Genomic DNA, 111,675 nt, shown 5'->3' with positions numbered 1-111,675 from the left:
GCCGGGCCGGTGCCGGCCGCGAGCCGCCGCTGGGCGCTGGGGCTCATGTCGTCGGTGGACCGGTCGCAGGCGTGGGGCGTCAGCGCCGCCGGCGGCGAGGTGGCGCTCAAGAACGGCTGGCTGCCGGTGGACGCGCACGGCGGGCGGTGGACGGTCAACAGCGTGGGCCGGATCGTGCTGAACGGGCACGAACTGCTCATCGCCGTGCTGTCGGAGCGCAGCCCGGACATGGCGACGGGCGTGGCGACCGTGGAACGGGCGGCCCGGCTTGCCGTGGAGGCGTTCACCCGGGCCCGCCGGTCAGGAGGAGCAGCAACCTCCGCCGCAGCAGCCGCCGCCACCGCCGGCCGGACGGGGAGCGGCGGCGCCACCGGTCATGGAGACGGTGGACAGCAGCTTGACCGTGTCGCCGTGGCCCTCCGGGCAGGTCGCCGGCTCGTCTGAGGCCGACATGGGACGGGAGACCTCGAACGTGGAGCCGCAGGCGCGGCAGCGGAAGTCGTAACGCGGCATGCGGTAAGCCTAACCCGCTGTGGCCGGTGAGCGGGAGCCGGCGTAGGTCAGGTGCGCATGGTCGGAGACGGGCTCGTAGCCGATCGACCGGTAGATCGCGTTGCTGGTCGGGTTGTCCAGGTCGGTGAAGAGCACGACCTGCTCGCACCGTTCGGCCAGCGCCACTTCGCTGGCGTACGCGGTGACCGCGGCCCCGTAGCCCTTCCTGCGGCACGACGGCGGCGTGTAGACCGGTCCGACGCGGCACACGCCGCCGGCCGCCCGGCCGAGCCCGGCCACCGAGACCGGCACGCCCTCGGCCTCCCACACGAACAGCTCGCGCCCGGCCACCCGCTGGGCGACCCGCTCGGCAACGTCGTGCGCCTCGCCGAGCCCGACCTCGGCGCCGAACGCCTGGTACCAGCTCACCATCAGCGGGAAGTCGCCGGGCCCGGCGAGCCGGCCGCGGCCGGGCACGGACGGGACGGCGAGCGCGCCGAGCCGGTAGAGCCGTTCGGACACCGTCCGGTCGGGCTCGCCGAGCAGCCGGACGACCTCGGCCGTCACCTCGACCGGCCCCACGACCATGGGCACGTCGCCGCCGAGCGCCTCGACCAGCGGGGCGACGGCCGCGGCGGGCATGCGCGTGAGGCTCAGGGGGGCGGGCGGCGTGCGGAAGGCGGCGGCGCGCACCTGGCCCCCGGCTGTCCACCAGGCGAAGAAGGCGGCGTCGGCGGGATGGCCGGCGCGCAGGTTGGCCAGGACGGTCAGCGGAACCGTGTTGCCGACCGGGTCGCCGAGCAGGAACGGCTCGGCGACCGCGGCGAATTCCTCCGGATCGGAGGTGAAGGTCCACATGCCCGTCATGGTGGCAGGCGGTGGCCTCCGGCTTCAAAGGGATTGCTAGGCCGCCGCCTCCAGGTAGGGCGCCCATTGTGGATCGCCGACGAGCGAGGCGCCGATGAGCCGCCAGTGGGCGCCCCTCGGCACCGCCGGGAGGACGCGCAGCGTCCATCCCAGCTCCTCCAGGTATTTGTCGGCCTTGCGGTGGTTGCAGGTCGTGCACGAGGCGACGCAGTTCTCCCACGTGTGGGTGCCGCCGCGCGATCTCGGGATCACGTGGTCGATGGTCTCGGCCCGCTGCCCGCAGTAGGCGCAGCGGTAGTCGTCGCGCCGCATGAGGGCGGCCCTGGTCAGCGGGATTCGGGACCGGTAGGGGATGCGGACGTATCTGCGGAGCCTGATCACCGAAGGCACGTCGAGGGTGCAGCTCGCCGAGCGGAGCTGGGCGCCCCGCCCGTCGCGGTGCACGACGTCGGCCTTCTCCCGCAGCACCAGGACGATGGCCCGGTGGAGCGAGAGCGTGGTGAGCGGCTCGTAGGTGGCGTTGAGCAGCAGGACCTGGCGCGTCATCGGGCCTCTCCCTGCCGCGCGCGTATCAAAGGGGACATGCCGTGGCATGTCCCGCCTGTCGGCCCCTCCTGGGGCACTGGTGCTTCCGTCACATGGACCTCCGCCGGACGGTCCAGCGGATGGTCACCACGGCACCGTCCTGTCACCAAGTCTGGCGTTAGCCGTAGCGTCCCCGCCACCCCATAATCTTCAAGCCGGAATGACCAGAGGGACACACGTTACGTTTTATGCCCGCTTCACCAGCGCTTTACGCCCCCACCTTGGCAGTAGGGTTCCTGGCATGACGCGAGAGCCTTATCCGACGGCACGCCGCGAAGACGTCGTCGACATCCTGCACGAAACGCCCGTCCCCGACCCGTACCGGTGGCTGGAGGACCCTGACAGCCCGGACACCAAGGAGTGGCTGCTCGCGCAGGCCGAGCTGTTCAACGCCAGCCGTGGCGAGCAGCGGTTCAAGGACCGCATCGCCGAGCTGCTGCGGTCCGGCTCGGTGGGGGTTCCGGCCTGGCGCGGGGAGCGCCGGTTCTTCTCCCGCCGCACGCCCGACCAGGAGCACGCGGTCTACTACGTGGTCGAGGCCGACGGCACCGAGCGGGCGCTGATCGACCCGATGGAGATCGACCCGTCCGGTCTCACCACGCTCGACGCCGTGCAGCCCGACAAGGAAGGGCGGCTGCTGGCGTACCAGATCTCGGTGGGCGGCGACGAGGAGTCGGTCCTCTACGTCATGGACGTCGCCACCGGGATGCGCGTCGAGGGCCCGATCGACCGCTGCCGCTACTCCCCCATCGCCTGGCTGCCCGGCGGCGAGGCGTTCTACTACGTGCGCAGGCTGCCGCGCACCGAGGTGCCGGAGAACGAGGCGCAGTTCCACCGCCGCGTCTACCTCCACCGCGTCGGCACCTCGACCGAGGACGACGTGATGATCTTCGGCCAGGGGCTGAAGATGACCAACTACTACGGCGTCTCCGTCTCGCGCGACGGCCACTGGCTCCAGGTCTCGGCGCACGAGGGCACCGCGCCGCGCAACGACCTGTGGGTGGCCGACCTGACCGCCTCGCCCGCCGACTCCCCCGACCTGAAGGTCGTGCAGGAGGGCGTCGACGCGCAGACCGCCCTGGTGTTCGGCCGCGACGGCCGGCTCTACGTCCACACCGACAGGGACGCCTCCCGCGGCCGGGTGTGCGTGACCGACCCGGCCGATCCCGGCTACGAGACCTGGCGCGACCTGATCCCCGAGGACCCCGAGGCGGTGCTGTCCGACTTCGCCATCCTCGACGACCTGGAGCGCCCGGTCATGCTGGTGGGCTGGACCCGCCACGCGATCAGCGAGATCACCGTCCACGACCTGGCGACCGGCGAGCGGGTCGGCTCGGTGCCGACGCCGGGGCTGGGCACGATCGGCGGCATCTCCGAGCGTCCCGAGGGCGGCTTCGAGGCGTGGTTCGGCTACACCGACAACACCACGCCGCCGACGATCCAGCGCTACGACGCCCGCACGGGCGAGACCACGCTGTGGGCCGCCTCGCCGGGCGCGGTCGAGGTGCCGCCGGTGCGCACGTCGCAGGTGGTGTACCGGTCCAAGGACGGCACCGACGTCCGGATGCTGATCATCTCCCCCGCCGACGAGCGGCCCGGCCCCCGGCCCACGATCCTCTACGGCTACGGCGGCTTCGGCCTGTCCATGACCCCCGGCTACTCGGCCTCGATCCTGGCCTGGGTCGAGGCGGGCGGCGTCTACGCCATCGCCAACCTGCGCGGCGGCGGCGAGGAGGGCGAGGACTGGCACCGCGCGGGCATGCTGGCCAACAAGCAGAACGTGTTCGACGACTTCCACGCCGCGGCCGAGCACCTCATCGAGACCGGCGTCACCACCCGCGAGCAGCTCGGCATCTCCGGCGGCTCCAACGGCGGCCTGCTGGTGGGCGCCGCGCTGACGCAGCGTCCCGACCTGTACGCGGCCGTGGTCTGCTCGGCGCCGCTGCTCGACATGATCAGGTACGAGAAGTTCGGCCTCGGCGCGACCTGGAACGTCGAGTACGGCAGTGCCGACGACCCCGAGCAGTTCGGCTGGTTGTGGGGGTATTCGCCCTACCACCGGGTCGAGGAGTCGGTGGCCTACCCGGCGACGTTGTTCACCGTCTTCCAGTCCGACACGCGGGTGCACCCGCTGCACGCCTGGAAGATGTGCGCGGCGTTGCAGCACGCCTCCACGGCCGGGCGGCCGGTGCTGCTGCGCAACGAGGCCGAGGTGGGCCACGGCGCCCGCTCGGTGAGCCGGACGGTCGACCTGTCGGCCGACACGCTGACCTTCCTCGCCCAGCACACCGGTCTGTAGTGTCGCAGGCATGAGCAGCCTGGGGCCGGCCGTCGTCGAGGCCGTCCCCAGCGCTGCGCTGCGGCCGTACGTCACCCGGCTCTGCGCCTACAGCGAGCACTATCCCGCGCCCGTCACGCGCGCCGAGGCCGCCCTTCCCGGGGCGGTGCTCATCCTGGGCGTCGGCGCGCCGATGGAGGCGTACGGGGAGCGGGTCGGTGCGTTCGCGGGCGGGCTCGCCGACCGGTTCGCGGTCACCCGCGTCGAGGGGCCCTGCGAGGGCGTGGAGGTGGTGCTCACGCCGTTCGGGGCGCGGCGGCTGTACGGGCTGCCGATGCGCCACCTGACGAGCCGGGTGGTCCCGGTGGAGGCGGTGCTCGGGCCGTGGGCCGGGGAGCTGCTCGACCGGCTGGCCGCGACGCCGTCGTGGCGGGAGCGGCTGGCCCTGACCGACCGGCTGCTGACCGCGCGCATCCTGGCCGGGCCGCAGGTGGGCCCCGAGCTGCCGTGGGCGTGGGCGCGGCTGCTGGAGTCGGGCGGGCGGCTCGGCGTGTCGTCGCTGGCCGCGTCGCTGGGCTGGAGCCATCGGCATCTGGTGGCCCGCTTCCACGACCAGGTCGGGCTGGCCCCCAAGACGGCGGCCCGGGTGATCAGGTTCGGCCGGGCGGCGCGGCTGCTGCGCTCCGGCAGGCCGATCGCCGCGGTCGCGGCCGAGTGCGGCTTCTACGACCAGGCCCATCTCAACCGGGAGTTCCGGGCGCTCGGCGGCACCACGCCCGGTCAGATTCGTCCAAGACCCGCGGGCGGGCCGCCGGACATGCTGGAGCCATGAAACGCACTGTCTACGCACTGGCCCGCTACGAGCACCCGCAGGCGGCGCTCGACTTCCTGACCGGGGCGTTCGGGTTCCGGGTGCACGAGTCGTCGAAGGACGGGTCCGGGGTCGTCGAGCACGCCGAGCTGTTCGTCGAGGACGACCTGATCATGATCGGCCGGGGGAAGCCGGGCGGGCCCGGCGTCTACATCGCGGTCGACGACGTCGACGCCCACCACGATCGCGCCAGGGCCGCGGGGGCCGTGATCACCATGGAGCTCACCGACCAGCCGTACGGCTCGCGCGAGTACGGCTGCGAGGACCCCGAAGGCAACTCCTGGTTCTTCGGGACGTACCGCCCGTAAAGCCGCGAAGAGCGGTCAGCGGGGGAAGACGACGGTCTTGTGGCCGTCGAGCAGGACGCGCTGCTCGGCGTGCCACTGGACCGCGCGGGCCAGCGCCACGCACTCCACGTCGCGCCCGATGCGCACGAGATCGTCCGGCGAGTGGCTGTGGTTGACCCGGGCGACCTCCTGCTCGATGATCGGCCCCTCGTCGAGGTCGGAGGTCACGTAGTGGGCCGTGGCGCCGATGAGCTTGACGCCCCGGTTGTGGGCCTGGTGGTAGGGCTTGGCGCCCTTGAACGACGGCAGGAACGAGTGGTGGATGTTGATCGCCCGCCCGGCCAGCTTCTCGCACAGGTCCTCCGACAGCACCTGCATGTAGCGGGCCAGCACCACCAGGTCGACCTGGTAGTGCTCGACCAGCGCCAGCACCTCGGCCTCCTGCCTCGGCTTGGTCTCGGGCGTGATCGGCAGGTGGTGGTAGTCGATGCCGTACGACTGGGTGAGCGGGCGCAGGTCGGGGTGGTTGGAGGCGACCGCGACGACCTCGATGCCGAGCGTCTTCGACCTGACCCGGTAGAGCAGGTCGTTGAGGCAGTGGTCGAACCGGCTGACCATGATCAGCACGCGCGGCTTCCTGGCCACGTCGCGCAGCCTGAACTCCATGGCGAAGTCGGGGGCCAGGGCGGCGAAGGCGGCGCCCAGCTCGTCCTCGCCGAGCGGGCCGGAGAACTGCACGCGCATGAAGAACCGCTGGGCGACCCGGTCGCCGAACTGCTGGCTCTCGATGATGTTGCACCCGTGCGCCGCCAGCAGGCCGGAGACGGCGGCCACCACGCCGGGGCGGTCGGGGCAGGACAGGGTCAGGATGTACTCGGCGTGGCTGCTCATGCCTTCACTCTCGCGGACGTGGGATCGTAGGGCGCCTTGAGGCTGATCTGGGCAGAGTACAGGTCGCCGGCCACGTCGACCTCCACCTTCTCCAGCGTGACGCCGCCTTCCTGCGAGACCTCGGTGACGAAGCCCAGCGCCACGGACCTGCCGAGCGTGGGGCTGTGGGCCGCCGAGGTGACGTAGCCCACCGGGACGCCGTCGGACAGCAGGGACTCGCCGCCCCACAGGTGTGCGGCGGGGTCGTCCAGCACGATCGAGACTACCCTGCGCGACGGCGTCTCCAGAGCGTGCCGCGCTCCCCGGTAGCCGCCGCTCTTCTTGCAGGTGAAACGCAGTCCGGCGGCAGCGGGGGTGATCTCGGGTCCCAGCTCGCGGCCCCAGGCGCGGTAGCCCTTCTCGATGCGCATGGCCTCGATGGCGTAGTGACCGGCCTGGGTCAGCCCGCCGGCGCCCATGAGCGTCTCGTGCACGGTGACGGCGAACTCGGCGGGCACGTACAACTCCCAGCCCAGCTCGCCCACGTACGTGACGCGGGTGGCGCGCACGGTGGCGTGGCCGAGGTCGACCAGGCGGGACGTGCCGAAGTCGAAGGCGGAGAAGTCGGACTTCGACACCGACTGCAGGATCGTCCTGGACGAGGGGCCCATCACGCCGAAGACGGCGTACGCGCCGGTGACGTCCACCAGGACCGCCCGCCGGTCGCCGAGGCCCTTGGAGATGTGGTCGAAGTCCCTGGTGGTCTGGGCCGAGCCGGTCACGATCAGGTACTCGTCGCGGGCCACGCGCGTCACCGTCAGGTCCGACTCGTAGCCGCCCCGGTCGTTGAGCAGGCCGGTGTAGACGACCCGGCCGGGTTCGACGTCCACGTCGGCGGTGCACAGCCACTGCAACGCCTCCATGGCCTCCGGGCCCTTGAGGACGAACTTGGAGAAGGCCGTCTGGTCGAACAGCGCCGCCGCGTTCCGGCAGGCCGCCACCTCGGCGTCCACGTACGGCTGCCATCCCGGCCGCCCGAACGTGGACGGCGTGGCGGGCCCGAAGTAGTTGACCCGCTCCCAGCCCATCTTCGACCCGAAGCGCGCCCCGGCCTGCGCCAGCAGGTGGTGCACCGGCGAGCGGCGCAGCGGCCGGGCGGTCTCCGGCTCACGGTCCGGCCAGGACATCGCGTAGTGCAGCCCCAGCGTCTCGGTGACCCGGTCGCGCAGCCAGGTGTCGTTGCCGGCCCAGCGGGCGAAGCGCCGGATGTCGGCGGGCCACAGGTCGCCGGTCGGCTCGCCGTTCACGATCCACTCGGCCAGCGCGCGGCCGGCGCCGCCCGCCGAGGCGATGCCGGCCGAGTTGAACCCCGCGCCGACGAACAGGCCGCGCACCTCGGGGGTCTCGCCCAGCAGGAACATGTTGTCGGGCGTGAAGCTCTCCGGCCCGTTGTAGAACATCCTGATCCCGGCGCTCTCCAACGCCGGGACGCGCTGGATCGCGTTCTCCATGATGATCGCGAACTGGTCCCAGTCCTCCTCCAGGAGCTGGAACTCGAAGGGGTGGGGGATGCCGTCCATGCCCCAGGGCTTGGCGTCCGGCTCGAAGCCGCCCACGACCAGGCCGCCGACCTCCTCCTTGAGGTAGGCGTAGCCGTCGGGGTCGCGCAGCACGGGCAGGTCGGGGCGCACGCCGGGGATGCGTTCGGTGACCACGTAGTAGTGCTCGGCCGAGTGCAGCGGGACGGTCGCGCCGGCCATCCTGCCGACCTCCTTGGCCCACTGCCCGGCGCAGTTGACCAGCACCTCGGTCTCGATGTGGCCCTCGGAGGTGTGCACGCCGCGCACGACGCCGTCGCGCACGGTGACGCCGGTGACCCGGACCCGCTCGATCACCTGGACGCCGTGCCGCTGCGCGCCCCTGGCCAGCGCCTGCGTGAGGTCCGACGGGTTTGCCTTGCCGTCGCCGGGCAGCCAGACGCCGCCCACCAGGTCGTCGGTGCGCATGACCGGCCACAGCTCGCCCGCCTCGCGCGCGCTGACGACCTCGGCCTGGATGCCGTAGTTCCGGGCGGCGGCCGCGGTGCGCCGCAACTGGGTCATGCGCTCGGGGGTGCGGGCCACGCTGACGCTGCCGCACTGCCTCCAGCCGGTGCCGAAGCCGGTCTCGGCCTCCAGGCGGGCGTACAGGTCGGTGCTGTACTTGATCAGCCTGGTCATGCTCTCGGTGCTGCGGAGCTGGCCGACGAGCCCGGCGGCGTGCCACGTGGTGCCGCAGGAGAGCTGCCCCTGTTCGAGCAGCACGACGTCGGTCCAGCCCAGCTGGGCCAGGTGGTAGGCCACGCTGCAGCCCGCGATGCCGCCGCCGATGATCACGACCTGTGCCCGGGAGGGCAGGGATGTCAAGAGATGCTCCTCAAGCGATTGATCCCCGGCCAGCTGCGGACGTTGCGCAGCATGGCGATGAACGCCTGCTCGGCGGGCCCCAGCAGCCGGTCGCGGCGGTGGGCCAGCACGATGGGGCGGGGCTTGGGCGCGGGCAGCACCTCCAGGGCCGCCAGCCGCCCGTCGGCGAGCTCCTGCTCGACGCAGTGCTCGGACACCAGCGAGACGCCGAGCCCCGCGGCGACCGCCTGCTTGATCGTCTCCGGGCCCCAGATCTCGCTGCGGCCGGCCTCTTCGAGCCCCCACGTCTCCAGCGCCTGCTCCTGCAGCTCGCGGGTGGAGGAGCCGGGCTCGCGGATGAGGAAGAACTCGCCCGTCAGGTCGGCCGGCTCGGCGCGGCCCTTGCCGGCCAGCCGGTGGCCCGGCTGGGTGATGACGACGAGCCGGTCCTCCAGGATCGGCTCGCTGACGAGCTGCGCCGCGCCGGGCTCGCCGGCCAGCACCGCGACGCCGATCTCGCCGTCCACCAGGCCGCGCTCGACCCGCTGGCCGTTGCCGACCTGGATGCCGAGCTCGATGCCCGGATGACGGTCGCGGAAGGCGGCCAGCAACGGCGGCAGGAGGTACGTGCCGACGGTGGTGGTGCCTCCCGCGACCAGCTTGCCGGTCTGCAGCCCGGAGACCTGCCGAATGGCGGCCACGGCCTCGTCGGCCAGCAGGAACACCCGCCTGGCGTACTCCAGCATCACCTCGCCCTCGGGGGTGAGCCTGATGCGGGCGCCGCTGCGGTCGATCAGTGTGGCGCGCAGCGCCTGCTCAAGCTGCCTGACCTGGTGTGACACGGACGGCTGGCTGAGGTAGAGCTTCTGCGCGGCGGCCGAGAAGCCGCCGCACTCCACGACCGTCATGAAGATCCAGAGCCGGTGCAGGTTGAGCTGCATGTCGTCGTTAACCCCTAGCTGCCTCGATCGACTCTCGGAGCGCGTCCTCGAGCTGTTCCAGCCGGTGCCAGGGGATCTCGCCCATCGTGCAGATCCTGAAGAAGTCCGCGGAGAGTTGCCCCTGACCGGCGTAGATAACGTAACCGCGCTTTTTGAGCTCATCATGAAGCGCCGTATAAGTTACGTTTTCGGGGAGATGAAGCATTGTTACGGTGTTTGACCTGAATTGTTCATCAACGAGAATTTTCAGGCCAAGTCGCGCGAACTGGCCGCGGACGAGGGCCGCCCGCTCGCGGTACAGCCGGGTCCGCGCCGCGAAGCCGCCCGCCTCCTCGTACTCCTTGATCGCCTCGTCGAGGGAGTAGCAGACCTGCACGGCCGGGGTGAACGGCACGTCACCCTTGCGCTGACCGGCCAGGTAGCTGGCGGCGTTGAGGTAGAGGCTGCGCGCGGGCGCCTCCTGGATCCGCTCGATGGCGGCCTCGCTGCACAGGATGAACGACATGCCGGGCAGCCCGTGCAGGCCCTTGTTGGCGGTGCCGCAGACGACGTCCGCCCTGACCTGCGCCAGGTCCTGGTCCTCGATCGCGGTGCCGCTGATCGCGTCGATCACGAACAGCGCGCCGTGCTCGGCCACCACCTCGCCGATCTCCTTGATCGGGTTGATCAGGCCGGTCGTGGTCTCGTGGTGCACGCAGACCACGGCGTCCACGTCGTCGCGCCCGGCGAGCGCCGCCCGGACGGCCTCGGGGTCGGCCGGGACCGTCCACTCGCTCCTGACCTCGTGGAACGGGATGCCGTGCGCCTTCGCGATCTTGATCATGCGGTCGCCGTAGACGCCGTTGTTCACGACGAGCACGCCGCGTCCCGCGCGGACGGAGCTGATGACCGCCATCTCCATGGCCGCGGTTCCCGACCCGGTGACCAGCAGCGCCTCGTGCGTGCCGCCGAGGTTCAGGCACCGGGGCAGGGCCTCGCGGATCCTGAACAGCAACTCCGTGAACTCGGGCTCGCGGTGGCAGAGGTCGCCGCGAAGCAGGGCGTCCTTGACCCGCTTCGACGTACATGCGGGCCCGGGATTCAACAGAATGAGTTCTTCGTCCATCAATCCACTCGATCTTGGGTAGTTATCGGGCATTACGGACGCTATCCGGGGTGGCGCCGCACGGGACAGCCGCCTTTCCCCTATGAGGGCCATAAGGGAATCGGGCTTGTCCGTGCCGAGCAGCGCCGACTGGGATGGGACACGTGCCGTTGGAGACCGTCGTACTGATCGGGGTCGCGGGGCTGTTCGCCGTCGTGTCCGGGATCAACGACGGCGGGGCGCTGCTGGCGACCGGGCTCAAGCTGCCGGTGATCAGGCCGGCCGTCGGCATCCTCGCGCTGGTGCTGCTCGTCACGGTGGTGCCGCTGGTCACCCACCAGGTGGCGCTGACGTTCGTGAACCGGCTGGCGGGCTTCCACGCCCCCGGCGGCCAGGCCGCGATGACCGTGGCCGTGCTCTGCGCACTGGCGGTGGTGTTCACGCTCAGCGCGAAGGGCCGGCCGACCAGCCTCACGCTGGCCGTGGTGGGCGGGCTCACCGGGGCCGGGCTGGGGTGGGGGCTGCCGGTGTCGGGCGGCTCGGTGGCGCTCGTGCTGGTCTTCGGGCTGGCCGCGCCGTTCGTGGGGGCGCTGCTGTCGTGGCTGCTCATCCGGCTGCTCGTCCGGGTGACCGACGCGCCTGGCCTGGCCCGCTGGCACTGGGCCGGGTTCCTGCTCCAGACGCTCGCCTACGCGGCCAACGACGGGCAGAAGATGCTGGCCGTCTTCATGATCGCGCTCGGCTTCCAGGGCGCGCCCCTGGCCTGCACCGCGCTGGTGGCGGTGCTGTTCGGGCTCGGCGCGCTCTACGGGCTGCCCAGGGCGGGCCGCACGCTGAGCCGCGAGATCATCGTCTCCCGGCCCGCGCACGGCGTCGCCGCCGAACTGGCCGCGGGCACCGCCGTGCTCGCCTGCGCCGGGCTGGGTATGCCCGTGAGCATGACCCAGGCCGTGGCCGGCGGGCTGGTCGGCGCCGGGGTGGCGCAGGGCGGCGGCCGGGTCCGCTGGTACGCCGCCGTCAAGATCGTCCTGGCCTGGCTGCTGACGCTCCCGCTGAGCGGCCTGCTGGCCGCGACGGCGGCGTTCGTCCTGAAGGGGCTGAGGGGGACGTGGTGAAGCGATGGCGCCGGATCCGTGACCTCATGACCGGCCGCATGGACGGCGCGCTGACCGGCGCCCTGCTCGGCCAGCTCAAGGCCACCAAGCAGGGCGCGTGGCTGGCGATGGCCATGATCGGCGGCGAGGTGGGCAGGACCGGCGCGCACGAGCGGATGCGCGCGATCGAGCACCTCGGCGACGAGGAGCGCGCCCGCCTGGTCGAGGAGCTCAAGACCGCGCTGGTCACGCCCATCGACCCCGAGGACCTGTTCCGCCTGTCGCGCTCGATCGACGACGTGCTGGACTCGCTGCGGGACTTCGTGCGCGAGTCGCACCTGTACCGGGTGCCCGACCAGATCCGCTTCACGCCGCTGCTCGACCAGGTCATCGTGGGCATAGACGCCCTGGAGAGCGCCGTGCGCGGCCTGGCCGCCCGGCCCTCGGCGGTGGTGCAGGACGCCCTGGAGGCCAAGAAGGCCGGCGGCGCGATCCGGCGCATGTACCAGTACGAGATCTCCCGGATCTTCTCCGGCGAGGTCACCTCGGACGCGCTCAAGCAGCGCGAGCTGGTGCGCCGCCTGGAGATCGTGGGCATGGCCATCGGCGAGGCGGCGGACGCCATCGCCGACGGCGCCATGAAACGCTGACCGTCAGGCCGCGCGCCCGGCGAAGGCGTCGACGCCGGTCAGCTCGGCCGACAACCGCCACAGGCGGGCGGCCTGCTCGGGGTCGGTGGCATGGGGATGGACCCCGCCGCCGGAGCCGTCGGCCGGCTCGGCGATGTCGCAGTCCTCGCAGTAGACGCCGCCCATGCCGTCGAGCTGCGGCGAGGTGGCCGCCCACACCTGGGTGGCCGCGCCCTGCTCAGGGCTCTTGAAGCCGGGATTGAGCAGGTTGCCCTGCTCGTCGATCCAGCCCGCCTCGACCATCTCCTGCTTGGTCAGGTGGCGCTGGAGCGGGGTCAGGATGCCGCCGGGGTGCACCGCGAACGCCCGCACGCCCGCGTCCTTGGCCAGGGCGTCGAGGTGCACGGCGAACAGCACGTTGGCCGTCTTCGCCTGGCCGTAGGCCTGCCACTTGTCGTAGCCGCGTTCGAACATCACGTCGTCCCAGCGCATGCCGGAGCGCCGGTGGCCGGCGGAGGAGACGGCCACGACCCGGCCGCCGCCGCGCTCGACGGCCGGCCACAGGCGGTTGACCAGCGCGTAGTGGCCGAGGTGGTTGGTGGCGAACTGGGCCTCCCAGCCGGGGCCGACCCGCGTCTCGGGACAGGCCATGATGCCGGCGTTGTTGATCACGAGGTGCAGGTCGCGGCCGGAGGCCAGGAACTCCTCGGCGAAGCGCCGCACGCTGTCGAGGTCGCCCAGGTCGAGCTCGCCCACCTCGACGCCGTCGATGCCGGCCAGGGCCTCCTCGGCCGCGCCGCGCCGCCGGGCTGGGACGACGACCTGGGCTCCGGCGTCGCTGAGCGCGCGGGTGGTCTGCAGGCCGAGGCCGGAGTAGCCGCCGGTGACGAGCGCGACCCTGCCGGTGAGGTCGATGCCCTTGAGCACCTCGTCCGCGGTGCTTCTCGCGCCGAAACCCGAACCGATCCTGTGCTGAGGCGTTGTCATGGGACCGACGTTACGAATTGAAGTGCGCTCTAAGTCAAACCGACCCGCCGGGCCGCCCGCCCGGATCAGAGGCCGAGGGCCGGGGCCAGGCGCTGGAGCCGGCTCAGGGCGTCGTCGAGGTCGGGGGCGCCCGGCGACAGCGGCTGGACGGCCACGTGGTCGGCCCCGGCGTCGAGGTGGGCCCGCAGCCGCGCGGCGACCTGCCCTTCGTCGCCCCAGGCCACGATGGCGTCGGCCAGCCGGTCGCTGCCACCGCCTGTGAAGTCGGCGTCGGTGAAGCCCAGGGCGCGCAGGTTGCCCAGGTAGTTGGGCAGGGTCAGGTAGTAGGCCAGGTGGGCGCGGGCGATCTCGCGGGCCCTTGCCGGGTCGGTCTCCAGCACCACGGCCTGCTCGGGCACCAGCAGCCGGTTCGCGCCGAGGACGCGGCGGGCCTGCTCGGTGTGCTCGGGCGGCACGAAGTAGGTGTGGGCGCCGTCGGCCCGGTCTCTGGACAGCTCCAGCATCCGGGGCCGCAGCGCCGCCAGCAGCCGGGGCGCCCGCGCCGCGGGCAGGCCCTCCTCGGCGGCGTCCATGCCGTCGAGGTAGGCGCGCATCGCGCTCAGCGGCTTGTCGTAGGCGTGGCCGCGGCTGCCGACCAGCGGGCCGTGGCTGACCCCGATGCCCAGCACGAAACGGCCCGGGAAGGCGTCGGCCAGCGTCTTCGCGCCCGCCGTCATGCCCGTCGCGTCGCGGCCCCAGATGCTGGCGATGCCGGTCGCGACCGCGACGCGGGTGGTGGCGGCCAGCAGGACGGCCGCGGTGGTGAGCGGCTCCTTGCTCTGCCGGCCCTCGTTGATCCAGACGGAGCCGTAGCCCAGCCGCTCGATCTCGGCCGCCGCGCGCCGCGCCTGCTCGGCGGGGGCCTTGCCGATCAGCGGATGCCACACCCCGAAGTGCCCGGTCTCCATGGCCGCTCCCTCGACTAGAATGTTCGATCGAGATGGAACACTACACCAATGTTCGACCGCCATCGAACAGAACGCGCGGCCTGACCCACACCTCGCCCGTCGAGGTGTCGCTGCAGGCCGCCCTCGACGCGCTCGGCGACCCGGTCCGCCGCCGCATCGTCCGCGAGCTGGCCGGGGAGCCCGACTGGGCGCGCGCCTGCGGCACGTTCGCCCACCTGCCGGTGGCCAAGTCCACGCTCAGCCACCACTTCGGGGTGCTGCGCCAGGTCGGCCTGCTGGAGCAGCGCGACGAAGGCGCCCGCCGGCTCAACCGGCTGCGCCGCGCGGAGTTCGACGAACGTTTCCCCGGCCTGCTCGCCCTCGTCGTCGAGGAGCCGGAGGGCGCCTAGGGCATGCGGCGGCCCTGGCGGGTAGGGGCAGGCCCATGCAGATGCGCCCGTTCGCCCGTAACCTCCTCGCCACCACGGCCGCGGTCACCGTCACGGCCACGCTCGGCAGCCTGGCCACCTCCTCCGGCTCGGCCTGGTACCGCGGGCTGCGCAAGCCCCGCTGGCAGCCGCCCAGCCAGGCGTTCGGCCTGGTCTGGACGCCGGTCTACGCCCTCATCGCCTACGCCGGCGCGCGCGCCCTGACCAGCGGCGACGACCGGGCCGGCCTGGCCCGCGCCCTGGGCGCCAACCTCGCGCTCAACGCCGCCTGGACCCCGCTGTTCTTCGGCGCCCGCTCCCCGCGCCTGGCGCTGGCCGACATCGTCGCGCTCGACGCGGCCAACCTCGTGCTGCTGCGCCGCTTCCTGCGCGCCGACCGCCGCGCCGGGCTGGCCCTGCTGCCCTACGTCGGCTGGACGGCCTTCGCCACCGCACTCAACGCCTCCATCGCCGCCCGCAACCCCTGACCGGAACCCCGCCCGAAGGCGGGGCCCCGCCCGCGCGGTCAGGAGACGCGCAGGTCGTCCACCGCCCAGTACCAGTTGTTGGTCGCGTCGAAGTAGTGGAACTTGACCCTCATCGACCTGGCCCCGGCCGGCACGGTCACCGCGAGCGACTCGTTCCTGGCGACCGCGTCGGCCGTGTAGTTCTTCACCAGCGTGTCCGCGCCGCCGTCGAACGACACGAGCACCTGCGCCTTCTGCGCGCCGTCCGCGCGGTAGTGGGTGGCGTAGGCGAGGGTGACGGACGTCCGGCCGGCCACGGTGTAGGCGGGCGAGACGAGCGTCGAGTCGAACGTCCCGGTCCCGTGCGCCTTGTCGTCCCACTCGTCGGAGTCGGCCACCGCGAAGGTGCCCCTGGACCGGACGTTCAGCTCCCGCTGCTGGTCACGGGCCGCCCGCGACCAGAACTCGTCGGTGGTGAACGCCCAGCCGCGCCACTCCTGAACGCCCCCTGACGGCATCCTGGACGCGTCCGCCGACCAGCCCGCGGGCGGCGTGTGCGAGTAGCCGAGCACGCCGGCCGGGATGCCGGTCTCGTCGGTCCTGCCGGACAGCGCGACGCCCTCGAACGGGTCGCCGGTCCTGGTGTCGACGCGGCGGCCGTCGATCCCGCCCGGCACGGCCAGCCCCAGCCCGGTGAAGACCGCGGCCGTCACGTCCACCAGGCGCGTGTCGGCCGGCCGCGCCCCGGCGGCGATGCCCGGCCCGGACGCCAGGACGAACGTGCGGCGCTCCTCGATCGAGGACCCGCCGTGCCCGCCCGCGTCGGTGTGCCCGTGGTCGGTGGCCACGATCACCGTCCAGCGCTCGCTCCCGTACGTCGGCCTGGCCCTGACCGCGGCCAGCAGCCGGCCGATCCGGGCGTCGGCGTCGTGGATCGCGGTCAGGTAGGCGGCCGAGGCGGCGCCGCTGCCGTGCCCGGCGATGTCGATCGCGCCCAGGTAGACGAAGGCGGCGTCCGGGTTCTTCGTGCGCAGGACAGTCTCGCTGACCTGGGTGAGGCGCTCGTCCTCGGCCGGGTAGCCGTCGGCGTCGCCGTCCAGGACCACCCTGGCGTCGATCCGGGGGCCGAACGTGCCCTGGTCGGCGAGCGGCTTCCAGTCGAGGGCGGCGTAGGTGGAGTGGCCGGCGCCGGTGTTCTCCAGCCGGGTCAGGAAGTCGGGGTAGCGGTCGTAGTGCTTGCCGGCGAAGGTGTTGTCCTTGACGCCGTGCAGGTCGGGCCAGACGCCGGTGGCGATCGTGGACCAGCCGGGGCCGCTGGAGGTGGCGGCCATCGGGCTGGTGTAGAGCAGGCTCGCGCCGAACGTGCCGCCGCTGATCAGGGCGTCGAGGTTGGGGGCGTCGGCGGGGGCGATGCGGTCGTGGCGTAACCCGTCGAGGCCGATGACCAGGACCTTGTCGCTGCTGATGCCGTTCGGGACGTCGGGCACGGGCACGGGCGCGGCCAGGGCGGTCGCGCCGTTGAGGACCTTGCCCTCGGGAGCGGGTGCGGGATCGGCCGCCTGATGCGCCAGGGCCGCCGGCGCGGGGACCGACACGGCCGCGGCCACGAGAGCGGGCAGGATGCGCCATCGTTGCATGGACGTACTCCTCGCTGAGTGCTGGGGTGATCCGGCTGAAGGATCTCCAGCGTCAGGCGGGTGCGTGAATAGCGTCTTTCCGATGGACGCCATAGAGGGAAAAGGGGGCCCAAATGGGCAGTAGCCAACGTCCCGCCGCCCGCGTCGTCTGCCTCGACCGCGACGGGCGCGTCCTGCTCATGCACTGGTACGACCCGGTCAGCGGCAGGGACGTGTGGGAACCGCCGGGCGGCGGCCTCGATCCGGGCGAGACGCCGCTGGAGGCGGCCCGGCGCGAGCTGGCCGAGGAGACCGGGCTGCCCGGCTCGGCCGTCGGCGAGCACCGGGTGGACGTCGAGCGCGACTTCTCCTGGCTGGGCGTGCGCTACGTGAAGACCGAGCCGTTCTTCCTGGCCACCTTCGACGAGGCGCGCCCGCGGGTGGCCCCCGCCGCGCTCACCGAGGAGGAGCTCGGCGTCTACCGCGGTCACACCTGGGCCGAGGAGCTGCCGTACGGCGTCGAGCCGCCGGAGCTGGCCGACGTGGTGGCCGCCCTGCGCGCCGCCGCGCGCCACTGAACCCGCCGCTGAACCGCCGCTGAGCCGCCGCCGCGCGCCGCTGAACCCGCCGCTACACCTCGATCGTGCGGCCCGCCGTGGCCACCGCGAGGTCGCCCTGGTAGGACCTGGCCGCCGCCGCCAGCGCCGGCTCGGGCCGGGTGCCGGGCCACAGGTGGGTGAGCAGCAACCGGGCGGCCCCGGCCGCCGCGGCGGTGCGGCCCGCGTCGGCGGCGCTGGACAGGTAAGGGGCGTCCTCGCCGGGCACCTGCTCGGGATAGGTCGCCTCGGCCACCAGCAGGTCGGCGCCGGCGGCCAGCGTGACGAGGTCGGCGGACGGTCCGGTGTCGCCGGTGTAGGCGATCACCCGGCCGCTCGCGCTCAGCCGCAGCCCGGCGTTGGGCACGTGGTGCGGCAGCGAGAAGGCGTCGAGCCGGAAGGGGCCGATCTCGCGCGGCGTGCCCGGCTCCAGGTCGTGCAGCTCGAAGCTGCCGGCCAGCATGCCGCGCCGGTCGAGCGCGAGCACGGCGTCGAGCGCGCCGGGCGGCGCGTGCACGGGCAGCGCGGCCGGCGGGGCGTCGCCCAGGGCGCGGGCGCGCAGCAGCGGGTTGAGGTCGCAGCAGTGGTCGGGATGGCCGTGGCTGACCAGGACGGCGTCGACCCGCTCGGCCGGCGTCGTTTCGAGCAGCCGCGGCAGCGTGGCGTAGCCGGGATCGACGAGCACGCGGAAACCGTCGTGCTCGATGAGATAACCGCTGCACGCCTGGCCCGCCGCCGGCCAAGCCCCGCATCCGCCCAGCACTGTGATCAGCACGATCACGACCTTATCGGGGCTTGTGCCCCAGCTCGGCCAACGTGGTGGACATCAGGCCCCGCAGCAGCGGCCCGGCCAGGCCCTCGTGCACGGACTCGACCGGCAGCCCCTGGGCGATGCGGGCGTGGTAGGACTCGCGGTCGCGCTCGCCGGTGTAGGGCAGCGCGGTCATCGCCACGACCACGGTGGCCCGGGTGCCGCCGCGCGGCAGGACGGCGACGGCGTGGGTGCGCAGGCAGGTCTCGTCGGGGGCGCCGTACCAGCCGCACTTGACGCCGGCCTCGGGCGAGCCGAGCGCCTCGCGGGCGCCGAACGTCTGCTCGCCCGCCACCTGCCGCATCCACGCCAGGACGGTGGCCGCCACCGGGTCGCCCGCCGCCGCGGCCTGCGCGAACACGGCGTAGGCGGCGGCGACCTCCTCGGCCGAGACCTCCACCGAGCCGAAGCGCGACGGGTCGCCGCCCGGCTGGGCCCACCGGACGCCGGTGCGCCGGTAGAGGTCGTCCAGCAGCACGCGGGGGCCGATGGACAGCCAGAGGCTGAGCGTGTCGGCGTTGGAGGAGACGACCACGGCGGGCTCGGCGTGGCGGCGCCAGCGCTCGGCGTCGTCGATGTGGTCGGCGGCCACCCAGGCGTAGAGCGGCTTGAGCAGCGAGGCGCAGCGCAACCGGGCCGGGCCGGAGCGCACGCTCATCGTCCGGGCGGGCGGGCCGCCGTAGCCGCGCCTGATGCCCGCGGCCTGTGCTCCGGCGCTGTCTTGGAGGTCTTTCAGCAGGTCATTGAAGGCCACCGTCCCACCGTAGACCTACGGGGAGGTCCGCCAGCGTCCTTCGTACCACTCGGCGCTCGGTGGCTCGCCGGGCAGCGGGGTCGCGCCGGGGGCGCGCAGGCCGTCGAGCGCGATGGCCAGCAGGCGCTCCTTGACCCGCTGGTGCTCCTCGCTCGGCGGGCCGGGGGCGGGCCTGCTGAACTGCTCGATGAGCAGCGAGACGTCGAGCGTGGTCGCGTCGGGCCGCAGCGCGCCGGCCTCGCGGGCCCTGGCGACGAGGGTGCCGGCCAGCTCGGTGGCCCGGCGGGAGGTGCGCCACATCTCGTCGGTGACCTCGATCGTGCCCGCCACCGGGGCCAGCGCGCCGGAGCGGCCGGCGACGCAGGCGCGCACGTACGCCTCCAGCCCGGTCCACGGGTCGGGCTCGGCCAGGGCTGACTCCAGGTTGTCGACCACGCGTTCCATGGCGATCAGGCACAGCCGCTGGAGCAGCTCCTCCTTGGTGCGGTAGCGCCGGTAGAGGCTGCCCATGCCGACGCCCGCCTGCCTGGCGATGGCCGAGACCGGCGCGTCGAACCCCTGGGTCGTGAACACCTCGTGGGCCGCCTGGAGCAGCCGCAGATCGTTCCGCGCCGCCTCGGCCTGCCTGCCGCGTCCTGCCATGCCGTACAGGATATTGCGGAGCGTTGCGCTCCGATATACGGTTCTTTCCGGAGCGAAGCGCTCCGATTAAGGAGGTCTGTCATGCGTGCGGTGGTGTTGCGGGAGCTCGGCGGCCCGGGATCGCTCGTGGTGGAGGAGGTGCCCGACCCCGTCCCGGGGCCGGGTCAGGTGCTGGTCGAGGTGGCGGTCGCGGGTGTCACGTTCGTCGAGACGCAGGTGCGCGCCGGACGGGGGCCGCGCGCGGCCGAGCTGCCCGCGGTCCTGGGCAACGGGGTGGCGGGCACCGTCCTGGCGGTGGGCGAGGGCGTGCCCGCGGCGCTGACGGGCTCCCTGGTGGTCACCACGCTCGGCGGGTACGGCGGCTACGCCGAGCTGGCGGTGGCCGCCGCCGAGGACCTGATCCCGGTGCCCGCCGGGCTGTCGCCGCGCGAGGCCGTGGCGTTGCTGGCCGACGGGCGCACCGCCGTGGGGCTGGTCCGCGCCGCCGCGCCGCGGCCCGGCGAGTGGGTGCTGGTGGAGGCGGCCGGCGGCGGGGTGGGCAGCCTGCTGGTGCAGCTCGCCCGCGCCGCGGGGGCGCGCGTGGTCGGCGCGGCCGGCAGCGCCGCCAAGCGCGACCTGGCCGCGCGCCTCGGCGCCGAGCTGACGGTCGACTACACCGCCCCGGGCTGGGCCGAGGAGGTGCGCGCCGCGACCGGCGGCCTGGACGTCGTCTTCGACGGCGTGGGCGGCGAGATCGGCGCCCGGGCGCAGGACCTGCTGAAGGACGGCGGCCGGCTCAGCGTGTACGGCATGGCCGGCGGCCCCATGACCACCCCCGCCCCCCGGGTGACCGCCGTCGCCTGGCCCGCGGCCGACCCGCGCGAGCTGGCCCGCGAGGCCCTGGAGCTGGCCGCGGCCGGCCGCCTGAGTCCCACGGTCGGCAACGTGCTGCCCCTGGAGTCGGCGGCCGAGGCGCACGCCGCCGTCGAGGCCCGCGCGGTCACCGGGAAGACCCTGCTGCTGCCCGCGCGGGCCAGGACGGTCCTGGTCACCGGCGCCACCGGCAACCAGGGCGGCGCGGTGGCCCGGACCCTGCTGGCCCGCGGCTGGACGGTCCGCGCCCTGGTCAGGGACTCCGCCTCGGACGCCGCCCAGGCCCTGGCCGCGCTCGGCGCCACCCTGGCCAAGGGCGACCTGGACGACCCCGCCTCGCTCCGGACGGCCATGACCGGCGTGCACGGCGTGTTCAGCGTGCAGGCCCTGGCCGTGACGGAGGAGGAGCTGGCCCGCGAGGTGCGCCAGGGCGTCGCGGTCGCCGACCTGGCCGCCGGGCTGGGCGTGGCGCACCTGGTCTACAGCTCGGTCGGCGGCGCCGAGCGCGACACCGGCATCGAGCACTTCGCGAGCAAGTGGGCGATCGAGCGGCACGTCGCCGGGCTGGGCCTGCGGGCGACGGTGCTGCGTCCGGCGTTCTTCATGACGAACCTGCTGTACCACGCCGAGCCCGCCGGGGACGAGCGGGTCATCGCGCTGCCGTTCCGGCGCATGCAGCTCGTCGCGCCCGAGGACATCGCCCACTTCGCGGCGGAGGCGTTCGAGCGTCCGGCGGAGTACGCGGGCCGGGCGCTGGAGATCGCGAGCGAGGAGCTCACCGGCGCCGAGATCGCCGAGGTCTACCAGCGGGTCACCGGCACGCCCACCCGGTTCGAGCAGACCGCGCCCGGCGGGGAGCGCATGTACGAGTGGTTCCTGGAGAGCGGCTACCAGGCCGACATCGCCGCGCTCCGCGCCCGCCACCCCGGCCTGCGCACGTTCGAGTCCTTCCTGCGCGACCGGCTTCCCCGCTGACCCCGGGTCAGGACAGCGCCGCCTCGAAGCGGGCCCGCAGCTCCGCCAGGCGGCCGACCGGCTCGGCGCTGTAGACGAGGCGGACGTGCCGGGGGGCCACGCTCTCGCCCCAGGCCGTCATGGGGGTGGCCGCCACGCGTCCGCGGTCCAGCAGGCGGGCCGACAGGTCCTCGGCGGTCAGCCCCATGGCTTCGGCGTCCACCAGGACGGACCAGCCGCCGCCGGCCCGGACCACCGGCAGCCCGTCGAGCTGGGCGAGCACGGTGTCGTGGCGGGCCTGGTACTCGGCCGCCGCCTCCGCCACCCCCGCGCCCGCCGGGTCGGTGAGCGCGGCGGCGGCGCCGTACTGGTGGTATCCGCTGGCCACGGTGGTGTTGTAGATGGTCGCGACCATGATCCGGGACATGATGTCGGCCGGGCCGGCGACCCAGCCGATCCGCCAGCCGATCATCCGGTACTCCTTGGACATCGAGCCGATGATGATCGTGCGCTCGGCCAGGCCGTCCACCTGGCAGGGGTTGATCCGCGGGTGTCCGTCGAAGACGATGCGCTCCATGGCGGCGTCGTAGATCAGGTACGCGCCCGTGCGCTCGCACACCCGCGCGACCGCCTGCCAGTCCTCCCGGTCGAAGACCACGCCCGACGGCATCGACGGGCTCATCAGCAGCAGCGCCGCCGCGGCGGGCACCCGGGCGAGCGCCTCGCGGTCCAGCCGCCAGCGCCCGTCCTGCACCAGCAGCGGCACCAGGTGCGGACGCGCGCCCGACAGCCGCACCCGCTGCAGCAGGCCGGCGTAGGTGGGGTCGGTGAGCAGCACGGGCTCGCCCGGCTCGGTCGTGGCCAGCAGCACGGGCATCACCGCCGACGTCCCGCCGGAGGTGATGCACACCTGCCGCAGAGGGTCGTAGTCGAGCCCGGTACGCGCCCGCAGCTCGGCGGCGACCGCCTGGCACAACACCGGCAGCCCGGTGAACGGCAGCCAGCTGTTGCCCGTCCCCTCCTCCAGTGACCGCCTGGTCGCGGCCACGGCGGACGGCGGGGGCGGGACGTCGGTGTCGAGGTTCTCCAGGCGCAGGACGTCGGCGTCCGCCCCGGCGGCCGCGGCCACCTTGTCGATGTCGAACGGCTGCACCTGCGCGAACCGGGAATTGGGCCGCATGACCGCACCTCCATGCATCGTTCCGTATATGGAACACCTTGGGGCACCCACGCTCCTCCAGTGGGGACGCGGGTGTCAAGGGGGCACGGAGGGGCCGCCGCCGACCGGGTCGGCCAGTGGCGGCCCAGCCCGGGTCAGGTCAGGGTGCGGTCGGCCGGGCCGTCGTAGTGGTCCGGCCCCTGCATCGACAGGTCCAGCGGCTGGACCATGTCGGAGTTGGCGGAGGCCCGCCAGCCCTTCTCCCTGGTCATCTCCTCGATCGAGTGCGCGCACAGCGACAACGACCGGCACACGATGAACATGGCCTTGAGCTGGAGCGGCTCGTACCCCATGTCGAGGCCGACACAGCCCATCGAACCGGGGCCGTTGAGCCAGATGCGGCGGCCGAAGACGCCCTCGGTGGCGTCCTCCATCGCGCGGGCGATGCGGACGTACCGGCCGGTGACGCCCAGTTCGTCCGAGAGCTCCAGCAGGCGGACCGTGCGCGGGTCGCGGATGTGCTGGGCGTGGTGGAACCCGGGCATGCGCTCGCGGCGTTCGCGCATCTCGGCGACGACCTTGGCGGCGGCCTCCTCGTCGCTCAGCCCGTCGCGCTCGGCCCGCTCACCGACCGCGAGGAACATCTCGGCGGGCCGGTCGGCGGTGCCGTGCAGGCGGCCGATGCCGGCGACGCCCGCCGCGACGGCCGCGTTCAGCTCGGCGCCGCCGGAGGTGGCGAAGCGCACGGTGGCCGAGGAGGGCGACATGGCGTGCTCGGCCATGTTCACCAGGATCGCCTCGGTCATCCGGCCCACCTCGGGGGTCGGCAGCTCGCCGCGCAGCACCAGGTGGAAGTGCTCGGCGAAGGAGATGTTGCCGGTCAGCTCGTTCACGTCGTACCCGCGCACGACGATCCGGTCCTTGTTCTTCCAGGCGATCGCCGTCTCCCAGGCGAACGGCTTCTTGTCGGTCAACGGGCTTTCCTTTCAGGGAAGTACACGCACGCCGGGTCGATCTCCTCGCGCAGCAGGCGGAGGTCCTCGGGGTCCGGCGGCACCACAATTTCCAACGAATCCCGAAATTTCGGGGTAAAGCCGGTGTTGTCCAGTACGTCCGTGACGCTCGCCCCCGGCATGAGCGCCGTCACGGTCAGCGCCGAGTCCTCGGCCTCCATCACGCACAGGTCGGTGACGACCTTGACGCGCAACGGCCCGAGCCCGGCCTTGGCCCGCTCCCCCGGCCCGCCCAGGAATCCCGGGCTGGTGACGTAGTCACAGCGGGCGGGGAAGCGCCGCTTCTCGTGGTCGGTCAGGATCACCACCTGCCGGCAGTGGCTGGCGATGTCGTTGGCGCCGCCGCTGCCGGGCAGCCGCACCCGCGAGCCGTCCGGTCTGGGGACCCAGGTGGAGTTGATGTTGGCGTACTCGTCCACCTGGGCCCCGCCGAGGAACCCCGTACGGACCAGCCCGCGCTGCACCAGCCCGCCCAGCGCCTCGAACAGCGACCCGTGCCGCGCGGCGCCGCGCATCAGCCGCGGATCGACCACCGACACCGGCGTCGGCACGACCTTCGGGAACATCACCCCCGACTCGATGACGAGCTTGGCCTCCGGCGCGTGGGTGCGCTGGGCGAGCGTGGCGGCCAGCAGCGGCAGGCCGGTGCCGACGATCACCAGGTCGCCGTCGCGGATCTGCCGGGCGCCCTCGACGACCAGCAGTTCCCTGGGCAGGGCGATCCACTCGGCGCTCACACCAGCCTCCCCATCTGCTCGGTCAGCCCGGCCCTGAGCGTGCCCGCCGGGTCGCGGGCCCTGAGGTGGTCGTCGAAGGACGCGCCCAGGTTGGCCCCGATCCACTCGCGCAGCCCGTCGTCCCCGGCCCGGCCCAGCGCCTGGTACTCCTTGATCTCCGGCTCGGCGAAGTCGTACGCGCGGTAGACGGAGGTCGGGAAGGCGCCGAAGGGCTGGTGGACGACCGCCGTCACGTACGCCTCCGGGATGGTGACCCGCTCGGGCCGGTCGGCGAACGCCCCGGCGGGCAGCACCTCCTCGGCCGACACGATCGTGGCGCGGGCGGCCCTGACCATGTCCACCTCGTGGGAGGTGACCCCCTCGATCACGACGTTCCCGGCCAGGTCGGCGCGGTTCGCGTGGATGATGGCCACGTCCGGCGTCATCGCCCGCAGCAGCACGACCGGCTGCCCCGTCCACGGATCGGCCGACTCCACCGCCACCCCGTCCGAGACCAGGTCGGCCAGCAGGTCGGTGCCGAGGAGGCTGCGCGTCGGCAGGAAGGGCACCCCGACGGCCCCGGCCGCGAAGCGGGTGGCCATCGCCAGGTGCGAGTGGTCGCCGACGCCGACCTCGCCGCGCTCGACGGCCCGGCGCCAGGCGAACAGCGTGCCGTAACGTTCCAGGTTGCCGGTGCCCTGCTCGGTGCGGGCCACCAGGCCCGCGGCCACCAGCATGTCGAGCGGCAGCGACAGGTTGCAGCCGACCACGGTCAGCCCGCCGATCCCCTGCCTGATCACCTCGTGCACCAGCGCCATCGGGCACCGGTTGATGTTCTGGCCGCCCATCCCGACGACGGCCCCGGCGGGGACGTGCCGGGCGACGGCCTCGGCGGCCGTCAGTAACTTATGCACGCCGACCGCCACTCGGTGTAGAAGTCCCAGACCTGCGGTGAGCACTCGGGCGGGCCGAACTGCGACAGCTTGGCGCCCATGTGCGGCAGGTGCGCGTACGCGCCGACGCCGGGCCGGTTGACGTGCAGCATGCCCGCCTCGAAGCGGTCCAGGGCCTCGAAGATGGTCGCCGGGTCCTGGGTGAAGATCGTGCCGCTCATGCCGTACTTGACCGAGTTGGAGATGCGCATGGCGTCGTCGAAGCCGTCGCAGTCCACCACGGACAACACCGGGCCGAAGATCTCCTCCTGGGCGATCTCGCTGTCCCAGGGCACGTCGCGCAGCACGGTCGGCTGCACGTAGCAGCCCTCAGGGACGCCCTCGGTGTGCCGCTCGCCGCCGACGGCGATCTTGGCCCCGGCCTCCTGCGCGGCCTTGACCGCGTCCAGGCAGGCGCGCATGCGGGTCTCGTTCACGACCGGGCCGATCGTGGCCTCCTCCGACAGGCCCGGCCCCACCTTGAGCCGGGCCACCTCGGCGACCAGCCGCGACAGGAACTCCTCCTTGACGGCCCGGTCGACGATCACCCGGGAGGTGGCGCTGCACCGCTGCCCCGACTGCCCGAACGCGCCGAACACGGTGGCCTTGACCGCCTTGTCCAGGTCGGCGTCCGCGAGCACCAGGACCGCGTTCTTGCCGCCCAGTTCGAGCTGGGTGCGCAGCAGCCGCGGCGCGCCGGCCCGGTGGATGGCCAGGCCCACGGGCAGCGAGCCGGTGAAGCTGATCCCGGCCACGCGCGGGTGCGTCACCAGTGCCTCGCCCGCCGCGATGTCGCCCTGCACGAGGTTGAGCACCCCGGCCGGGACGCCCGCGTCCACGAACGCCTCCACCAGCAGCGCGGAGGTCAGCGGCGTGAACGGCGACGGCTTGAGCACCGCCCCGCACCCGGCCAGCAGCGCCGGGGCGACCTTCCACATGGGGATGGCGAGCGGGAAGTTCCACGGCGTCACCAGGCCGACCACGCCGATGGGCGCGCGGAAGGTGTAGGAGAACGTGCGCGGCTCCTCGGCGGGCAGCGTCTCGCCCTTCAGCCTGCGCCCCTCGCCCGCGGTGAAGTCGAGGATGGCCAGGGCCCGCCTGACCTCGCCGCGCGCCTCCTTGACGAGCTTGCCCTGCTCACGCGTGATCGCCTGGGCGAAGTCCTCGGCCCGCTCCTCGATCAGGCGCTCGGCGGCGCGCAGGTACTCGGCGCGCTTGATCGGCCCGAGTCCCTTCCACTCCGGCATCGCCGCCGCGGCGGCCTCCACGGCCAGCTCGACGTCCGCGCCACCGGACTCGGCGAAGTCCCCGATGTGGTCGGAGAGGTCGCCGGGGTTGATGTTCGGCCGGGTCTGCCCGCTCTCGGGGGCACGCCATTCGCCGCCGATGTGGTTGAGCAGGTAGCGACTCGGGATCGTCGCCATCGGGTTCCTTTCCGGTCAACTTCTGATACCGCAAAGCCTCACGGCCTGGGATGTTCCGGACAAGGGGGATTAGACCGATGCCCCCGATAGGCAGCCGCTATATGGCTCCGCCTATAGCGGCGATAGGCAAATCACGCATTGGCCGGACCGTTCCGCTGCACTAGACATGCCGGGGAAAAGACCTGCTCACGGCACTTGTCGAATTCACCCGGAATTAACCGAGGGTCCATATGAAGCATCGCACATGGGCGGTAATTGCCGCCTCATCCCTTTTCGCCCTCACCGCGTGCGGCAGTTCGGCCGGCGCCGGTGAATACGACTGGTCCGCCGCCCCGGACACCGGCAAGATCGCCGCCCAGGGCAAGGATCTGCCGACCTACGGCCTGGCCCCCGACTGGGCCAACTACGGCGAGGTCGTCAAGACGTTCTGCGCCAAGTACCAGGGCACCTGCGCCCACAAGGACACCGACATGTCCTCCTCGGAGGAGATCGTCAAGTTCGACGCCGAGAAGGACAACCCGATCGGCACGGCCAGCGACATCGGCCTCATGTGGGGGCCGGTGGCCGAGGCCAAGGGCGTGGTGCCGGCGTACCTGCCGCCGTCGGCGGCCAAGCTGAAGGACTGGCAGAAGGGCAAGGGCGGCTGGGTCGCCACGTTCGTCGGCGCGCCCGCGTTCGTCGTCAACACCGACAAGGTGAGCAACCCGCCCAAGAGCTGGCAGGACCTGCTCAAGCCCGAGTACAAGGGCCAGATCGCCATCAAGAACCCGGCCTCCTCCGGCACCGGCCAGGCTATGGTCGTCGCCGCCGCGGTCGCGGGCGGCGGCTCGGTGGACGACCTGACCCCCGCCTACACCTACTTCAAGAAGCTCAAGGACGCCGGCAACCTCAGCGACGTCAAGATGAGCGAGGAGACCCTGGAGAAGGGCGAGGCCCCCATCCAGATCAACTACGACTTCAACGGCCTGGCCCAGAAGGCCGCGCTGAAGGCCAAGAACGTCAACGTGGAGGTGATCATCCCCTCCGACGGCTCGGTCTGGTCGCCGTCCGGAATGATGATCAACAAGTACAACACGGCCAAGGGCGACTTCCTCAAGGGCCTGCTCGACTACGTGCTCTCCGACGAGGCCCAGACGCTGTTCGCCAAGTTCGGCGCCCGGCCGGTCCGCGCGCTCAACGGCGACCTGCAACTCCCGGCCGACGCCAAGGCCAACTGGCTGCCCGAGGAGTCGTACGCGCCGGTCAAGGAGATCGAGATCACGAAGGTCAATCCCGAGCAGATCGTCGCCGACTGGGAGGCGAAGGTCCTCTCGTGACGTCCCACATCACGGAGTCCGTGGCGGCTCCCCCGGCCGCCGCGCGCCGCAGGGCCCCGGGCAGGCTGTTCACCGCCTGGGGCCCGGCCCTGCCGCTGCTGCTGTTCACGCTGGCCACGCTGGTGCTGCCGGCGCTGCGGCTGCTGCACGACACCTTCGCCCTGCCGGACGGCGGCTACGGCTTCGACCACATCGTCAAGGTGGCGCGGAACCCGGTGGACCGCCAGGCGATCGGCGGCTCGCTCGCGCTCGGCCTGACCCAGGCCACCCTGGCCACCGCGCTCGGCGCGCCCGCCGCCTGGCTGATCACCCGGATGCGCCTCGGCGGCCGGGCCTTCTGGCTGTCGCTGATGAACGTCGCCTCGAACTTCGCCGGCATCGGCCTGGCGTTCGGCTTCGTCGCGCTGATCGGCTCGACCGGCATGCTGACGCTCGTGCTCAAGGGCCTGTTCGGGATCGAGGACAACCCGTTCCCCTCGCTCGGCTCCTTCAACGGCATGAACGTCGTCTACCTGTACTTCAACGTCCCGATGTTCGTGCTGCTCACGCTGCCCGCGCTCAGCGTGCTCAAGGACGACTGGCAGGAGGCCGCCGCGGTCTGCCACGCCACCCGATGGCAGTTCTGGCGGTACGTCGGCCTGCCGGTGCTCGCGCCGTTCGTCATCGCGGGCTGGCTGCTGGTCTTCACCTGGACGATCGGCGTCTACGCCGTCGCGTACGCCATCGGCTCCTCCCCCAGCGCGACCAAGCTCATCACCCTGCAGATCGGCAGCACGCTGGAGTCCTCGGTGTTCGGCCTCGGCCGGGCCGCCGTGCTGTCGGTGCTGCTGATGATCCTGGCCATCGGGGCGACGCTGCTCTACCGGCTCTCGCTCAGGCGCGCTGCGAGGTGGCTGTGAGACGGCGTGTCTTCCTCGGCCTGCTGGCGGTCTACTTCGGGCTGCCGCTGCTGGCCGCCCTGCTGTACTCGGTGGCCACCCGCTGGACCGACACCCCGCTGCCCGACGGCTACACCATGGCCCACTGGGCCGGCGTGTTCGCCGAGCCGGACGTCATGGCCGCGCTCGGCCGCTCGCTCGTGCTCTCGGCGGTCGTCGTGGTGATCGAGATCGTGCTGGTGGTGCCGGCCGCGTACTGGTCGGTCGTGCACAACCCGCGCATCGGGTCGATCGTCCAGACGATCGCGGTGATCCCGTTCGCCGTCCCGTGGGTGGTCGTCGGGGCGGGGCTCCAGCTCGTCACCAAGTCGGTCGCGCCCGAGCTGTTCGGCACGTTCTGGCTGCTGGCCGCGGCCACCGCGGCGATCGCGTTCCCGTTCATGTACCGGGCGGTGGAGAGCTCGCTGCTGGCGGCGGGGGCCGTCCAGCTCAGCGAGGCCGCCGCCACGTGCGGCGCCGGGCCCGCCCGCACGCTGGTCAGCGTGATCCTGCCGGCGATCCGCGGCGGCGTCGTCTCCGGCGCGCTGCTGGTCATCGCGACCGCCATGAACGAGTTCGCGCTCGCCAAGATCCTCACCGGCGTCAGCTACGAGACGCTGCCGCTCTGGTCGGCCAGGCAGTTCGTCTCCCGGACGCTCGGCGACCCCAACGCGCTGGCCGTCGTCACCATCTTCACCTTCGGCCTGCTGTTCGCGCTGTCCGCGCTGGTCGTCTGGCTCGGCCGCGGCCGGGTGAGCGCGTCCATGGCCACCGCTCCGGTCCAGAAGGGCACCACTCCATGAGCCACGTCGTACTCGACCGCATCACCAAGCGCTACGCCGGGCACACCGCGCTGAACGGCGTGAGCGTCAGCGTCGAGCAGGGTGAGCTGCTGGCCCTGCTCGGCCCGTCGGGCTGCGGCAAGACCACGCTGCTGCGCTGCATCGCGGGCCTGACCGGGTTCGACGGCGGGCGGCTGACGATCGGCGGCGCCGACATGGCCGGCGTGCCGGTGCGCAGGCGGCCCATCGGCATGGTCTTCCAGTCCTACGCGCTGTTCCCGAACCTCACCGTGGGCGGCAACGTCGCCTTCCCGCTGACCGTCAGGAAGCGGCCGAAGGAGGAGGTCAGGGACCGCGTGGCCGAGATGCTCGACCTGGTCGGCCTCGACCACCTCGCCGACCGCCTGCCGAACCAGCTCTCCGGCGGCCAGCAGCAGCGCGTCGCCCTGGCCCGCGCGCTCTCCCCCCGCCCCGAGGTGCTGCTGCTGGACGAGCCCCTGTCCGCCCTGGACGCCCAGGTACGCCACCGCCTGCGCGACGAGGTGCGCCGCATCCAGCACCAGGTCGGCATCACCACCGTCTTCGTCACCCACGACCAGGCCGAGGCCCTGGCCATCTCCGACCGGGTCGCGGTGATGAACGCCGGCGACATCGAGCAGTGCGGGCCGCCCGCGGAGATCTACACCGCGCCCTCCACCCGCTTCGCCGCCGGCTTCGTCGGCAACCGCAACACCCTCGAACTCGACGCGGCCGGCGGCCGGGTCACCGCGGGCGGCGCGTTCGACGTCGAGGCGCCCGCGCCGCGCGTCCTGTGCATGTTCCGCCCCGAGGACGTCGAGCTGGCCGCGGACGGCCCCGGCGCGCGGGCGGTCGTCGACGTGACGGTGTTCCTCGGCGCCACCACCCGCGTGTACGCCCAGGCGGGCCCCTCGGTGATCTTCGCCGACGTGCCGTCCAGGGCCGCCTCCGGCCTGTCACCAGGAGACGAGGTGCGCCTGCGGGTCGCCGCCGACCACGTCCAGGTGTTCCCCGCCTGACCCGGCCCGGGGCCGCCGGTCCCGGGCGTCAGCCGCCGAGCCCGAACCAGAGCACGGCGAACACCCCGCACGGCACGCCGGCCAGCGCCAGCGCGATCAGCACCCGCCACCGCAACGCGAGCCCCGGCCCGGTCACGAACGCCGCGACGGCCCCCGCCCCGGCGAACACGACCGCGGCGCCCACGGCCTGCGCGGCGGTGTACGGCACCGACGGCAGCAGCTTCCCTGCCGCCCAGAACGCCACCGCCGCCCCGGCGGCCACCAGGGCGGCGCGCCGCGCGGGCCGCACGTCCACGCGCTCCAGCACGTACGCGGCTCCGGCGAGCATGACCAGGCTGATCGCCAGGAGCGTGCCGAGGGCCGGGGCCAGGCAGTCCCAGTCGGCGCAGCCGACGCCCGCCCACGCCAGCCGGGCGGTGGCCCACCACAGGACCCCCAGTGCCCCGCACACCCCCGCGGCTCGCCCAATACGCCCCGTCATGCATTAATCGTCCCACTGTCAGGAGGAGGCGGCCGCGCGGAGCTCGTCGGCCTCCGCCTCGGCGGTCCTGCCCAGGGCGCGCAGGGCGACGGCGCGGTTGGCGTACAGGTCGGGCTGCGGGTCCAGCTCGACGGCCCGGGTCAGGTCGGCGAGCGCGCCTTCGGCGTCGCCCGTGGCGTGACGCAGCACGCCCCGGTTGCCCCAGGCGGCGGCCAGCTCGGGGGCGTGCTCCAGGGCCAGGTCGAGGGCCGCCGCGGCCTCGTCGAAGCGGCCCGCCGCCGTCTCCAGCTGGCCGAGCACGGTGAGCAGGTGCGGGTTCTCCGGCGCGCGGGCGAGCCCGGCCGTGACGTCGGCCCTGGCCTCCTCGTCCCGCTCCGCCGCCGCCAGCAGCCCGGCGCGGTTGACGTAGGCGTCCAGGTAGCCGGGGTCCAGCTCGATCACCGTGCCGAGGTCGGCGAGCGCCCCCTCCACGTCGCCCCGCACGGTACGCAGCTCCGCCCGGTTGTAGTACGCCTCCGGCAGCGGAGGCCCGGCCCGCATGGCCCGTTCGTAGTCGGCCAGCGCCTCCTCCGGCTGCCCCAGGCGGAACAGCAGGTTGCCGCGTTCCAGGTAGGTGTCGGGGAAGCCGGGATCGAGGGCGATGGCGGCGGTGTAGTCCTCCAGGGCCTCCTTGGCGTGGCCGAGCGCGCCGAGCAGCTGGGCGCGGTTGGTCAGCAGCACCATCCGGTGCAGCGGGTGCCGGTCGCCCAGCTCGCCGGCCAGCTCGACGGCCGACTCCACCAGCGACAGCGCGGCTTCCAGCCGTCCGTGCCGCAGCTCGACCAGGGCCAGGCCGTTGCGGTCGAAGCCGAGCTTGAAGGCCCGTTCCAGGGGGTCGGGCAGCAGCCCGGAGATGGCGATGGCCTCGTTGAGCCAGCGGCGGGCCCGGCCCAGGTCGCGCTGCGCCGGGTCGGGGTGGCGGGCGTCGAGCATGGCCGTCCCGTACGCGGCGGCGGCGTGCACGACCGGGTCCTGGCTGGCCGCGCGGGCCCGGTCCCACAGCTCCCGCGCCTCCTGGACGCGGCCGAGCCCGCCGAGCGCGGTGGCGGTGCGCTGGGCGAAGCGCCACCACGCAGGCTCCCCCGGTTCCGTCCGGGCCAGGCCGAGCTGCCCCAGCTCGGCCGCGGCGTGCAGGAAGCCCTCGCGCATGCAGCGGTCCACCAGGGCCCACAGCTCGTCGGCGCCGCGCTCGTCGGCAGGCGGCTCGGGGCCCTCGGCGTAGACCGTGACGGCCAGCGTGCCGGCCGGGACCCGCCGGGTCAGGACGTCGAGAAGCTCGGTGTCGGTGGCATCGGCGTGCGCGCCGTTGCACACCGCGAGCGTCGCGCCCGGCCGCACGGCCGCGCGGACGAACTCGGCGATCCCGTTGGCCAGCCTCAGCGTACGGCGCGGTGCCGGCACCAGGATGCGCTCCTCGTCCGGCAGCCCGGCGTCGATGGTCGTCCGCCGGACGGGGACCTGCCCGGCCAGCTCGGGCGCGACCGCCCGGATCTCGATGTCGTGGGCCGCGACCAGCTCGCGCGGGGCGTCCGGCACCAGGTGCCGCAGCAGCGCGGCGCCCACGGTGTAGGGGCCGCGCAGCCGGCGATGCGCGTCGATGACCGGCATCAGCAGCCGCACGGCCCCCCATCGGGCGGGTGGGCCGCCCTGGACGCTGAGATGGGACCTGTCCTCGGTCACCCCTTGTGAATGACGCCTGCGGTCCCTGCGAGCCTCGCGGTGCCTGGCTTACGGACGACGATGCGCTTCATGACGTGCCTCTCCGATGGGTGTGACTATCCATTATTCGGACACCCAACCGGATATCAAGATTTATGGTGAATAAGTGGCGGTTTAACGAATAAGAAGCACCTGGCATTTGGGTGCGTCCCGCAGCCTATTGAGACCGAAACCAATGATCGACCGCCGCGACCCGCGCCTGTTCCGATTCCTCCATCAACGTGCACAGGCACCGCCCGACCAGCGTGACGGACTGGCAGCAGCCCGGCCCGGGCAGTTTCTTGGCGCGCACGATCGCGGTCGCCCGCTCGATCAGCCGCTCCAGGCTCGGCTCCCCGCCGCCCTTGAGCGCGTGGGCGTTCCACGGGCAAGCCTCGACGTCCTTGCACGCGCTCTTGGCGATGAACGGCGCCGGCCCCGGCTCGAACCGCAGCCGGTCCTCACGCTTGATCCGCAGGTCGGCCAGCACCAGCGCGGCACGGCGGGAGACCTCCAGCAGGTCGCGCCTGCCCGGCCGGCTCTCCTTTCCCCCGGCCGCCCGTTCGGGCAGGGCCAGCAGCATCGCCGCGGCCATCAGCCCGCCGCCCATCACCATGCTCCAGCCCACCTGCTCGTGGAACCAGATCACCGCGATGGCGGCCACCCAGAGGGGCTGCGAGGACATCATGATCGCGCTGGGCACGGCCGGCACGTGTTTCTGCCCGTACGAGCGGGCCAGGAACCCCAGCGCGCACGACACCACGGCCAGGTGCGCCAGGATCGCCCAGTCGGGCAGGCTGGACGGCAGCGTGATCCCGCCGCGCAGCGCGAAGCCCCCGGTGAGGATGCCGATCGTGAACAGCTGGATCGTGGTCAGCGCGTACGCGTGGAAGCGTTCGCCCTTCTTGGACAGCTCGGCGAGCATGAGCGTGTGGGCCGAGTAGAGCGCCGCGGCCGTGAGCGTGACGCCGAGCGCGAGCAGCGAGACCTCGTGGTCCTCGACCCCGCGCAGCAGCGTGAACACGGTCATCCCCGCCATGGCGAGCACCACCCCGGCCCACACCCGCCGCGGCGCCCGGCTCCTGAACATCACCAGGGCCAGGACCGGAGTGATCACCACGCTGCACCCGACGGCGAACCCCGACACCGCCGAGGGCAGGCTGTGCAGCGCCAGCGCCTGGGCGGTCTGCCCGACGCCGAACAGCAGCCCCAGCACGAGCCCGTTGACCCACGTCCGGCGCGACAGCCCCCGCAGCGAGCCCGGCCGGATGACGAGCAGCGTCACCGCGGCGATGAGATACCGCTCGGCGAGCAGATCCTCGACCGGTAACCGGAGAATGAGATCTTTCATCAGCGGGAACGCCGACCCCCAAGCGGCGCTGACGAACAACAGAAGCACGGCTCCCAGGAGGGGTCGGGGAGCGGGCATGCTTGCCATGGAGCAGAGCATGCCACTACTAAATGCATTCGCCGGAGCACGCGGCGAAGCCGGTGAGGTTACTGTTCCACTTGGAGTTAAGACCCTCACTCCAGGCCCGAAACATCCATACCGGCAGCGGCGAAAACAGCTCTTTCCTGCGGTTACTGCCCGGTACGGCCGAGCTCTCCACATTCGCACTGTGTACGGACGCGTGCGCGTACCGTGCGAACGGGCCGATGCCTCGCCCCGGAGATCGTCACTCTCTGCGATCATCGCGCGGCGGTGTGGTCACGCCTGAGCGTAGAGGTCGCAGGAACGCCGCGGGGGCGGAAAGGGGAAACAAGCCATGGCCCCAGGAGGGGATGGGGCGTGGCCGCCGGATCCGGAAGCGTCGGACCGCGGCGTCGTCGCCGGAGCTAGAGCTCCATGGCCGGCGTGCGCGCCAGCCGTTTCTCGCCGTAGATGACGACGAGGTCGCCCACCTGGCGGCGCGACAGCTCACGCCAGCCCTGACGGGCGTACAGCGCGAGGGCCGCGCCCTGGTTGAGCGTGGTGTCACCGCGCAGGCTGCTGAAGCCGAGCTCCAGGGCGCGGTCTTCGAGGGCCGAGAGCATGACGCCGCCGTAGCCGCGCCGCTGGAACTCGGGATGGACCCTGAGCCTGCACACCTCGGCGGTCTCCCGGTCGACGGGCTTCAGGCCGCCCATGGCGACCACCCGCGAGCCGGTCTCGCCCACGATGAAGTCACCGCCGCAGGCCAGGTAGATCTCCTGGATGCGAGGGAAGTCGTCGTCGTAGTAGACGCCGTCGCCGGGTTGGAGACCCACCTCGGCGAGGCAGATCCGGTGCAGCGCGAGGATGGTGTCGAGATCGGACCAGCGGTACCGCCGGATCTTCAACGTCATCCACCGCTCCCTTCCTTCTGGGCCAACTTCCGACGCCGCAGCTGGGCGCTGAATTCAGCCAGCATCTGATGTTTGTCGTCCTTCTTCATGATCTGCTGCTCCAACGCGAGCGCTGGGCGGATGATGAGGTCCGTAAGGTATTCATCCCCCAGATTGCGCAAGGCGTTCGTACCAATTTGTAGGGCTTCGTCGATGTCACCCTCCAGGAGGCGGCACTGGGCCTGGTCGAGCCTGATCAGGGTCTGGTCGAGGACGTGGTCCTCGTACTTGCCGAGCGCCTGGTCGAGCACCACCTCGGCCTCGATGGTCTGGCCGAGCTTGGTGAGCACGTCGCCCTGGTAGAAGTAGAGCTGCTTCTCGGTGTAGCCGAAGGCCATGTCCTCCTGCTCCTCGCTCTTCATGTGCGAGAAGGCGCTCCTGGCCCTGGCCAGCGCGCGCTTGGCCTGGTCGACGACCTCCTTCTTGCTGTCGGTGCCCGAGAGCATGGCCAGGGCCCGCGCCTCGACGACCGGCGCCATGGCCTGGGCCACGCACGGCGTGGCGCCCGCCAGGTCGCGGCTCTTCTTGGCCAGGTTGAGCGCCTCGCGGGCGTCGCCGTAGTAGAGGGGGACGAGCGACTCCCTGGCCGTGATCCAGGCCCGCAGCGCGCGGTCGCCGGTCTCGTCGGCGGCGATGCGGCCGGTGCGGAAGAACGACCGCGCCAGCCGGTGGTCGCCCAGGTTGATCATCACCATGCCGCTCAGGCCGGCCAGCTGCGCGGCCATGCGGCACAACCGGTCCTGGAGGTCGATCGGCTGACGCCTGGACAACGCCGTGCGGACCGCGCTCAGCTCCAGCAGCACGTCGCACAACAGCCGCAGCGGGGGCGTCGTGGTGTACTGGCGGCCGAAGGCCAGCGTCGCCTCCTCCCACTGGTCGAGCATGCCGCCCGACACGGTGGCCGAGACCAGCGTCTCGTCCATCCGCCGCCGGATGCCCTCGCACGCCCCCAGCACCGGCCCGTCGAACTGCTGCTTGAACGAGACGTCGGTGTCGAGCAGGTTTAACAACGTGCGCCGCAGGATGTTCTCGTCCTCCTGGGCGTCGGCCTCGACGGTCATCGGATGGATCACCAGGTCGCGCGGGAGCGACGCCGACCCCTGCAAGCGACCAGTGGGCTCGCTGAGCACGCCGGGCATCCGGTGGCCGTGGCCGCAGATGCAGGGCCCGTCGAAGCCGAGCTCGATGGGCTCGACCCGGTAGACCGAGCACAGGTAGTGGAGGTATTCGGGGCCCGGCCGCTTGAGCCCGCTCTCGTACGCCGACAGCAACGTCTCGCCGATGCCCGGCGGCGCCTTGGCGTCGCGCTCGAACAACGCGCGCACCTGCTCGATCACGTCCGCCAGCGCGATGCCGTAGGACAGGCGGTGCGCTTTGATGCGGGTCGTGCTGAACTGCGGCGAGCACGCCTCGTGGATCTCTTCAGCTATCTGGGCGGAGGTGCGCCCGGTGGCAAGGCCCTTGGCCCTGATCCGCCGGGCGATCTCCGTTTCCCTGTGCTGCCTGCCGGACATCCCGGCCCCTCTCCCGATGTCTCGACCCGTCAAGACTGGTGACTCAGCGTAGCCCTCAGGTAGCTCTTCGCCTAGAGATGACTATGAAGCAGTGAGGGCTGTTTGGAAACGTGCTCATCAAGCCTACGGTTAAGGATCGTCCTCCGAGGGACTGTTTCTTACAACCCATGAGGGAATAGCCACTCCCTGTGATCAGCAGAGTGGCGTTGCGTGTGCTGTTGACTTGAGCCATGTTTGGCCCACCAGCAACGATTCCCAAGGAGGACGAGAAGGTGACGGACGACAAGATCGGACATCTGCAGCGCCTCGTATCCGAGCTCGGCGCTCGCGGTCTGCTCGCACGAGTGGTCCAGACCCAGAGCGGCCGGCAGTTCGTACGCGTCATCAACCCGAAGGCGACGAGCCTGTCCGAGAACGTCACCTGCCGGCCGGCGAACGCCTCGGACCTTCCCGACTGGTGGTACTGCTGGTCCTGGGGCGAACCCATGCACACGGCCGACGACCCGGCCGGTGCCGCGACCAAGGTCGCACGCGTGCTCGCCGCGGTGGGAGAGTGACCACGCGGTGATCCGGGTGGAGCGCAGCCACCACGGGTCACCGTCCCCACGGCGGCCCCGCGGGGCCGGCGGGACGATCGGTGCGGAGGGCGTCCGGGTTGCCGGGCCCCCTGATCGTCCCGCCGGTTCCGGCCCCTTCGCGCGGGCGCACGCCCGTGCGCGCAGATCAGCCCGGCGGGTGCGCCCGCCGGGTGCCGGGGGATCATCTCCCCCCTTGGAACCGGAACGGGCCATGCTTCCGGGTGTGTGGCCCGTCCGAGCCGACCGTCATCGGAGCGTCCGGTCTCTCCCTCCGCGGCCCAGAGACCGGGCGACCCCGTCTTCCCCGGCGTGATGTGACGGCGGCCGGTTCGGTCAGCGGTATTTTTAGATCCAATTGGACTGATTTGCCGCTGACCGAACCGCTTCCTGAGGGGGAATCCACCCAGTGTTCCTGTTGGTGACACCAGGGCCATCGCCTACGCCCACGCCGGCGGAGTCGTCGCTCGTGCAGGACTTGGACAAAGTGAGCTCGCAGATGGCGCAAGCCTGTCAAGGTGACACGGTGATCTGTGGTCCCCTGGTCGACTGGCTGGGCAACGTGTCATGGGCGCCGTTGCTGGCCAGCTTGATCACCATCGTCCTGATCCTGGTGTTCGGGTTCGTCGTGCGGAACATCTCGCACCGGCTGATCACCAAGGTGGTGAACCGGGCGGCCACCGGCGGCTCGCTCACCAACAGGTTCCGCCGCAACGCGGCCACCGACGGCATCGACGCGCTGCTGCACGAACGCCGCAAGCAACGGGCCGAGACCATGGGGTCGGTGCTCAAGCACATCGCCTCCATCGTCGTCCTCGGCACCGCCATCCTCACCGTGCTCGACCGGCTGACGATCCCCATCGCCCCCCTGCTGACCAGCGTCGGCATCCTGGGCGTCGCGATCGGCTTCGGCGCGCAGGAGCTGGTGAAGGACTTCATCGCCGGCATGTTCATGCTGCTGGAGGACCAGTACGGCGTGGGCGACGTGATCGACGCGGGCGCCGCCGTCGGCACCGTCGAGGCGGTCACCCTGCGGGTCACCCGGCTGCGCGACGCCGACGGCCGCGTCTGGTACGTGCGCAACGGCACGATCACCCGCGTCGGCAACGAGTCGCAGGGCTGGTCGCGGGCCTACTTCGACGTCCCGGTGGCCTACGACGCCGACATCACCGCCGTGCGCGCGGCGCTGGAGATCGTGGCCGAGGAGATCTGGGCCGATCCCGAGTTCCGCGAGAGCGTGATCGTGGAGGAGCCCCAGGTGTACGGCGTGGAGCAGCTGTCCGACAGCGCGCTGGTGTTCCGCATCACCGCCAAGACGCTGCCCTCCCGCCAGGCCGAGGTCGCCCGGGAGATCCGGCTCAGGGTGAAGGCCGCCCTGGACTCCGCCGGAATCCCCATGGTCGCCATTGCATAAGGTGAGAACGTGACAGAGACCTCCTTCTACGACGCCGTAGGCGGCGAGGAGACCTTCCGCCGCCTCGTCCACCGTTTCTACGAAGGTGTCGCGGAAGACCCCCTGCTGCGGCCGCTCTACCCCGAGCCCGACCTGACGGGCGCCGAGGACCGGCTGCGCGGATTCCTGATCCAGTACTGGGGCGGCCCCAACACCTACAGCCAGGAGCGCGGCCATCCCCGGCTGCGCATGCGGCACGTGCCGTTCGTGATCGGGGAGGCCGAGCGCGACGCCTGGCTGCGGCACATGCGTGACGCGGTCGACTCGCTCGGCCTGCCCGACGATCAGGCGAGCAAGCTCTGGGACTATCTGGTCTATGCGGCCCACAGCTTGGTGAACTCGCCGACATAACGGGCATGACGCCCACATGGATATCCCCTGGTGGCGTGATGCCGTCGTCTACGAGATCTACGTTCGCAGCTTCGCCGACGCCTCCGGAGACGGCGTCGGCGACCTGGCCGGGGTGCGGGAGCGGATTCCGTACCTGAGGAGGCTGGGGGTCGACGCCATCTGGCTGACGCCGTTCTACCCCTCTCCGATGGCCGACGGCGGTTACGACGTGGCGGACTACCGCGGCGTCGACCCGCTGTTCGGCACGCTGGCCGACTTCGACGCGCTGGTGGCCGAGGCCCACGGGCACGGGCTGAAGGTGCTGGTGGACATCGTCCCCAACCACAGCTCCGCCCAGCACCCCTGGTTCCAGGCCGCGCTGCGGGGCGAGAAACGCGACCGGTACATCTTCCGCGACACGACCAACAACTGGCAGTCCACGTTCAGCGGCCCGGCCTGGACCCAGGTCCCCGACGGGCAGTGGTACCTGCACCTGTTCGCCCCCGAACAGCCCGACTTCAACTGGCGCAACCCCGAGGTGCACGCGGAGTTCCTCGACGTCCTGCGCTTCTGGCTGGACAAGGGCGTGGACGGGTTCCGCATCGACGTGGCGATGGGCCTGTACAAGGCCGAGGGGCTGCCCGACGTCGGCGACCAGTCGTTCACGTCGGTCTCGCCGGTCTGGGGGCAGCCGGAGGTGCACGGCGTCTACCGCGACTGGCGCAAGGTGCTGGACGCCTACCCCGGTGAGCGCATGGCCGTCGGCGAGGTCTGGACCGACAGCGCCGAGGACCTCGCCCTCTACGTACGCCCGGACGAGCTGCACCAGAGCTTCAACTTCGCCTGGCTGCAGGCGCCGTGGTCGCCGACCGCGTTCAAGAAGGTGATCGACGACACCCTGGCCTCGGTCCCGTACGCCACCTGGGTGCTGTCCAACCACGACGTCGTACGCCATCGCACCCGCTACGAGACCGCCGATCCCGGCACGGGCCTGGCGCGGGCCAGGGCGGCGCTGCTCACGATGCTGGCGCTGCCCGGCTCGGCCTACCTCTACCAGGGCGAGGAGCTGGGCCTGCCGGAGGTGACCGACCTGCCGGCCGAGGCCAGGCAGGACCCGGTGTTCTTCCAGTCGGAGGGCAAGCTGCCGGGCCGCGACGGTTGCCGGGTGCCGTTGCCGTGGTCGGCGGAGTCGCCCTCCTACGGGTTCTCGCCGCCCGGCGTGCGGCCCTGGCTGCCGCAGCCGGCCGCCTTCGCCGAGCTGACGGCCGAGAAGCAGGAGGGCGACGCGGACTCGACGCTGGAGTTCTACCGCCGGGCCCTGGCCTGCCGCCGCGAGCTGGCGGGTGTGATTCCTTACACCCTGGAGTGGCTGGACTCCCCCGAAGGAGCGCTTTTCTTCTCCCGGGGTCCGCTGATCTGCGCGATCAACTGCGGGATGGAGCCCGTACGGCTGCCGGCGCACGACGCGGTGCTGCTGTCCAGCGGCCCCGTCCCGGCCGGGACGCTGCCGCCGGACGCCGCCGTGTGGCTGCGCCGGGAGTCATGACCGAGAACCGGCCCGCTGCTCGCCGCGGACGGGGATGACGGGCAGCGACACCAGCGCGCAGGCCAGGCCGGCCGCGTACGCCGCCCAGTACCCCGTCCCGGTGATCAGCGCTCCGGCCAGCGGCGTCACGCCCAGGGCGACGACGTTCTGGACGGTGTTGTGGGTGCCGAGCACCTTGCCCGCCCAGGCGGGGCCGGCCAGCTCGCCCGCCCTCAGGTAGGCCAGCCCGTTGCCGGACACGGTGAGCACCGAGGCCGTGGCGAGCGCCACCGGGCCGAGCAGGCTGTCCGTCGCCGTGCCCACGACCAGCAGGGCGAGCACGGCCAGGCAGGCGCAGGTGAGCAGCAGCAGGGGACGCATCCGCAGGCCGACCCGGTCGGACCAGCGGCCGACGGCCACCCGGACCACGGCCCCGGCGACGGCCGACAGGCCGAAGAGCTGGCCGGCGGCCACGGCGTCCCAGCCGTACAGGCCGACCAGGCAGGTGACGCCGTACGTGCTGACCACGATCTGCGGCACCGCGTGCAGCCCGCTGGTCGCGTGCACCCGCCACAGCGCCGGCTGCCGGTACGGCGACCGCGCCGGCCCCGCGCTCCCCCCGGCGATCGAGTGCGGCGGCTCGGCCAGGAACAGCGCGGCCAGGACGGCGGCCAGCAGGCTCACGGCGGAGCAGACCAGCAGCACGCCGGGCAGCCCGTGCGCCCGCGCGACCGGCGGCAGCACGAACGCCGCGACGGCCATGCCGAGGGTGTAGGACACCTGGCGCAGGCCCATGGCGACCCCGCGCTCGGGCGGCTGGAACCAGCGCAGGACGATCCGGCCGCCGCCGACCATGGCCGCCGACCCGGCCGCGCCCGCCAGCGCGAGCAGCGCGATGACCGCCCAGGCGGGCCCGGCGAAGGCGACGGCGGCGAGCAGCACGGCCGCCAGGCTCACGCCGATGCCGAGCACCAGGCGCTCGCCGTGCCGGTCGGCCAGCGCGCCCCAGGCGACGAGCGCCACCAGAACACCGATTCCCGGGGCATTTCCAATGACTCCGGCCACTGCCAGCGGAACACCGAAATGTCGCTCAATTTCTGGCATGACGAGAGGCAGGCCGAACAGTCCTAAGGTGACGCTCGCATGGGCGTTGACCCCCAGTGCGAGCATCAGCCAGCGCTTCCTGCCCGGACCGGAGGGCGGCTGCGGTTCCAGGGCGGTCAGCCCTGGGCCGAGTAACGCTTGAGCAGGACGAGCTCGTCCTCGCTGAGCCGGCGCGGCGCGGCCCGCTCGACGTCGTAGGCCACGATCACCGAGGTGGCGGTCGCGTAGACCTCGTCGTCGTCGCGGATCTCGTAGGCCAGGGTGAAGCGGACCGGCCTGAGCTGGGTGACCCAGGTCTCGACCCTGACCGGCTCGGGGCGCAGGCCCAGCGGACGGCGGTAGTCGATCTCGTGGCGGGTGACCACGAGCCCTCCGAAGGGCGCCTCGCCAGCCCGGACCGGATCGATCGCGAACATGCCGAAGCGGGCGTCCTCCAGGTAGTCGAGGAAGCGCACGTTGTTCACATGCCCCTGGGAGTCGATGTCGGCGAATCTGACCATGCGGAGGAAGACGTGCCGGTGCGCCGGGGAGGGTTCTGCCACGTCCGCCACGGTACCCGTACCGTCCGGTCCGCTGGTCACCGGGCCTTGCGGCGGGCCAGGCAGGCCAGCACGGTCAGCACCGAGATCGCGGCCATGCAGGTGAGCGCCCAGCGGTAACCGGTCACGAGCAGGCCGACCGCGTCGCCGGAGAGCTGCGACAGCGTGCCGGCGAAGACGCGCCGGTGCAGCGCGGCGGGCAGCGGCGCGGTGATGATCGACAGCACCAGGCCGGTGCCGACCACGTTGCCGGTGTTCTGGAGCATGAGGCGCATGGCGTTGACGATGCCGAGGCGTTCGGAGGGCAGGCCGTCCAGGATGGCGGTGGTGTTGGAGGGCAGGAAGACCCCCGAGCCGAGCCCGATGAGCACGAGCCCGGCGGCCACCGCCGGGTACGGGGTGGTCGCCGACATCGTGCCGAGCAGCGCCAGCAGGCCGCAGGTCGTGGTGACGGCCCCGGCCACCGCGAGGGTGCGCGCGCTGGTCAGCCGCTGGAGGAAGCCCGACGTCACCGACGCGACCATGGCCGCCACCGCCAGCGGCAGCACCTTCAGCCCGGCCTGTACGGGATCGTCCCCTCGCACGGCCTGGAAGTAGAGCGCGACGAGGAAGACCATGCCCATCCGCGCGACGGCGTTGAGGAAGGAGGCGAGCGTGCCGAAGGCGAAGGCCCGGTCGTGGAACAGCCGCAGGTCCACCACGGGATGGGCGGCCCGCCGCTCCCTGGCCACGAACAGCGGTAACCCCACGGCGAACGCGGCGAGCCCGGCGGCCACCATCGGATGCCCCCACCCCAGCCTGCCGAACTCCGACAACGCCAGCAGCAGCCCGCCGAGCGTGACCAGCACGAGCACGCTGCCCGGCAGGTCGAGCCCGCGTTCGCGCCCGGCGGGTTCGACCCGCCGCAGCGTGAGCGCGCCCCACACCAGGCAGATCACCCCGATGGGCACGTTGAACCAGAACACCCAGCGCCAGCCCAGGTTCGAGGCGAGCACGCCGCCGAGCGTCGGGCCGATCAGCCCGGCGATGGAGAAGGAGGCCACGTAGACGCCCATGCCCTCGCCCAGCCGCTCGCGCGGGAAGGCGTCGCTGACCAGGGCGGCGCTGTTGGTGAGCAACATCGCGGCGCCGGCGGCCTGCACGACCCGCATGGCCACGATCACCCACGCGCCGGGAGCGAACCCGGCGAGCAGGGCGGCCCCGGTGTAGACGGCCAGCCCGATCAGGTACATCCTGCGCCTGCCGAACATGTCCGCCAACCGGCCGAACACCACCATGAGGACGGTCGTGGTCAACTGGAAGCCCAGCAGGATCCAGCCCGCGGCCGTGGCGTCGGCCCCGGTGTGCCGGGCGATCTCGGGCAGCGCGACGTTGATCGCGCTGCCGCCCAGCCCGGTCAGCACGCTGGCCAGGCTCACGACCGAGAGCGTGCGCCAGGCGTGGCCGACGGGAGCGGTGGTCGTCGTCACCAAGGGCCTGTCCTTTCTAGATTTTGATACTAGAATCCAGTTCAAGTCATCGGCCGGTCAAGGATCGAGGTGTCGGATGAGCGGGATCGTCGAAGGTCGCGTGGTGATCGTCACGGGTGCGGCCAGGGGCATCGGGCGTGGGCACGCCCTGGAGTTCGCCAGACAGGGCGCGAAGGTGGTGGTCAACGACCTGGGCGCGGAGGTGGACGGCACCGGCTCGTCCGGGGCCGCCGCCGAGGTGGTGGCCGAGATCGAGGCCATGGGCGGCCAGGCGATCGTCAACGGCGAGGACGTCTCCGACTTCGACGGCGCCGAGCGCCTGATCGGGGCGGCCGTCGAGCGTTTCGGCGACCTGCACGTGCTGGTCAACAACGCCGGGATCCTGCGCGACCGCATGCTGGTCAACATGACCGCCGACGAGTGGGACGCGGTGATCAGGGTGCACCTGCGCGGCACGTTCGCGCCCCTGCGGCACGCCGCCGCCTACTGGCGGTCCAGGGCCAAGTCCGGCGAGCGGGTCGACGCCCGGATCATCAACACGACGTCGTCCTCCGGCATCTACGGCAATCCGGGCCAGGGGAACTACGGCGCGGCCAAGGCGGGCATCGCCGGGCTGACCGTGATCGCCGCCAGGGAGCTGGAGCGCTACGGCGTGACGGTCAACGCCATCGCGCCCGCCGCGCTCACCCGCATGACGGAGAACCTGATCCCGGCCGGGGCGACCGGCGCCGACCCCGACGACATCGCGCCGCTGGTGGTCTGGCTGGCCAGCGCCGAGGCGCGCGGCGTCACCGGACGGGTGTTCAACGTGCGCGGCGGCATGATCAGCGTGGCCGAGGGCTGGCACGCCGGCCCCGGGGTGGACAAGGGCGGCCGCTGGGACCCGGCCGAACTGGGCGCGGTCATCCCCGCCCTGGTGGACAAGGCCGCCCCCAACGCCCTGACCAACGGCCGCGTCCCCGGGCGGGAGGACTGACATGCCGCTCGACCACTCGCTGATCGGCGTCGAGGGCCCGGCCCACGAGCGCTCCTGGACCGCCGAGGACACCATGCTGTACGCGCTCGGCGTCGGCTCGGGCCTCGACGAGCTGGAGTTCGCCACCGAGAAGGGGCAGCGGGTGCTGCCGACGTTCGCGGTGCTGGCGGCGCAGTCGCCGGGGCGGCGGCTGGGCGACTTCGACCCGGCCCTGCTGGTCCACGCCGAGCAGGGCTTCGAGCTGCACCGCGAGCTGCCGCCCGCGGGCGGCGTACGGACGACGTCGAAGGTGACCGGCATCTACGACAAGGGCTCGGGCGCGCTGGTGACCACCGAGGCCAGGGCCGTGGACCTGGAGACCGGCGAGCTGGTGATCGCCTCGCGCAGCTCGGTGTTCATCCGGGGAGAGGGCGGGTTCGGCGGCGACCGGGGGCCCCGCGACGAGTGGGCGGTTCCGGACCGGGCGCCCGACCACAAGGTGACCTACCCGACCCGGCCGGACCAGGCGCTGCTCTACCGGCTGTCCGGCGACCGCAACCCGCTGCACAGCGATCCGGAGTTCGCCGCCAGGGCCGGGTTCGACCGGCCGATCCTGCACGGGCTGTGCACGTACGGGGTGACCGGGCGGGCGTTGCTGCACACGCTCGCCAGGTCGGACCCGTCACGGTTCAGGGCGATGTCCGGCCGGTTCAGCAGCCCGGTGTTCCCCGGCGAACCGCTGACCGTCTCCATCTGGGCCGACGGCGACGACGTGCTGTTCCGCACCGCCAAGGACGACGGGACGGTGGTGATCGACCGCGGCCGGGCGACGATCAGTCGTCGCTGAGCCCCCTGAGGGGATCGAGGCGGTGGATGAGCTTCATCGCCGCCTCGATGATCTCCCTGGCCTCCTCCTCGGTGTCGGACGTGGCGACCTCGCGGGCGGCCTCGCCGATGATGCTGGTCAGCACCGCGACCGTGAACCGGTCGAGCGGGTCTCCCCCGGCGCCGAGCAGGACGGCGTTCTGCCGCACCCACTCGCGCCCGCGGGTGCGGCGGATCAGCTCGAAGCCGGGCGGGCCGTCGCCGTCGATGAAGAGCCTGACCAGGTCGCGCCGGTCCCAGGCGCCGTCGAGGTAGGCGCGGGCCCCGGCGATCAGCAGCTCGACGGGGTCGCTGACGCCCTCCTTCTTGGCCTTGGCGACGCTGGCGGCCGACGCCTGCTCGTGGGCCGCCTGGTGGTCCTCGTAGAGGGCGAGGAACAGCTCGGTCTTGCCGCCGAAGTGGTGGTAGAGGCTGCCGACGCTGGAGCCGGCGCGGGCCACGACCTCCGAGACGTTGGAGTCGGCGAAGCCGTGCTCGCTGAAGACCTCACGGGCCGCCTGCAACATGCTCTTGCGCGTCTGAGCCGTACGGCTCCACTCCCACGAGGACTTGCGTGCCATGCCAGGCATTCTATCCCGCCGAATTCTAGAATCTGATTCTTGACCAGTGCCGCGCGGGGGTTAGAATCGCGTACTAGAGAATGATTCTAGAAATTCAGGAGGCGGCCGTGGACTTCTCGCTCAGCCCGGAGGAACGGCAGATCCGCGACACCGTGCGTGCCTTCATCGAGAAAGAGATCATGCCGCTGGAGCCGGAGGTCCTGCGCAACGAGCGCGAAGGGCGTCCGGGGCTCGATCCCGAGGTCGTGCGCGACCTGCGCGCCAAGGCCAGGAAGTCGGGCTTCTGGGGCATCAACACCCCCGAGGAGTACGGCGGCGCCGCGCTCGGCCCGATCATGTCCGCGATCATCGCCATGGAGATGGGCCGCACGTTCGTGCCCTTCTCCTTCAGCGGCAGCGCCGACAACATCCTCTACGCCGGCACCGACGAGCAGAAGCAGCGCTACCTCGTCCCCACCATCGAGGGCGAACGGCGGTCCTGCTTCGCGATCACCGAGCCGGGCGCCGGCTCCGACGCCCGCAACATCCGCACCCGCGCCACCCGCGACGGCGCCGAGTGGGTGATCAACGGCGAGAAGACGTTCATCACCGGCGGCAGCGAGGCCGACTTCGTCATGGTGTTCGCGGTGGCCGAGGGCCACGGCGTGACGTGCTTCCTGGTCGACCGGGACATGGGCTGGACGTCCGAGCCCATCCCGACCATGGGCGAGTGGGGGCCGGCCGCGCTGGTGTTCCAGGACGTGCGGGTGCCCGAGGAGAACATCCTGGGCGAGCTCGGCAAGGGCTTCGAGCTTGCCATGCAGTGGATCGGGCAAGGACGGTACATGATCCCGGCCCGTGCCATCGGCTCCGCCGAGCGCATGCTCCAGATGGCCATCGACTACGCCAAGATCCGCAAGTCGATGGGCCGGACGATCTCGGAGTACCAGGCCATCCAGTGGATGATCGCCGACTCCCAGGTGGAGATCGAGGCGGCCAAGTGGCTCACCCTCCACGCGGCCTGGCAGGTGCAGCAGGGCATGGACGCCCGGCACGCCTCCTCCATCGCCAAGCTCAACGGCGCCGTGATGGCCAACCAGGTCGTGGACCGGGTGCTGCAGATCCACGGCGGCATGGGATACACCAAGGAGCTGCCGGTCGAGCGGTGGTACCGGGAGCTGCGCCTGCTGCGCATCTTCGAGGGCACCGACGAGATCCAGCGCCGCACGATCGCCCGCAACCTCATCAAGGGCCACGCCAGGCTCGGCCTGATCGGAGAGTAGTCCATGTCGGTCGAGGCACTGTTCAACCCGCGCTCGATCGCCCTGGTGGGGGCCACGGACAAGTCGGGCTGGTCGGTCAGCACGCTGCTGAACCTGCGCACCCACGGCTTCTCCGGGCCCGTCCACCTGGTCAACCCCAGGGGCGGGGTGGTGCACGGATCGCCGGCCTTCCGCAGCCTGACCGAGATCCCCTCCCCCGTCGACCTGGCCTACGTCATGGTGCCGACGGCCGCCGTGCTCGGCGTGCTGAAGGAGGGCGCCAAGCTGGGGATCGGCTGCTACGTCGTCCTCACGGCGGGGTTCGGGGAGGCCGGCGCGGAGGGCGCGCGGCTGGAGGCGGAGATCGCCGGGTTCGCCCGCGAGAACGGCCTGACCATCCTCGGGCCGAACGGCAACGGCTACATCAACGCCGCCGCCGACGTGACCCCGTACGGGCTGCCCATCCCCGAGCCGCTGCTGCGCGGGTCGGTCGGCGTGGTGCTGCAGAGCGGCGCGCTGGCCAGCTCGGTGCTCGGCTTCGCCCAGGCCCGCAACGTCGGCGTCAGCCTGCTGACCTCGATGGGCAACGAGTCGGTCGTCACGGTCACCGACGTCGTCGACTACCTCGTGGACGACCCGGCGACCCGGGTCATCGCCCTGTTCCTGGAGACGATCAGGAACCCGGCCGAGTTCTCCCGGGTCGCCCGCCGGGCACTGGAGGCGGGCAAGCCGATCGTCGCGCTCAAGATCGGCCGCAGCCGGCTCGCCTCGCACACCGCGCAGGCCCACACGGGCGCGCTCGTGGGCGACGACGACGTCATCGACGCCGCCATGCGCCAGCTCGGCGTGATCAGGGTGCGCTCGCTGGAGGACCTCATCATCACCTCCGGGCTGCTGGCCGCCACCGGCCCGCTGCCCGGCCGCCGGGTGGGCGTCGTCACCCCGTCCGGCGGCGCGTCCGAGATCATCGCGGACCGGGCCGAGGACGAGGGCCTGGAGCTGCCGCCCTTCGCTGCGGCGACGGTCGAGAAGCTGGCCGGGATCGTGCCGTCGTTCGGCACCGTGCAGAACCCGCTCGACGTCACCGGCTACGTCCTCGTCGACCGCACCCTGCTCGGCCGCGCCCTGGAGACGGTGACCGCAGATCCCGGCATCGACCTGGTCATGCTGCTGTCCGAACCGCCCAGGGTCGCCCCTGCGGACCCCGCGCCCGTCCTGGCCATGTACGAGGCCAGCGCGCGGCGCATCGCCGAGTCGCCGGTGCCGGTCGTGGTGGTGAGCAACGTGCTGACCGACGTCACGGAGTTCGGGCGGCAGGTGCAGCGGGAGACCGGGTTCCCGTACGTCATGGGCGGGATCGAGCACGGCCTGACCGCGCTCGGCGCGGCGGTGCGCTGGTCGGAGGCCCACCGCAGGGCCCTGACCGGCGGCGGCCCGGCCGGGCGGGCGGCGGTCACCGGCGCATCCGGGGGCGCATTCGGAGGCACGCCCGAGGGTGCGCACGGCGTGTGGGCCGAGCACCGGGCCGCCGCCCTGCTCGCCGCCGCGGGGCTGCCTGTGGTGCCGTCCGAGACCGCGGCGGACGAGGCGGCGGCGGTGGCCGCGGCCGAGCGGTTCGGCTACCCGGTGGTGCTCAAGGCCGCCGCCGAAGGGCTCGGGCACAAGAGCGACATCGGCGGGGTGCGGCTCGGGCTGTCCGGCCCGGAGGAGGTGCGGCAGGCGTACCGGGAGGTGGTGGCCGCGGCGCGGGCGCACGCCCCCGACGCGGGCGTCCTGGTCCAGCCGCAGCGCGGCGGCGGCATCGAGCTGCTGGCGGGCGTGGTGCGCGACCCGGCCTGGGGGCTCACCCTGGCGGTCGGGCTCGGCGGCGTCTGGGTGGAGGTGCTGCGGGACGCGGCCCTGCGCGTGCTGCCGGTGGACGCCGGCGAGGTCCGCCGGGCCCTGTCCGAGCTGCGCGGCGCGGCCCTGCTGGACGGCGCCAGGGGCACCGAGCCCGCCGACCTGGACGCGGTGGCCGACGTGGTGGCCGGGATCGCCGCGTTCGCCGAGAGCCTGGGCGACGACCTGGAGTCCCTGGAGATCAACCCGCTCCTGGTCACCGGCTCCCGCGTCGAGGCCCTGGACGCGCTCATCACCTGGCGCCCGCCGCCCTCCTGACCTGGCGGCTCGGGCGCCCTTGCTCAATGGTCAAGGCTCTTCAGCAGGATCATCACGGCTCCCAGGGCGCCCGAGCCGGCCCCGCAGAGCAGCCGGATCCAGAGCCGGTCGGTCTTGGGCGCCGCCGCGAAGAAGCCGAGCACGGTGAGCAGGACGACCGACACGCCGATCTCCAGGTACACCGACGCGTCCACGGACATCACGCCGGTCATCGCCACGCACAGGATCACCGTGAGCGGGACCAGCCCCCACAACATGCCCGTGGAGCGCGTCACCGCGCCCCGCACCGCCTTGCGCACGTCCGGCGACCGGTCGCCGACGATCTCGGCGAACGCGTGCGCGATCCAGAACACGATGACCGTGCCGATCGCGGTCGCCAGCAGCTCGGCCGGGTCGGCGATCCAGTGCGAGAGCCCGGAGACGACGCCGGCCGTCAGGATGGTCCCGTAGACCGACTCGCCGTTGACGAACCGCCCCACCCCGCGCGCGGCTCCCGTGCTCACCCGACGAATCTAGTACGGCCCTCGCGCGCGGCCCGCCGCCCGACGCGCCCGCCCGGACGGCTTTTCGCGGCCTTGTCCGGGGCCTCGTGGCTCCGGGCGTCTCGGTGGCGGCCGCCCGCGTCCGCAGCAGCGCGGGCGGCCGTCACCGGTCCGGTGGCCGGGTCGTGGCTACTCGACCTCGACGGGCAGCTCGTAGATCTCCGTCGTGGGATGGCCGGCCTTCTCGTGCACCCGCATCACCGCCTCCTTCGACGGCCCCGACGACAGGCAGAACACCTTGCCCGAGTCCGGATCGAGCCAGGCCCGCTCGAAGTGCACACCCTCGACCCCCTCGACCGCCAGGTCCCGCTCGTGGGCCTCGCGCAACTGCTCCTCGGTGACGCCGACGAAACCACTGTGCACGTCCATGAACTTCGGCATCGCCGTCTCCTCTTCTCAGGATCTTCCGCTTCCGATGGAGAGGCGTTCCATTCCGTTCCATCCCGTTCCATCGGCCGTCCGGGCTCGCCTGCCCGGACGGCCGTGCGCGGAACCTAGGGCAACCGGGAAGCCAGGACGAGGGTGGCGGCGGAGGCGAACATGCCGCCGTTGCCCAGCACCACGCTCACCTCCACGTCCGGCACCTGGGCCGCGGCCTCGCCCCGGAGCTGCCGCACCGACTCCTGGATGGCGAACATGCCGTACATGCCGGTGTGCGTGTAGGACAGGCCGCCGCCGTTGGTGTTCATCGGCAGCCGGCCGCCGGGCGAGGTGTGCCCCTCGGCGATGAACGCCCCCGCCTCGCCCCGCCCGACGAAGCCCAGGTCCTCCAGGCCGTAGACGGGCACGTGGGCGAAGGCGTCGTACACCATCAGGTGGTCGACGTCGTCGTGGGAGATCCCGGCCTCGGCGAAGGCGGCCCGGCCGGACAGGCGGAAGCCCTTGGAGGTGGTGAAGTCCTCCATCTGCGAGACCATCGGCGCGTCCATGGCCTCGCCGGAGCCGAGCAGGTACACCGGCGGGCGGCGCGACAGCTCCTCGGAGGTGACGACCAGCGCGCCGCCGCCGTCCGTCACCAGGCAGCATTCCAGCAGGTGGAAGGGGTAGGCGACGAGCTTCGACGCGAGCACGTCCTCGACCGTGATCAGGTCGCGGTACATGGCCCGCGGGTTCCTGGAGGCCCAGCGGCGCTGCGCGACCGCCACCTCGGCCAGCTGCTCGTGGGTGAGGCCGGTCTCCTTCATGTGGCGCAGCGCCGTGACGGTGAACGACGTCGGCGGCCCGACCACCCCGTACGGCAGCTCGAACTGCCCGAGCAGCGAGTCCGCGCCCAGCCCCCACCGGCCGGCGCCGACGCGCGACCGTCCCGACTCGCCGTGCGTGATCAGCACGGTACGGCACAACCCGGCCCGGATGGCGGCGGCCGCGTGCCGTACGTGGAACAGGAACGACGACCCGCCCACGCCCGTGCCGTCGAGCCAGGAGGGCGTGATGCCGAGGGCGTGGGCCACCTGGATCGGGCCGGGCGTGCCGACCGTGGCGATGCCGTCGATGTCGTGTTTCGTCATGCCCGCGTCGGCGAGGGCGTTGCGCGCGGCCTCCAGGTGAAGCTGGAAGGTGGAGCGGTCCGGCAGGCGGCCGATCTCGTCGGTCTCGGCCGCCCCGGCGATCACGATGTTCATCGGACGCCCTCCGCGGGCTCGAAGAGCGGCACGTGCACGTCGCCGCGCCGCTCGAACACCACCCGCAGCTCCATGTCCAGCGGCAGGTTCTCAGGGGTGTTGGGCACGCCGACGATGTTGGTCATCATCCGCACGCCCTCCTCCAGCTCCACGACGGCGATGGCGTAGGGCCCGCCGGCCTCGAAACCGGGCGCGGGACGATGGTTGATCACGTACGAGTACAGGGTCGCGCGGCCCGTCGCGCGCACCCACTCCACGTCGCCGCCGCCGCAGTGGGGGCAGCTCGGCCGGGGGTAGAAGTAGTGCCGCGCGCACGTCTGGCAGCGCTGGATCCTGAGCTCTCCCGCGGCCGTGCCGTCCCAGAACGGCTGGGTCTCGGGCGTTGGCTTCGGTGCCGGTTTCATGGGCCTCCCCACTCTAGTTCTAGAATCGCACTCTAGAGCTAGGTTCGGTTCGGGGGAAGCCTCCGTGGCTCAGGGGCTGGGGATGCCGTCGCCGTTGCGGCCGCGTCCCGCCAGCACCTCCTCCAGCGTCGGGCGGGCCTCGTCCGGGTCACGGAACCCCGGGCAGGCGAGCTGGATGAGCACGCCGTGCGCCTCCTTGGGGTGCAGGAACACCTCCTGCCAGCGCACGTCGGCCCTGTTGAGCCCGTGCAGCCGGTAGCCGCGCCCGGTGAGCCGGGCGACGGCCGCGTCCATGTCCCCGACGTGGAAGTTCAGATGATGGACGCCACCCCGCCCCCGCGTCAGCTCGAAGAAGCTGTCGAAGAACGTGGACCCGGTCAGCGGCTCCATGAGCTCGATCTTGCTCCCGTTGGAGTAGGTGAGCTGCAGCGTGCGGTACCCGCTGATCCGGTTGTCCCCGCCGCCGCCCAGATGGCGACCGCCGAGCAGGTCGCGGTAGATCGGCAGCAGGTCCCTGATCCGGGGAGCGGCCACGGCCGTGTGGTCGAAGGTCACGTCGAGGCCGTCAAGTTCCAGGTCCACACCCGGCTCCTCACTACGAACGAATCCTAGAATTTGATTCTAATCATCTGATACCGGGTACGCACTCTTGACGCCGGCCGATGCGAGGAGCAGCATCTCAGAAATGGATTCTAGAGCTGGCTTCTAGAACTCATGACGGGGGGCCTAGGCTCGACAGAAAGGCTTGTCATGAGGCTGTCCTACGTCCGCGAGCTCGACGAGTACCCGACCGGCGCCCGCCGGATGAAGATCCTCACCATGGCCGTCCTGGCCATCCTCATCGGCTCCTACGAAGGGCAGATCGCGCCCGTCGTACCCCTGCTGCTCAAAGACCTGAACATGTCCCTGGCCACGTACGGCGCGGTGTCGGGGGCGGCGGCGGTGGCCGGTGCCGTGGCCTCCATCCTGGGCGGGCGGCTCACCGACCGGGTCGGCCGGGTCCGCCTGCTCATCCCGCTCATGGCCCTCACCGCCGTGTGCTGCTTCGCCATGACGCTCGTGCACAGCCCGCGCGACCTGCTGATCGCCCGCATCCTGCTGGCCTTCGTGGACGGCGTCGCCATGGCCTCCACCGCGCCGCTGATCCGCGACTTCTCGCCACGGCTCGGACGGGCGCAGGCGTTCGGGTTCTGGACGTGGGGCCCGGTGGGCGCGAACTTCCTGGCCGCCGCCGTCGCCGGCTGGACGCTGCCGATCTTCGACGAGTCGTGGCGGTCGCAGTTCGTCATCATGGGCTGCTTCTCGCTGGTGATCTCCGCGGTCATCGCGTTCAACATCGCCGACCTGTCCCCCGAGCTGCGGGCCAGGATCCAGCACACCGAACGGGCCGCCGAGGAGGTCGTCGACCTGCGGCGTCCGCCCACCGTCCGGTCGTTGTTCGCCCGGCGCAACATCTGGGCCCACGTCGTCGGCATCTCGCTCTGGCTGGTCCTCTACATCACGCTGTCGCTGTTCGGCCAGACGATGCTGGTGGGCGCGCTCGGCATCAGCAGCGCGCAGGCGTCCACGATCATGGCCGCGTTCTGGAGCCTGAACCTGGTCACGCTGATCGTCACCGGCCGCCTGTCGGACCGCCTGCAGCTGCGCAAGCCGTTCTCGCTCGCCGGGACGATCGCCGCGGTGCTGGTCACCGCCTACCTCGCCGTCGCGCTCGGCCAGGAAGGCGTCTCCACCGGCACGCTCATGGTGGTCGGCGCCCTGCTCGGCGGCTCACTCGGCGTCGCCTACGCCCCCTGGATGGCCAACTACTCCGAGGACGCCGAGGACGCCGACCCGCGCCTGCAGGGCACGGCCTGGGGGCTGTTCGGCTTCCTGAGCAAGGCGATCGCGGTGGTCGGGCTGCTGGTCATCCCGCACGTCGTGGCGGCCACGAGCTGGCAGACGTGGCTGTTCGTGGCGCTGGGCTGCCTTGTGCTGTTCGTCCCCGCGATCCTGCTGTTCAACGGTCCATGGCGCCGCCCCGCCCCCACCCCCGTCCAGGTGGCCCTCACCGAGGCCGAAAGCTGACCCATCCCCCGAGCCTGAACACTGATCCGTCCTCATCGCGTCCGAACACCGAACCGTCCCAACCGCCTGAACACCGAACCGTCCCAACCGGGGCGAACGCCGAACCGTCCCAACCGAGCCCGAACACTGATCAGCCCTGCCGGAACACGCGAAAGCGGCGCGCCCCCGAAGGGGCCCGCCGCTCGTCGCAGGAGTGAGACGCTCGTCCCGGTGCCGGGACGGGACGTGTCCGTCAGTCCCGGTGCCGGAATGAGATGTCAGTCCCGGTGCAGCTTCCGGTACGTCACCCGGTGGGGACGGGCCGCGTCGGCGCCGAGACGCTCGATCTTGTTCTTCTCGTAGTCGGCGAAGTTGCCCTCGAACCAGAACCAGTTCGAGCCTTCCTCCCACGCGAGGATGTGGGTGGCGATGCGGTCGAGGAACCACCGGTCGTGCGAGGTGATCACGGCGCAGCCCGGGAAGTCGAGCAGCGCGTTCTCCAGCGACGACAACGTCTCGGTGTCGAGGTCGTTGGTCGGCTCGTCGAGCAGCAGCACGTTGCCGCCCTGCTTGAGGGTGAGCGCCAGGTTGAGCCGGTTACGCTCGCCGCCCGACAGCACCCCCGCCTTCTTCTGCTGGTCGGGCCCCTTGAACCCGAACGCCGCGATGTAGGCCCGCGACGGCATCTCGACGTTGCCGACCTTGATGTGGTCGAGCCCGTCGGAGACGACCTCCCAGACGTTCTTGTTCGGGTCGATGCCGCCCCGGCTCTGGTCGGCGTAGGAGATCTTCACGGTGTCGCCGACCGTGATAGACCCCGCGTCCGGCGTCTCCCCACCCGTGATCATGCGGAACAGCGTGGTCTTGCCGACGCCGTTGGGGCCGATGACGCCGACGATGCCGTTACGCGGCAGGTCGAACGTCAGGCTCTCCATCAGCAGGCGGTCGCCGAAGCCCTTGGTGAGCTGGTCGGACTTGATCACCGTGGTGCCCAGACGCGGGCCCGGCGGGATCTGGATCTCCTCGAAGTCCAGCTTGCGGAACTTGTCGGCCTCGGCGGCCATCTCCTCGTACCGCTGGAGACGGGCCTTGCTCTTGGTCTGGCGGGCCTTGGGGTTGGAGCGCACCCACTCCAGCTCGTCCTCCAGGCGCTTCTTGCGCTTGGCGTCCTTCTGGCCCTCGACCTTGAGGCGCTGGGCCTTCATGTCGAGGTAGGTGGAGTAGTTGCCCTCGTAGGGGTAGCAGCGACCGCGGTCGAGCTCAAGGATCCAGTTGGCCACGTTGTCCAGGAAGTACCGGTCGTGGGTGACGGCCAGCACCGTGCCGGCGTACTTCTCCAGGTGCGACTCCAGCCACTGCACGCTCTCGGCGTCGAGGTGGTTGGTGGGCTCGTCGAGCAGCAGCAGGTCGGGGGCCTCAAGCAGCAGCTTGCACAGCGCCACGCGGCGGCGCTCACCACCGGACAGCTTGCTCACCTCGGCGTCGGGCGGCGGGCAGCGCAGGGCGTCCATCGCCTGCTCCAGCTGGCTGTCGAGGTCCCACGCGTTGCGGTGCTCCAGCTGGTCCTGGAGCTTGCCCATCTCCTCCAGCAGTTCGTCGCTGTAGTCGGTGGCCATCTGCTCGGCGATCTGGTTGTAGCGCTCGAGCATCGCCATCGTCTCGGCGACACCCTCCTGCACGTTGCCCAGAACGGTCTTTTCCTCGTTGAGCGGCGGCTCCTGCTGGAGCATGCCGACCGTGAAGCCCGGCATCAGCTTGGCGTCGCCATTGGACGGCTGCTCCAGGCCGGCCATCATCCGGAGCAGCGTCGACTTCCCGGTGCCGTTCGGCCCCAGGACACCGATCTTGGCTCCGGGCAGGAACGACAGCGTGACGTCGTCAAGGACAACCTTGTCGCCGTGCGCCTTGCGCACGCGCTGCAGCGTGTAGATGTACTCCGGCATGCTCCCTAGCTTAGAGGCTGCACACGCAGGCTTCCGCCGCCCAGCCCCTTTCACCTCCGCCCGTCCCCGCTCGCCCCTGCACCCCCACCCCTCCAACCCCTCCTCCCCCGAAGGCCGTGACGTCCCGGGGCCGCCCCCTTGCCACCCTTGCACGCTGCAACAGCCATGACACCCCAGGCCCCGAGCCCACCTTGGGGACGGGACGCCGTTCGCCCCGACCTCAGCCGACCAGGATCGCGATCACGCCCCTCCATGGCCCTCTGGTCACGGCCTCCGCCGCCATGCCCCTTTGCCAGGGCCCCTCCACCACGGCCGCCTCCAGCACGGCCGCTTCACCACGCCCCCCTCCGCCACGGCCGCGTCCACCACAGCTTCCTAGGTCGCGGCCCCTGAAGTCGCGGCCCCTGCGGTGGTCCCCGGGGTGGTCCGCGCCGTTGCCAGGAGGGCGGCGGCTGCGGCTCGTGCCCGTTGCGCCGGGTGGGTCGAGCGCTCACGTACCGCCGTGACGATGGCACCGTCCACCAGCAGGACGAACAGGTGCGCCAGCTCGGCGGCATCGGCACGACCGTCGCGCTCGATCAACCCCGAGACGTACGCCCGCACGCGCTCCTTGTGCTCGGCCGCCACCCGATGTGCCGCACTGTCCGGATCCGCCGTCTCGATCATGGTGTTGATGAAGGCGCATCCACGGAAATCCGCCCGCGCGAACCGTTCGGCCAGGGCGTCGAAGACGTCCAGCGGATGGCCGCCCAGAGCCTCCACGCGTTCGGCCAGCCAGGCCCGCCACCGCTCGTCCCGTCGCCGCAGTACGGCCACGACCAGGTCGTCCTTGCTCGGGAAATGCCGGTAGAAGGAGGCGCGGCCCACCCCCGAGACACTCAGGATCCGCTCGACGCCCACCGCTCTGATCCCCTCCGCGTAGAAGAGGTCCTCGGCGGCGTCGAGCAGTCGTTCACGTGCACGTGTGGGCATACCGCCAAGCTATCCCGAACTTCCCTAAAACGGAACCGTTCGGTATCGTCTTGCCCAGATGGAACCGATCAGTACCGTTTTGGAGACCTCATGCCCCGCCTTCCACAACTGACAGAAGACAATGACGGTCTGCTCGACCAGACCCGCCGCCAGCTCGGCAAGGTCCCCAACCTGTACGCCGCCCTCGCCAACGGCCCAGCCGCCCTGGCCGGCTACCTCGCGATGCGCGAACACCTCAGCTCGGGCGTCCTCACCCCGAGACTGAGGGAGCAGATCGCCCTGCTGGTCGCCCAGGAGAACCACTGCACGTACTGCGTGAGCGCCCACACCATGCGCGGACGCCGTATGGGCATGTCCGACGAGGAACTGCTCAAGACCCGCCAGGGCGCGGACGACGAGCCGCACGCGGCCGCCGTCCTGGCGATCACTCAGGCGATCATGCACACGGGTGGCGCGGTGAGCGACGCGGACCTGGACGCCGCACGGGCCGCCGGCGTCTCGGACGCGGAGCTCGCCGAGATCGTGGGCCACATCGCCCTGAACACCTTGTCCAACTACTTCAACCACCTCGCCCAGCCCGAGCTGGACTTCCCGGAGGTGCAGGCATGAACCCCACCTGGAGAAACGGCACCGTCGAACTCCTCGACGGCTACACGCTGACGAACTCCGAGGGCCGCCGGGTGTCGACCGTGGAAGGAGTGCGGTTCGCCATCGAGGGCGGGTATCTCAACGTCGAGGTCCCCGGCGTACCCCACGTCCAGATCGTCTCGGCTCCCGCCGTCCGGCTCGTCACCTGCGACGGCGTCACCACGACCTGACGCCCGAGGCGCACAGGCCACCACCCGAGGGCAGGCCCCTGACCCATCCGTCCCTCAGGCGCCTGCCCGCATTCCCCGCACATCCCACCGCGCACCACACGGCGTGCGCGACGGCACGTCACACGGCTTGTTCCTCGGGCGACGGCGGTTGCGGCGGCTGGACGACGGGGATGCAGACACGGTCCCGGCCCAGCTCCTTGGCCCGATAGAGAGCCAGGTCGGCGGCGGCCAGCAGGTCGATCAGATCGTCGCCGTGCACGCACATCAACGCGACCCCGACCGAGATCGTGATCCGGATCAGAGCATCGTCCACCGGGATGGCCATGTGCCCGATGTGCGTACGAAGTCGCTCGGCGACCTGCCGCGCCTCGTCGACGTCCGCCCCCGGCAGCAGGACGACGAACTCCTCGCCCCCGAACCGCCCCACCACGTCGGACTCCCGCAACTCCCTGCGCAACATGGCCGCCACCCCGGCCAGCACCTCGTCGCCGACCAGATGCCCATGGGCGTCGTTCACCCGCTTGAAGTGGTCGATGTCGATGATCAGCAACGCCAGCGTGTCACCGCTGCGACGCGCCCGCAGGATCTCGGTGTCGGCCTCCCGCTGCCAGGCGGCCGCATTGAGCAGCCCGGTCTTCGAGTCGGTACGGGCGGCGGCCTGCAACTGCGCATGCAACAGACTGCGTTGCAGCAGGACGACCGGCGGCAACGCGAGCACCAGCAGAGCCAGGTTGAGCCCGCACCCGATCGAGACCGTGACCCCGAGACACAGTTCGACGACGTCCAGCAGGACGCTCTCCCGGTTCCACAACACCTCCTGCCACGACCCCTCAGGATCGGACGTGTGCGCCGCGACCGCGATGAGACCGATGTTGAGCAGGGAGAACAGCACGGCGGCCGCAACCGCGTAAGCAATCGGCGGCCCACTCCCCTGCGTCAGCACCCAGGGGTCGGGGACGACCCAGTGGAAGGCGACCGACGCCGTGCAGCCGGCCAGACCGATGGCCGCCGAGCTGAACACCCGACGGTAGAGAACTGTGGCGCGCACGCGCACCTGGAGAAGGATCTGCAGCACGATCGGCGCAAAGAGGGCGTAGACCGGCGGCAGGAGCAGGGCGACCGGCAGCCACCAGGCCGACAACAGGTCACGCGAGACCCCGGCGGGCATGCCCAGACGCCTGCTGGCCTCGATGCAGACCGCGCCGCACGCCATGAGAGCGGCAAAGGTCAGCAAATCCGGCCAGTGGAAATCGGTAGATCTCGTGAACAAGGTGATCGCGACGGCATCTAGGGCGACAATGGCGCACAGATACGCCACAAGCGGGCGCCGTTGCCCGAGCAATGGCCAACGACCGGCCATTCTTGACACACCGTCGCGAGACTTGATCGTGGCGTGACTGGTCGCCGCCATCTCGTCTCCTCCCTGACTAACGATGTGTAACACAATAATTGCGGAGTGTGCGTTATGCGATGGGAACCGCTACGTTGAAACGACCACGCCTGCTCACTCCGCGAGCGGGCAGTGCCGGAAAGGAGCAACCATGGTGCGGGGCGTGACCTGGACATGACCCATGCTCTAGGTATCTGACACGGACAAACACCCCATCGGCCCCCTTCGGGGTGACATCGGGGCCATCAGCCGATGCCCCTCCCCCTCCCCTTGGCCGTCCCCTGCGCGGGGCGCCGACCCATCGGCTGCTGCCCTCCGCCCCGATCGCTTTCCCCCTGACCGATGGCCGGTGAACCATCGGTCGTACCACTCCTTCATCCGGTCCGTCGAGGAACTCGATGACCAGCGCGTCCGGGCCTACGCAATCAAGGAGTGCATCACACATACGACTGCCGTCACGTCGCGCTTGCCCGCCGTTGCCCGCACGCGCGTCGCGTCACCGCCTGAGGACGCCGTATGTCCTTCGCGCGATGCCGTCCGCCTCGACGCCTGCGCGTCCCCGAACCCGAGCACCGCCAGGAGGCAAGCGGCACCAACCCCCGCCTGGGCAGCGCGCCTCCGGGCGTAGTTACCCGTGGGGGATCACCGTGAGGCGAACCGGGTCAGTGCGCCTCCGCATGCACGCGCCCCCTTGGGTGGATTGGCAGTTACGTGGGTGCCCCGGTCAGGCGGTTAAGGAGCCCATACAGACAACGGGCAACCCCGTCCAGAGGGGTCGCAGCCCGCGAGTAGTCCGCTGCAGGTGGATGAGCAGCCGGCGGGTCGGGCGCTGTGCCGGGGGCCGGCTTTTCGCTTGATCGGCCGCCCACTGCGTCCTCGATGTGGGCGCGCCTGGCGGGTGTGGTTGTGGGGGCGTCGAGGCGAGTGGGCCGGCCGGGTTGGGGCGGGTGTCTTCATGGCGGGTTGCGTAGGTCGGCATGAAGACACCCGCCCCCGTGGGCAGCGGCCACGTGTCCGTCACGGCGGAAGCATCCGCTGGTGCAGGTGCTCAGCCGTCAGGTGGCGATGGTGTCAGGCCGCGGCCTTCTCCGGTGTCTGTGTCTTCGTCCGGGGCTTGCTGGACGCGCCCAGGACGCGGACCGTGGCGGCCTTGGCTGACGAACCGCGGCCCGGCTGCTCTGGTGTGACCGGGCCAGGAGTGGTGTCGTCATCCGCGGCGGTGTCGGGGTGGGGCTCGGGACGTGCGCTCGGTTGCGGGCGGGCGGCGTCGGGGTCGGTGGCCGCTATGCCCAGCGTCGTGAGGTCGGCGTCCGGCCCGGCGTCGTCGGCGTGAGGCTGCGCGGGTGCGCTTCGGGGGGCGTCGGCGGTCGCGGGGACCGACGGGTCGGCGGACGGGTGGAGGGAAGACGGACGGACGGGTTTGGTGCCCATCGCCCAGTCCTGGGTCTCCTCGTCGAGGCGTTCGCGCATCTCCTTGGTCATCGAGCCCAGGCCGCCCCCGCGCTCCGGCTTGGTGAAGACGCCGGTGCCCCAGCGCAGGTCGTGCCCGACCGCGCTGGCCTCGATCTCCGGCATGAACCGGCGGTCGCCTTCCGCGCCGAACTCGCGGATGCGGAGCTTGCCGGACACGACGACGGGCTGCCCCGCCCGTACGCAGTCGGCGACGTTGTCGCCCAGCGCACGCCAGCAGCGGACCGTGAAGCAGACGCGCTCACCGTCGGTCCATTGCCCGGTCTTCCTGTCGAAGTAGCGGTGCGAGGTGAACACCTTCAGCGACGTGACCCTGGTGCCGTCGTCGAAGCTGTACTGCCGTGGCTCTGCTGCGACGTTTCCGGTGAGCGTGATGTAGATGTCGTTCATCCGTGCCTCCCATGCGGCGGGCGGACTGCCCGCGACCTGGGAACACGGTGCCTGAAGCAGGCCGGGTGGGACGGGGGCGAACGCCGTTCTGTGGATAAGGGACGGCGAGGGAGGGCGGCTGTGGATGACGGCCGGTCGTGCAGGAAGCGTACGAGAAGAGGGGGATCAGCCCGAGAGGTCGCGCAGGGCCGTGTAGAAGGCGTGGTGGCGGCCGAGCTCGCGTTCGACCGGCTCCACCACCATCTTCGCCGACACCGTCGACACCCTGCGGCGCATCTCCCGCTCCAGACGTTCCCGCTCCCGCGAGGCCCCCAGCTCCACGAAGTTGCGCGAGGCGATGCCCGACAACGCGCCCAGCCCCAGGACGGAGGCCATCATGAGCGCCACCCACGGCAGCGCCGCGCCGTCGCCGACCAGTTGCAGGGTCGCGGGCAGTTGCGCGGGCACGGTCAGCCCGGCCATCAGCCACACCACCCCGGCCACGAACGCCACCACCAGCAGGTACTGCCAGACCTTGAGCAGCCGCCACCAGCCGGGCACCCGGTCGAGGCGCGGCGCCACCTCCGTGAGCTCCTCGGTCAGCGCCTTCGGCAGCCGGGACGCGTGCGAGCGCGCGGCCTGTTGCACCGCGGTCCGCCACACCGGGTCCATCCCGGCCGACAGCCCGTCGGTGAGCGCCTGCACGGCGTTGGCCACCTCGGCGGAGTGCGCGCTCACCGAGCCGGTCGTGATGCCCCGGATCTCGTCGCCGACGTCTTCGAGACGCAGGCTCTTCAACGGATCCGGACGGAACTTGGCGAACCACCGCGGATACGGCCAGCCGACCCACTGGCTGGAACGCTCGGCGTAGACGTTCTCCATTGCTTCGCCGACGGCGGGGACGCCGATCGCGTCGCAGAGCGCATCGGTGAGCCCCATCCTGCGCGCCTCGTCGACCGACGACGGCACGAGCAGCGCGTCGCCGAGCGGCATGGCCTCGCCGAGCCGCTGCTCCATCCGCTGGAGGTCGGCCTCCAGCTTCTGGACGGCGGCGCGGCGGCGGCCGACGGCGGTCGCGATCACGCTCTTGAGGCTCTCGACGCCGCGCCCCGTGACGGCCGAGGTCGGTACGACGCTGGGATGCTCGACGCCTTCCCGGCGCAGCAGGTCGTTGAGGTCGATGACCAGCTCGGCCAGTTCCGCCGCGGAGAGCCTGTCGGCCTGGTTGAGCGCGAACACGGTCACCGCGTCGTGCCCGGCCAGCTCGGTCACGTAGCGCCGGTGGGTGGAGGCGTCGGCGTACTTCTGCGGGTCGAGCACCCACACCACCAGGTCGGCCAGCCCGATGAGCCGGTCGGCCTCGTTGTCGCTGAGCGCCCGGATCGAGTCGTGGTCGGGCAGGTCGAGCAGGATCAGCCCGTGGAGCTGGCTGTCGCCCTTGTCGAGCGCGCTGGTACGGGAGAAGCGATGGCGCGGCTGGATCTGCAGCCAGTCGAGCAGCGGCGCCGAGCCCTCCAGCCCCCACACGCAGGCGTGGGTACGGGCCGTCGTCGGACGGCGTACGCCGGTGGGCGACAGCTCAAGCCCCGAAATGGCGTTGAACAGGGACGACTTGCCGCTGCCGGTGCCGCCCGCGAGGGCGACCACGGTGTGCTCGGACGACAGCTTGAGCCGGTCGCCGGCCCGCGTCAGCAGCGCCCCGGCCTCGGTGAGCAGTTTCTGGTCGAGCCGCCCGGGACCGAGCTCCACCACCTTGTTGAGCGCGGACAACCTGGGCGCGAGGCCCGCCCTCGGGGGCGTGGTCGTCGTCATCGGGCGACCTCAAGGTTGTACGTCGCCTGGTAGAGGCGGGTCGCGACAGACTCGTCCGGGATGCCCGCCGAGTCGAGAGCGTGTACGTAACGCATGGATTCCTCGTCGAACAGCATGCCGATCCTGGCTCGCAGGTCACTGAGCGCCTTGGCGCCGATGCCGCGCAGCGACTCCGCGCCGAGCAGGGCGTTGACGAGCCGGTGCGGCACGCCCGACCCGTCGCCGCCGCTGAACATGGCGACCGTGAAGATCAGGGAGAGCGCGTCGGGATCGAACGAGACGAGCTTGGACACCGAGCGCTTGGTCACGCCCTCGGTGCGTACGAGCTCGTTCAGGTGGTCCTGCCAGGACGCGATGGCGCGCCCGGCGTGCCGCAGCAGGTTGTCCGACGGGCGGTCGAGCCCGTCGGCGAGCTTGGCGCCCAGCTCCGAACGGTGCCGCCAGCGCGCGACCACCTCCTCGGCGGCGCGGTTGGCCGCGGCGACGATCACCGACTCCAACCCGGCCCGGATCGCCGCCTTGAACGCCGTCACCCGCTCGGGCGTCTGCCTGCCCGCCTTGCCGCTCTTGCCGAACTGCAGCGAGCGCATGAGGTCGCCGGAGCCCGCGAAGTCCTGCCAGCGGGCCAGCACCTCGCCGTGCAGCAGCGAGCCGTTCTTGGACGCCTTGTCGATCTCGGCCAGCGCGCCCAGGTAGGCGGCCTCGACGTCGCTGCGCAGCTCGGCCCGGAACGCCGCCTGACCCTCCAGATGCCTGGCCAGCGCGGGCACGCGGGTGCGGAAGCTGTTGAGCACGCCGTTCAGGGTCTCCTGCACGGCCTGCGCCCGGCGCGCCTCGTCGACCGAGAGCTCGGCCAGCCACATGCGCAGGTCGGTGACCTCGCTGTCGGGCAGCCTGCCGTCGGTCACCGTGGCCTCGTGGATCACGAACCGGTCGATGTCGCCCAGACCGTATTCGGTCAGCATGCGGACGAAATGCTTGAGCACGACGTCGGCCGACCGGGGCTGCACCCGCGACAACACGATGGCCAGGCGGGCGCCGCGCTCCTTGGCCAGGCGCAGGAGGCTCCAGGCGGGCGCGTCGGCGTAGCGGGCGGCGGTGGTCACGAAGATCCACAGGTCGGCGGCGTCGAGCATGCGGTGGGCGATCTCGTGGTGCTCCTCGACGACCGAGTCGATGTCGGGGGTGTCCAGCAGCGCGACGCCCTGCGGAAGCTTCTCGGTCGTCACGACGACCAGGCCGCTCGTCTCGCTGTCGGGCGAGGGCCGGTCCAGCCGTTCGAGGCCGCTGAGCAGCTCGCCCTCCGCGAACCACTTCCTGTCGTCGGGGTGGCAGGCCAGGATGGGGGTGCCGGTGGTCGGGCGGCGCACTCCGGTGCGGGAGACGTTCCGCTCGGCCAGGGAGTTGACCAGGGTGGACTTGCCCGCGCCGGTGGAGCCGGCGATCACGATCAGCGCGGGGGCCGTGTTGGTGCGCACCCTGGGCAGGACGTAGTTCTCCAGCTGGGCCAGCAGGTCGGCCCGCGCCCGCCTGGCCTCCTCGGCTCCCGGCAGGTCGAGACTGAAGCGCAGGTCGGACACGCTTTCGCGCAACGCGCTCAGCGCCGACGTCATCGCCTCGACAACCTCGGCCGGCAACTCCTCGACCCGCGGTCCTTCCTCCGGCGCGCCTTCCGGCTCCGCTACGGCGTCGGTCTCCGCGTCGCCCTCAGCGTCAGCGTCGCCCTCAGCGTCAGCGTCGCCGTCGGTGTCTGCGTCGCCCTCGGCGTCGGCGTTCGCGTCGGCGTCGCTGTGGGTGTCCGCGTCGGAGTGGTCGTCGGTTTCGACTTCGGTTTCGGCGTTCGCCTGGACGACGGCATCCGCGTCGGTGTCCGGGCCAGCGTCGGTGTCCGGGGTGGTGTCGGTGGGGTCGTCGGATTCGGCGTCGATCTGGGCGGTGGCACCCGTGTCGGTGTCCGCCTCGGTGTTCGGGTCGGCGTTGGGGACGGTCTCGCCGCTGTTGCCCACGGCGTCGGAGCGGTCGTCGGCGGCCGCTTCGGCGTCATCGGTCTCTACGGTGGACCTGACGTCGTCGGCGTCGGCCTCGGAGTCGGGCTCCTCCTCCGCCGGGTCTCCCGGGTCGGTGGGGTAGTCAGCGCCGACGGGGACATCGGAGGTCGGGGAGAAGGCGTCGAAGCCGGTGGCGTCTTCGGTGGCCACGGAGGTGGCGGTGTCGCTGGGGTCGGCGTCAGCGTCGGCGTCGGCGCGGTTGTCGTCAGCGTCCATCGCCTCGCTGGGGTCGCCGTCGCCTTCCGCAGAGGGCGCCGCTTCGGCTTCAGGAGCGGGGTCGTCATCTGGCCGGGAAACGTCGTCGCCCTTCGAGCCGCCATCGGCATGAGCAGAGTTCCCGGCGTCGGCGTCGGCGTCAGGGGTGGCGGCCGCCGGGGGCGGCGCCTGTTCTGCGTCGGAAGGCGCTTCTCCGCTGTCGGCGGCGGTGTCCGGTTCCTGGGGGCCTCGTTCCCAGAAGGCGGCGGGCCTCGGACGCGTCTCGTTCCCCTCACGCGGGTCGGCGGCACGGGCCGGGGTGAACAGGCTCGGACGGTCGGCCGGACGGGACGGCGTGAAGAGGCTGGGCCCCGTGGACGGGCCGGGCTCGTCCGTACCGGCGGAGGGCTCCTGCGAAGCGGCCGGGAGCCGCGGAGCGATGGGCCGCCGAGGGAGGACGGGCTCGTCGGCGCGCGCCGACGGCTGGAAGAGCGATGGCCGACCAGCGGAGGACGACGACTCTCCCGAGCTCGACGGCCCCCCGGAAGCCACAGACGGCGAGCCCGCGGGAGCCGCAGACGGCGGACCCGCAGGAGAGGCAGACGGCGAGCCCGCGGGAGCCACAGGCGACGGACCCGCAGGAGAGGCAGGCGGCGGACTCGCGGGAGCGGCAGGCGGCGAAGGCGCGGGGGGCCGGGAATCGGGCAGGTCGTCGTCCGTCACCGGGCGGAAGCTCAACGTCTGCTCCCCCAGCGACTCGTGCCGCCCGTCATCCATGGCGGTGTTCACGGCAAGCGCTCCGCTCGAACCATCTCGACCTCCTGGCCGACCCGCACGACGTCGCCGACGATGACGATCGCCGGAGGCCGTATCCCAGCCGCGGACACGCGGTCGGCCACGGTGGAAAGCGGTGCGATTACCGCCCGCTGGGTCGGAAGGGTACCGTCCTGTACCACCATTACGGGAGTCTCCGGCGCACGTCCGTCTCGAAGCAGCGCCTCGGCCACCTTCGGCAGCCGTTCGACGGCCATCATGAGCACCAGCGTGCCCTGGGATCGGGCCAGGGCGGGCCAGTCGACGGTGGAGGCCGGATGGTCGGGCGCGACGTGCACGGAGACGACGTGGAACTCCTGGCTCACGCCTCGATGCGTCACCGGCACCCCGGCCGCGGCCGGGACCGCGACGGCGCTGGTGATGCCGGGGACGACGAGCACGGGGATGCCGGCCTGGGCGCAGGCGATCATCTCCTCGCCGCCGCGCCCGAACACGAACGGGTCGCCGCCCTTGAGCCGGACGACGAACTTGCCCTGCCTGGCCCGGTCGACCAGCAGCTCGTTGATCTTCTCCTGGGACAGCGACCTGCCGTAGGGCACCTTGGCGGCGTCGATCAGCTCGACGTCGGGGGCGAGCTCGTCGAGCAGCGCCCGGGGCGCGAGCCGGTCGGCCACCACGACGTCGGCCTGGGCGAGGAGCTGCCGCCCGCGCACGGTGATCAGGCCGGGGTCGCCGGGGCCGCCGCCGACCAGGGCCACGCCGACGGGCTTGGTGCGGTTGCGGCGGGCGTCGACCGTGCCGTCGCGCAGCGCGCCGACGACCGCGTCGCGGATGCCCGCGGCCCGGCGCGGGTCGCCGCCCGCGGTGACGGCCACGCTGATCTCGTCGACCCGGCCGGCGGCCGGGGTCCAGGCGGCGGAGGCGTCGCGGTCGTCGGCGCGCACGCACCACACCCGCTTGGCCTCGGCCTCGGCGGCGACCGCGGCGTTGACGGACCTGACGTCGGTGCACGCCTGCACGAGCCAGGCGCCGTCGCAGTCGCCCACCTCGTACGGCCGCGCGTGCCAGGTGACCCGGCCCGTCGCGATCAGGTCGTCGAGGGCCGGGGTGACCGCCGGGGACACCACGGTGACCTCCGCACCGGCCTCGAGCAGCGCGGGGACGCGCCGCTGCGCGACGCGGCCGCCGCCCACGACGAGCACCCGGCGGCCGGAAAGCCGCAGGCCGAGGAGGTAGGGACCCATGGGGGGAATCTCCCGTTCGCGAAGGTTGTGTTTGGAGGTAAACCTACCGGCTCACCGTGCGTCGTTCGCTGCGCATGGCTCAACGGCCGTCAAGAAGAGGCTGCGACGGGTCCCAGCGTGGCCCGCCCTGAGCGTCTTTGCGGCGTCTGGCCATGGCCGAGAGTGCCTCAAGAATAACGCGGTTCCCGAGGAACGCGGTGATGTCGGCGTGGTCGTACGGCGGCGAGACCTCGACCACCTCCATCCCGGCCACGGGCAGTTCGTAGCAGATCCGGCGCACGGCGTCGAGGAGCTGCCTGGCCGACAGGCCGCCGGGCTCGGGCGTGCCGGTGCCGGGGGCGTGCCCGGGGTCGCAGACGTCGATGTCCACCGACAGGAAGACCTGGTCGCACTCGTCGAGCGCGATCCCGAACGACTCCGTCAGGCACTCCTCCAGCCCGCGCGTCACGATCTCGGTCATCTCGTACGAGCGCATGCGCTGCGCCGCCATCCAGTCGAGCGTCTCGGGCTCGGGCCAGTAGCCGCGCAGCCCGATCTGCAGGAACCGGTCGCCCCGGATGGCGCCGGACTCGATGAGCCGCCGCATCGGCTGGCCGTGCCCGTGCAGGTGGCCGAACTCGATGTCGCCGGTGTCGGCGTGCGCGTCGAAGTGGATCATCGAGGTGCGGCCCGGCTCGTACGCCCTGGCGGTGCCCCGCGCGTCCGGCAGCGCGACGGTGTGGTCGCCGCCGAGCACCACCGGCACCGCCCCTGAGGAGGCGATCCGGTGCACCGCGTCCTCGATGGCGGCCAGCGAGCCCTCGACGTCGCCGGAGTAGCACTCGACGTCGCCCGCGTCGAGCACCCGCAGGTCGCGCAGGGCGTCGACGCGAAGGGCCAGGCTCGGACGGGACCCGTTGTGCGGCAGGTAGCAGGTCTGGCGCAGCGCCATCGGCCCGAACCTGGCGCCCGGCCGGTTGGAGGTGCCCCCGTCGAAGGGCGCACCGATGATCACCACGTCGGCGCCGGCGTAGCCGGCCGGGTCCGCGACGTCGCAGCGGTCCACGCCGAGGAACGTGATGTCAGGGCCGAACATGGGACCGTACCGGGACACTGCTCACCTCACGTGCTGTTTCGAGTGTCCCCCATCATCACACGGGCTTTTCCGTGACCCCCGCCGAGTCGAACGTCGCCACCTCGTGCATCACCCGTACGGCCGCGCACACCAGCGGGTGCGCGAGCAGGCCGCCGGTGCCCTCGCCGAGCCGCAGCTCCAGGTCCACCAGCGGGCGCAGCCCGAGATGGTCGAGCGCGGCGGCGTGGCCGGGCTCGGCCGAGCGGTGGCCGGCCACGCAGTGGCCGCTGACGTGGGGGTCGAGGGCGGCGGCGACCAGGGCGGCCGAGCCGGCGATGACGCCGTCGAGGATCACCGGCACCCGGTTCGCCGCGCCGCACAGCACGAAGCCCGCGATGGCCGCGTGCTCGAAGCCGCCCACGGCGGCCAGCGCGCGCAGGGCGTCGCTCGGCCCGGTGCCGCCGGGCAGGCCGTTCACCCGCAGCGCCGCCCGGACGACCTCCACCTTGTGGTCGTAGGTCGCGTCGTCGATCCCGGTGCCCCTGCCGGTCACCTCGGCCGGGTCCTTGCCGGTGAACACCGAGATCAGCGCGGCCGAGGCGGTGGTGTTGGCGATGCCCATGTCGCCGGTGATCAGGCAGCGGGCGCCCCCGTCGATCAGCTCCTGCGCCACGGCGATGCCCGCCTCCAGAGCCCTGACGGCCTGGTCGACGCTCATGGCGGGGCCGCGCGACAGGTCGGCGGTGCCGTACGCGACCTTGCGCTTGACCAGGTCGGGGGCGTCGGGCAGGTCGGTGGCGACGCCGACGTCCACCACCGTCACGGACGCGCCCACCTGGGCGGCGAAGGCGTTGGCGACCGCGCCGCCGGCCAGGAAGTTGGCGACCATCTGCGTCGTGACCTCCTGCGGCCACGGGCTGACGCCGCGCGCGTGCACGCCGTGGTCGGCCGCGAAGATGGCCAGGGCGGCCGGCGCGGGCATGGGCGGCGGGCAGACGCCGGACGCGCCCGCCAGGCGTACGGCCACCTCCTCCAAGGCCCCGAGCGCGCCGCGCGGCTTGGTGAGCCGGTCCTGGTGGGCGCGGGCCTCGGCGAGCGCCTCGGGGTCGGCGGGACGGATGGCCGCCAGGGTCTCGGCGAGCACGGACACCTCCACTTGGTGACACTTAGTGAACGAGCTGGAGCGCTTCCTCGTACCGGTCGATCACGACGTCGGCCAGCGTCTCGCAGTCGCCGATCACCTCGGCGCAGCGGATGTCGAGGTCGGGGTGGCCCGCGCCGTACGCCAGGGCCTGGGCCCACACGCGCTCCAGCAGGCCGCCCGCGAACAGCAGGTACGGCACCACGATCACCCGCTTGGCGCCCAGCCGGCGGCAGCGTTCGAGCCCGCCGGGCACGCCGGGCGGCGTCACCGAGACGAACGCGGTCTCGACGGTCATGTAGTCGTAGGCGTGCGTCTCCCAGAACAGCCGCGACACCCGGTGGACCTCGGCGTTGGCGGCGGCGTCGGTCGAGCCCTCGCCGACCAGCACGACCGCCGTCTCACCCGGCTCGACCTGGCCGGGGACGTCGTCGAGAGCCGGGGTGTCGACGGCGCGCAGCCGGGGCCGGGCGCCGACCAGCTCCAGGGGGCGTGGCCTGGCCATCTCGGCGGCGGCCTCGCCGAGCCGGTCGGCCAGCAGCGCCAGCACGCGCGGGTCGGGGCCGAGGGGGCGGCCGTAGTCGTACATGAGGGTGGGGTGGCGCTGCTGTTCGAGCGCCATCGCGGCGGGGAACTCCGCATCCACCTTGCTGAGACTGAGCGGCAGCGCGACGAGACGGTGGTGGCCGCGCGCCATCAGGGACGCCACGGAGTCGCTCAGGCGCGGCGTGGCGCGTTCCAGATAGCCGCCGGAGACGTCGACGGCCGTGTGGTCGAGGCGGCAGCGCAGCCGGTGGACGAACCTGCCGAACTCCGCGGCGTAGGCGTCATCGTTCGAGCCCTGCCCGATCAGCAGGAGCGGCGGCTTCATTGAGGGATCTCCGGTGCGTAGACAAAGTCACGCGAGGATAACCGATACGTGCCCGTGGGGGACAGGTCACGCTGCGTGCGCGGGCCTGGCGTGCACGACGAAGACGGCATCCGCCGCGGTCAGACGGTGGGAACCGCCGGCGCCGGGCGTCAGCGCGGACGCCTGGATCCGCGTGCCCTCGCCACGGTAGCCGAGCTCGCGCAGCAGCTCCAGCACGGCCGCCGCCCGCTCGGCCGTGCCGAGCGCGCACACCAGCGCGCGGGGGCCGCGGCCGGCGCACGCCGCGACCACGTCGTCACCGCCACCGCCGACGAAGACGGCGTCGGGGTCGGGCAGCGGTTCGAGCGCGGCGGGCGCGTGCCCCCTGGTCAGGGCGACCTTGACGCCGTGGGCCAGCACGTTGGCACGCAGCCGCGCGCAGGCGGACTCGTCGCGTTCGACCGCCACGACGGCCGCGCCCAGCCTGGCGCACTCGACGGCGAGCTCGCCCTCCCCCGCGCCGACGTCCCAGACCAGGTCGCCGAGCCGGGGACCCAGCTTGGCCAGGACGAACGCCCGCACCTCGGCGGGCAGCCCGCTCTCCCACGGCAGCGCCCACTCCGCCGGGCCGGGTTGCGCCCCGGCCACCCAGCCCGGCTGCCCGGGCCGGTGCAGCGGGTCGATGACGAGGACCACGTCGGGGTCCTTCCACGGCCGGGTGGTGGCCTCGCCCATGCGGCTGTGCGTGACGCGCTGTCCCGGGCCGCCCAGGTCCTCGCAGACGATCAGGGCGCGCGGCGTGGTCGGCGCCAGCTCCCTGGCGATCTCGGCGGGGCCGACGCCGGGCGCGACGAGCAGCGCGACCTTGGGATGGGCGCGGCAGGCGTTCACCACGCGGGCGAGCCGGCCGGGACCGGAGGGGGCGACGACGAGGGCGTCCTCCCAGTTGAGCCCGGCGCAGGCGAAGGCGCGGCTGATCAGCGAGGTGGCCGGCAGGACGTCCGGCCGCAGGCCGTGCGCCCGTAAGGTGCGGACGACTCCGAAGAAGCCGGGATCGCCCTCGGCGACCACGACGGCCGGGCCCCGGTCCGGCCCGAGATGGCCGTCGAGGGCCTGGAGCACGTCGCCGTCGTCCGCGGCGCGTCCGTCGACCCCGAGCCGGCCGAGAATGGCGGCGGGGCCCACGACGAGCTCCGCCTCACGCAGCCTGCCCGCGGCCCCGGCCGGCAGCTCGATCCCGTCCCAGCCGACAACCGTGATCATTCAGCCTCACCGTCCTCATCCCCAGGGTGACGGTTCCGGCCGGGTTTCACCATGGGCCGACGAGGCCAGTCCGCTGTGCCCTCAGGCCAGGTCGGACGGGACCAGGCTGTAGACGACCAGGTCCTCGCCGTCGAGCGCGGCGCGGGCCACGCCCTCGCGGGTGAAGCCGGCCTTCTCCGCCACGCGTTGGGAGGCCGGGTTCGACACCGCGGCCCGCAGTTGCAGCCGGCGGAAGCCGTGGCGCTCGAACAGCCAGCGGGCGATCGCGGTCACGGCCTCGCCCGCGTAGCCCCGGCCGCGGGCCCAGGGCGCGGTCATGTAGCCGACCTCGGCCGTACGGTTGCGCCAGTCCAGGTCCCTGAGGTCCACGTTGGCCACGTATCGGGTGGTGGTGAACTCCTCCACGGTGAACGCGATGCCCGCGCCCCTCATCCGCATCCGTTCGCAGACGTCGACGAACGCGCGGGCGTGCTCCTCGCTGTAGCCGCGGGGGACGCCGGTCCTGGCCTGGGTGAGCGGGTCGGCGCCGGTGGCGGCCAGGCCGGGCACGTCGGCGAGGACGGGCTGCCGCAGCAGCAGCCGGGGCGTGCGCAGCTCGGTCTTCGGCAGGGCGGGCGCGGGCTCGCCGGAGTCCTCGCGCAGCAGGCCGAGGACGACCAGGTCGTGCGGGCCGTCCTCCTCCAGCACGGCGGCGCGCAGCACGCCCTCCCAGGTGAAGCCGGCTTTCAGCGCGACGCGCAGGGAGGCCGGGTTGTCCAGGTTCGCGGTGAGGTCCACCCTGCGCAGGGCGGTGGTGGCGAACACCCAGGAGGTCAGGGCGCGCACGGCCTCGGTGGCGTAGCCGCGGCCCCGGTACGTCGGGTGGACGCCGTAGCCGACCTCGGTGGTGCCCGCCGTCCACGACGTCCTGAACAGGCTGATGGCGCCCACGATGCGGTCGTCGGCCTCGGTCATGGCCAGGTGCAGGCCCTGCTGCGAGCGGTACAGCTCGTGCACGCCGTGCGCGAGCCACTGACCGACGCCGGAGGCGTGGACGGGCGCGCCCGGCGGGAGGAAGCGGTCGCCGGGCTCCACCGTCTCCACCACCGACCGCACGCGGGCGGCGTCACGGGGGTCGAACGGCCGCAGCACGAGCCGTCCGGCGGCGATGCGCGCATCGGGATCGAACACGTGCGCACCCTACACACTCACGATGTTTGCCCACGAAAGCGGGGGTAGGGGCCGATTCGAGAGGAGTGAGGGAACTATGGAACGTGGGAGCGACAAGCACGGTCCGCGCCTGGACGATCAGCAGAAGCACGAGACCGAGGGCATGGTCCGCGGCGGCGGCAGCACGCACGCCGAGGAGTGGAAGGAGACCGAGTCCATGCCCGGCCCCGGCGAGGAGTCAGGGCAGTCGTACCCCCCGGGACACGAGCCCGGCACCCCCCAAGGCATCACCCGGCGCGGCGCCGACATCCGCAGCGACCTGGCCAGATGGCTCAGCGACACCCGTTGGCCCGCCTCCAAGGACGACCTGCTCCAGCACGCCGAGAACGTGGACGCCCCCGACCAGGTGGCCGACATGGTGCGATCCCTTCCCGACCGCCGTTTTGTGAACATCGCCGACGTGGCCAAGGCGCTCGGCCTCGGCATCGAAGAGCGGAGGTGGTGACCTGTGCGTCTCGACTTCATCAGGCCGCTGTACGAGCGGCGGGGCCCGTACGCGTCGGTCTATCTGGGCGCGCTCACCGAGCCGCAGCGGGAGACGCACTGGCACAGCGTCCGTGACCAGCTCGACGGGACCGACCCCGAGACCATCGACGCCCTGGAGGTGGCCGCCAACCGGCCGTCGCCCGGCCAGGCGCTGTTCGCCACGCACGGCGCGGTGGTGCTGGCCGAGCCGCTGGCGCGGGCGCCGTACGAGATGGCGACCGTGTCGCCGCTGCCGCACGTCACGCCGATGCTGAGGCAGCGCGGCGAGAACGTGCCGCACCTGCGCGTCATCGTGGACCACGCCGGGGCCGAGCTGTCGGTGTTCGGCGGCGGCGCGCCGCGCACGACCACCGTGGCGGCGGCCGACTGGCCGCTGCAGAAGACCGCCCAGGGCGGCTGGTCGCAGAAGCGGTACGAACGGGGCGCCGAGGAGACGTGGGAGAAGAACGCGGTCGCCGTCGCCCGCGAGATCGACGAGCAGGTGCGCAGGATCGGCGCCGAGCTGATCATCGTGGCCGGCGAGCCGAAGTCACGCTCCTACCTGCTGCAACACCTCAGCACCAAGTCCGCCGACCGGGTGATGATGGTCGAGCACGGCAGCCGCTCCGACCACGGCCAGTTCGAGGCCGACGTCGAGCGCGCGCTGGACGACTGGCTCGAACGCCGCCGCGCCGAGCTGCTCGACCGCCACCGCGAGTCCTCGGGCCCGGCCGGCCTGTCCCAGGTGGCGCACGCCCTGCGCGAGGGCAGGGTGCACGCGGTGCTCATGCCCGCCCAGCTCGACCGGACCGTGTGGACCGGCGAGGGCGGCACCCAGCTCTCCACCGACCAGGGCGAGCTGCGGCGCTGGGGCGTCGAGCAGCCCGTCGAGGAGCGCGCGGACTCGGCCGTGGTCAGGGCCGCCGCCATGACGGACGCCGAACTGTGGTTCACCGACGACGTGCAGGACGTGGCGGCCGTGCTCAGGTACTGACGACCCGCGCCGTCGCCGCGGTGCCGGGTGCCGGCGATCCGCCGCGCGGCGCCGGCGCTCAGGTGCTGATGATCACTTCGAGGGTCCGGGGGCCGTGCACGCCCTCGACCCGGTTCAGCTCGATGTCGCTGGTCGCCGACGGGCCGCTGATCCAGGTGAGCGGGCGGGCCGGGTCGAGCCTGGCCACCGCCTCGGGCACGCCCGCCACGATCTGGTCGGCGCGCACCACGCACACGTGGTGGTCGGGGATCAGCGTCTGCGCCCTGGCGCCCTGGCCGGGCCCGTGGTCGAGGACGATGGTCCCGGTCTCGGCTATGGCCACCGCGCAGGCGGTGATCACGCCGTCGGCGGCGTCGAGGGTGTCCCAGCGCCGGTCGGTCCCGGCGTCCGGGCTGCTCGGGGCCGCCCAGGCGAAGCCGTCCGGGACGATCACGCGGCGGCCGGCGGCCAGCTCGGCCAGCTTGCCGGGCACGTCCGCGTCGGGCAGCACGTGCACGACGGCCCGGTAGTCGCGCACCCGCTCGGCGAACAGGCCCACCACGTCGTCCACGTCCGGGCGGGTGCGGTAGTGCCGGGCGACCTCCGTCGCGGGCGCGTCCGCGACCGCCTTCCTGACCTTGGCCAGGATCTCCTCACGCGCGCCCATCGTTCCGCTCCCACCAGTCTCTGAAGGATTCTTCCGGGATGTCGGGCACGTCCCGGGTGTCGGTCCAGGCCGCCAGCGGGCCGGGCAGCCGCCGCCTGGGCACCAGCCTGCGCAGCCGGGCGGCCAGCCGCTGCGCCCTGGCCAGCCGGGCCTGGTCGTCCAGCACCCAGCCGGCGGCCTTCATGCCCGCGCGCTCGGCCGCCGCGTGCGGCGCCCTGGCCCGCAGGTCCACCAGCACCTCGGGGATGTCGATGGCCACCGGGCAGACCTCCAGGCAGGCCCCGCACAGGCTGGAGGCGAACGGCAGCGAGGCGTCCAGGTCCGAGGACATGCCCCTGAGCTGCGGGGTGAGGATGGCCCCGATCGGCCCGGGGTAGACCGAGCCGTACGCGTGGCCGCCCGCGCGTTCGTAGACCGGGCACACGTTCAGGCAGGCCGAGCAGCGGATGCAGCGCAGCGCCTGGCGGCCCACCTCGTCGGCGAGCACGTCGGTGCGGCCGTTGTCGAGCAGCACCAGGTGGAAGTCCTGGCCCTCGGTGGCGCCGGTCCACGTGCTGGTGTACGGATTCATCCGCTCACCTGTGGAGCTGCGCGGAAGAAGCTGGAGGAAGACCTCCAGATCCCGCCAGGTCGGCAGGAGCTTCTCGATGCCGACGACGCTGATGAGCGTCTCGGGGAGGGTCAGGCACATGCGGCCGTTGCCCTCCGACTCCAGCACGACCAGCGTGCCGGTCTCGGCGATCATGAAGTTCGCCCCGGATACGGCGACCTTGCTCCGGAGGAAACGTTCGCGCAGGTGGAGCCGGGCGGCCTCGGCCAGGGCGGGCGGCTCGTCGGTGAGGCCGTCGGGCACGCCGGGCATGCGGTCGAGGAAGATCTCGCGGATCTCCGAGCGGTTGCGGTGGATCGCGGGGACCAGGATGTGGCTGGGGAAGTCGTCCCCGAGCTGCACGATCAGCTCGGCCAGGTCCGTCTCGTACGCGGTGATGCCGCGCCGGGCCAGCGCCTCGTTGAGCCCGATCTCCTGGGTGGCCATCGACTTGACCTTGACCACCTCGGTCTCGCCGGTGGCCGCGACCAGGTCGCCGACGATGCGGTTGGCCTCCTCGGCGTCCCTGGCCCAGTGGACGGTTCCGCCCGCCCGCCGGACGGCCTCCTCCAGCTGGAGCAGGTAGCGGTCGAGGTGGCGGAGCGTGTGATCCTTGACGGCCTTGCCGGCCGCGCGCAGCTCGGCCCAGTCGGGCAGCTCGCCGACGACGCCGGCGCGCTTGCCGCGAATGGTGTGCGTGGCTTTCCGGAGGTTGAACCGCAGTTGCGAGTCCTCCACGGCTTTCGCCGCATTTTTCGGGAAATTTCCGGGCATGCCGAGGAATGTCGCGCTCATCGGGTCTCCTCCGTGGCTGCGAGGATCTCCGCCAGGTGCATCGTCCTGACCCCCGTCTTCTGCCGGCTCAGGGTGCCGCCGATGTGCATCAGGCACGAGTTGTCGGCCGCGCAGATCACCTCGGCGCCCGTGTCGAGGATGCCGCGCACCTTGTCGGCCCCCATGGCGGCCGACACCGCCGGGTTCTTGACCGCGAACGTGCCGCCGAAGCCGCAGCACTCCTCCGCGCCGGGCAGCGGCACGAGCTCCAGACCTCGGACCTTCCGCAGCAGCCGGGTGGGCCGGTCGCCCAGGTGCAGCCCGCGCAGCGAATGGCACGTCGGGTGATATGTCACCCGGTGCGGAAAATATGCACCAACGTCGTCGACTTTCAGGACGTCCAGCAAGAACTCGCTCAGCTCGTACACCTTGGGCACGACCTCGGCCACGGCCGCCGCGCCCCTGCTGCCCGGCCGCACCAGCTTCGGGTACTGCTCGCGCACCATGGCCGCGCACGACCCGGACGGCGCCACGACGGCGTCGTACCCGGCGAACACCTCGGTGAACTTCCTGGCCAGCCGCACGCCCTCCGCCCGGTAACCGGTGTTGACGTGCATCTGCCCGCAGCACGTCTGGGCGACGGGGAAGTCCACGTCGCAGCCCAGCCTGCGCAGCAGCGACACGACGGCCTTGCCGGTGCCCGGGAAGAGCGTGTCGTTCACGCACGTGATGAACAGGGCGACTCGCACGACTCTCCCAAACGAATGGTCCGACCACTGTATGGTCAGACCATACCTAACCACACAGTTCCGGGCCAGCACCGGGGAGGCATCGGTGAAACGCACACGGGCGTTCGAGGACGTGCTCGCCCAGATCGAACGACGCATCGCCGAGGACGGCCTGACCGTGGGCGACCGGCTGCCCGGCGAACGCCAGCTCGCCGAGCAACTGGGCGTCGGCCGCTCGTCCGTGCGGGAGGCGCTGCGCGTCCTGGAGACCCTGGGCGTGGTGTCCTCGCAGGTGGGCCGGGGTCCGGACGCGGGAGCCGTGCTGACCTCGCGGCCCGACACGGCGCTCACCGACCTGCTCCGGCTCAACCTCGGCCTGGCCACCCTGGAGCAGCGCGAGGTCGTGGACGCCCGGCTGATGATCGAACGCTGGTCGGCCGCGCACGCGGCGGCGACCCGAGCCGGCACGGCGGAGCTGGCCGCCGCGATCGAGGGCATGGACCGGGCGGCCACGGCCGAGGAGTTCGTGGAGCACGACACCGCCTTCCACTGCGCGATCGCGGACGCCTCGGGCAACCGGCTCATCGCCGCCATCATGCGCTCACTCCGGGACGCGATGCGCAGGAACGCCATCGAAGCGGTCGAACGCCTCGGCGACCCGTCCGTGCTGCGCGCCGACCATGAGCGCATCCGCGCGGCCATCGCGGCGGGCGACCCGGAGGAGGCCCAGCGGGCGGTGACCGATCACCTGGCGCACGCCTACCCCGCCCTGTTCCCCGGTCACTGACGCGCGTCGGCCTCCCGGCACCCCGCCCCCGAGCACGCTCGCATCGCCTGGAGCCGGGCGTCGAGGCCGGCCAGCAGCGCCGGGTCGGCGGTGGCCGCGAGGTTGTCGAGCTGGTACGGGTCGGCGGCCAGGTCGTAGAGCTGCCGCTCCCCCGTGTCGTACCTGACGTAGGTGTAACGCTCGGTGCGCAGCGCCTGGTAGGAGGGCACCGGGGTCTGGGCCCCCGACGACCGGTTGACCGGCCTGTTGAACTCGACCAGCACGTTCTTGCGCCACTGGGCGGGCGGGCTGCCGCGCAGCAGCGGCACCAGCGAGCGCCCCTCGCTGAACGCCGGCACGGCGGCCCCGCCCAGCTCGGCGATCGTCGGCGCGATGTCAACGGTCGCGCCGAGCTGCCCGATCGTGGCCCCCGCCCGGATCCCCGGCCCGCGCACCACGAACGGAACCTTGATCGCCTCCTCGAACGGCGTCGTCTTGCCCTGGGGAAGCCGATGTGTGCCGAGATGGAAGCCGTTGTCGGAGGTGAAGATGATATAGGTGTTGTCGAGCTTGCCAGATGCCTGCAGCGCCTCGATCACCGACCGGACCAGGTCGTCCACGCCGAGCATCGACCGCAGCCGCCTGCGGTGGCGCTCGTCGACCCGGTCGATGTCCTCCTGCGTCAGCGAGGGCAGGGAGCGCAGCCACAGCGGCTCCTTGCTCACGTCGGCCTGGTTGAACGACGGCGTGCGCGGCGCGGTGACCTCGGGGAGGTCGGCGACGTGCCGGACCGCCGGGTTGGCCGGGTTGTGCGGGCCGATGGGCGTCAGGTAGAGGAAGAACGGCTCGTCGGCGCCGGTGATGAAGTCGCGGGCCTTGTCGGCCAGCACGTCGGACAGGTAGTCCTCCTCCGACCAGCCGTAGTCGTACAGGTCGCCGTTCTCGTTGAGGCGGTAGCCGTACTCCTCGTAGAGCTTGCGGACCGGGACGTCCCATTCGTCCCAGCCGGGCGGCACGTAGGCGGCGTCGGCGGTGGCGCCGGGATAGTGGTTGAGGAACTTGCCCATCAGCGCGGTGCGGTAGCCGGCCTGCTGCATCCAGGTGCCGATCGTGGAACGTTCCAGGTCGAGGGAGTGGAAGCGGTCGAACCCCCCTTCGGGGGCGGTGTTGGTCAGGACGCCATGGCTGTGGACGTACTGGGAGCGCAGGATCGACGTGCGCGAGGGGCAGCACCAGGAGTTCGTCACGAAGAACCGGCTGAAGGAGGTGCCCTTCGCCACCAGCTCCGAGTTGATGGCCGGGAAGTAGGGCAGCGTGCCGCTCTCCAGGTCGTCGGCCATCACGAACACGATGTTCGGCCGCGAGGCGCTCACGGCCATCGTCGGCTCGGCCGCCGGCGACAGCAGGAGCAGCAGGCAGAAGAGACGGCAGAGACTCTTGAGCACAATGTCTGATCTCCCCGGGAGATCACGCATTGACACTGCGGCCTCGGTAATGGAACTTTATTCCGGAGGTGCGTATGAAGCTCGGCCTGAACCTCGGTTACTGGCAGCGCGACGCCGACGACGCCACGGAGACCGTCCTCGCCGCCGAACGACTCGGCTACGACTCGGTGTGGACCGCCGAGGCGTACGGCAGTGACGTGTTCACCCCGCTGGCCTGGTACGGGGCGCGTACGAGCCGGATCAAGCTGGGCACGTCGGTGGCGCAGATCTCGGCCCGCCCGCCGGTCACGACCGCGATGACCGCGATGACGCTCGACCACCTGACCGGCGGCCGGCTGCTGCTCGGCATCGGCGCCTCCGGCCCGCAGGTCGTGGAGGGCTGGTACGGGCAGCCGTTCGCCAGGCCCCTGGCCAGGACCCGCGAGTACGTCGAGATCATGCGCCGCGTGTGGCGCCGCGAGGAGCCCGTGACCAGCGACGGCGCCCACTACCCGCTGCCCCTGGCGGGCGGCCTGGGCAAGCCGCTCAAGCTCATCACCCACCCGCTGCGCCGCGACATCCCCGTCTACCTCGGCGCGGAGGGCCCGAAGAACGTCGCCCTGGCCGCCGAGGTCGCGCAGGGCTGGCTGCCGCTGTTCGCCTTCCCCGGCAAGATCGAGGAGATGTACGGCGACGCGCTGGCGGGCCGCGACCCCGGCTTCGAGATCGCCGCCATGGTGATGGTCGTCATCTCCGACGACGTCAGGGCCGCCCTCGACGGCGTCAAGATGATGCTCACGCTCTACATCGGCGGCATGGGCGCCAAGCAGCGCAACTTCCACGCCGACATCATCGGCCGCATGGGCTTCGCCGCGGCGGCCGAGCACATCCAGGCGCTCTACCTGGCCGGCCGCAAGGACGAGGCGTTCCGGGCGATCCCCGACGAGCTGGCCGACGGCATCTCGCTCGTCGGCCCGCCCGGCCGGATCAGGGAACGGCTCGAACTGTGGCACAAGAGCCCGGTCACCAGCCTGCTGGTGATGGGACCGCGCGACGAGCAGTCGCTGCGCACGGTCCGCGACCTCGTGCTCGGCTGATCCGCGCCGGGCCAGGGAGTCAGTCCGGCCGGGGGGCCGGGTCTTCGGTCACCGAGCGCAGCAGCGGCCTGCTCAGCGCGCCCGCGCCGATCACGCCCGCGAAGCCGGCGCCCACGCAGACCAGCAGCGTGACCACGCCGCTCGTGCTCACCCCGCCGATCATGAACGGCATCGCGCAGAACGCGCCCACCATGATCGCGCCGCCGCCCATCACGGCCATCGGAATCAGCGTCTCGGCCCGCCGGGCCCGGTCCAGGACCTCCAGGGGCGTGCCCGCCAGCCGCAGCAGCGCGTACGTCTGCCGCCGGTCCAGCACCGACGAGGCCGCGGTGATGCCCGCGCTGGCGATCGCCACCAGGAACGACACCGACAGCACCACGATCGTGCCCACCCGCACGTCGGCCAGGATCTGCAGGCCGAAGCGCTGGTCGTCGGCCTTCGTCGTCGGGGTGCGCCCCGGCACGAGGTCGCTCAGCGCGGTGCGCGCCCGGTCCACCACGACGTCGTCGGCGCCGCTGCCGAGCGCCGCGACCACGGTGTGCTTGACGGTCTTCACCGTGGCCGTGACGCCCGCCCGCGCGAGCCGGTCGCGGGCCTGGTCGGCCACCTTCGCCGTCTCCCCCACCGGCGCCACGACGCTGAGCTGGGCGGGCCCGGCGTCCCCGCCGAACGCGCCGGGGCTGAGCAGGCCGAGGAACCCGGCCACGAAGCCGGTCAGGGCCACGCCGCTGACGGTCCGCCAGGCCGAGCGCGGATCGTCCACCAGCCTGCGGGCCGCCAGCAGCCGCGCGGGCCTGCGCGCGGTCCCGGCCGCGACCTTGCCGATGAGGCCGACCACCCACGGCCCGGCCAGGTTCAGGCACAGGAACGCCAGCCCGAGCGCCACGGCCACGATCGCCACGCTGGTCCCCCTGGTGAGCAGCGGGAACACGGCCAGCACCGCGAGCAGCGCGAGCACGCGGACGAACCGCATGCCGGGCGGCGTCTCCCGCTTGGCCACGCCGAGCGGGCTGACCACGACCCGGCGCAGCCCGACCACCGCCGACAGCCCCACCAGCAGCGGCACCGCGACCAGCACGCCGGCCAGGATCAGCAGGTTCGGGAACAGGTCGGCGACGAACCAGGTGCCGCCCTGGATCGGGATGCGCGCCAGCAGCGGCACGGCCGCCCCGAACGCGACGGCCCCGGCCAGGGCCCCGGCGAAGGCGACCAGCACGGCCTCGGCCACCGTCATGCCGACCACCTGGCCCGGCGTCGCGCCGATCAGCCTGAGCGCGGCCAGCCGCTGGTCGCGCCGGGCGACGGTGAGCCTGGCCGCCGCGCCGCCGAACACCAGCAGCGGCACCACCATGAGCACGCTGGCGATCAGCGCCAGCACCTGGTACGCCTCGGCGTCCTCGCTGGGCGTGCCCGCCAGGGTCGCGACCCTGACCGGCGGCTTGCCGAGGATCCAGTCGTCGCTGCGCTCGGCGGTCATCGCGGGCGCGTCCGGCGCGTGGCCGACCACCGCGACCAGTTCCTCGGGCTGGACCAGCGCCTCGTCGCCGAGCACGCCCTTCGGCGCCGGGTAGCGCTTGGCCAGCCGGTCGGCGGGCAACTCGGCGGCCAGCTCGGACAGGGCGGGCGACAGCCACACCTCGCCGGGGGCCGGGAAGCGCGGCATGCCGGGCGGGGCGGGCGCCCCCGGCTTGAGCGCGGCCAGGTCGACGACGGTGATCGTCCTGCCGTCCACGTAGTCGAAGCGGGAGGCCTCGACGGCCACCGCGTCCTTCTGGGCCGCCGCCACGGGGTTGCGCCAGGCGCTGCGGTCGGCCCTGGCGCCGAAGGCGACGTTCGCGGCGACGGCGAACAGCAGCAGCGCCGTGGCCACCGCGACCGCGCCGAAGGTGAGCCAGGTGCCCAGCATGCCCCTGCGGCCGCCGCCCTTGAGCAGCCGCCAGGTCAGGTCGAGGTTCACGCGGTCACCCCGTGGGCGAGCAGGCGGCCGTCGCGGACCTCGACCGTGCGGTCGCACCAGGCGGCCACGTTGGGGTCGTGCGTGACGACGATCAGGCAGGCCCCGTTGTGCCTGGTCGCCTCGGTGAGCAGGCGCATGGTGTCCTGGCCGGTCTGCTGGTCGAGCGCGCCGGTCGGCTCGTCGGCGAAGACCACGGCCGGCTTGCTCACCAGCGCCCTGGCGATGGCCACGCGCTGGGCCTGGCCGCCGGACAGCTCGCCGGGCCGCCGGGTCTCCATCTGGTGCAGGCCGAGCAGCGGGAACCACTCGCGGGCCTGCCGTACGGCCTGGGCGCGCGGCACGCCGCCCAGCATGAGCGGGAGCGCCACGTTCTCCTCGGCGGGCAGCTCCGGCAGGAGCTGGCCGAACTGGAAGACGAAGCCGAAGCGGGTGCGGCGCAGGGCGCTGCGCTGGCGCTCGCCCATGGCGTCGATGCGCTGGCCCAGCAGGTGGACCTCGCCGTCGTCCGGCTTCATGATCCCGGCCAGGCAGTGGAGGAGGGTCGACTTGCCGGAACCGCTCGGGCCCATGATGGCCACGGCCTCTCCCGCCCGTACCGTGATGTCCACGCCGCCCAGGGCGACCGTCTGCCCGAACCGCTTGGCCAGGGCTCGTCCAACAAGCACGTCGTTCATGGCCCCAACCCTTCCGCGGCGGGGGGTGGCGGCGGATCGGCCGTGCGTCCATTTCGGCCTCGGCCGAACGGCTGATCCTTAGAGTTGAGCCGTGACTATTCGGGTTCTCATCGCCGACGACCAGCAGCTGGTGCGCACCGGCTTCCAAATGATCTTGGACGCTCAACCGGACATGGAGGTCGTGGCCGCCGTGGCCGACGGCGCCGAGGCCGTGGCCGAGGCCAGGCGGCTGCGGCCGGACGTGTGCCTGCTCGACATCAGGATGCCCAAGCTCGACGGGCTGGAGGTGACCCGCGTGCTGGCCGGGCCGGGCGTGGAGAACCCGATGCGGGTGGTCATCGTCACCACTTTCGACCTCGACGAGTACGTCTACGGCGCGCTGCGCGCCGGGGCCACCGGCTTCCTGCTCAAGGACAGCGGCCCCACGCTGCTCATCGAGGCGGTCAGGGCCGCCGCCGGAGGCGACGCGCTGGTGTCGCCGTCGGTCACCGTCCGGCTGCTGCAGCACCTGACCCAGCCCCGGCGGGCGGCCGAGCCGCCGAACGGCCCGCTGACCGAGCGCGAGCTCGACGTCGTGCGCCTGGTGGCCAGGGGACGCACCAACCAGGAGGTGGCCGCCGAGCTGTTCGTGTCGCTGTCGACGGTGAAGACGCACCTGGGCAGCATCCAGGCGAAACTCGGTGTCCGCAATCGGGTGGGAATCGCAGCTTGGGCGTGGGAATCCGGCGTGGTGAGCTGATTAACAGCGGTGCTCACGGGATACAAGTGAGTCAGAACCTCAGCGCATGGCCCGGGGGGAGAACATCGTGCGCTACGCCCAGGCACCGCCAACCAAAGCTGCTTCCGCCGTATACGTGACGCTTGCCGCGCAGGTCCTCTCCCTGGGCGCCCTCGTGGTCTTCGAGCGGTCCCGCGGCCGTCATCTCGCCGTCCAGCTCGCCGCGTTCGGCGGCCGTCCCCACGGGGCGCAGGCGGAGGCGGTCGTGGGGGCGGTGACGACGTTCGCGGTGCTGATGATGCTGGTCGCGGGCACCTCCGTCGCCGCCGGGGCCGCCTACGTGACCTGGCTGGTGCGCGCCCGTCAGGTGAAGGACCGTTCCAGCCCCACCGGCCCGGTCGCGGCCGCGTGGCTGATCCCCGTCGTCAACCTGGTCGCGCCCGCGCTGCTGGTCGACGACATCTGGCGGCGGGCCAAGCCGCCGTCCGGGCGGCGCGGGCGGTGGCTGGTGCTGCTGACGGCGTGGTGGCTGAGCTGGCTGGGCATGCTGACGCTGGTCACGGTCCGCCTCCCGCTGGAGTCCGCCTCCGACGGGCTGACCGGGGTGGGGTTGCTGGAGCTGGGCGGCGCGGTGGTGGCGGCCCTGCTGTGCGCCGCCACCGTCCGCGAGGTCACCCGCGTCCAGCGGCTCGACGTGGCCGGACGGCTGCGCGCGGCGGTCGCCGAGTCCGCGCCCGGCCCCGAGGTCGTGACCCGGCTGACCACCCGGCCCGCCCAGGGCTCGGCCCCGTTCGGCCACACCGGCTGACGACCGCCGGCCGGGTACGGGGTCAGGCCGCCGTCGGGCCGGAGCTGCCGGGGCTGGCGTGCCAGAGCTGCCGGGGCGGGGCGGCGATGGCGGGGCCGAGGTCGGAGTAGGGCGAGAGCCGGAAGCCGTTGGCGTACTCGATCCTGCGTCCGCCGACGCCGGGCCGCTCTTCGGGGGCCCGGTCGAGCAGGGCGCGGACGGCCTCCACGCCCTCCGCCCGCCACAGCGCGTCCAGGTCGGTCAGGTTCCAGCAGTCGACGGCGCGCATGGAGACCGCGCGGGCCCCCGTACGGCGGACCACCCCCCTGGCCAGCATGAGCCACGAGCCGAACACCGTCGCCGCGCACCTGCCCTGCACCGACTCGAAGAAGGTCAGGTCGACCGGCCCCGTCGAGTCGTCGAGGGTGGTGAAGATGACCCGCTGCCCCGAGCGCACCGCAGGCGTCTGGGTGGCCACCTTCACCCCCGCGACCAGCACCTCCGCGCCGTTGCGCTGGGCGAGCAGGTCCTTGGAGCGCACCACCCCGAGCGCGTCGAGCAGCTCGTCGTGGAAGCTGATGACGTGCCGGCTGACGTCGATGCCGAGGATCTCCAGCTCGGCCTCGACCATCTCCGTCTCCGTCATCTCGGGCAGCTCGCCGGGCGGCAGGTGCTCGCCGAAGCCGAGCGGCAGCTGCGTGGACGGCGGCTCGGCCCGGGGACGCGGCGGCGCCGCGGTGTAGCGCCTGGACCGGGGCGCGGCCGAGCGCACGCCGATCGACGACGCCCGCTCCAGCGCCCCCACCTGGGCGATCAGGTCGCGCCGGGTCAGCTCGCCCGGACGCCAGCGGGGGCCACCGGGACGCAGGCCGTGCAGCGCGTCGAGGCCGCCGACCTGGACGATGCGCTCGATGGTCGGGCGCGAGGGCCTGGCCCGGTCCCAGAAGTCGGCCAGCGACGTGTACGGCTGCCCGGCCACCATGCGTTCGACCTCGGCCTCGCTCACCCCCTTGATCGCCGAGAACGGCACCCGCAGCGCGTAACCGCGGCCGATCTCCCCGATCCTGAACTCCTGCCGCACCGGACGCCGCTCCTCCCCCAGCTCCGACGGGCTCACCCGGAGCCGCAGCGGCGGGCGCGGGCCGAGCCGCTCCACCCGCCAGTCCTTGCCGGACCCGTTGACGTCGAGCGGCAGGATCTCGACCCCGCACTGCCGGGCCTCGTCGATGATGACGCGCGGCGGGTACATGCCGGGCTCGTGGGTGAGCACCCCGGCGAAGAACGCCGCCGCGTGGTGCCGCTTGAGCCAGGCCGACTGGTAGGTGGGCAGCGCGAACGCCGCCGCGTGCGCCTTGCAGAACCCGAAGGCGCCGAACGCGTCGAGCACCTTCCAGGCCCGCTCCACCGCCGCGTCGCCGAACCCGTTGGCCCTGGCCAGCGGCACGAACGCCTTGCGCACCCGCTCCCGGCCCTCCGGCGTGCCGAGGGTGCGCCGCAGGGTCTCGGCGAAGGACAGGTCGCGTCCCGTCATCACCGAGATGATCTTCAGTACCTGCTCGTGGAAGACGACCACGCCGTGCGTCTCCTTCAGCGCCTCGCGCAGCCGGGCGTGCGGGTAGTACGGCTGCCGCCACCCGTGCCTGGCCTCCAGGTAGGGGGTGACCATGTCGGAGTTGACCGGCCCCGGCCGGAACAGGGAGATGTCCACGATCAGGTCGTGCATCCGGCGCGGCTCCAGCTTGGCCACCAGCTCCCGCTGGCCCGGCGACTCGATCTGGAAGCAGCCGAGCGTGCGGCTGGCGCAGATCATGTCGTAGGTCTCCTGGTCGTCGTGCGGGACGTACTCGACGCCGGGGTCGTCGCCGGCCTGCTCGTCCAGCCTGACCTCGATGTCGTCCACGCGTTTGATCTCGCTCAGCGTGTACGCCATGGCCGACTGCATCCGCACGCCCAGCACGTCCAGCTTGAGCAGGCCGGCCTCCTCCACGTCGTCCTTGTCGAACTGGGACATCGGGAACTCCAGCAGGCTGCGTTCCACCGGCGTCCTGTCGCGCAGGCCCGAGTTGCCGACCAGCACGCCGCACGGGTGCAGCGCGATGTGCCTGGGCAGGCCGTCGAGCTTCTCGGCCAGCCGGAACACCCGGTCGAGCCCGGCCTCGCCGAGCCGGCTCTCGCGCAGCTCGGGCAGGTCGGCCAGGGACGCGGTGATCTGCCTGGCCCTGATGTGCGGGAACGCCTTGGCGATGGCGTCGATCTCGTGCGGCGGCAGGCCCATCGCACCGGCGACGTCCCTGATGGCGCTGCGCGCGCGGTAGGTCTCCATCATGGACACGCAGGCCACGCGGGCCTCGCCGTAGCGTTCGAAGATGGCCTTGTAGCAGTCGAGCCGGCGGGCAGACTCCACGTCCACGTCGATGTCGGGCAGGCCGACCCGGCCCTCCGACAGGAAACGCTCCATGAGCAGGCCGTGTTCGAGCGGGTTCACCTCGCCGATGCCGATGAGGTAGTTGACCAGGCTGCCGGCGCCCGAGCCGCGGATGGCGCAGCGGATGTCCATGCCGCGGATCATGTCGGTGATGCCGGCCACGGCGATGAAGTACCCCGACAGGCGCTTGCGCTCGATGACGTCCAGCTCGGCCCGCAGGCGTTCCCTGGCCTCCCCCGAACGGTCGAGGCCGCGCCTGACCAGGCCGTCCTCGACGCGGTTGCGCAGCAGCGGCACCGGGTCGCGGCCGACCTCGGGCAGGTTGAGGTCGGGCGGGTCGTTCCTGAGCGCGAGCAGCCGCAGCGGGTCCATCGAGCACGCCTCGGCCAGGCGCCTGGTGGTGGACAGCAGCCGGGCCACCCGCTCCCGGTCGGCGCCGCAGACCTTGGCCGCCACCTGCCACATCTCCTTGGTGCTCTTGAGATAGGCGTGCGAGGTGGTGCTCTCCAGGTGCCTGGGGTGCAGCGGGACGAGCCGGCGGGCCGCGTCGAGCACGTCGCCGACCTGGTGGTCGGCCGGGTCGAGGTAGCGGGCGGCGTTGGTCAGCACGGCCGGCACGCCGGCGGACTCGGCCAGGCCGAGCATGCGGACGGCCGTGGTGGCGTCGCGGAAGCCGTACTGGTCGACCAGTTCGATCACCACGCCGGGGACGGCGGCGCGCCACCGGCCGAGCAGCGTCCTGGCCTGCTCGTCGCGGCGTTCGGCGATCGCCCGGCCGACGTCGGAGCGCGGCCCGAGCAGCACCACGAGCCCGTCCTCGGCGCCGAACCCGTGGTCGCCGCCCGCCGGCCCGGCCCAGGCGCCGACCAGCTCGCGGGTCACCTTGGGCGCGCCTCGTTCGCCGGCGGCGTGCGCGGCGGTGACCAGGCGGCACAGCCGCGACCAGCCGCCGGAGCGGGCCAGCACGGTGACCCGGTCCTCGGCGTCCGGCCCGGTCCTGGGCCGCGGCGCGCGCATGCCGGGCGCCGCCGGGACGGCCGGGGCGTCGAGCGCCAGGTTCACGCCGACCACGGGGGCGATCCCGGCGTCCGCGCACGCCTGGACGTGCTTGACCGCGCCGTAGAGCCCGTCGCGGTCGGTCAGCGCGAGGATGTCCATGCCGTGTTCGACGGCCCGTTCCACCAGGGCGTGCGGGAAGGCGGTGCCGTACCTCATGGAGTAGGCCGAGGCCACGTCGAGGTGCGGGAACGGGGGCGCCATCAGTCCCACGCCCGCAGCAGCAGCCAGCCGTCGCCGGCGGTGTCGTAGCGCAGCTCGTACGAGCCGACCTCGCGCCCCGGGCTCGCCTCCACCCGCCAGAAGCGGCGCTCGCCGGGGTCGCCCTCGCCGGTCTTCCACCACTCGCGCGCCACGACCCAGTGGTCGAGCACGTTGCGGACGAGGTAGAGCCGGTCGCGCCAGACGAACTGGGTCGGCTCGCCGTCTCTGGTCCACACCTCTATCGGATCGCCATAGAGTCTGCTCAAGACGCTTCTCCCCGCGGCTCTGGTTCCTTTGCTGAGCCACCCGGGGGAAGACGGGCGCTTATGTATCGAACATATGTTCTTACGGCCCGAAGCGCAAGTCGCCCGCCCGCCGCGTCAGGGGGTTGGCGTCGATCGAGTTGCGGATGCTGAAGGTGACGCTGCCCGCCCGGTAGCGGTCGTCGGAGGACTCCACCGGGCGGCCCTCGTGCGTGGTGGTGACGCGGCGCTGGCGCAGGAGCGGGCTGCCGCGCCGCACGCCCAGCAGCCGGGCGTCCCCCGCGCCGGCGGGCACGGCGTCGATGAGGTGCTCGCCGTAGGCGAAGATCAGGCCGACGGACTCGTACAGGGCCTCGGTGACGGACGCGCAGTCGGCGGCCAGCGCCTCGACGGCGGGGGCCACCCACTCGGCGTAGACGGTCCGCTCGACCAGGACGGGCTCGCCCTCCAGCGAGCGCAGCCGCAGCACCTCCAGCACCTCGCCCCCGCCGAACCTGGCGGACTCGGGCGCGGTGGCGGCCCGGCGGCGCTGGGAGATCACCTGGCCGCCGATGCGGTAGCCGTTGGCCCTGGCCCACTGGGCGAAGCTGTGCAGCTCGGCGAAGCTCTGGCTGCGCGCGTTGCCGAGCACGATGCGCCTGGCGCCCTGCCTCGACCCCACCAGCCCCTCGGCGACCAGCACGGCCACCGCCTGCCGCACGGTCCCGCGCGCCGCCCGGTGCCGGGCGGCCAGCTCGGCCTCGCTCGGGAGCTGGGAGCCGACCGGGTACGCGCCCGCCAGGATGTCATCACGCAGCTCAGCGGCTATCCGTTCATAGCGCGCAACCATTCGCGACCTTCTCCATTCACGAAAGAGCAATGTTTATGCGACTTACTGGTGCTCGCTTGTTTGTACAAGTTCCCTTAGGTTCTTTCCACACCCCCCGGAGAGTGGAGGCGACGTGTTCACACCTCGCGCCCGTACGGCCGGCGTCATCGCGGCCCTTACCGTTGTCACCGCGGCGTGTGGCGCCGCCCCGAGCAGCCAGCAGACCACCAAGACGGCCGAAGGCGGGGCGAACGCGGCGACCGCCGCCTCCGCCGCCGACTTCGGCGGCTTCGACAAGCTCGTCGAGGCCGCCAAGAAGGAGGGCAACCTCCACGTCATCGCGCTCCCGCCCGACTGGGCCAACTACGGCGAGATCATCAAGTCGTTCGAGGCCAAGTACGGCATCAAGATCGAGAGCGAGACGCCCGACGCGGCCAGCGCGGACGAGATCAACGCCGTCAAGACCCGCAAGGGCCAGGACCGCGCCCCCGACGTGCTCGACCTCGGCCAGTCGTTCGCGATCAGCGGCGCCAAGGAAGGGCTGTTCGCGCCGTACAAGGTGCAGTCGTTCGACAAGATCCCCGAGGGTCAGAAGGAGCCGACCGGGCTCTGGACCAACGACTACGGCGGCTACGTCTCGATCGGCTGCGACGCCAAGAAGATCGCCAACTGCCCGACCAGCTACGCCGACCTGCTCAAGCCCGAGTACAAGGGCAAGGTCGCGATGAACGGCAACCCGACCAAGTCCGGCTCGGCCTTCGCCGGCGTGTACGCCGCCGCGATCGCCAGCGGCGGCTCCTTCGACGACATCCAGCCCGGCATCGACTTCTTCAAGAAGCTCAAGGACGCCGGCAACTACAACCCGGTCGAGACGACCCCGGCGACCATCGAGAAGGGCGAGACCCAGATCAGCATCGACTGGGACTACAACAACGCCGCCTACGCCCCCCAGATGGCCGCCAAGGGCCTCGACTGGAAGGTGAACGTGCCGACCGACGGCAAGTACTTCCAGATGTACGCCCAGGCCGTCAACAAGGACGCCCCGCACCCGGCGGCGGCCAGGCTGTGGCAGGAGTACCTCTACAGCGCCGAGGGCCAGAACCTCTACCTCAAGGGCTTCGCCCGTCCGGTGCTGCTGCCGTCCATGACCTCCGACGGCACGGTGGACAAGGCGCTGGCCGCGAAGCTGCCCCAGGTCGAGGGCACGCCCGAGTTCCCCACGCCCGAGCAGGTCGACGCGGCCAAGGCCAAGCTGGCCAGCGGCTGGGACGCCGCGATCTCGGGATGACCCGCCCGCGTTCCAGGGGCTGGGCCGGCGCCCTGCCCCTGCTGGCCTTCTTCGCCCTCGTCTTCGGGGTCCCGGCGGTCGCGCTGGTCGCGGGGGCCTTCACCGTCCAGGGACGGCCGAGCCTGGCCAACCTCGCGCAGAGCCTCCAGGGCGGCTACCTCGTCGCCATGGCCGGGAGCGTCAAGCTGTCGGCCGTGGTGGCGCTGGCCGGGGCCGTCCTCGGCACGTTCCTCGCCTACGCCGTGGTGACCTCGCGCTTCACGCTGCTGCGCGAGGCCGTGCTGACCGCCTCGGGCGTGCTGGCCAACTTCGGCGGGGTGCCGCTGGCGTTCTTCTGGATCGCCACGCTGGGCAACTCGGGCGTGATCAGCGGCCTGGTGGGGCTGCCCTCGGGGTCGTTGTACACGTTCTGGGGGCTGGTGATCGTCTACCTGTACTTCGCGATCCCGCTGATGGTGCTGGTCATGGCGCCCGCGCTGGACGGGCTGAAGCCCCAGTGGCGCGAGGCCGCCGCCAACAGCGGCGCGACCGCCTGGCACTACTGGCGCTTCGTCGCGCTGCCGGTGCTCGCGCCCGCGATGCTGGGCGGGGTGGTGCTGCTGTTCGGGTCGGCGTTCTCGGCGTACGCGACCGCCAACGCCATGGTGGGCACCGTCGTGCCGCTGGTCACCCTGAAGATCGCCAGCGCGCTGACCGGTGACGTGCTGGTCGGCTACGAGAACATCGCGCTGGCGCTCAGCCTGGACATGATCGTGGTGGCCGGGCTGGTGATGGCGATCTACCTGCCGCTGCAGAGGAGGAGCTCCCGATGGCTGCGCTGACCGGGCTGGAGCCCGTCGCCGCCGCGGCGGCGAAACCGCCCGCCCGGCCCCGCTGGTGGCGCGGCCTGGTGTTCGCCCTGGCCGCGGCCTACTTCCTGATCCCGCTCGGCGCCTCGCTCTGGTACACGGTGCACAACCCGGCCACCGGGGTGTCGTTCTCCGCCTACGGCGAGCTGCTGACGGCCGAGGGCTTCGCGCGCTCGCTGCTGCTGTCGCTGTCGCTGGCCGCCGCGACGATCGTGCTGGTCCTGCTGCTGGCGCTGCCGGCGATGCTGGCCGTACGGCTGTTCGCGCCGCGGCTGCGGCCGGTGATGGAGGTGCTGTGCACGCTGCCGCTGGTGGTGCCGCCGATCACGTTCGTGGCCGGGCTGACGACGTCGTTGCGGGACGGGGCCGACATCCTGGCGCCGACGCCCTTCTGGGGCACGCTGATCGCGATCCAGGACCCGGGGTTCCCCGTCGTGCTCGTGCTCGCCTACGTCGTGCTGGTGCTGCCGTTCGTCTACCGCTCGCTGGACGCCGGGCTGCGCACCATGGACGTGCGCACGCTGGTCGAGGCCGCCCGGAACCTGGGCGCGTCCTGGCCGCACGTGCTGCTGCGGGTCGTGGTGCCGAACCTGCGCTCGGCCCTGGCCAGCGCGTCGTTCCTGACGCTCGCGCTGGTGCTGGGCGAGTACACGGTGGCCAGCCTGCTCGGCTACGAGCCGTTCGCGGTCTGGATCGTGACCGTCTCCGGCTCCAAGGGTCAGCTGTCCGTCGCGGTCTCCATCCTCAGCCTGCTGCTGATCTGGGCGTTGCTGCTCGCCGTCTCCACCGTCTTCAGTGGAAGGAAGAAATCATGACCGCTGCGGTGGAGTTCCGCGGGCTGCGCCGGGTCTTCGGCAGGACGGTCGCGCTCGACGGGTTCGACCTCACCATCGCCCCCGGCGAGTTCGTCGCCCTGCTGGGGCCGTCGGGCTGCGGCAAGACGACGGCGCTGCGCTGCGTGGCCGGGTTCGAGCGGCCCGACTCCGGCGCGGTGCTGCTGGACGGCAAGGACATCACGAACGTGCCCGCCAACAAGCGCGACGCCGGGATGGTCTTCCAGTCCTACTCGCTCTTCCCCAACCTCAACGCCCGCGACAACGTGGCCTTCGGCCTGCGCGTGCGTAAGGCGCCCGCGGCCGTCCGGCACGCCAGGGCCGCCGAGCTGCTCGAACTCGTCGGCCTCCCCGCGCACGCCGACCGTTTCCCGCACCAGCTCTCCGGCGGCCAGCAGCAGCGCGTCGCCCTGGCCCGCGCGCTCGCGCTCGAACCGCGCGTGCTGCTGCTCGACGAGCCGCTGTCGGCGCTCGACGCCAAGGTGCGGGTGACGTTGCGCGAGGAGATCCGCCGGTTGCAGCTCGACCTCGGCATCACCACCGTCTTCGTCACCCACGACCAGGAGGAGGCCCTGTCGATCGCCGACCGGGTCGCGGTGCTGCGCGAGGGACGGCTGGAGCAGTGCGGGCCGCCCGCCGAGGTCTACGACCGGCCGGCCACGCCGTTCGTCGCCGAGTTCGTCGGAGCCATGAACCACCTGGCCGGGCGGCTGTCCGGGGACGGCGTCACCGTGCTCGGCCAGCTCCTTCCCGTGGACGGCCCGGCGCCCGCCGAGCCCGACGTGGACGTGCTGATCCGGCCCGAGGCCGTCCGAGTGACGCCCGACCCGGACGGCCGCGCCGAGGTGCTGGCCGCGTCCTTCCGGGGGGCCTCGGTGCGGCTGCGGCTGTCGCTGGAGGGCGGCGAGGTGCTGGCCGACGTGCCGGGGCACGAGGCGGCCCGGCTGGGGGCGGGGGCCCGCGTCACGGTCCGGCTGGTGGAGCGTCCGGTGCTGGTGGCCGCCCGTACGGTGACGGCGCCCGCGCCGGTGTTGTCGGCCGATGCCTGACAGGCCGGCCGACGCGATCGTGTCCGACGCGGTCCCGTCCTCTTCGGACGGCATGTCCGACGCGGTCCCGTCCTCTTCGGACGGCATGCCGGACGCGGTCCTGTTCGACATGGACGGCACGCTGGTGGACACCGAAGGGCTCTGGTGGCAGGCCGCGGCGTCGGTGGCCCGGTCGCTGGGCCGGGCGCTGACGGCCGCCGACGCGCCGCACGTGACGGGCCGCACGGTGGGCGACACGGCCGCATACCTGGTGGACGGGGTCGGCGGGATGAGCGGCGGGGTGAGCGCGGAGAGGGTCGCGGGCGCGCTCACCGAGGCGTTCGCCGAGCGCGTCAGGACCGGGCTGACGGTCGTGCCGGGGGCGCCGGAGCTGCTGGCCGAGCTGGCCGCGGCGGACGTCCCGACCGCGCTGGTGACCGCCTCCCCCCGCGGCATCGTGGAGCTGGTGCTGCCCCGGCTCGGGCACGCGTTCGACCTGGTGATCGCCGACGAGGACACCGCCCGGGGCAAACCGCACCCGGACCCGTACCTGGAGGCGGCCCGCAGGCTGCGGGTGGCCCCGGCGCGGTGCGTGGCCGTCGAGGACAGCCCGGCAGGCGTGGCCGCGGCCACCGCCGCGGGCTGCCGCGTGCTGGTGGTGGACCCCGCGCGCGGGCTGGCCCAGGTGCGGGCCGGGCTGCGCGGCGCTCCCCCGCACGGGGGATGAACCCGCCTCCCGCAGGGGAGGGACGGGCCCGCGGGCGTCGGCAGGATCTCGTGCATGAGCCCCGACGTGAGAATTGTCAGGACGCCCGCCGTCGCGCTGGCGCTGGTCGTCCTCTACGGCGGCCTGCGCGTCTACTGGGAGCTCGGCCACATGCCGGAGCGGATGTCGCCGATCGGGTCCGACCTGATCGTGTTCACCGGCTGGGCCGCGGTGGGCCTGTGCGCGGCGGCCGCGGCGGCGCTGGTCGTCCTGATGGCCGCGCGCCCGGACGGCCCGCTGGGATGGGCGCCGCCGGCGCTGGCGTGGGCGGTGGGCGGCGCGCTCATCGTGTCGGGGGCGCTGCTGCTGCTCGACGTGGTGTCGGTGGTCGTCCCGGGGCTCGGCATGCCGTTCTCGTGGGCGGGGGCGCTCAGCAAGGCGGCCTGCGTGGGCTCGGGGGTGCTGCTCTGGCGGTCCGCCGCGGCCTACCGGCGGCGGGCCGCGGGGGCCTGCGCGGCGTGCGGGCGGCGTTCGTCCCGGGTGCTCGCGCGTACGCCGGGGTGGGCCTTCGCGGCGGCCTACGTCTCCGTGGCCGGCTGCCTGGCGCGGATCGCGGCGCAGGCGGCCGTCGGGTTCGACGTCGTGCCGTACCGTGCCGGGGCGGTGGCGTTCGAGATCGAGTTCCTGCTCGCCGGGACGCTGCTGCCGCTGGCGCTCGTCCACCGGTTCGGGCGGGTGTGGCCGGGATGGGTGCCGTGGCTGGCCGGGCGCCCGGTGCCGCGCCGGCTGGTGTTGTGGCCGGGGGCAGGGGTGTCCGGCGGGCTGCTGGCCTACTTCGGGGTGGCGCTGGGGCAGATGGCCGCCGAACGGCTCAGCGGGGGCGTGCCGTTCTCCGGGGGCGATCTGCCCGAGGCGTTCTTCTGGGTGGCCGTGCCCGGGTACGTGGTGTGGGGCGCCGGGATGGCCGTGGCGGCCTGGTCGTACGCGCGGCGCACGCGCATCGCGTGCGCGTCCTGCGGCGGATAGCCGCGATCGGTAAGCTGGGCCGCCGTGAGCGGTGATATATCCCAGATCGGGCGCTACCGGCTGCTGAGCGTGCTCGGGCGGGGCGGCATGGGCACGGTCCACCTCGCCGAGGATCCCACTGGGCAGCGGGTCGCCATCAAGGTGATCAATCCGGAGCTCAGTCAGCACGAGCAGTTCCGGATGCGCTTCCGCCGGGAGGCCGACGCCGCTCGCCGCGTCCGCAGGTTCTGCACCGCCGCGGTGATCGAGGCCGCGCTCGACGGCGACCTGCTCTACGTGGTCACCGAGTACGTGCCGGGCCCCAATCTGGAGGAGGCCGTACGCCAGTCGGGGCCGCTGCGCGGCTCCAGCCTCGACGCGCTGGCCGTCAGCGTGGCCACCGCGCTGACCGCCATCCACGGCGCCGGGGTGGTCCACCGCGACCTCAAGCCGTCGAACGTGCTGCTGTCCCCGGTCGGGCCGCGCGTGATCGACTTCGGCATCGCGCGGGCGCTCGACACGCTGGGCGGCGTCACCGGCACCGGCGAGCTGGTCGGCACGCCCCGGTACATGGCCCCCGAGGTGCTGCGCGGCGAGCCGGTCTCGCCCGCCTGCGACGTGTTCTCGTGGGGCTGCCTGATCGCGTACGCGGCGAGCGGGCGGGCGCCGTTCGGCGGCGACACGCTGCCCTCCATCGTCTACCAGGTGCTCAACACCGAGCCCCGCCTCGACGACGTCGATCCCGGCCTGCGCGAGCTGGTCGCGGCCGCGCTGCGCAAGGACCCCGCCGTGCGGCCCACCGCGCAGCAGCTCCTCGACCACCTCGTGGGCCGCTCGGCAGCGCCCGAGCAGGCGGCGCACACCGTGCAGGTGGCCTGGCAGCACGCCACCACGCCGTTCACCGAGGCCGCGCCCACTGCTGCCGACACCGCGGCCAACACCGCGGCCAACACGGCGGCCGACACGGCGGCGAAGCGGCGCGGCAGGCTGCTCGGGATCGGCGCGGCCGCCGCGGCGGTGCTGGTGGCCGCCGCGGCGACGGCCTGGGCCGTGCTCACTCCGAGCGGGCCGCCCGACGACCTGGGCGTCCTGTACCGCGAGGACTTCACGCAGACCTCCGGCGGCTGGCTCGGCACGTACGACCCCGACACCACGGGCAGCAAGGGCTACCGCACGGACGGCACGTACGGGCTGGACGTGGAGGACGGCCGCGAGGAGCAGTGGGCGAAGGCCCCGATCCCCTTCCTCGTCGCCACGCCCACGAACACCCCCGACCCCTCGGCCACGCCCACGCCGATGTTGCCGTCGTCGGTGGTCGTCGGCGTCACCGCCGAGATCCGGGAGTACGCCGGCAGCGGCGAGTACGGCATCTACTGCCACAACTCCGACGACGACGACACCTACTACGAGTTCGGCCTCGACACCGAGGGGAACGCGCGGATCCGCCGCGTGTACGACGGCGCGGGCGGCACGCTGACCCAGCCCGCCAAGGTGGCCAAGCCGGAGGGCCGGGTGCGCATCGTGGCCTCGTGCGAGCAGCGCGGCACCGGGGTGCGGCTGACGATGTGGGTGAACGACAAACGGGTGCAGCAGGCCGACGACCCCAACGGGCTCGGCAACGGGTACGTCGGGCTGTTCGCGCGTACGCCCAAGGACAGCGAGTCGTCGCTGAAGATGACGTTCGACGACTTCGAGCTGCGGGGGCAGAAGGAGCCTTAGAGCGGCGGGCCGCGTTCCCGGCGGTCATCGGGGTAGGGGGTGTGCATGGCGAAGCTCATGGACCGGGTGCGCGCGTACCTGCGCAGCCCTGAAGGCAGGCAGACCGTCGAGAAGGCCAAGCGCATGGCCCGAGACCCGCAGAACCAGGAGAAGGCCCGGCGTTTCCTCGACCGGCTCCGCCCCCGCCGCCACTGACCAGCCCGCGGCCGCCTCTTCGCGGCTGCCTCTCCCGGGCGGCCGCCCGCACGGGCGGCCTCTCCGCGGCCGCTTGCGTCGGCCGCCTGTTCGCGGCTGCCTCTTCGCGGTGCCGCTTCCGTCGGTCGCTTCTTGCGGCTGCCGCTCTGATCGGGGTTCTCAGAGGATCCCGGCGCGGGCGGCGGCCAGGGCGGCGTCGGCGGCGCGGTCGGCGTCCCGCTCGCTCACCGGCTCGTGCGCGACGAACAGCCGGTAGTAGACCGGGGCGACGGCCACCCTGATCACCTCCCGGACGTCGACGACGTCGGGCAGCTCGCCACGGGCGATCGCGCGCCGCACCACCTCGGCCGACTGGTCGTGCCGGGCGGCGAAGAACGCGTGCAGGGCCCGCGCCGCCTCCGGGCTCTGGACGGCCGCCGCCACGAACGCCGACGACACCGGCCCCAGCTCCGGGTCGGCGAACCCGCCGCGGACGAGCTGGACGACCGCCCGCAGGTCGCCCTCGACGCAGCCGGTGTCGGGGATCGGCCACGGCTCGTCCTTGGCCAGCTCCAGGGCGTCGGAGATGAGGCCCTCCACGTTGCCCCACCGCCGGTAGACGGTGGTCTTGTGCACGCCCGACCGCTCGGCCACGTTCTCGACCGTCAGGCCGCGGAAGCCATGGGCCGCCAGCTCGGCCAGGGTCGCCTGGCGCACGGCGTCGCGAACTCGCGCGCTGCGCCCTCCAGGACGTCTGCTCGGTTCCAAAACCTACTCCAGTTGCGTTTGCGGCTTCGCCTGTGCCAAACTAAAGCTACAACAGTTGCGATTGGAGTTCCATCCTGATCAACGTCCGAAGGCTCGGCAAGTCGTACGGCGACCGCGTCGTGCTCACCGATGTGTCCCTGTCCGTGGGCCCCGGCGAGCGCCTGGCCGTCGTCGGCGAGAACGGCTCAGGCAAGTCCACCCTGCTCCGGCTGCTGGCCGGCGTCGAACAGCCCGACGACGGCGAGATCACCATCACCGGCGTCACCGGCGTCACGGGCGTCACCGGCGATGTCGGCCATCTCGGCCAAACGCTCGGCCTGCCGCCCGGTCACACCGTCCAGCAGGCGGTCGACCACGCGCTCGCCGGTCTGCGGGCCATGGAGCGGAGGCTGCGCGAGCTGGAGTCGGCGCTCACCGACGACGTCATGGACGAATACGGCGAGCTACTGACCGCCTACGAGGCCCGCGGCGGCTACACGGCCGACGCGCGCATCGACAAGGCCCTCCACGGCCTCGGCCTGGCGCACGTCGCCCGTGACCGGGTGCTGTCGAGCCTGTCGGGCGGCGAGCGCGCCCGGCTGGGCCTGGCCTGCGTGCTGGCCGCCGACCCCGCCACGCTGCTGCTCGACGAGCCGACCAACCACCTCGACGAGCCGGCGCTGACCTGGCTCGAAGAGCGGCTGCGCGGTCACCGGGGGCCCGTGGTCGTGGTCTCCCACGACCGGGTCTTCCTCGACCAGGTGGCCACCGCCGTCCTGGAGGTCGAGGAGGGGGCCGTCACCCGGTTCGGCGGCGGCTACAGCGGCTACCTGGCCGCCAAGGCGGCGGCGCGGGCGCGGTGGGAGCAGGCGTACGCGGCCTGGTGCGAGGAGGTCCGGCAGGTGCGCGAGCACGCCGCCACCACCGCTCACCGCGTGGCGGCCGGGCGGGCCATGAGGGACAACAACAAGATGGCCTACGACCGCAACGCGGGCCGCGTCCAGAGCTCGGTGGCCACCCGCGTGCGCAACGCCCACGAGCGGCTGCGCCGCCTGGAGGACGAGCCGGTCCCCCGCCCGCCGGCCCCGCTCCGCTTCCGGGCCGCCTTCCGCGCTCCCGTTCCGGCGGGCGACGGTCCGGTGAGCAACGGTCCGGTGAGCAACAGTCCGGCGGGCAACAGTCCGGCGGGCAACAGTCCGGCGGGCAACAGTCCGGCGGGCGACGGGCCGGCCGCGGCCGCGCCCCTGGTGGAGCTGCGTGACGTGCACGTCGGCGACCGGCTCCATGTCGGGTCGCTGACCGTCCGGCCGGGCGAGCGGGTGCTGGTGAGCGGGCCCAACGGGGCGGGCAAGTCCACGTTGCTGCGGGTCCTGGCCGAGCGCGCCGGGTGCCGGGCCGGCCACCTCCCCCAGGACGACGACCTCGACCCCGGCCTGGCCGTGCTCGCCGCGTTCGGGCACGACGGCTACGCCGACGAGCGGCGCGCGGCCCTGCTGGACACCGGCCTCTTCCCCGCGCACGCGCTCGACCGGCGGGTGGGCGAGCTCTCGGTCGGCCAGCGGCGCCGGCTGTCGCTGGCCAGGCTGCTCATCGGGGAGCACGACCTGCTGCTGCTCGACGAGCCGACCAACCATCTGTCGCCCGTCCTGGCCGACGAGCTCGACCACGCGCTCGCCGCCTACCAGGGGGCGGTGGTCATGGTCACGCACGACCGGGCGCTGAGGCGCCGTTTCACGGGCACCGAGATCCGACTGACGGGGGGACACGTATGTTGACCATGATTTCCGCGGGCTCGCCCTACGGCGTGGCCACCGCCGCCGACGGCGCGCTCTGGTTCACGCTCGTCCATCAGGGCTGTGTCGGCAGGCTGGTGCCGGGGCACGAGCCGGTGATCCACCAGCTCGACCCGGCCGACGGGCAGCCCGGCGTGATCGTGCCCGGCCACGACGGCGCGATGTGGTTCACCGAGGGCAAGGGCGGCCGGGTCTGCCGCATCACCGGCGACGGCCAGGTCACCGCGTACCCGGCCGACTCGCCGTACGGGATCGTCGCCGGGCCCGACGGGGCGATGTGGTTCACCCAGATGGGCAGCGGGCGCATCGGGCGCATCGGCGCCGACGGCGAGCGCTCCGACTTCGACGTGCCGGTGGAGGGCGGTATGCCCGCCTTCATCACGGTGGGCGGCGACGACGCGCTCTGGTTCTCGATCAACCAGGGCCACGCCGTCGGCCGGATCTCGCTGTCCGGGGAGGTCACCGTGCATTCGCTGCCCACCGAGGGCGCCGCCCCCGTGGGCATCACGCTCGGGCCCGACGGGGCCGTGTGGTTCGTGGAGATCGGCGCGGGGCAGGTCGGCCGGATCGATCCGGCCGGGAAGATCACCGAGTTCCCGCTGCCCGATCGGGCCTGCCGTCCGCACGCCATCGTGGCCGGTCCCGACGGCGCGCTCTGGTTCACCGAGTGGGCCGCCGGGCGTCTCGGCCGCATCACGGTCGACGGCGCGATCGAGGAGCACCCACTGCCCTCGGTGCCGGTGCCGCCGTCCGCGACCGCCGGGCAGGGCGAGCCGGGCGCCGCCGGCAGCAGCGAGCCGCACGGGCTGACGGTCGGTGCCGACGGAGCGATCTGGGTAGCCCTGGAAGCCGGCGCCCTGGCCCGCATCCTGCCCCCCTCACCCACCCCCGACCAGTGACGGTTGCGCCCAACCGGTGAGCCGCGCGGGCCCCGGTGACCGTGGCGGGTGCTGGCGGTCCTCGGATACCTTCGGCGGCGCGGTGGGGCGGGGTGGCGGTGGGGGGCTGGGGCGGAGTTGACTGGGGGGATGCATGCCATCATCGTCTCCGCCCAGGGCGGTCCAGAGGTTCTCGAATACGTCGAGCGTCCCGATCCGGTGCCGGGTGACGGGGAGGTCGTGGTCGACGTCGCGGCCAGCGGGGTCAACTTCATCGACATCTACCACCGCTCCGGCGCCTACCCGCTCCCGGTGCCGACCCCGATCGGGTCCGAGGGGGCCGGCGTGGTCTCGGCCGTCGGGCCGGGGGTGGACGGGCCGGCCGTCGGCGACACCGTGGCCTGGGCCGGCGTGCTGGGCAGCTACGCGGAGAAGGCCGTGGTGCCGGCCGACCGGCTGGTGCCGGTGCCCGACGGCGTGTCCGCCGAGCTGGCCGCGGCGGCGATGCTCCAGGGCATGACGGCCCACTACCTCACCCACTCGACGTACGACGTCAAGGAGGGCGACCAGGTGCTGGTGCACGCCGGCGCCGGCGGCATGGGCCAGCTGCTGATCCAGGTCGCCAAGCTGCGCGGCGCCAAGGTCTACAGCACGGTCTCCACGCCGGAGAAGGAGAAGCTGGCCCGCGCGGCCGGTGCCGACGAGGTGCTGGGCTACGACGAGTTCGCCGACGCGTTGCGCGGCCGGATCCACGTCGTCTACGACGGCGTCGGCAGGACGACGTTCGACGGCGGCCTGGAGGCGCTGCGCCCGCGCGGGCTCATGGCCCTCTACGGCGCGGCCAGCGGCCCGGTCCCGCCGCTCGATCCGCAGGTGCTCAACCGCGCCGGCTCGCTCTTCCTGACCAGGCCCACGCTGGTCCATTACGTCGCCGAGCGCGAGGAGCTGCTCTGGCGGGCCGCCGACCTGTTCGGCTGGATCGCCTCGGGGCAGCTCAGGATCAACGTGTCCGAGCGCTACCCGCTGGCCGAGGCGCGACGGGCCCACGAGGACCTGGCCGCCCGGCGTACGACCGGAAAGTTGCTGTTGATTCCCTAGCGCTACGCTCGCCCCTTGTGGACATCAATGCGGCAGTCTGGTCGTTCGCTGCCGTCGTCGCGCTCCTGACGATCACGCCGGGGCTCGACACGGCTCTCACCCTGCGCACGTCGCTGCTCACCGGCAGGCGGGCGGCCTGGGGGGTGGTGCTGGGCATCCAGCTCGGCACGCTGGTCTGGGGCGTGCTCACCGCGGCGGGGCTGTCGGCGCTGCTGGCGGCCTCGCGGTTCGCCTACGACGTCCTGCGCTGGGCGGGGGCGGCGTACCTGGTGTGGATGGGGGTGCGCATGCTCCTCGCCAAGGCGCGGGCGGGCGAGGAGGAGGACGGGCAGCGCGCGTTCGGCTTCGGCAAGGGGTTCCGGCGCGGCCTGCTCACGAACCTGCTCAACCCCAAGGTGGGGGCGTTCTACGTGGCGATGTTGCCGCACTTCATCCCGGCCGGCGCGCCGCACGCGGCGATGGGGCTGCTGCTGGCCGGGGTGCACGTGGCCGAGGGGCTGGCGTGGAGCGCGGTGCTGATCGGGTTCGCCTCGCTGATGAGCGACGTCCTGCGGTCGGCCCGCGTACGGCGGATCCTCGACCGGGTGACCGGCGTGGTCATCGTCGGGTTCGGGCTCCAGCTCGCCCTTCACGACTGATCCCAGGCTCGCCCTTCACGACTGATCCCACGGCCAGTCCAGCAGCCGCGCGCCCAGCACCGCGGTCTCCAGGGTGAAGCGCTGGGTGGGGTCGTCGGGCGAGAAGCCGGTCAGCCGGCGGATGCGTTCCAGCCGGTACGTCACCGCCCGCGGGCTGATCCGCAGCCTGCGGGCGGCCGCCGCCTGGTTGCCGTGCGCGGCGAAGACCGCCTCCAGCGTCTCGACCAGCGGCTCGTGCCCGCCCCTGGCGTGCAGCAGCGGGCTCAGCACGCTGGTCACCAGGTCCTCGATCGCGCCGCGGTCGCGCAGCAGCACGGGGAAGACCAGCAGGTCGGCGGCCTTGACGACGTCGAGCGTGAGCCGCAGCGCGTCGGCCAGCTCCAGGGCCCCGGCCGCCTCCCTGAAGGAGGTCACGACGCCGCCCGGCCCGCGGTGCGGCCGTCCGACGCCGACCCGCCATCCGGCCGGGAAGCGGGCGCGTACGTGATGGGTGAACTCCCCCACGGCGGCGGGCAGCGTGGCGGGCACGACGCACACCAGCAGCCCTTCGCGCACCGCCACCAGCACGTTGTGCGAGCCGAACCGGGCGATCAGATCGCGTTCGATGCGGTCCTGGTCCCCGTCGCGCAGCCCGCGGGCGGCGGCCACCACGTACGACTCGGCCAGCCGGAGGCCGAAGTGCTCGGCCCGTTCGGCCAGCCGCTCGGCCCGTCCCTGGAGCAGGTCGTCCACGAACTCCCTGCGGGCCGTCTCCTCGCCTCTGAGGGCGGCGAGCTGGGCCAGCTCGTACCCCTCCATGAGCGCCGAGACGGCCCTGCGCAGCGCGGGCAGCACGTCCGGCAGCCCCTCGGCGGCGGCGAGCGCGCCGTCGACCAGCGTCCGCAGCGGGACGCCCTGCTCGGCGGCGCGCGTGCCGTCGGCGCGGCAGGCGTCGAGCGCCGCCCGCGAGGGCGGACGCCCGGCGGCCGCCCCGGCCAGCACCTGGCGATGCCCGCCGAGCAGGTCGGCGGGCATCCTGGAGAGCACCATCACACTCCTACGTCACGCCTGTCGAAGGACAGGACCGCGGTGAGCACGAGCACTGCCGTCGCTCCCGCCAGCACAAGGTAGTCCCCGACCGGCAGGCCCTCATAGAGCGGCCGGCCCTCGGCGTAGTAGTGGAACGGCGAGAGCCACTTCAGCCAGGCGATGGCCGCCACGCCGCGGCCGAGCGTGACGACGATGTACCCGGCCGCCACCCACACGCCGACGACGGACGAGGCGATCATCCTGCGGCCGGTCACCGCGCCCACGGTCAGGGCCACGGTGCCGAAGAACAGCGCGAGCAGCAGCACCCCGACGTGCGCGGCCAGGACGCGGTCGAACGGCACCCCGAGCTCCGCCGCGTCCCCGGCCGCCCACGCCACGGCCAGCGTCGCGGCGAACACCGCCAGCAGCGCCAGCGCCAGCGCGCAGAACCGCTGGAGCACCAGCCGCTTGCGGTCCACCGGCAGGGTGACGACGAGCTCCAGCGTCCCGGCCTCCTCCGGCTGGGCGATCGCCCGGTTGGCCAGCATGGTGGCGAGGACGACGAACAACATCGGGACGAAGAGCTGGTAGACGACCGTCTGCAGGAAGTTGACGCCGAGCGCCAGGTCGGGCATGCCGCCCATGAGGTCCCTGAGCGGGCCGGGGTACTTGGCCAGGGCCTGCTGGTTGAACGTTCTCGGGTCCTGGCTGACGCTGCGGAAGATGCTGATGTAGAGGGCCATGAACGCGCTGATGCCGACGGTCCACCAGATCAGGGCCCGGCGGTGGTCACGCAGACTCTTGGTGATCATGGTGCCGGTCCTCCTCGCTGTAGTAGGTCAGGAAGATCTCTTCCAGGTCGGGCTCGGCGCTGACCAGATGGACGACGGTGAACCGGGCGGCGGCCTTGACCAGGGCGTCCGGGCGGCCGTCGATCGTGCAGCGGACGCTGGCGCCCTCCACCCGCAGGTCGCGCACCCCCGGCAGGCCCTCGAACGCCGACGCCGGCACCGGGGCGTCGAAGTGCAGCTCCATCCGGCGTACGGCCTTCTCGCGCAGCGCGGCCACGTTCTCCACGGTCACCAGGCGGCCCGCGCGCACGATGCCGACCCGGTCGGAGACGCTCTCCACCTCGGCCAGCACGTGCGAGGACATGAGCACGGTCCGGCCGGCCGCCCGCACCTCCCGGACCATGGCCAGGAACTCCTGCTGGACGAGCGGGTCCAGCCCGCTGGTCGGCTCGTCGAGGATGAGGAACTCCGGCTCGTGCATGAACGCCTGGATCAACCCGACCTTCTGCCTGTTGCCCTTGGAGAGCTTGCGCATCGGCACCGACAGGTCGGCGTCGAACCGTTCGGCCAGCTCCTCGATGCGGCTGCCCGGCACCCCGCCGCGGACGCGGCCGAGGAAGCCGAGGTAGTCGCGGGCCCGGTCGCGGCCTTCGAGCGCCAGCTCGCCGGGCAGGTAGCCGATGCGGGCGCGGGTGGCGGCGGCGCGCGGCTCGTGGCCGAACACGCGGACCGTGCCGCGGGTGGGCCTGATCACGTCGAGCAGCAACCTGATCGTGGTGGTCTTGCCGGCGCCGTTGGGCCCGAGGTAGCCGAAGATCTCGCCGGGCCGGATCTCCAGCGTGAGGTCTTCGAGGCCGCGCCGCCCGCCGTAGTACTTGGTCAGCCCTTCGGCCTGTACCACTGCTGTCATGCCGGAATCGTCCCGCCGGGGCGGCGGTGGGGTCACTGGCCGAAGTCGGCAGGGTCCTGGCCGGTTCCCTTCCGGGACACGGCAACGAGAATGGGCAGGGTGAAGAGCGTGGAGACGGCGTTCGTGCTCGGTGGCGGTGGCGTGCTGGGGGCTCACGAGGTGGGCATGCTCCAGGCGCTCGACGACTTCGGCATCCGGCCCGACGTGGTCGTCGGCACGTCGGTGGGCGCGCTCAACGGCGCGCTCATCGCCGCCGACCCCGCGCGGGCGGTCGACCGGCTGACCTCGTTGTGGCGGTCCGACGTCGTGCGCACGGCGTTCGCCGGGTCGTGGGTGACGCGGCTGTCCACGCTGGCCAGGACCGGCACCCACCTGCATCCCAACGGTCCCCTGCGGGAGGTGCTGGCCGGGACGGTGCGCACGGAGCTGATCGAGGAGCTGGCGGTGCCGTTCCAGTGCGTGGCGGCCTCGGTGGAGCGGGCCGCGGCCCACTGGTTCGCCAGCGGGCCGCTGGTGGAGGCGGTGCTGGCGTCGTGCGCGGTGCCGGGGCTGCTGCCGCCCGTGAAGATCGGCGGGGAGCACTTCTTCGACGGCGGGCTGGTGCACAGCATCCCCGTCGGCCGGGCCGTGCAGCTCGGGGCCAGGCGGGTCTTCGTGCTGCACGTCGGCCGGATCGAGCGCCCGCTGACCGCGCCCCGGCGGTTCTGGGAGGTGGGGATGGTGGCGTTCGAGATCGCGCGCCGCTACCGGTTCGCCGAGGAGATGGCCTCGTTGCCGCCGGGGGTGGAGGTGCACGTGCTGCCCGCCGGGGTCGCCGCGCCGCTGTCCACCCTGCGCTACCGCGACCTGTCCCAGATCTCCACCTACATCGAGCGGGCGTACCAGGCTTCTTCGCACTATCTGCGGACAAGAGGAGGATGAAGGTAGGGCCTCAGGGCAGCAGACCTCAGGGAGGCGCCGTTGATCCCACCGCGTATCGTCCGCCGGATCGTGCTGGCTCCGCTCGTCATCGTGGTCACCGTGGTGGTGCTGGTGACGTTGCCGCTGTGGCTGCTGGTCACGTTCGGGGCGTCCTTGCGGCTGCCGCCGCCGCAGCGCAGGGGGTTGCGGTTCGTCTGGTTCGGCGCGGCCTGGCTGACGCTGGAGTCGGCGGTGCTCATCGCGTGCCTCGGGCTGTGGCTGTCGGGGGCGTTCGGGCGGGCCCGGCGCCAGGAGCGGCACTACGCGCTGATCCGCTGGTTCCTGGCCAAGGTGTACGCGGCGGCGGTGCGGATCTTCCGGCTGACCGTGGACGTCGAGGAGCCCGCGCCGACCCCGCAGGAGCGCGCCGCCCGGCTGAGCCGCCCGGTCGTGGTGCTCTCCCGGCACGCCGGGCCGGGCGACTCCTTTTTGCTGATCTATCACCTGCTGGCGGTGTACGGGCGGCACCCGCGGATCGTCATGAAGGCCGCACTCCAGTACGACCCGTCGCTCGACGTCGTGGTCAACCGCCTGCCGAACGCCTTCGTGCCGCGGCGGTCCGGACGCGAGCGGGTGATCGAGGAGATCCGGCGGCTGTCGGCGACCATGGACGACCGCGACGCGTTGGTGATCTTCCCCGAGGGCGGCAACTTCACCCCGCGCCGGCGGCGGCTGGCGATCCGCCGGCTGGAGGACAAGGGGCTGGCCGAGGAGGCGGAGCGGGCGCGCGGCATGACCCACCTGCTGCCGCCCCGCCCGAACGGGGCCATCGCCGCGATCACCGCCTGCCCGGAGGCCGACGTGGTCTTCGTCGCGCACACCGGCCTGGACGACCTCGTCACGATCGGCGACGTGTGGCGCAGGCTGCCGTACGCGGCGCGGATCACGGCCAGGTGGTGGCGGGTGCCGGCGGCCGAGGTGCCCAGGGACGACCGGGAGAGCCAGGTCCGCTGGCTGTACTCCCACTGGGAGGAGATCGACGCCTGGATCACCGCCCAGGGCGAGCGTTCCCGGCGGGATCAGGCCGAGGGGGCGCCCGGCGGCAGGTAGGGCACGGGGGCCGGGCCGTCGCACAGCAGGCCGAGCAGGGCGTCGGTGTCCAGGTGCTGCTCGATCAGGTCGCCCAGGGCGTCCAGGCGGGCCTCGCGCAGGCGGCCGAAGTCGGTGTCCGGGGCGGGGACGAAGGCGCGCCCGGCCCGTTCGGCCACGTCGGCCAGGAAGGCCCGGCGGAAGGCGTCGTTCTCCAGGGCGCCGTGCCAGGTGGTGCCCCACACGTCGCCGGCGCGGCAGCCGTCCAGGAAGGGTTCGCCGCCCTCGACCGTCGCCCGCCCGTGGTGGATCTCGTACGCGCTGACCGGCTGCCCGTAGGCCCGCCCGACCGGCCGGGCGAGCCGCTTGTCCGGTGCGAACTCGACGCGCACCGGCAGCAGCCCGAGCCCGTCCACCCGGCCCGCCCGCGACTCGACCTCGTCCACGATCTCCCGGCCGAGCATCTGGAACCCGCCGCAGATCCCGAGGACGGGCCCGCGCCGCGCGAGCAGGGCGTCGGCCAGGCCGGTGCGCCGCAGCCAGGCCAGGTCCTCGACCGTGGCCCGCGAGCCCGGCAGCACCACCAGGTCGGCGTCGTCCAGCTCGACCGGGTCGGTCACGAAGCGCACCAGCACGCCGGGCTCAGCGGCCAGGGCGTCCAGGTCGGTGAAGTTGGAGATCCGGGGCAGCCGGACGACCGCCACGCGCAACGTCTGCCTGCCCAGCGGCCGGCCGGTCGCGACCCGGCGGTTGTCCAGCGCGAGGGAGTCCTCGACGTCCAGCCAGAGGCCGTCGAGCCAGGGCAGCACGCCGTACACCGATCGGCCGGTGAGCTTCCTGATCATGTCGAGGCCGGGTTCGAGCAGCTCGCGGGCGCCCCGGAACTTGTTCACCACGAACCCTGAGACGAGGGCCTGGTCGGCCGCGTCCAGCAGCGCGACCGTGCCGTGGAAGGCGGCGAACACGCCGCCCCTGTCGATGTCGCCGACCACGACGACGGGCAGCCCGGCGGCCCTGGCCAGGCCCATGTTCGCGATGTCGCCGCGGCGCAGGTTGATCTCCGCGGGGCTGCCGGCGCCCTCGCAGATCACCACGTCGTACTGGGCGCGCAGCCGGTCCAGGGAGGCCAGGGCGGTGGTCCGCAGGAGGTCCTTGAGCGCGCCGTACTCCATGGCGTCCACGTCCGCGACGGGCTCGCCCAGGAGCACGACCTGGCTGCGGCGGTCGCTGCCCGGCTTGAGCAGGACGGGGTTCATGTCGGCGACCGGTTCCAGCCCGGCGGCCTGGGCCTGCATGGCCTGGGCGCGGCCGATCTCGGCGCCGCCGGCGGTGACGTAGGAGTTGAGCGACATGTTCTGGGCCTTGAAGGGCGCCACGCGCACGCCCTGGCGGGCCAGCCAGCGGCAGATCCCGGCGGTGACCACGCTCTTGCCCGCGTCGGAGGTGGTGCCGGCGACCAGCATCGCGCCCGTGACCTGCCCAGGATTCATGCGATCACCGTACATGAGCCCCCAAACTGCGAAATTTCCCAGAAACCGCCCATTTACGAATCGTGTGACTTCTGCCACTCTGGCTAGAACGTTCGCCTAGAACAGCATTCTAGATTTTCCTACGGGAAGGGTGGGCATGGTCAGGACGTTGGGTTCGCCGCGTACCGGCGTCATCGACGCGCGGACCAGGGCGCCGTTCGGCTGGGCGCCGCTGGTCGTGCTCTTCATCGTCGGGCTCGTGGACCGCATGGAGTACAACCTGCTGTCGGGGGTGCTGCCGCTCGTCCAGAAGGAGTGGGGCTTCAGCGACACCGCCGCGGGCTCGATCCCGACCGCCGCGGCGCTGGCCGCCGCGATCGTCTCCCTGCCCGCGGGCTTCCTGGCCGACCGGTTCAGCCGGACGCGGATCATCGCGGTGGTCGTGCTGCTGTGGGCCGTCGCCACGCTCGGCTCGGGCCTGGCCACCGGCTTCGTGATGTTCTACCTGATGCGGGTGCTGCTCGCGGCGGCCGAGAACATCGACAACCCGGCGGCCGGCAGCCTGCTCGCCGACTACTACCCGCCGGTCAGCCGGGCCAAGGCGTACGGGCTGACCCGCGTCACGACCTACCTCGGCGGCATCGGCACGCTGCTGGGCGGCGTGCTGGCCGAGGTGTTCTCCTGGCGCACCGCGTTCCTGGTGATGGTGGTGCCCGGCGTGCTCACGGCGGTGCTCGTGTGGTTCCTGCGCGAGCCGGGCCGCGGCGACCTGGACCGGATGGTCGCCGGAGCCCCCGCAGAAACCGCGGAGCCGGCCGAGCGGGCCACCCCGCCCAAAGCGCCCTTCTGGCAGCAGTTCGGGCAGGTCATCCGCATCCCGACGCTGCTGTTCGTCTGCGTCGGGCTGGGCCTGCTCACCCTCGGCCTGGCCGGGATCTTCTACTGGCTGCCCACGCTCATGGTCCGCGAGTACGGCGTCGGCGTCGGCGCCGCCGGCTCGCTGAGCGGCCTGATCACCATCGCCGGGACGCTGGCCGGCACCCTGGTCGGCTCCTGGCTGGGCCGCAGGTGGCACGGCACCCGCAAGGGCGGCAGGCTGCTGGCCGGCGGCGGCGGCATCACGGCGGGCGCGGCCGTCCTGGCCGGCGCGCTGGCCATGGACTCGATCGGCCCGATGACCGCGCTGGTCCTGCTGGCCTGCTCGCTCATGTCGATCGCGATCCCGAACATGACGGCCTGCCTGGCCGACGTCGTCCCGGCCGCCGCGCGCGGTCTCGGCTTCGCCGTCCTGCAACTGCTCATCACGGCGGCCGGGGCGTTCGGCTCGCTCGTCGTCGGCATCGCCTCCGACCGGTTCGGCTCGCTGATCGGCGGCATGTACCTGCTGGTCGTCCCCATGATCGTGGGCGGCCTCCTGACGCTCGGCGCCCGCGCCTCCTTCGAGCGCGACGCCGGACGCGTCATGGACGCCGCCCGCGCCGGCTAGGACGGCAGGCAGACGGTCAGCGCGCCCGGGGCCACCTTCGCCTTGATCTTGGTGGTGGCCTCGCGGTCGCCGCCGTCCAGCTCGTACGTCATCGGCGAGCCGAACCGGGCCGACACCTTGCGCGCCCGGGTGATGCGCACGAACGGCGAGTCCTCCGACCGTCCGGCGGCCATCTTGCCCATCACCCGGGCCCACTGGATCGGCCCCTTGGCCGTGGACAACCCGACCTCCAGCCAGCCGTCGTCGGGCCGGGCGTCGTCGAACGCCTCGACCCCGCCGGCGATCGTGCCCACGTTCCCGAGCAGCAGGCAGCTCGCCTCCCCCTCGAACCAGGTGGACCCGTCGACCTTGACCGTCATCGGCACCAGGGGCCCGCCGACGTGCCGGACGGCGGCCTTGACGTAGCTCAGCTTGCCGAACTTCCGCTTGGCCTTGCCGTCGGCCTCGGCGATCATCTCGGCCTCGAACCCGGCCCCGGCCATGACCGCGAAGTGCTCGCCGTTGAGCACCCCGAGGTCCAGCTCGGCACGGCGGCCCTCGAAGCCGATCCGTACGGACTCCTCCAGGTCGGTGGGGATGCCCAGGTTGCCGGCGAACAGGTTGGCCGTCCCGGCGGGCAGGATCGCCATCGGCACGCCGGAGCCGGCCATGGCGTCGGCGCAGCGTTGCACCATGCCGTCACCGCCCCAGACGAACACCAGCTCCGCGCCCGCCTTGAGCGCCTTGCGCACCTTCTTGGGCGCCTTCTTGCTCTTGGGCACCTCGTGCCAGATCAGCTCGCCGACGTCCCGCTCGGTGAGCAGCACGCGCAGCCGGTCCAGGCCGGCGCCGAGGATCTTCTTCTGATGTGCGACAACCGCGATAGTGGGGGACACTCCTCCCGCACTACCCGGGCTTTACCGGGTTATTGATGGCTTTTGTGCGGGTAGCGGTGGCCGAATGCGCATCCAGGACTGGTTCCTCACCGAGGAGGAACGCGACAACCGGGCGACCGGCCTCGACGCGTGGTCCAGCGGCAACGACGTACGGCCGCTCATCCACGGCGCCACGTACTTCGCCGAGCTGAAGACCTGTCTGGAAGCGCTGCGCAAGGACGACCTGCTGCTGTTCGCCGACTGGCGGGGCGACCCCGACGAGCGGCTGACCGACGACGGCCCCACGGTGAGCGCCGCCCTCGGGGCAGCGGCCGAGCGCGGCGCCGTCGTCAGGGGCCTCATCTGGCGCTCCCACCTGGACCGCCTGCGGTTCAGCGCGGCCGAGAACCGGCACCTGGGCGAGAAGATCGAGAACGCGCACGGGCAGGCGCTGCTGGACACCCGGACCAAGCCGGGCGGCTCGCACCACCAGAAGTTCGTCATCCTCCGCCACGACCGCGACCCCTCGGCGGACGTGGCCTTCGTCGGCGGCATCGACCTGTGCCACAGCCGCCGCGACGACGCCGAACACCTGGGCGACCCGCAGTCCTGCCCGATGCCCGACGTGTACGGCCCCCGCCCGCCCTGGCACGACATCCAGCTCGCCATCCACGGACCGGCGGTCGCCGAGGTGGAGAAGACCTTCTGCGAGCGCTGGGAGGACCCGGCCCCCGAGACCAGGGACCCGCTGCGCCGCCTGCGCGACCACTTCAGCAGGCTGGACGACGCTCCCCCGCTGCCCGACCCGGGCCCGCCGCCCCCGCCCGCCGGCACGCACCACGTCCAGCTCCTGCGCACCTACCCCGCCCGGCACAGCGCGTACCCGTTCGCGCCGGACGGCGAGCGCAGCATCGCGCACGCCTACCACAAGGTGCTCGGCAGGGCCCGGTCGCTGGTGTACCTGGAGGACCAGTACCTGTGGTCCACGGACGTGATCGAGCCGTTCGCCCAGGCGCTGGAGCGCGAGCCGGAGCTGCGCATGATCATCGTGGTGCCGCGCCACCCCGACCAGGACGGCTGGCTGGCCGGCCCGGCGAGCCTGATCGGCCGGGTCGAGGCGCTGGACCGGCTGATGCGGGCCGGCGGCGACCGGGTCGCGATCTACGACCTGGAGAACCACCAGGGCACCCCCGTCTACGTGCACGCCAAGGTGTGCGTGGTGGACGACGTGTGGGCGTCGGTCGGGTCGGACAACGTCAACCTGCGCTCGTG

105 protein-coding genes (1 of these 105 cut by a window edge) are annotated in these 111,675 nt (G+C 72.5%); 46 read left to right on the top strand and 59 right to left on the bottom strand.

The genetic code is table 11. The features are described 5' to 3' along the window. Positions 1-300: 300 nt before the first annotated feature. The 3 genes from ACFYUV_RS41110 to ACFYUV_RS41100 are packed head-to-tail and all read right to left on the bottom strand — an operon-like array spanning position 301 to position 1,905. A complete protein-coding gene (locus ACFYUV_RS41110) occupies positions 301-513 on the bottom strand; it encodes a zinc ribbon domain-containing protein (protein WP_358294681.1) in 213 nt (70 codons plus the stop codon). A gap of 9 nt (positions 514-522) precedes the next feature. After that, positions 523-1,350 carry a GNAT family N-acetyltransferase gene (locus tag ACFYUV_RS41105; protein ID WP_387679077.1) on the bottom strand — a complete coding sequence of 276 codons (828 nt, stop codon included), beginning with the start codon at positions 1,348-1,350 and terminating at the stop codon, positions 523-525. Between the two features lie 45 nt (positions 1,351-1,395). Then, entirely contained in the window at positions 1,396-1,905 is a 510-nt protein-coding gene (locus tag ACFYUV_RS41100) for an HNH endonuclease (protein WP_352322827.1), read from the bottom strand. Positions 1,906-2,185: 280 nt separating this feature from the next. On the opposite strand from ACFYUV_RS41100, the gene ACFYUV_RS41095 reads away from it, so the two are divergent. Genes ACFYUV_RS41095 through ACFYUV_RS41085 form a run of 3 tightly spaced genes read left to right on the top strand, consistent with a single transcriptional unit; the run spans position 2,186 to position 5,401 of the window. After that, positions 2,186-4,243 (top strand): prolyl oligopeptidase family protein, encoded by a 2,058-nt coding sequence (locus tag ACFYUV_RS41095; protein ID WP_387679074.1) that lies wholly within the window; start codon positions 2,186-2,188, stop codon positions 4,241-4,243. 10 nt (positions 4,244-4,253) lie between these two features. Continuing rightward, the gene (locus tag ACFYUV_RS41090) at positions 4,254-5,054 is read left to right on the top strand and encodes a helix-turn-helix domain-containing protein (RefSeq protein ID WP_387679071.1); all 801 of its coding nucleotides are present in this window, start codon (positions 4,254-4,256) and stop codon (positions 5,052-5,054) included. After that, positions 5,051-5,401 (top strand): VOC family protein, encoded by a 351-nt coding sequence (locus tag ACFYUV_RS41085; RefSeq protein WP_387679068.1) that lies wholly within the window; start codon positions 5,051-5,053, stop codon positions 5,399-5,401. The genes ACFYUV_RS41090 and ACFYUV_RS41085 overlap by 4 nt, the downstream gene beginning before the upstream one ends. A 15-nt stretch (positions 5,402-5,416) precedes the next feature. Here ACFYUV_RS41085 and purU read toward each other — a convergent pair whose 3' ends face one another. The 4 genes from purU to ACFYUV_RS41065 are packed head-to-tail and all read right to left on the bottom strand — an operon-like array spanning position 5,417 to position 10,659. Continuing rightward, positions 5,417-6,271 (bottom strand): formyltetrahydrofolate deformylase, encoded by an 855-nt coding sequence (gene purU, locus ACFYUV_RS41080; protein ID WP_352322831.1) that lies wholly within the window; start codon positions 6,269-6,271, stop codon positions 5,417-5,419. Continuing rightward, on the bottom strand, positions 6,268-8,655 hold the full coding sequence (locus ACFYUV_RS41075) for an FAD-dependent oxidoreductase (RefSeq protein WP_387679065.1): 2,388 nt from the start codon (positions 8,653-8,655) through the stop codon (positions 6,268-6,270). The genes purU and ACFYUV_RS41075 overlap by 4 nt, the downstream gene beginning before the upstream one ends. After that, entirely contained in the window at positions 8,652-9,575 is a 924-nt protein-coding gene (locus ACFYUV_RS41070; protein WP_387679062.1) for a LysR family transcriptional regulator, read from the bottom strand. The genes ACFYUV_RS41075 and ACFYUV_RS41070 overlap by 4 nt, the downstream gene beginning before the upstream one ends. 7 nt (positions 9,576-9,582) lie before the next feature. Then, a complete protein-coding gene (locus ACFYUV_RS41065) occupies positions 9,583-10,659 on the bottom strand; it encodes a pyridoxal-phosphate-dependent aminotransferase family protein (protein ID WP_387679060.1) in 1,077 nt (358 codons plus the stop codon). A 164-nt stretch (positions 10,660-10,823) separates the two neighbouring features. On the opposite strand from ACFYUV_RS41065, the gene ACFYUV_RS41060 reads away from it, so the two are divergent. Beyond that, a complete protein-coding gene (locus ACFYUV_RS41060) occupies positions 10,824-11,774 on the top strand; it encodes an inorganic phosphate transporter (RefSeq protein ID WP_387679057.1) in 951 nt (316 codons plus the stop codon). Further along, on the top strand, positions 11,771-12,403 hold the full coding sequence (locus ACFYUV_RS41055) for a DUF47 family protein (RefSeq protein WP_352360497.1): 633 nt from the start codon (positions 11,771-11,773) through the stop codon (positions 12,401-12,403). Before ACFYUV_RS41060 ends, ACFYUV_RS41055 begins: the two co-directional genes overlap by 4 nt. 3 nt (positions 12,404-12,406) lie before the next feature. Here ACFYUV_RS41055 and ACFYUV_RS41050 read toward each other — a convergent pair whose 3' ends face one another. After that, complete coding sequence (locus tag ACFYUV_RS41050; protein ID WP_387679054.1) at positions 12,407-13,369, bottom strand: SDR family NAD(P)-dependent oxidoreductase; 963 nt, start codon at positions 13,367-13,369, stop codon at positions 12,407-12,409. Positions 13,370-13,434: 65 nt separating this feature from the next. Next, positions 13,435-14,316: a TIGR03620 family F420-dependent LLM class oxidoreductase gene (locus ACFYUV_RS41045; protein WP_387679051.1), complete on the bottom strand. Its 882-nt coding sequence runs from the start codon at positions 14,314-14,316 to the stop codon at positions 13,435-13,437. 32 nt (positions 14,317-14,348) lie between these two features. Between ACFYUV_RS41045 and ACFYUV_RS41040 the strand changes: the two genes are divergently transcribed. Both ACFYUV_RS41040 and ACFYUV_RS41035 read left to right on the top strand, forming a co-directional pair. After that, positions 14,349-14,705 (top strand): helix-turn-helix domain-containing protein, encoded by a 357-nt coding sequence (locus ACFYUV_RS41040; protein ID WP_364414283.1) that lies wholly within the window; start codon positions 14,349-14,351, stop codon positions 14,703-14,705. 35 nt (positions 14,706-14,740) lie between these two features. Next, entirely contained in the window at positions 14,741-15,211 is a 471-nt protein-coding gene (locus ACFYUV_RS41035; RefSeq protein ID WP_387679048.1) for a TspO/MBR family protein, read from the top strand. Positions 15,212-15,249: 38 nt separating this feature from the next. On the opposite strand, the gene ACFYUV_RS41030 is transcribed toward ACFYUV_RS41035, so the two are convergent. Then, on the bottom strand, positions 15,250-16,827 hold the full coding sequence (locus ACFYUV_RS41030) for an alkaline phosphatase family protein (protein ID WP_387679045.1): 1,578 nt from the start codon (positions 16,825-16,827) through the stop codon (positions 15,250-15,252). Positions 16,828-16,940: 113 nt separating this feature from the next. On the opposite strand from ACFYUV_RS41030, the gene ACFYUV_RS41025 reads away from it, so the two are divergent. Next, positions 16,941-17,384 carry an NUDIX domain-containing protein gene (locus ACFYUV_RS41025; RefSeq protein ID WP_387679043.1) on the top strand — a complete coding sequence of 148 codons (444 nt, stop codon included), beginning with the start codon at positions 16,941-16,943 and terminating at the stop codon, positions 17,382-17,384. Between the two features lie 52 nt (positions 17,385-17,436). Here ACFYUV_RS41025 and ACFYUV_RS41020 read toward each other — a convergent pair whose 3' ends face one another. From ACFYUV_RS41020 to ACFYUV_RS41010, 3 genes are read right to left on the bottom strand one after another with little or no spacing between them, the layout of a single operon-like run. Beyond that, complete coding sequence (locus ACFYUV_RS41020) at positions 17,437-18,177, bottom strand: MBL fold metallo-hydrolase (protein ID WP_387679040.1); 741 nt, start codon at positions 18,175-18,177, stop codon at positions 17,437-17,439. 10 nt (positions 18,178-18,187) lie between these two features. Then, positions 18,188-18,967, bottom strand: coding sequence for a hypothetical protein (locus ACFYUV_RS41015; protein WP_387679037.1), 780 nt, complete (start codon positions 18,965-18,967; stop codon positions 18,188-18,190). Positions 18,968-18,982: 15 nt separating this feature from the next. After that, entirely contained in the window at positions 18,983-19,609 is a 627-nt protein-coding gene (locus ACFYUV_RS41010) for a TetR/AcrR family transcriptional regulator (RefSeq protein WP_387679034.1), read from the bottom strand. 81 nt (positions 19,610-19,690) lie between these two features. Between ACFYUV_RS41010 and ACFYUV_RS41005 the strand changes: the two genes are divergently transcribed. Next, positions 19,691-21,436: an NmrA family NAD(P)-binding protein gene (locus ACFYUV_RS41005; RefSeq protein WP_387679032.1), complete on the top strand. Its 1,746-nt coding sequence runs from the start codon at positions 19,691-19,693 to the stop codon at positions 21,434-21,436. A gap of 7 nt (positions 21,437-21,443) precedes the next feature. Here ACFYUV_RS41005 and ACFYUV_RS41000 read toward each other — a convergent pair whose 3' ends face one another. The 5 genes from ACFYUV_RS41000 to ACFYUV_RS40980 form a co-directional block, all read right to left on the bottom strand. Continuing rightward, the gene (locus ACFYUV_RS41000; RefSeq protein ID WP_387679030.1) at positions 21,444-22,595 is read right to left on the bottom strand and encodes a pyridoxal phosphate-dependent aminotransferase; all 1,152 of its coding nucleotides are present in this window, start codon (positions 22,593-22,595) and stop codon (positions 21,444-21,446) included. A gap of 134 nt (positions 22,596-22,729) precedes the next feature. Further along, a complete protein-coding gene (locus ACFYUV_RS40995) occupies positions 22,730-23,548 on the bottom strand; it encodes a citrate/2-methylcitrate synthase (protein ID WP_387679027.1) in 819 nt (272 codons plus the stop codon). Continuing rightward, on the bottom strand, positions 23,545-24,324 hold the full coding sequence (locus tag ACFYUV_RS40990; protein ID WP_387679025.1) for a CoA-transferase subunit beta: 780 nt from the start codon (positions 24,322-24,324) through the stop codon (positions 23,545-23,547). The genes ACFYUV_RS40995 and ACFYUV_RS40990 overlap by 4 nt, the downstream gene beginning before the upstream one ends. Next, on the bottom strand, positions 24,321-25,217 hold the full coding sequence (locus ACFYUV_RS40985; RefSeq protein WP_387679022.1) for a CoA transferase subunit A: 897 nt from the start codon (positions 25,215-25,217) through the stop codon (positions 24,321-24,323). The genes ACFYUV_RS40990 and ACFYUV_RS40985 overlap by 4 nt, the downstream gene beginning before the upstream one ends. Continuing rightward, positions 25,202-26,659, bottom strand: a complete 1,458-nt coding sequence (locus ACFYUV_RS40980) for an aldehyde dehydrogenase family protein (RefSeq protein WP_387679019.1) — start codon at positions 26,657-26,659, stop codon at positions 25,202-25,204. Before ACFYUV_RS40980 ends, ACFYUV_RS40985 begins: the two co-directional genes overlap by 16 nt. 230 nt (positions 26,660-26,889) lie before the next feature. On the opposite strand from ACFYUV_RS40980, the gene ACFYUV_RS40975 reads away from it, so the two are divergent. From ACFYUV_RS40975 to ACFYUV_RS40960, 4 genes are read left to right on the top strand one after another with little or no spacing between them, the layout of a single operon-like run. Next, positions 26,890-27,975 carry an ABC transporter substrate-binding protein gene (locus tag ACFYUV_RS40975; RefSeq protein ID WP_387679017.1) on the top strand — a complete coding sequence of 362 codons (1,086 nt, stop codon included), beginning with the start codon at positions 26,890-26,892 and terminating at the stop codon, positions 27,973-27,975. Beyond that, on the top strand, positions 27,972-28,874 hold the full coding sequence (locus tag ACFYUV_RS40970; RefSeq protein WP_357980611.1) for an ABC transporter permease subunit: 903 nt from the start codon (positions 27,972-27,974) through the stop codon (positions 28,872-28,874). Before ACFYUV_RS40975 ends, ACFYUV_RS40970 begins: the two co-directional genes overlap by 4 nt. Beyond that, a complete protein-coding gene (locus tag ACFYUV_RS40965; RefSeq protein WP_387679014.1) occupies positions 28,871-29,695 on the top strand; it encodes an ABC transporter permease in 825 nt (274 codons plus the stop codon). Before ACFYUV_RS40970 ends, ACFYUV_RS40965 begins: the two co-directional genes overlap by 4 nt. Further along, a complete protein-coding gene (locus tag ACFYUV_RS40960; protein ID WP_387679011.1) occupies positions 29,692-30,711 on the top strand; it encodes an ABC transporter ATP-binding protein in 1,020 nt (339 codons plus the stop codon). Before ACFYUV_RS40965 ends, ACFYUV_RS40960 begins: the two co-directional genes overlap by 4 nt. Positions 30,712-30,739: 28 nt before the next feature. Here the strand turns inward: ACFYUV_RS40960 and ACFYUV_RS40955 are convergent, their stop codons facing one another. From ACFYUV_RS40955 to ACFYUV_RS40935, 5 genes are all read right to left on the bottom strand, one after another. Next, positions 30,740-31,192, bottom strand: coding sequence for a hypothetical protein (locus tag ACFYUV_RS40955; RefSeq protein WP_387679008.1), 453 nt, complete (start codon positions 31,190-31,192; stop codon positions 30,740-30,742). Positions 31,193-31,210: 18 nt separating this feature from the next. Then, positions 31,211-32,911 carry a tetratricopeptide repeat protein gene (locus ACFYUV_RS40950; RefSeq protein ID WP_387679005.1) on the bottom strand — a complete coding sequence of 567 codons (1,701 nt, stop codon included), beginning with the start codon at positions 32,909-32,911 and terminating at the stop codon, positions 31,211-31,213. Positions 32,912-33,107: 196 nt separating this feature from the next. Next, positions 33,108-34,358, bottom strand: a complete 1,251-nt coding sequence (locus ACFYUV_RS40945; protein ID WP_387679147.1) for a DMT family transporter — start codon at positions 34,356-34,358, stop codon at positions 33,108-33,110. Positions 34,359-34,765: 407 nt separating this feature from the next. Then, positions 34,766-35,254, bottom strand: coding sequence for a GNAT family N-acetyltransferase (locus tag ACFYUV_RS40940; RefSeq protein WP_358294741.1), 489 nt, complete (start codon positions 35,252-35,254; stop codon positions 34,766-34,768). Next, a complete protein-coding gene (locus tag ACFYUV_RS40935; RefSeq protein WP_387679002.1) occupies positions 35,251-36,807 on the bottom strand; it encodes an XRE family transcriptional regulator in 1,557 nt (518 codons plus the stop codon). Before ACFYUV_RS40935 ends, ACFYUV_RS40940 begins: the two co-directional genes overlap by 4 nt. Positions 36,808-37,079: 272 nt before the next feature. On the opposite strand from ACFYUV_RS40935, the gene ACFYUV_RS40930 reads away from it, so the two are divergent. The 4 genes from ACFYUV_RS40930 (at position 37,080) to ACFYUV_RS40915 (ending at position 40,711) form a co-directional block, all read left to right on the top strand. Continuing rightward, positions 37,080-37,364, top strand: a complete 285-nt coding sequence (locus ACFYUV_RS40930; protein ID WP_352360547.1) for a hypothetical protein — start codon at positions 37,080-37,082, stop codon at positions 37,362-37,364. 544 nt (positions 37,365-37,908) lie between these two features. Next, positions 37,909-38,796: a mechanosensitive ion channel family protein gene (locus tag ACFYUV_RS40925; RefSeq protein WP_387679000.1), complete on the top strand. Its 888-nt coding sequence runs from the start codon at positions 37,909-37,911 to the stop codon at positions 38,794-38,796. A 9-nt stretch (positions 38,797-38,805) separates the two neighbouring features. Beyond that, a complete protein-coding gene (locus ACFYUV_RS40920; protein ID WP_387678998.1) occupies positions 38,806-39,186 on the top strand; it encodes a globin in 381 nt (126 codons plus the stop codon). 16 nt (positions 39,187-39,202) lie between these two features. Then, the gene (locus ACFYUV_RS40915) at positions 39,203-40,711 is read left to right on the top strand and encodes an alpha-amylase family glycosyl hydrolase (RefSeq protein ID WP_387678995.1); all 1,509 of its coding nucleotides are present in this window, start codon (positions 39,203-39,205) and stop codon (positions 40,709-40,711) included. Here ACFYUV_RS40915 and ACFYUV_RS40910 read toward each other — a convergent pair. The 3 genes from ACFYUV_RS40910 to ACFYUV_RS40900 all read right to left on the bottom strand — a co-directional run bounded on the left by ACFYUV_RS40910 (position 40,706) and on the right by ACFYUV_RS40900 (position 43,802). Then, the gene (locus ACFYUV_RS40910; RefSeq protein WP_364336305.1) at positions 40,706-41,860 is read right to left on the bottom strand and encodes an MFS transporter; all 1,155 of its coding nucleotides are present in this window, start codon (positions 41,858-41,860) and stop codon (positions 40,706-40,708) included. The two genes, ACFYUV_RS40915 and ACFYUV_RS40910, sit on opposite strands and share 6 nt — an antisense overlap. Before the next feature lie 50 nt (positions 41,861-41,910). Continuing rightward, a complete protein-coding gene (locus tag ACFYUV_RS40905; RefSeq protein ID WP_352360768.1) occupies positions 41,911-42,294 on the bottom strand; it encodes a thioesterase family protein in 384 nt (127 codons plus the stop codon). Between the two features lie 77 nt (positions 42,295-42,371). Further along, complete coding sequence (locus ACFYUV_RS40900) at positions 42,372-43,802, bottom strand: MFS transporter (protein WP_387678992.1); 1,431 nt, start codon at positions 43,800-43,802, stop codon at positions 42,372-42,374. Between the two features lie 76 nt (positions 43,803-43,878). Between ACFYUV_RS40900 and ACFYUV_RS40895 the strand changes: the two genes are divergently transcribed. Beyond that, positions 43,879-44,778: an SDR family oxidoreductase gene (locus tag ACFYUV_RS40895; RefSeq protein ID WP_387678989.1), complete on the top strand. Its 900-nt coding sequence runs from the start codon at positions 43,879-43,881 to the stop codon at positions 44,776-44,778. Between the two features lies 1 nt (position 44,779). Further along, positions 44,780-45,604, top strand: coding sequence for a MaoC/PaaZ C-terminal domain-containing protein (locus ACFYUV_RS40890; protein WP_387678987.1), 825 nt, complete (start codon positions 44,780-44,782; stop codon positions 45,602-45,604). On the opposite strand, the gene ACFYUV_RS40885 is transcribed toward ACFYUV_RS40890, so the two are convergent. Next, positions 45,591-46,202: a TetR/AcrR family transcriptional regulator gene (locus ACFYUV_RS40885; RefSeq protein WP_352322431.1), complete on the bottom strand. Its 612-nt coding sequence runs from the start codon at positions 46,200-46,202 to the stop codon at positions 45,591-45,593. The two genes, ACFYUV_RS40890 and ACFYUV_RS40885, sit on opposite strands and share 14 nt — an antisense overlap. An 80-nt stretch (positions 46,203-46,282) precedes the next feature. Here ACFYUV_RS40885 and ACFYUV_RS40880 point away from each other — a divergent pair, with 80 nt between their 5' ends. Together ACFYUV_RS40880 and ACFYUV_RS40875 are read left to right on the top strand one after the other, a co-directional pair. Beyond that, positions 46,283-47,464, top strand: coding sequence for an acyl-CoA dehydrogenase family protein (locus tag ACFYUV_RS40880; RefSeq protein ID WP_387678985.1), 1,182 nt, complete (start codon positions 46,283-46,285; stop codon positions 47,462-47,464). A gap of 3 nt (positions 47,465-47,467) precedes the next feature. Next, the gene (locus tag ACFYUV_RS40875) at positions 47,468-49,600 is read left to right on the top strand and encodes an acetate--CoA ligase family protein (RefSeq protein WP_387678982.1); all 2,133 of its coding nucleotides are present in this window, start codon (positions 47,468-47,470) and stop codon (positions 49,598-49,600) included. A 23-nt stretch (positions 49,601-49,623) separates the two neighbouring features. On the opposite strand, the gene ACFYUV_RS40870 is transcribed toward ACFYUV_RS40875, so the two are convergent. The 5 genes from ACFYUV_RS40870 to ACFYUV_RS40850 form a co-directional block, all read right to left on the bottom strand. Then, positions 49,624-50,103 carry a hypothetical protein gene (locus ACFYUV_RS40870; protein WP_387678979.1) on the bottom strand — a complete coding sequence of 160 codons (480 nt, stop codon included), beginning with the start codon at positions 50,101-50,103 and terminating at the stop codon, positions 49,624-49,626. Between the two features lie 168 nt (positions 50,104-50,271). Next, on the bottom strand, positions 50,272-50,523 hold the full coding sequence (locus ACFYUV_RS40865) for an SCO4226 family nickel-binding protein (protein WP_387678976.1): 252 nt from the start codon (positions 50,521-50,523) through the stop codon (positions 50,272-50,274). Between the two features lie 113 nt (positions 50,524-50,636). Continuing rightward, positions 50,637-51,764 carry a thiolase gene (locus tag ACFYUV_RS40860; RefSeq protein ID WP_358294767.1) on the bottom strand — a complete coding sequence of 376 codons (1,128 nt, stop codon included), beginning with the start codon at positions 51,762-51,764 and terminating at the stop codon, positions 50,637-50,639. Beyond that, complete coding sequence (locus ACFYUV_RS40855) at positions 51,761-52,168, bottom strand: Zn-ribbon domain-containing OB-fold protein (RefSeq protein WP_387678973.1); 408 nt, start codon at positions 52,166-52,168, stop codon at positions 51,761-51,763. Before ACFYUV_RS40855 ends, ACFYUV_RS40860 begins: the two co-directional genes overlap by 4 nt. Positions 52,169-52,237: 69 nt before the next feature. Further along, positions 52,238-52,750, bottom strand: a complete 513-nt coding sequence (locus ACFYUV_RS40850) for a VOC family protein (protein WP_387678970.1) — start codon at positions 52,748-52,750, stop codon at positions 52,238-52,240. A gap of 168 nt (positions 52,751-52,918) precedes the next feature. On the opposite strand from ACFYUV_RS40850, the gene ACFYUV_RS40845 reads away from it, so the two are divergent. Continuing rightward, positions 52,919-54,235 carry an MFS transporter gene (locus ACFYUV_RS40845; RefSeq protein ID WP_387678967.1) on the top strand — a complete coding sequence of 439 codons (1,317 nt, stop codon included), beginning with the start codon at positions 52,919-52,921 and terminating at the stop codon, positions 54,233-54,235. A gap of 257 nt (positions 54,236-54,492) precedes the next feature. Here the strand turns inward: ACFYUV_RS40845 and ettA are convergent, their stop codons facing one another. Together ettA and ACFYUV_RS40835 are read right to left on the bottom strand one after the other, a co-directional pair. Beyond that, complete coding sequence (ettA, locus tag ACFYUV_RS40840) at positions 54,493-56,157, bottom strand: energy-dependent translational throttle protein EttA (protein ID WP_358294775.1); 1,665 nt, start codon at positions 56,155-56,157, stop codon at positions 54,493-54,495. A gap of 375 nt (positions 56,158-56,532) precedes the next feature. Next, positions 56,533-57,129 carry a TetR/AcrR family transcriptional regulator gene (locus ACFYUV_RS40835; protein WP_387678964.1) on the bottom strand — a complete coding sequence of 199 codons (597 nt, stop codon included), beginning with the start codon at positions 57,127-57,129 and terminating at the stop codon, positions 56,533-56,535. A 90-nt stretch (positions 57,130-57,219) separates the two neighbouring features. On the opposite strand from ACFYUV_RS40835, the gene ACFYUV_RS40830 reads away from it, so the two are divergent. Next, a complete protein-coding gene (locus tag ACFYUV_RS40830; RefSeq protein ID WP_387678961.1) occupies positions 57,220-57,738 on the top strand; it encodes a carboxymuconolactone decarboxylase family protein in 519 nt (172 codons plus the stop codon). Beyond that, positions 57,735-57,947, top strand: a complete 213-nt coding sequence (locus tag ACFYUV_RS40825) for a hypothetical protein (RefSeq protein ID WP_387678958.1) — start codon at positions 57,735-57,737, stop codon at positions 57,945-57,947. Before ACFYUV_RS40830 ends, ACFYUV_RS40825 begins: the two co-directional genes overlap by 4 nt. 118 nt (positions 57,948-58,065) lie before the next feature. Here ACFYUV_RS40825 and ACFYUV_RS40820 read toward each other — a convergent pair whose 3' ends face one another. The 10 genes from ACFYUV_RS40820 to ACFYUV_RS40775 form a co-directional block, all read right to left on the bottom strand. Beyond that, positions 58,066-59,358, bottom strand: coding sequence for a GGDEF domain-containing protein (locus tag ACFYUV_RS40820; RefSeq protein ID WP_387678955.1), 1,293 nt, complete (start codon positions 59,356-59,358; stop codon positions 58,066-58,068). Between the two features lie 1,050 nt (positions 59,359-60,408). Then, positions 60,409-61,197, bottom strand: coding sequence for a single-stranded DNA-binding protein (locus ACFYUV_RS40815; protein ID WP_387678953.1), 789 nt, complete (start codon positions 61,195-61,197; stop codon positions 60,409-60,411). 165 nt (positions 61,198-61,362) lie between these two features. Next, positions 61,363-62,988 (bottom strand): YfjP family GTPase, encoded by a 1,626-nt coding sequence (locus tag ACFYUV_RS40810; protein WP_387678951.1) that lies wholly within the window; start codon positions 62,986-62,988, stop codon positions 61,363-61,365. Continuing rightward, complete coding sequence (locus ACFYUV_RS40805) at positions 62,985-65,252, bottom strand: dynamin family protein (protein WP_387678948.1); 2,268 nt, start codon at positions 65,250-65,252, stop codon at positions 62,985-62,987. The genes ACFYUV_RS40810 and ACFYUV_RS40805 overlap by 4 nt, the downstream gene beginning before the upstream one ends. Positions 65,253-66,016: 764 nt before the next feature. Next, positions 66,017-67,249: a uroporphyrinogen-III C-methyltransferase gene (cobA, locus tag ACFYUV_RS40800; protein WP_387678946.1), complete on the bottom strand. Its 1,233-nt coding sequence runs from the start codon at positions 67,247-67,249 to the stop codon at positions 66,017-66,019. 79 nt (positions 67,250-67,328) lie between these two features. Further along, a complete protein-coding gene (gene speB / locus ACFYUV_RS40795) occupies positions 67,329-68,324 on the bottom strand; it encodes an agmatinase (RefSeq protein WP_352360597.1) in 996 nt (331 codons plus the stop codon). Positions 68,325-68,379: 55 nt separating this feature from the next. Further along, complete coding sequence (cobT, locus tag ACFYUV_RS40790) at positions 68,380-69,447, bottom strand: nicotinate-nucleotide--dimethylbenzimidazole phosphoribosyltransferase (RefSeq protein ID WP_387678942.1); 1,068 nt, start codon at positions 69,445-69,447, stop codon at positions 68,380-68,382. A 22-nt stretch (positions 69,448-69,469) separates the two neighbouring features. Next, on the bottom strand, positions 69,470-70,315 hold the full coding sequence (locus ACFYUV_RS40785) for a sirohydrochlorin chelatase (RefSeq protein WP_387678939.1): 846 nt from the start codon (positions 70,313-70,315) through the stop codon (positions 69,470-69,472). Between the two features lie 66 nt (positions 70,316-70,381). Then, complete coding sequence (locus ACFYUV_RS40780) at positions 70,382-71,557, bottom strand: precorrin-6Y C5,15-methyltransferase (decarboxylating) subunit CbiT (RefSeq protein ID WP_387678936.1); 1,176 nt, start codon at positions 71,555-71,557, stop codon at positions 70,382-70,384. An 81-nt stretch (positions 71,558-71,638) separates the two neighbouring features. Further along, entirely contained in the window at positions 71,639-72,727 is a 1,089-nt protein-coding gene (locus ACFYUV_RS40775) for a GNAT family N-acetyltransferase (RefSeq protein WP_387678933.1), read from the bottom strand. A gap of 76 nt (positions 72,728-72,803) precedes the next feature. On the opposite strand from ACFYUV_RS40775, the gene ACFYUV_RS40770 reads away from it, so the two are divergent. Next, on the top strand, positions 72,804-73,211 hold the full coding sequence (locus ACFYUV_RS40770) for a DUF2795 domain-containing protein (protein WP_387678930.1): 408 nt from the start codon (positions 72,804-72,806) through the stop codon (positions 73,209-73,211). A 3-nt stretch (positions 73,212-73,214) separates the two neighbouring features. Next, positions 73,215-74,225 carry a Vms1/Ankzf1 family peptidyl-tRNA hydrolase gene (locus ACFYUV_RS40765; protein ID WP_387678927.1) on the top strand — a complete coding sequence of 337 codons (1,011 nt, stop codon included), beginning with the start codon at positions 73,215-73,217 and terminating at the stop codon, positions 74,223-74,225. Between the two features lie 58 nt (positions 74,226-74,283). Here the strand turns inward: ACFYUV_RS40765 and ACFYUV_RS40760 are convergent, their stop codons facing one another. Genes ACFYUV_RS40760 through ACFYUV_RS40750 form a run of 3 tightly spaced genes read right to left on the bottom strand, consistent with a single transcriptional unit; the run spans position 74,284 to position 76,983 of the window. Beyond that, positions 74,284-74,871, bottom strand: a complete 588-nt coding sequence (locus ACFYUV_RS40760) for a lactate utilization protein C (protein WP_387678924.1) — start codon at positions 74,869-74,871, stop codon at positions 74,284-74,286. Further along, positions 74,858-76,255 carry a lactate utilization protein B gene (locus ACFYUV_RS40755; protein WP_352322454.1) on the bottom strand — a complete coding sequence of 466 codons (1,398 nt, stop codon included), beginning with the start codon at positions 76,253-76,255 and terminating at the stop codon, positions 74,858-74,860. The genes ACFYUV_RS40760 and ACFYUV_RS40755 overlap by 14 nt, the downstream gene beginning before the upstream one ends. After that, on the bottom strand, positions 76,252-76,983 hold the full coding sequence (locus ACFYUV_RS40750) for a (Fe-S)-binding protein (protein WP_352322455.1): 732 nt from the start codon (positions 76,981-76,983) through the stop codon (positions 76,252-76,254). The genes ACFYUV_RS40755 and ACFYUV_RS40750 overlap by 4 nt, the downstream gene beginning before the upstream one ends. A gap of 85 nt (positions 76,984-77,068) precedes the next feature. Here ACFYUV_RS40750 and ACFYUV_RS40745 point away from each other — a divergent pair, with 85 nt between their 5' ends. After that, the gene (locus ACFYUV_RS40745; RefSeq protein ID WP_364336354.1) at positions 77,069-77,749 is read left to right on the top strand and encodes an FCD domain-containing protein; all 681 of its coding nucleotides are present in this window, start codon (positions 77,069-77,071) and stop codon (positions 77,747-77,749) included. Here ACFYUV_RS40745 and ACFYUV_RS40740 read toward each other — a convergent pair. Continuing rightward, the gene (locus tag ACFYUV_RS40740; protein WP_387678921.1) at positions 77,743-79,173 is read right to left on the bottom strand and encodes a sulfatase; all 1,431 of its coding nucleotides are present in this window, start codon (positions 79,171-79,173) and stop codon (positions 77,743-77,745) included. The two genes, ACFYUV_RS40745 and ACFYUV_RS40740, sit on opposite strands and share 7 nt — an antisense overlap. Positions 79,174-79,247: 74 nt before the next feature. Between ACFYUV_RS40740 and ACFYUV_RS40735 the strand changes: the two genes are divergently transcribed. After that, positions 79,248-80,249, top strand: coding sequence for an LLM class F420-dependent oxidoreductase (locus ACFYUV_RS40735; RefSeq protein ID WP_387678918.1), 1,002 nt, complete (start codon positions 79,248-79,250; stop codon positions 80,247-80,249). 19 nt (positions 80,250-80,268) lie between these two features. On the opposite strand, the gene ACFYUV_RS40730 is transcribed toward ACFYUV_RS40735, so the two are convergent. Both ACFYUV_RS40730 and ACFYUV_RS40725 read right to left on the bottom strand, forming a co-directional pair. Then, positions 80,269-82,206 carry an FtsX-like permease family protein gene (locus ACFYUV_RS40730; protein ID WP_387678915.1) on the bottom strand — a complete coding sequence of 646 codons (1,938 nt, stop codon included), beginning with the start codon at positions 82,204-82,206 and terminating at the stop codon, positions 80,269-80,271. Continuing rightward, positions 82,203-82,880 carry an ABC transporter ATP-binding protein gene (locus ACFYUV_RS40725; RefSeq protein WP_352323488.1) on the bottom strand — a complete coding sequence of 226 codons (678 nt, stop codon included), beginning with the start codon at positions 82,878-82,880 and terminating at the stop codon, positions 82,203-82,205. The genes ACFYUV_RS40730 and ACFYUV_RS40725 overlap by 4 nt, the downstream gene beginning before the upstream one ends. Before the next feature lie 91 nt (positions 82,881-82,971). Here ACFYUV_RS40725 and ACFYUV_RS40720 point away from each other — a divergent pair, with 91 nt between their 5' ends. Both ACFYUV_RS40720 and ACFYUV_RS40715 read left to right on the top strand, forming a co-directional pair. Further along, positions 82,972-83,619, top strand: coding sequence for a response regulator (locus tag ACFYUV_RS40720; protein ID WP_387678912.1), 648 nt, complete (start codon positions 82,972-82,974; stop codon positions 83,617-83,619). Positions 83,620-83,734: 115 nt separating this feature from the next. Continuing rightward, positions 83,735-84,406, top strand: coding sequence for a DUF4328 domain-containing protein (locus tag ACFYUV_RS40715; RefSeq protein WP_387678909.1), 672 nt, complete (start codon positions 83,735-83,737; stop codon positions 84,404-84,406). A gap of 22 nt (positions 84,407-84,428) precedes the next feature. Here ACFYUV_RS40715 and ACFYUV_RS40710 read toward each other — a convergent pair whose 3' ends face one another. The 3 genes from ACFYUV_RS40710 to ACFYUV_RS40700 all read right to left on the bottom strand — a co-directional run bounded on the left by ACFYUV_RS40710 (position 84,429) and on the right by ACFYUV_RS40700 (position 89,162). Beyond that, positions 84,429-88,070 (bottom strand): DNA polymerase III subunit alpha, encoded by a 3,642-nt coding sequence (locus ACFYUV_RS40710; protein ID WP_387678907.1) that lies wholly within the window; start codon positions 88,068-88,070, stop codon positions 84,429-84,431. Continuing rightward, positions 88,070-88,336 (bottom strand): DUF6504 family protein, encoded by a 267-nt coding sequence (locus tag ACFYUV_RS40705; protein ID WP_352323492.1) that lies wholly within the window; start codon positions 88,334-88,336, stop codon positions 88,070-88,072. The genes ACFYUV_RS40710 and ACFYUV_RS40705 overlap by 1 nt, the downstream gene beginning before the upstream one ends. 79 nt (positions 88,337-88,415) lie before the next feature. After that, positions 88,416-89,162, bottom strand: coding sequence for a GntR family transcriptional regulator (locus ACFYUV_RS40700; protein WP_387678904.1), 747 nt, complete (start codon positions 89,160-89,162; stop codon positions 88,416-88,418). A gap of 112 nt (positions 89,163-89,274) precedes the next feature. On the opposite strand from ACFYUV_RS40700, the gene ACFYUV_RS40695 reads away from it, so the two are divergent. The 8 genes from ACFYUV_RS40695 to ACFYUV_RS40660 are packed head-to-tail and all read left to right on the top strand — an operon-like array spanning position 89,275 to position 96,763. After that, positions 89,275-90,429, top strand: coding sequence for an ABC transporter substrate-binding protein (locus ACFYUV_RS40695; protein WP_358007763.1), 1,155 nt, complete (start codon positions 89,275-89,277; stop codon positions 90,427-90,429). Beyond that, positions 90,426-91,250 (top strand): ABC transporter permease subunit, encoded by an 825-nt coding sequence (locus ACFYUV_RS40690; protein WP_358294824.1) that lies wholly within the window; start codon positions 90,426-90,428, stop codon positions 91,248-91,250. Before ACFYUV_RS40695 ends, ACFYUV_RS40690 begins: the two co-directional genes overlap by 4 nt. After that, positions 91,238-92,092: an ABC transporter permease subunit gene (locus ACFYUV_RS40685; RefSeq protein WP_364336370.1), complete on the top strand. Its 855-nt coding sequence runs from the start codon at positions 91,238-91,240 to the stop codon at positions 92,090-92,092. The genes ACFYUV_RS40690 and ACFYUV_RS40685 overlap by 13 nt, the downstream gene beginning before the upstream one ends. Beyond that, entirely contained in the window at positions 92,089-93,159 is a 1,071-nt protein-coding gene (locus ACFYUV_RS40680; RefSeq protein WP_387678899.1) for an ABC transporter ATP-binding protein, read from the top strand. The genes ACFYUV_RS40685 and ACFYUV_RS40680 overlap by 4 nt, the downstream gene beginning before the upstream one ends. Further along, entirely contained in the window at positions 93,152-93,865 is a 714-nt protein-coding gene (locus ACFYUV_RS40675) for an HAD family hydrolase (RefSeq protein WP_387678896.1), read from the top strand. The genes ACFYUV_RS40680 and ACFYUV_RS40675 overlap by 8 nt, the downstream gene beginning before the upstream one ends. Positions 93,866-93,919: 54 nt before the next feature. Beyond that, positions 93,920-94,870, top strand: a complete 951-nt coding sequence (locus tag ACFYUV_RS40670; RefSeq protein ID WP_387678893.1) for a hypothetical protein — start codon at positions 93,920-93,922, stop codon at positions 94,868-94,870. A gap of 24 nt (positions 94,871-94,894) precedes the next feature. Beyond that, positions 94,895-96,568, top strand: coding sequence for a serine/threonine-protein kinase (locus ACFYUV_RS40665; protein WP_387678890.1), 1,674 nt, complete (start codon positions 94,895-94,897; stop codon positions 96,566-96,568). Between the two features lie 45 nt (positions 96,569-96,613). Then, positions 96,614-96,763 carry a hypothetical protein gene (locus tag ACFYUV_RS40660; protein ID WP_358294834.1) on the top strand — a complete coding sequence of 50 codons (150 nt, stop codon included), beginning with the start codon at positions 96,614-96,616 and terminating at the stop codon, positions 96,761-96,763. Positions 96,764-96,922: 159 nt separating this feature from the next. Here the strand turns inward: ACFYUV_RS40660 and ACFYUV_RS40655 are convergent, their stop codons facing one another. Continuing rightward, the gene (locus ACFYUV_RS40655) at positions 96,923-97,459 is read right to left on the bottom strand and encodes a TetR/AcrR family transcriptional regulator (protein WP_387678887.1); all 537 of its coding nucleotides are present in this window, start codon (positions 97,457-97,459) and stop codon (positions 96,923-96,925) included. Positions 97,460-97,629: 170 nt separating this feature from the next. Here ACFYUV_RS40655 and ACFYUV_RS40650 point away from each other — a divergent pair, with 170 nt between their 5' ends. The 4 genes from ACFYUV_RS40650 to ACFYUV_RS40635 all read left to right on the top strand — a co-directional run bounded on the left by ACFYUV_RS40650 (position 97,630) and on the right by ACFYUV_RS40635 (position 101,896). Beyond that, a complete protein-coding gene (locus ACFYUV_RS40650) occupies positions 97,630-99,264 on the top strand; it encodes an ABC-F family ATP-binding cassette domain-containing protein (RefSeq protein WP_387678884.1) in 1,635 nt (544 codons plus the stop codon). Further along, the gene (locus ACFYUV_RS40645) at positions 99,258-100,181 is read left to right on the top strand and encodes a virginiamycin B lyase (RefSeq protein ID WP_387678881.1); all 924 of its coding nucleotides are present in this window, start codon (positions 99,258-99,260) and stop codon (positions 100,179-100,181) included. The genes ACFYUV_RS40650 and ACFYUV_RS40645 overlap by 7 nt, the downstream gene beginning before the upstream one ends. Before the next feature lie 129 nt (positions 100,182-100,310). Then, entirely contained in the window at positions 100,311-101,258 is a 948-nt protein-coding gene (locus tag ACFYUV_RS40640; RefSeq protein ID WP_387678879.1) for a quinone oxidoreductase family protein, read from the top strand. A 17-nt stretch (positions 101,259-101,275) separates the two neighbouring features. Further along, on the top strand, positions 101,276-101,896 hold the full coding sequence (locus tag ACFYUV_RS40635; protein WP_387678876.1) for a LysE family translocator: 621 nt from the start codon (positions 101,276-101,278) through the stop codon (positions 101,894-101,896). Positions 101,897-101,911: 15 nt separating this feature from the next. Here the strand turns inward: ACFYUV_RS40635 and ACFYUV_RS40630 are convergent, their stop codons facing one another. Genes ACFYUV_RS40630 through ACFYUV_RS40620 form a run of 3 tightly spaced genes read right to left on the bottom strand, consistent with a single transcriptional unit; the run spans position 101,912 to position 104,605 of the window. Further along, positions 101,912-102,925: a helix-turn-helix domain-containing protein gene (locus ACFYUV_RS40630; RefSeq protein ID WP_352323507.1), complete on the bottom strand. Its 1,014-nt coding sequence runs from the start codon at positions 102,923-102,925 to the stop codon at positions 101,912-101,914. Next, entirely contained in the window at positions 102,925-103,716 is a 792-nt protein-coding gene (locus tag ACFYUV_RS40625; RefSeq protein WP_387678874.1) for an ABC transporter permease subunit, read from the bottom strand. The genes ACFYUV_RS40630 and ACFYUV_RS40625 overlap by 1 nt, the downstream gene beginning before the upstream one ends. After that, on the bottom strand, positions 103,694-104,605 hold the full coding sequence (locus tag ACFYUV_RS40620; protein WP_387678871.1) for an ATP-binding cassette domain-containing protein: 912 nt from the start codon (positions 104,603-104,605) through the stop codon (positions 103,694-103,696). Before ACFYUV_RS40620 ends, ACFYUV_RS40625 begins: the two co-directional genes overlap by 23 nt. 90 nt (positions 104,606-104,695) lie before the next feature. On the opposite strand from ACFYUV_RS40620, the gene ACFYUV_RS40615 reads away from it, so the two are divergent. Then, positions 104,696-105,526, top strand: coding sequence for a patatin-like phospholipase family protein (locus ACFYUV_RS40615; protein ID WP_387678869.1), 831 nt, complete (start codon positions 104,696-104,698; stop codon positions 105,524-105,526). 39 nt (positions 105,527-105,565) lie between these two features. Continuing rightward, on the top strand, positions 105,566-106,615 hold the full coding sequence (locus ACFYUV_RS40610) for a 1-acyl-sn-glycerol-3-phosphate acyltransferase (protein ID WP_387678866.1): 1,050 nt from the start codon (positions 105,566-105,568) through the stop codon (positions 106,613-106,615). Here ACFYUV_RS40610 and ACFYUV_RS40605 read toward each other — a convergent pair. Next, positions 106,585-108,084 (bottom strand): cobyric acid synthase, encoded by a 1,500-nt coding sequence (locus ACFYUV_RS40605; protein ID WP_387678863.1) that lies wholly within the window; start codon positions 108,082-108,084, stop codon positions 106,585-106,587. The genes ACFYUV_RS40610 and ACFYUV_RS40605 overlap by 31 nt on opposite strands. 136 nt (positions 108,085-108,220) lie before the next feature. On the opposite strand from ACFYUV_RS40605, the gene ACFYUV_RS40600 reads away from it, so the two are divergent. Continuing rightward, on the top strand, positions 108,221-109,549 hold the full coding sequence (locus ACFYUV_RS40600) for an MFS transporter (protein WP_387678860.1): 1,329 nt from the start codon (positions 108,221-108,223) through the stop codon (positions 109,547-109,549). On the opposite strand, the gene ACFYUV_RS40595 is transcribed toward ACFYUV_RS40600, so the two are convergent. Continuing rightward, on the bottom strand, positions 109,546-110,424 hold the full coding sequence (locus ACFYUV_RS40595; RefSeq protein ID WP_352323514.1) for a diacylglycerol kinase family protein: 879 nt from the start codon (positions 110,422-110,424) through the stop codon (positions 109,546-109,548). The two genes, ACFYUV_RS40600 and ACFYUV_RS40595, sit on opposite strands and share 4 nt — an antisense overlap. A gap of 64 nt (positions 110,425-110,488) precedes the next feature. On the opposite strand from ACFYUV_RS40595, the gene ACFYUV_RS40590 reads away from it, so the two are divergent. Next, positions 110,489-111,675 carry the 5' portion of a phospholipase D family protein gene (locus ACFYUV_RS40590; RefSeq protein WP_387678856.1) on the top strand. It continues 373 nt past the right edge of the window, so only the first 1,187 of its 1,560 coding nucleotides appear in the window; its start codon is at positions 110,489-110,491; its stop codon lies off the right edge, out of view.

Source organism: Nonomuraea sp. NPDC003560, assembly GCF_042878785.1.
Taxonomy (GTDB): Bacteria; Actinomycetota; Actinomycetes; order Streptosporangiales; family Streptosporangiaceae; genus Nonomuraea.
Note: the sequence above shows the minus strand (reverse complement) of the source record. Positions and strands in the feature narration are given on the sequence as shown.

What these genes read in the sequence shown, in the direction of transcription:
- ACFYUV_RS41110 (WP_358294681.1), bottom strand. Translation starts at nt 513, where the DNA reads ATGCCGCGTTACGACTTCCGCTGCCGCGCCTGCGGCTCCACGTTCGAG.
- ACFYUV_RS41105 (WP_387679077.1), bottom strand. Translation starts at nt 1,350, where the DNA reads ATGTGGACCTTCACCTCCGATCCGGAGGAATTCGCCGCGGTCGCCGAG.
- ACFYUV_RS41100 (WP_352322827.1), bottom strand. Translation starts at nt 1,905, where the DNA reads ATGACGCGCCAGGTCCTGCTGCTCAACGCCACCTACGAGCCGCTCACC.
- ACFYUV_RS41095 (WP_387679074.1), top strand. Translation starts at nt 2,186, where the DNA reads ATGACGCGAGAGCCTTATCCGACGGCACGCCGCGAAGACGTCGTCGAC.
- ACFYUV_RS41090 (WP_387679071.1), top strand. Translation starts at nt 4,254, where the DNA reads ATGAGCAGCCTGGGGCCGGCCGTCGTCGAGGCCGTCCCCAGCGCTGCG.
- ACFYUV_RS41085 (WP_387679068.1), top strand. Translation starts at nt 5,051, where the DNA reads ATGAAACGCACTGTCTACGCACTGGCCCGCTACGAGCACCCGCAGGCG.
- purU (WP_352322831.1), bottom strand. Translation starts at nt 6,271, where the DNA reads ATGAGCAGCCACGCCGAGTACATCCTGACCCTGTCCTGCCCCGACCGC.
- ACFYUV_RS41070 (WP_387679062.1), bottom strand. Translation starts at nt 9,575, where the DNA reads ATGCAGCTCAACCTGCACCGGCTCTGGATCTTCATGACGGTCGTGGAG.
- ACFYUV_RS41050 (WP_387679054.1), bottom strand. Translation starts at nt 13,369, where the DNA reads ATGACAACGCCTCAGCACAGGATCGGTTCGGGTTTCGGCGCGAGAAGC.
- ACFYUV_RS41045 (WP_387679051.1), bottom strand. Translation starts at nt 14,316, where the DNA reads ATGGAGACCGGGCACTTCGGGGTGTGGCATCCGCTGATCGGCAAGGCC.
- ACFYUV_RS41040 (WP_364414283.1), top strand. Translation starts at nt 14,349, where the DNA reads ATGGAACACTACACCAATGTTCGACCGCCATCGAACAGAACGCGCGGC.
- ACFYUV_RS41035 (WP_387679048.1), top strand. Translation starts at nt 14,741, where the DNA reads ATGCAGATGCGCCCGTTCGCCCGTAACCTCCTCGCCACCACGGCCGCG.
- ACFYUV_RS41030 (WP_387679045.1), bottom strand. Translation starts at nt 16,827, where the DNA reads ATGCAACGATGGCGCATCCTGCCCGCTCTCGTGGCCGCGGCCGTGTCG.
- ACFYUV_RS41025 (WP_387679043.1), top strand. Translation starts at nt 16,941, where the DNA reads ATGGGCAGTAGCCAACGTCCCGCCGCCCGCGTCGTCTGCCTCGACCGC.
- ACFYUV_RS41010 (WP_387679034.1), bottom strand. Translation starts at nt 19,609, where the DNA reads ATGGCAGGACGCGGCAGGCAGGCCGAGGCGGCGCGGAACGATCTGCGG.
- ACFYUV_RS41005 (WP_387679032.1), top strand. Translation starts at nt 19,691, where the DNA reads ATGCGTGCGGTGGTGTTGCGGGAGCTCGGCGGCCCGGGATCGCTCGTG.
- ACFYUV_RS41000 (WP_387679030.1), bottom strand. Translation starts at nt 22,595, where the DNA reads ATGCGGCCCAATTCCCGGTTCGCGCAGGTGCAGCCGTTCGACATCGAC.
- ACFYUV_RS40980 (WP_387679019.1), bottom strand. Translation starts at nt 26,659, where the DNA reads ATGGCGACGATCCCGAGTCGCTACCTGCTCAACCACATCGGCGGCGAA.
- ACFYUV_RS40975 (WP_387679017.1), top strand. Translation starts at nt 26,890, where the DNA reads ATGAAGCATCGCACATGGGCGGTAATTGCCGCCTCATCCCTTTTCGCC.
- ACFYUV_RS40960 (WP_387679011.1), top strand. Translation starts at nt 29,692, where the DNA reads ATGAGCCACGTCGTACTCGACCGCATCACCAAGCGCTACGCCGGGCAC.
- ACFYUV_RS40955 (WP_387679008.1), bottom strand. Translation starts at nt 31,192, where the DNA reads ATGACGGGGCGTATTGGGCGAGCCGCGGGGGTGTGCGGGGCACTGGGG.
- ACFYUV_RS40945 (WP_387679147.1), bottom strand. Translation starts at nt 34,358, where the DNA reads ATGCCCGCTCCCCGACCCCTCCTGGGAGCCGTGCTTCTGTTGTTCGTC.
- ACFYUV_RS40940 (WP_358294741.1), bottom strand. Translation starts at nt 35,254, where the DNA reads ATGACGTTGAAGATCCGGCGGTACCGCTGGTCCGATCTCGACACCATC.
- ACFYUV_RS40935 (WP_387679002.1), bottom strand. Translation starts at nt 36,807, where the DNA reads ATGTCCGGCAGGCAGCACAGGGAAACGGAGATCGCCCGGCGGATCAGG.
- ACFYUV_RS40915 (WP_387678995.1), top strand. Translation starts at nt 39,203, where the DNA reads ATGGATATCCCCTGGTGGCGTGATGCCGTCGTCTACGAGATCTACGTT.
- ACFYUV_RS40910 (WP_364336305.1), bottom strand. Translation starts at nt 41,860, where the DNA reads ATGCTCGCACTGGGGGTCAACGCCCATGCGAGCGTCACCTTAGGACTG.
- ACFYUV_RS40905 (WP_352360768.1), bottom strand. Translation starts at nt 42,294, where the DNA reads ATGGTCAGATTCGCCGACATCGACTCCCAGGGGCATGTGAACAACGTG.
- ACFYUV_RS40895 (WP_387678989.1), top strand. Translation starts at nt 43,879, where the DNA reads ATGAGCGGGATCGTCGAAGGTCGCGTGGTGATCGTCACGGGTGCGGCC.
- ACFYUV_RS40890 (WP_387678987.1), top strand. Translation starts at nt 44,780, where the DNA reads ATGCCGCTCGACCACTCGCTGATCGGCGTCGAGGGCCCGGCCCACGAG.
- ACFYUV_RS40885 (WP_352322431.1), bottom strand. Translation starts at nt 46,202, where the DNA reads ATGGCACGCAAGTCCTCGTGGGAGTGGAGCCGTACGGCTCAGACGCGC.
- ACFYUV_RS40880 (WP_387678985.1), top strand. Translation starts at nt 46,283, where the DNA reads ATGATTCTAGAAATTCAGGAGGCGGCCGTGGACTTCTCGCTCAGCCCG.
- ACFYUV_RS40875 (WP_387678982.1), top strand. Translation starts at nt 47,468, where the DNA reads ATGTCGGTCGAGGCACTGTTCAACCCGCGCTCGATCGCCCTGGTGGGG.
- ACFYUV_RS40865 (WP_387678976.1), bottom strand. Translation starts at nt 50,523, where the DNA reads ATGCCGAAGTTCATGGACGTGCACAGTGGTTTCGTCGGCGTCACCGAG.
- ACFYUV_RS40860 (WP_358294767.1), bottom strand. Translation starts at nt 51,764, where the DNA reads ATGAACATCGTGATCGCCGGGGCGGCCGAGACCGACGAGATCGGCCGC.
- ACFYUV_RS40855 (WP_387678973.1), bottom strand. Translation starts at nt 52,168, where the DNA reads ATGAAACCGGCACCGAAGCCAACGCCCGAGACCCAGCCGTTCTGGGAC.
- ACFYUV_RS40845 (WP_387678967.1), top strand. Translation starts at nt 52,919, where the DNA reads ATGAGGCTGTCCTACGTCCGCGAGCTCGACGAGTACCCGACCGGCGCC.
- ettA (WP_358294775.1), bottom strand. Translation starts at nt 56,157, where the DNA reads ATGCCGGAGTACATCTACACGCTGCAGCGCGTGCGCAAGGCGCACGGC.
- ACFYUV_RS40835 (WP_387678964.1), bottom strand. Translation starts at nt 57,129, where the DNA reads ATGCCCACACGTGCACGTGAACGACTGCTCGACGCCGCCGAGGACCTC.
- ACFYUV_RS40830 (WP_387678961.1), top strand. Translation starts at nt 57,220, where the DNA reads ATGCCCCGCCTTCCACAACTGACAGAAGACAATGACGGTCTGCTCGAC.
- ACFYUV_RS40825 (WP_387678958.1), top strand. Translation starts at nt 57,735, where the DNA reads ATGAACCCCACCTGGAGAAACGGCACCGTCGAACTCCTCGACGGCTAC.
- ACFYUV_RS40820 (WP_387678955.1), bottom strand. Translation starts at nt 59,358, where the DNA reads ATGGCGGCGACCAGTCACGCCACGATCAAGTCTCGCGACGGTGTGTCA.
- ACFYUV_RS40815 (WP_387678953.1), bottom strand. Translation starts at nt 61,197, where the DNA reads ATGAACGACATCTACATCACGCTCACCGGAAACGTCGCAGCAGAGCCA.
- ACFYUV_RS40810 (WP_387678951.1), bottom strand. Translation starts at nt 62,988, where the DNA reads ATGACGACGACCACGCCCCCGAGGGCGGGCCTCGCGCCCAGGTTGTCC.
- ACFYUV_RS40805 (WP_387678948.1), bottom strand. Translation starts at nt 65,252, where the DNA reads ATGGACGCTGACGACAACCGCGCCGACGCCGACGCTGACGCCGACCCC.
- cobA (WP_387678946.1), bottom strand. Translation starts at nt 67,249, where the DNA reads ATGGGTCCCTACCTCCTCGGCCTGCGGCTTTCCGGCCGCCGGGTGCTC.
- speB (WP_352360597.1), bottom strand. Translation starts at nt 68,324, where the DNA reads ATGTTCGGCCCTGACATCACGTTCCTCGGCGTGGACCGCTGCGACGTC.
- ACFYUV_RS40785 (WP_387678939.1), bottom strand. Translation starts at nt 70,315, where the DNA reads ATGAAGCCGCCGCTCCTGCTGATCGGGCAGGGCTCGAACGATGACGCC.
- ACFYUV_RS40780 (WP_387678936.1), bottom strand. Translation starts at nt 71,557, where the DNA reads ATGATCACGGTTGTCGGCTGGGACGGGATCGAGCTGCCGGCCGGGGCC.
- ACFYUV_RS40770 (WP_387678930.1), top strand. Translation starts at nt 72,804, where the DNA reads ATGGAACGTGGGAGCGACAAGCACGGTCCGCGCCTGGACGATCAGCAG.
- ACFYUV_RS40760 (WP_387678924.1), bottom strand. Translation starts at nt 74,871, where the DNA reads ATGGGCGCGCGTGAGGAGATCCTGGCCAAGGTCAGGAAGGCGGTCGCG.
- ACFYUV_RS40755 (WP_352322454.1), bottom strand. Translation starts at nt 76,255, where the DNA reads ATGAGCGCGACATTCCTCGGCATGCCCGGAAATTTCCCGAAAAATGCG.
- ACFYUV_RS40735 (WP_387678918.1), top strand. Translation starts at nt 79,248, where the DNA reads ATGAAGCTCGGCCTGAACCTCGGTTACTGGCAGCGCGACGCCGACGAC.
- ACFYUV_RS40725 (WP_352323488.1), bottom strand. Translation starts at nt 82,880, where the DNA reads ATGAACGACGTGCTTGTTGGACGAGCCCTGGCCAAGCGGTTCGGGCAG.
- ACFYUV_RS40710 (WP_387678907.1), bottom strand. Translation starts at nt 88,070, where the DNA reads ATGGCGCCCCCGTTCCCGCACCTCGACGTGGCCTCGGCCTACTCCATG.
- ACFYUV_RS40700 (WP_387678904.1), bottom strand. Translation starts at nt 89,162, where the DNA reads ATGGTTGCGCGCTATGAACGGATAGCCGCTGAGCTGCGTGATGACATC.
- ACFYUV_RS40690 (WP_358294824.1), top strand. Translation starts at nt 90,426, where the DNA reads ATGACCCGCCCGCGTTCCAGGGGCTGGGCCGGCGCCCTGCCCCTGCTG.
- ACFYUV_RS40685 (WP_364336370.1), top strand. Translation starts at nt 91,238, where the DNA reads ATGGCTGCGCTGACCGGGCTGGAGCCCGTCGCCGCCGCGGCGGCGAAA.
- ACFYUV_RS40680 (WP_387678899.1), top strand. Translation starts at nt 92,089, where the DNA reads ATGACCGCTGCGGTGGAGTTCCGCGGGCTGCGCCGGGTCTTCGGCAGG.
- ACFYUV_RS40675 (WP_387678896.1), top strand. Translation starts at nt 93,152, where the DNA reads ATGCCTGACAGGCCGGCCGACGCGATCGTGTCCGACGCGGTCCCGTCC.
- ACFYUV_RS40670 (WP_387678893.1), top strand. Translation starts at nt 93,920, where the DNA reads ATGAGCCCCGACGTGAGAATTGTCAGGACGCCCGCCGTCGCGCTGGCG.
- ACFYUV_RS40660 (WP_358294834.1), top strand. Translation starts at nt 96,614, where the DNA reads ATGGCGAAGCTCATGGACCGGGTGCGCGCGTACCTGCGCAGCCCTGAA.
- ACFYUV_RS40645 (WP_387678881.1), top strand. Translation starts at nt 99,258, where the DNA reads ATGTTGACCATGATTTCCGCGGGCTCGCCCTACGGCGTGGCCACCGCC.
- ACFYUV_RS40640 (WP_387678879.1), top strand. Translation starts at nt 100,311, where the DNA reads ATGCATGCCATCATCGTCTCCGCCCAGGGCGGTCCAGAGGTTCTCGAA.
- ACFYUV_RS40630 (WP_352323507.1), bottom strand. Translation starts at nt 102,925, where the DNA reads ATGGTGCTCTCCAGGATGCCCGCCGACCTGCTCGGCGGGCATCGCCAG.
- ACFYUV_RS40625 (WP_387678874.1), bottom strand. Translation starts at nt 103,716, where the DNA reads ATGATCACCAAGAGTCTGCGTGACCACCGCCGGGCCCTGATCTGGTGG.
- ACFYUV_RS40620 (WP_387678871.1), bottom strand. Translation starts at nt 104,605, where the DNA reads ATGACAGCAGTGGTACAGGCCGAAGGGCTGACCAAGTACTACGGCGGG.
- ACFYUV_RS40615 (WP_387678869.1), top strand. Translation starts at nt 104,696, where the DNA reads ATGGGCAGGGTGAAGAGCGTGGAGACGGCGTTCGTGCTCGGTGGCGGT.
- ACFYUV_RS40605 (WP_387678863.1), bottom strand. Translation starts at nt 108,084, where the DNA reads ATGAATCCTGGGCAGGTCACGGGCGCGATGCTGGTCGCCGGCACCACC.
- ACFYUV_RS40600 (WP_387678860.1), top strand. Translation starts at nt 108,221, where the DNA reads ATGGTCAGGACGTTGGGTTCGCCGCGTACCGGCGTCATCGACGCGCGG.